Origin of the sequence: Microcystis sp. 0824 (assembly GCF_003112475.1) — a bacterium.
GTDB lineage: Bacteria > Cyanobacteriota > Cyanobacteriia > Cyanobacteriales > Microcystaceae > Microcystis > Microcystis aeruginosa_C.
Map to the genome: position 1 here is coordinate 1 of NZ_BDSM01000055.1, position 115,343 is coordinate 115,343.

Annotated in this window: 104 protein-coding genes, 1 tRNA gene and 8 pseudogenes (1 of these 113 running past the window's edge); 61 read left to right on the forward strand and 52 right to left on the reverse strand. The window is 42.5% G+C overall.

The features are described from left to right. Positions 1-250 precede the first annotated feature (250 nt). The 4 genes and pseudogenes from N0824_RS18390 to N0824_RS18405 form a co-directional block, all read left to right on the forward strand. A pseudogene (locus N0824_RS18390) lies at positions 251-2,635 on the forward strand (Calx-beta domain-containing protein); the annotation flags it as partial. A 307-nt stretch (positions 2,636-2,942) separates the two neighbouring features. Next, complete coding sequence (gene ureA / locus N0824_RS18395) at positions 2,943-3,245, forward strand: urease subunit gamma (protein ID WP_002738360.1); 303 nt, start codon at positions 2,943-2,945, stop codon at positions 3,243-3,245. A gap of 19 nt (positions 3,246-3,264) precedes the next feature. Next, positions 3,265-3,591: an urease subunit beta gene (locus N0824_RS18400; RefSeq protein WP_108937799.1), complete on the forward strand. Its 327-nt coding sequence runs from the start codon at positions 3,265-3,267 to the stop codon at positions 3,589-3,591. Positions 3,592-3,672: 81 nt separating this feature from the next. After that, complete coding sequence (locus N0824_RS18405) at positions 3,673-4,557, forward strand: S-methyl-5'-thioadenosine phosphorylase (protein WP_108937800.1); 885 nt, start codon at positions 3,673-3,675, stop codon at positions 4,555-4,557. 216 nt (positions 4,558-4,773) lie between these two features. On the opposite strand, the gene N0824_RS18410 is transcribed toward N0824_RS18405, so the two are convergent. After that, on the reverse strand, positions 4,774-5,730 hold the full coding sequence (locus N0824_RS18410; protein ID WP_108937801.1) for an RNA polymerase sigma factor, RpoD/SigA family: 957 nt from the start codon (positions 5,728-5,730) through the stop codon (positions 4,774-4,776). 610 nt (positions 5,731-6,340) lie between these two features. Here N0824_RS18410 and N0824_RS18415 point away from each other — a divergent pair. Together N0824_RS18415 and N0824_RS18420 are read left to right on the forward strand one after the other, a co-directional pair. Continuing rightward, positions 6,341-6,979 (forward strand): LON peptidase substrate-binding domain-containing protein, encoded by a 639-nt coding sequence (locus N0824_RS18415; RefSeq protein WP_108937802.1) that lies wholly within the window; start codon positions 6,341-6,343, stop codon positions 6,977-6,979. Between the two features lie 229 nt (positions 6,980-7,208). Continuing rightward, positions 7,209-7,811 (forward strand): Crp/Fnr family transcriptional regulator, encoded by a 603-nt coding sequence (locus N0824_RS18420; protein WP_108937803.1) that lies wholly within the window; start codon positions 7,209-7,211, stop codon positions 7,809-7,811. Between the two features lie 87 nt (positions 7,812-7,898). Here N0824_RS18420 and N0824_RS18425 read toward each other — a convergent pair whose 3' ends face one another. Then, positions 7,899-8,819, reverse strand: a complete 921-nt coding sequence (locus N0824_RS18425) for an ROK family protein (protein WP_108937804.1) — start codon at positions 8,817-8,819, stop codon at positions 7,899-7,901. Between the two features lie 189 nt (positions 8,820-9,008). Here N0824_RS18425 and N0824_RS18430 point away from each other — a divergent pair, with 189 nt between their 5' ends. Continuing rightward, complete coding sequence (locus N0824_RS18430) at positions 9,009-9,503, forward strand: DUF29 domain-containing protein (protein WP_108937805.1); 495 nt, start codon at positions 9,009-9,011, stop codon at positions 9,501-9,503. 9 nt (positions 9,504-9,512) lie between these two features. Here the strand turns inward: N0824_RS18430 and N0824_RS18435 are convergent, their stop codons facing one another. From N0824_RS18435 to cobN, 3 genes are all read right to left on the reverse strand, one after another. After that, positions 9,513-9,893: a hypothetical protein gene (locus N0824_RS18435; protein WP_046661028.1), complete on the reverse strand. Its 381-nt coding sequence runs from the start codon at positions 9,891-9,893 to the stop codon at positions 9,513-9,515. Between the two features lie 244 nt (positions 9,894-10,137). Then, positions 10,138-11,190 (reverse strand): phosphotransferase enzyme family protein, encoded by a 1,053-nt coding sequence (locus tag N0824_RS18440; RefSeq protein ID WP_108937806.1) that lies wholly within the window; start codon positions 11,188-11,190, stop codon positions 10,138-10,140. Between the two features lie 359 nt (positions 11,191-11,549). Further along, positions 11,550-15,191 (reverse strand): cobaltochelatase subunit CobN, encoded by a 3,642-nt coding sequence (gene cobN, locus N0824_RS18445; RefSeq protein WP_108937807.1) that lies wholly within the window; start codon positions 15,189-15,191, stop codon positions 11,550-11,552. 348 nt (positions 15,192-15,539) lie between these two features. Here cobN and N0824_RS18450 point away from each other — a divergent pair, with 348 nt between their 5' ends. Continuing rightward, positions 15,540-17,741 carry an ATP-binding protein gene (locus tag N0824_RS18450; RefSeq protein WP_108937808.1) on the forward strand — a complete coding sequence of 734 codons (2,202 nt, stop codon included), beginning with the start codon at positions 15,540-15,542 and terminating at the stop codon, positions 17,739-17,741. A gap of 154 nt (positions 17,742-17,895) precedes the next feature. Here N0824_RS18450 and N0824_RS18455 read toward each other — a convergent pair whose 3' ends face one another. The 3 genes from N0824_RS18455 to N0824_RS18465 form a co-directional block, all read right to left on the reverse strand. After that, positions 17,896-18,012: a photosystem I reaction center subunit VIII gene (locus N0824_RS18455; protein WP_002737043.1), complete on the reverse strand. Its 117-nt coding sequence runs from the start codon at positions 18,010-18,012 to the stop codon at positions 17,896-17,898. Between the two features lie 56 nt (positions 18,013-18,068). Then, positions 18,069-18,551 carry a photosystem I reaction center protein subunit XI gene (locus N0824_RS18460; protein WP_108937809.1) on the reverse strand — a complete coding sequence of 161 codons (483 nt, stop codon included), beginning with the start codon at positions 18,549-18,551 and terminating at the stop codon, positions 18,069-18,071. Positions 18,552-18,971: 420 nt separating this feature from the next. After that, positions 18,972-19,382, reverse strand: a complete 411-nt coding sequence (locus N0824_RS18465; protein ID WP_108937810.1) for a universal stress protein — start codon at positions 19,380-19,382, stop codon at positions 18,972-18,974. A gap of 163 nt (positions 19,383-19,545) precedes the next feature. Here N0824_RS18465 and pgk point away from each other — a divergent pair, with 163 nt between their 5' ends. Continuing rightward, on the forward strand, positions 19,546-20,754 hold the full coding sequence (pgk, locus tag N0824_RS18470) for a phosphoglycerate kinase (protein ID WP_108937811.1): 1,209 nt from the start codon (positions 19,546-19,548) through the stop codon (positions 20,752-20,754). A gap of 875 nt (positions 20,755-21,629) precedes the next feature. Here pgk and N0824_RS18475 read toward each other — a convergent pair. The 4 genes from N0824_RS18475 to N0824_RS18490 all read right to left on the reverse strand — a co-directional run bounded on the left by N0824_RS18475 (position 21,630) and on the right by N0824_RS18490 (position 27,056). After that, entirely contained in the window at positions 21,630-22,214 is a 585-nt protein-coding gene (locus tag N0824_RS18475) for a Uma2 family endonuclease (protein ID WP_108937812.1), read from the reverse strand. Positions 22,215-22,472: 258 nt separating this feature from the next. Beyond that, the gene (opcA, locus tag N0824_RS18480) at positions 22,473-23,828 is read right to left on the reverse strand and encodes a glucose-6-phosphate dehydrogenase assembly protein OpcA (RefSeq protein WP_108937813.1); all 1,356 of its coding nucleotides are present in this window, start codon (positions 23,826-23,828) and stop codon (positions 22,473-22,475) included. 112 nt (positions 23,829-23,940) lie between these two features. Beyond that, the gene (gene zwf / locus N0824_RS18485) at positions 23,941-25,470 is read right to left on the reverse strand and encodes a glucose-6-phosphate dehydrogenase (protein ID WP_046661041.1); all 1,530 of its coding nucleotides are present in this window, start codon (positions 25,468-25,470) and stop codon (positions 23,941-23,943) included. Positions 25,471-25,865: 395 nt separating this feature from the next. Then, positions 25,866-27,056, reverse strand: a complete 1,191-nt coding sequence (locus N0824_RS18490; protein WP_108937814.1) for a DUF3747 domain-containing protein — start codon at positions 27,054-27,056, stop codon at positions 25,866-25,868. Between the two features lie 459 nt (positions 27,057-27,515). Here N0824_RS18490 and N0824_RS18495 point away from each other — a divergent pair, with 459 nt between their 5' ends. From N0824_RS18495 to N0824_RS18510, 4 genes are all read left to right on the forward strand, one after another. After that, positions 27,516-33,653, forward strand: a complete 6,138-nt coding sequence (locus N0824_RS18495; protein WP_108937815.1) for a translocation/assembly module TamB domain-containing protein — start codon at positions 27,516-27,518, stop codon at positions 33,651-33,653. A 165-nt stretch (positions 33,654-33,818) separates the two neighbouring features. Further along, on the forward strand, positions 33,819-34,067 hold the full coding sequence (locus N0824_RS21480) for a hypothetical protein (protein WP_108937816.1): 249 nt from the start codon (positions 33,819-33,821) through the stop codon (positions 34,065-34,067). Positions 34,068-34,411: 344 nt separating this feature from the next. After that, positions 34,412-34,903: a GNAT family N-acetyltransferase gene (locus N0824_RS18505; protein WP_002802725.1), complete on the forward strand. Its 492-nt coding sequence runs from the start codon at positions 34,412-34,414 to the stop codon at positions 34,901-34,903. A gap of 425 nt (positions 34,904-35,328) precedes the next feature. Next, complete coding sequence (locus N0824_RS18510; protein ID WP_108937817.1) at positions 35,329-35,832, forward strand: hydrogenase maturation protease; 504 nt, start codon at positions 35,329-35,331, stop codon at positions 35,830-35,832. On the opposite strand, the gene N0824_RS18515 is transcribed toward N0824_RS18510, so the two are convergent. The 3 genes from N0824_RS18515 to N0824_RS18525 form a co-directional block, all read right to left on the reverse strand. Beyond that, positions 35,759-37,441 (reverse strand): mechanosensitive ion channel family protein, encoded by a 1,683-nt coding sequence (locus N0824_RS18515; RefSeq protein WP_108937818.1) that lies wholly within the window; start codon positions 37,439-37,441, stop codon positions 35,759-35,761. The two genes, N0824_RS18510 and N0824_RS18515, sit on opposite strands and share 74 nt — an antisense overlap. Positions 37,442-37,444: 3 nt before the next feature. Next, a complete protein-coding gene (locus N0824_RS18520) occupies positions 37,445-38,542 on the reverse strand; it encodes a saccharopine dehydrogenase family protein (protein ID WP_108937819.1) in 1,098 nt (365 codons plus the stop codon). Positions 38,543-38,634: 92 nt separating this feature from the next. Continuing rightward, on the reverse strand, positions 38,635-40,074 hold the full coding sequence (locus tag N0824_RS18525) for a sensor histidine kinase KdpD (protein WP_108937820.1): 1,440 nt from the start codon (positions 40,072-40,074) through the stop codon (positions 38,635-38,637). Positions 40,075-40,945: 871 nt separating this feature from the next. On the opposite strand from N0824_RS18525, the gene N0824_RS18530 reads away from it, so the two are divergent. The 14 genes and pseudogenes from N0824_RS18530 (at position 40,946) to N0824_RS18595 (ending at position 57,680) form a co-directional block, all read left to right on the forward strand. Further along, a complete protein-coding gene (locus tag N0824_RS18530; RefSeq protein WP_108937821.1) occupies positions 40,946-42,292 on the forward strand; it encodes a glycoside hydrolase family 10 protein in 1,347 nt (448 codons plus the stop codon). A 404-nt stretch (positions 42,293-42,696) separates the two neighbouring features. Further along, positions 42,697-43,449: an N-acetylmuramoyl-L-alanine amidase gene (locus N0824_RS18535; protein ID WP_108937822.1), complete on the forward strand. Its 753-nt coding sequence runs from the start codon at positions 42,697-42,699 to the stop codon at positions 43,447-43,449. An 85-nt stretch (positions 43,450-43,534) separates the two neighbouring features. Further along, positions 43,535-45,085 (forward strand): glucosaminidase domain-containing protein, encoded by a 1,551-nt coding sequence (locus tag N0824_RS18540; protein WP_108937823.1) that lies wholly within the window; start codon positions 43,535-43,537, stop codon positions 45,083-45,085. Positions 45,086-45,134: 49 nt separating this feature from the next. Beyond that, on the forward strand, positions 45,135-46,037 hold the full coding sequence (locus N0824_RS18545) for an N-acetylmuramoyl-L-alanine amidase (protein ID WP_108937824.1): 903 nt from the start codon (positions 45,135-45,137) through the stop codon (positions 46,035-46,037). Positions 46,038-46,064: 27 nt separating this feature from the next. Then, entirely contained in the window at positions 46,065-46,880 is an 816-nt protein-coding gene (locus tag N0824_RS18550) for a transglycosylase SLT domain-containing protein (protein ID WP_108937825.1), read from the forward strand. A gap of 168 nt (positions 46,881-47,048) precedes the next feature. Continuing rightward, the gene (locus N0824_RS18555) at positions 47,049-47,930 is read left to right on the forward strand and encodes a hypothetical protein (protein WP_233256480.1); all 882 of its coding nucleotides are present in this window, start codon (positions 47,049-47,051) and stop codon (positions 47,928-47,930) included. Between the two features lie 9 nt (positions 47,931-47,939). Beyond that, complete coding sequence (locus N0824_RS18560; RefSeq protein WP_108937827.1) at positions 47,940-48,782, forward strand: 3D domain-containing protein; 843 nt, start codon at positions 47,940-47,942, stop codon at positions 48,780-48,782. A gap of 41 nt (positions 48,783-48,823) precedes the next feature. Further along, a complete protein-coding gene (locus N0824_RS18565; protein WP_108937828.1) occupies positions 48,824-49,621 on the forward strand; it encodes a DUF2272 domain-containing protein in 798 nt (265 codons plus the stop codon). 42 nt (positions 49,622-49,663) lie between these two features. Then, the gene (locus N0824_RS18570; protein WP_108937829.1) at positions 49,664-51,151 is read left to right on the forward strand and encodes a hypothetical protein; all 1,488 of its coding nucleotides are present in this window, start codon (positions 49,664-49,666) and stop codon (positions 51,149-51,151) included. Positions 51,152-51,209: 58 nt separating this feature from the next. Next, on the forward strand, positions 51,210-52,208 hold the full coding sequence (locus N0824_RS18575) for a hypothetical protein (protein WP_108937830.1): 999 nt from the start codon (positions 51,210-51,212) through the stop codon (positions 52,206-52,208). A gap of 370 nt (positions 52,209-52,578) precedes the next feature. Further along, positions 52,579-52,858 (forward strand): annotated as a pseudogene (locus N0824_RS18580) (ISAs1 family transposase); the annotation flags it as partial. A gap of 740 nt (positions 52,859-53,598) precedes the next feature. Then, positions 53,599-53,796 (forward strand): annotated as a pseudogene (locus N0824_RS18585) (hypothetical protein); the annotation flags it as partial. A gap of 121 nt (positions 53,797-53,917) precedes the next feature. Beyond that, positions 53,918-55,600 carry a chaperonin GroEL gene (groL, locus tag N0824_RS18590; protein ID WP_046661050.1) on the forward strand — a complete coding sequence of 561 codons (1,683 nt, stop codon included), beginning with the start codon at positions 53,918-53,920 and terminating at the stop codon, positions 55,598-55,600. 190 nt (positions 55,601-55,790) lie between these two features. Next, the gene (locus tag N0824_RS18595; protein ID WP_108937832.1) at positions 55,791-57,680 is read left to right on the forward strand and encodes an ABC-F family ATP-binding cassette domain-containing protein; all 1,890 of its coding nucleotides are present in this window, start codon (positions 55,791-55,793) and stop codon (positions 57,678-57,680) included. 29 nt (positions 57,681-57,709) lie between these two features. Here N0824_RS18595 and N0824_RS18600 read toward each other — a convergent pair whose 3' ends face one another. Beyond that, complete coding sequence (locus N0824_RS18600; protein ID WP_108937833.1) at positions 57,710-58,177, reverse strand: hypothetical protein; 468 nt, start codon at positions 58,175-58,177, stop codon at positions 57,710-57,712. A 15-nt stretch (positions 58,178-58,192) separates the two neighbouring features. Between N0824_RS18600 and N0824_RS21800 the strand changes: the two are divergent. Then, a pseudogene (locus N0824_RS21800) lies at positions 58,193-58,261 on the forward strand (type II toxin-antitoxin system VapB family antitoxin); the annotation flags it as partial. Positions 58,262-58,523: 262 nt separating this feature from the next. On the opposite strand, the gene N0824_RS18605 reads toward N0824_RS21800, so the two are convergent. Further along, entirely contained in the window at positions 58,524-59,123 is a 600-nt protein-coding gene (locus N0824_RS18605; RefSeq protein WP_002737593.1) for a sulfite oxidase-like oxidoreductase, read from the reverse strand. An 88-nt stretch (positions 59,124-59,211) separates the two neighbouring features. After that, on the reverse strand, positions 59,212-59,394 hold the full coding sequence (gene rpmF, locus N0824_RS18610) for a 50S ribosomal protein L32 (RefSeq protein WP_002737202.1): 183 nt from the start codon (positions 59,392-59,394) through the stop codon (positions 59,212-59,214). A 188-nt stretch (positions 59,395-59,582) separates the two neighbouring features. On the opposite strand from rpmF, the gene acsF reads away from it, so the two are divergent. Both acsF and N0824_RS18620 read left to right on the forward strand, forming a co-directional pair. Beyond that, the gene (acsF, locus tag N0824_RS18615) at positions 59,583-60,641 is read left to right on the forward strand and encodes a magnesium-protoporphyrin IX monomethyl ester (oxidative) cyclase (RefSeq protein WP_108937834.1); all 1,059 of its coding nucleotides are present in this window, start codon (positions 59,583-59,585) and stop codon (positions 60,639-60,641) included. A 408-nt stretch (positions 60,642-61,049) separates the two neighbouring features. Further along, a complete protein-coding gene (locus N0824_RS18620; RefSeq protein WP_104396311.1) occupies positions 61,050-61,670 on the forward strand; it encodes a metalloprotease in 621 nt (206 codons plus the stop codon). A gap of 51 nt (positions 61,671-61,721) precedes the next feature. Here the strand turns inward: N0824_RS18620 and N0824_RS21100 are convergent, their stop codons facing one another. The 7 genes from N0824_RS21100 to N0824_RS18655 form a co-directional block, all read right to left on the reverse strand. After that, on the reverse strand, positions 61,722-61,892 hold the full coding sequence (locus N0824_RS21100) for a high light inducible protein (protein WP_002742489.1): 171 nt from the start codon (positions 61,890-61,892) through the stop codon (positions 61,722-61,724). A gap of 88 nt (positions 61,893-61,980) precedes the next feature. Continuing rightward, positions 61,981-62,709 carry a Bax inhibitor-1 family protein gene (locus N0824_RS18625; RefSeq protein ID WP_108937835.1) on the reverse strand — a complete coding sequence of 243 codons (729 nt, stop codon included), beginning with the start codon at positions 62,707-62,709 and terminating at the stop codon, positions 61,981-61,983. A gap of 366 nt (positions 62,710-63,075) precedes the next feature. Then, positions 63,076-64,056, reverse strand: a complete 981-nt coding sequence (gene chlG / locus N0824_RS18630; protein ID WP_108937836.1) for a chlorophyll synthase ChlG — start codon at positions 64,054-64,056, stop codon at positions 63,076-63,078. Positions 64,057-64,062: 6 nt separating this feature from the next. Continuing rightward, the gene (locus N0824_RS18635) at positions 64,063-65,139 is read right to left on the reverse strand and encodes an ArsA family ATPase (protein WP_108937837.1); all 1,077 of its coding nucleotides are present in this window, start codon (positions 65,137-65,139) and stop codon (positions 64,063-64,065) included. A 22-nt stretch (positions 65,140-65,161) separates the two neighbouring features. Beyond that, a complete protein-coding gene (locus N0824_RS18640; RefSeq protein WP_002742483.1) occupies positions 65,162-65,353 on the reverse strand; it encodes a DUF2862 domain-containing protein in 192 nt (63 codons plus the stop codon). Between the two features lie 389 nt (positions 65,354-65,742). Then, entirely contained in the window at positions 65,743-66,075 is a 333-nt protein-coding gene (locus N0824_RS18650; RefSeq protein ID WP_108937839.1) for a hypothetical protein, read from the reverse strand. 247 nt (positions 66,076-66,322) lie between these two features. Continuing rightward, a complete protein-coding gene (locus N0824_RS18655; protein ID WP_002799574.1) occupies positions 66,323-67,219 on the reverse strand; it encodes an ABC transporter permease in 897 nt (298 codons plus the stop codon). A 333-nt stretch (positions 67,220-67,552) separates the two neighbouring features. Between N0824_RS18655 and N0824_RS18660 the strand changes: the two genes are divergently transcribed. Then, on the forward strand, positions 67,553-68,287 hold the full coding sequence (locus N0824_RS18660; RefSeq protein ID WP_108937840.1) for a PEP-CTERM sorting domain-containing protein: 735 nt from the start codon (positions 67,553-67,555) through the stop codon (positions 68,285-68,287). Positions 68,288-68,453: 166 nt separating this feature from the next. Here the strand turns inward: N0824_RS18660 and N0824_RS18665 are convergent, their stop codons facing one another. Then, a complete protein-coding gene (locus N0824_RS18665) occupies positions 68,454-69,329 on the reverse strand; it encodes a Uma2 family endonuclease (RefSeq protein ID WP_108937841.1) in 876 nt (291 codons plus the stop codon). Between the two features lie 253 nt (positions 69,330-69,582). Between N0824_RS18665 and N0824_RS18670 the strand changes: the two genes are divergently transcribed. The 5 genes and pseudogenes from N0824_RS18670 to N0824_RS18690 all read left to right on the forward strand — a co-directional run. Further along, a complete protein-coding gene (locus N0824_RS18670) occupies positions 69,583-70,263 on the forward strand; it encodes a PEP-CTERM sorting domain-containing protein (RefSeq protein WP_108937842.1) in 681 nt (226 codons plus the stop codon). Positions 70,264-70,372: 109 nt separating this feature from the next. Beyond that, positions 70,373-70,582 carry a hypothetical protein gene (locus tag N0824_RS18675; protein ID WP_108937843.1) on the forward strand — a complete coding sequence of 70 codons (210 nt, stop codon included), beginning with the start codon at positions 70,373-70,375 and terminating at the stop codon, positions 70,580-70,582. Then, a complete protein-coding gene (locus tag N0824_RS18680) occupies positions 70,579-70,989 on the forward strand; it encodes a putative toxin-antitoxin system toxin component, PIN family (protein WP_233256481.1) in 411 nt (136 codons plus the stop codon). Before N0824_RS18675 ends, N0824_RS18680 begins: the two co-directional genes overlap by 4 nt. A 125-nt stretch (positions 70,990-71,114) precedes the next feature. Next, on the forward strand, positions 71,115-72,008 hold the full coding sequence (locus N0824_RS18685; RefSeq protein ID WP_108937844.1) for an Rpn family recombination-promoting nuclease/putative transposase: 894 nt from the start codon (positions 71,115-71,117) through the stop codon (positions 72,006-72,008). Positions 72,009-72,118: 110 nt separating this feature from the next. Further along, positions 72,119-72,409 (forward strand): annotated as a pseudogene (locus N0824_RS18690) (DUF4351 domain-containing protein); the annotation flags it as partial. A gap of 116 nt (positions 72,410-72,525) precedes the next feature. On the opposite strand, the gene N0824_RS18695 reads toward N0824_RS18690, so the two are convergent. Together N0824_RS18695 and N0824_RS18700 are read right to left on the reverse strand one after the other, a co-directional pair. Further along, positions 72,526-72,607, reverse strand: a tRNA-Leu gene (locus N0824_RS18695). Between the two features lie 54 nt (positions 72,608-72,661). Then, complete coding sequence (locus tag N0824_RS18700) at positions 72,662-73,342, reverse strand: hypothetical protein (RefSeq protein ID WP_108937846.1); 681 nt, start codon at positions 73,340-73,342, stop codon at positions 72,662-72,664. Positions 73,343-73,465: 123 nt separating this feature from the next. Here N0824_RS18700 and N0824_RS18705 point away from each other — a divergent pair, with 123 nt between their 5' ends. Continuing rightward, positions 73,466-74,521: an ABC transporter ATP-binding protein gene (locus N0824_RS18705; protein ID WP_108937847.1), complete on the forward strand. Its 1,056-nt coding sequence runs from the start codon at positions 73,466-73,468 to the stop codon at positions 74,519-74,521. 48 nt (positions 74,522-74,569) lie between these two features. On the opposite strand, the gene rimK is transcribed toward N0824_RS18705, so the two are convergent. Then, on the reverse strand, positions 74,570-75,475 hold the full coding sequence (rimK, locus tag N0824_RS18710) for a 30S ribosomal protein S6--L-glutamate ligase (protein WP_002776181.1): 906 nt from the start codon (positions 75,473-75,475) through the stop codon (positions 74,570-74,572). A gap of 354 nt (positions 75,476-75,829) precedes the next feature. Here rimK and rlmN point away from each other — a divergent pair, with 354 nt between their 5' ends. The 6 genes from rlmN to N0824_RS18740 all read left to right on the forward strand — a co-directional run bounded on the left by rlmN (position 75,830) and on the right by N0824_RS18740 (position 82,744). Beyond that, complete coding sequence (rlmN, locus tag N0824_RS18715) at positions 75,830-76,843, forward strand: 23S rRNA (adenine(2503)-C(2))-methyltransferase RlmN (RefSeq protein WP_108937848.1); 1,014 nt, start codon at positions 75,830-75,832, stop codon at positions 76,841-76,843. A gap of 88 nt (positions 76,844-76,931) precedes the next feature. Then, positions 76,932-77,156, forward strand: coding sequence for a phycobilisome linker polypeptide (locus tag N0824_RS18720; RefSeq protein ID WP_002772199.1), 225 nt, complete (start codon positions 76,932-76,934; stop codon positions 77,154-77,156). A 287-nt stretch (positions 77,157-77,443) separates the two neighbouring features. Next, positions 77,444-78,643 (forward strand): ferredoxin--NADP reductase, encoded by a 1,200-nt coding sequence (gene petH / locus N0824_RS18725; protein WP_108937849.1) that lies wholly within the window; start codon positions 77,444-77,446, stop codon positions 78,641-78,643. 359 nt (positions 78,644-79,002) lie between these two features. Further along, positions 79,003-79,845, forward strand: a complete 843-nt coding sequence (locus N0824_RS18730) for a ChaN family lipoprotein (protein ID WP_108937850.1) — start codon at positions 79,003-79,005, stop codon at positions 79,843-79,845. A gap of 92 nt (positions 79,846-79,937) precedes the next feature. Then, the gene (locus N0824_RS18735) at positions 79,938-80,813 is read left to right on the forward strand and encodes a 3'(2'),5'-bisphosphate nucleotidase CysQ (RefSeq protein WP_108937851.1); all 876 of its coding nucleotides are present in this window, start codon (positions 79,938-79,940) and stop codon (positions 80,811-80,813) included. A 59-nt stretch (positions 80,814-80,872) separates the two neighbouring features. After that, positions 80,873-82,744: a GTPase family protein gene (locus N0824_RS18740; RefSeq protein WP_108937852.1), complete on the forward strand. Its 1,872-nt coding sequence runs from the start codon at positions 80,873-80,875 to the stop codon at positions 82,742-82,744. Positions 82,745-82,882: 138 nt separating this feature from the next. Here N0824_RS18740 and N0824_RS18745 read toward each other — a convergent pair whose 3' ends face one another. Further along, complete coding sequence (locus N0824_RS18745) at positions 82,883-83,404, reverse strand: hypothetical protein (protein WP_108937853.1); 522 nt, start codon at positions 83,402-83,404, stop codon at positions 82,883-82,885. Positions 83,405-83,406: 2 nt separating this feature from the next. Beyond that, entirely contained in the window at positions 83,407-83,613 is a 207-nt protein-coding gene (locus N0824_RS18750) for a hypothetical protein (protein ID WP_002762605.1), read from the reverse strand. Between the two features lie 704 nt (positions 83,614-84,317). On the opposite strand from N0824_RS18750, the gene N0824_RS18755 reads away from it, so the two are divergent. Beyond that, the gene (locus N0824_RS18755) at positions 84,318-84,515 is read left to right on the forward strand and encodes a hypothetical protein (RefSeq protein ID WP_002762603.1); all 198 of its coding nucleotides are present in this window, start codon (positions 84,318-84,320) and stop codon (positions 84,513-84,515) included. Between the two features lie 151 nt (positions 84,516-84,666). On the opposite strand, the gene N0824_RS18760 is transcribed toward N0824_RS18755, so the two are convergent. The 6 genes and pseudogenes from N0824_RS18760 to N0824_RS18785 all read right to left on the reverse strand — a co-directional run. Next, the gene (locus N0824_RS18760) at positions 84,667-84,870 is read right to left on the reverse strand and encodes a hypothetical protein (RefSeq protein ID WP_002732340.1); all 204 of its coding nucleotides are present in this window, start codon (positions 84,868-84,870) and stop codon (positions 84,667-84,669) included. A gap of 99 nt (positions 84,871-84,969) precedes the next feature. Beyond that, entirely contained in the window at positions 84,970-85,836 is an 867-nt protein-coding gene (locus N0824_RS18765; RefSeq protein WP_108937854.1) for an alpha/beta fold hydrolase, read from the reverse strand. A gap of 57 nt (positions 85,837-85,893) precedes the next feature. After that, positions 85,894-86,715, reverse strand: a complete 822-nt coding sequence (cysH, locus tag N0824_RS18770) for a phosphoadenosine phosphosulfate reductase (protein ID WP_108937855.1) — start codon at positions 86,713-86,715, stop codon at positions 85,894-85,896. A gap of 242 nt (positions 86,716-86,957) precedes the next feature. After that, entirely contained in the window at positions 86,958-87,758 is an 801-nt protein-coding gene (locus N0824_RS18775; RefSeq protein WP_108937856.1) for a tetratricopeptide repeat protein, read from the reverse strand. A gap of 42 nt (positions 87,759-87,800) precedes the next feature. Further along, the gene (purE, locus tag N0824_RS18780; protein ID WP_108937857.1) at positions 87,801-88,334 is read right to left on the reverse strand and encodes a 5-(carboxyamino)imidazole ribonucleotide mutase; all 534 of its coding nucleotides are present in this window, start codon (positions 88,332-88,334) and stop codon (positions 87,801-87,803) included. An 82-nt stretch (positions 88,335-88,416) separates the two neighbouring features. Then, positions 88,417-88,644 (reverse strand): annotated as a pseudogene (locus N0824_RS18785) (Uma2 family endonuclease); the annotation flags it as partial. 361 nt (positions 88,645-89,005) lie between these two features. Between N0824_RS18785 and N0824_RS18790 the strand changes: the two are divergent. Both N0824_RS18790 and N0824_RS18795 read left to right on the forward strand, forming a co-directional pair. Beyond that, positions 89,006-89,161, forward strand: a complete 156-nt coding sequence (locus N0824_RS18790; protein WP_108937859.1) for a type II toxin-antitoxin system HicA family toxin — start codon at positions 89,006-89,008, stop codon at positions 89,159-89,161. A gap of 94 nt (positions 89,162-89,255) precedes the next feature. After that, on the forward strand, positions 89,256-89,468 hold the full coding sequence (locus tag N0824_RS18795) for a type II toxin-antitoxin system HicB family antitoxin (protein ID WP_002776225.1): 213 nt from the start codon (positions 89,256-89,258) through the stop codon (positions 89,466-89,468). Between the two features lie 141 nt (positions 89,469-89,609). Here N0824_RS18795 and lspA read toward each other — a convergent pair whose 3' ends face one another. From lspA to bioB, 3 genes are read right to left on the reverse strand one after another with little or no spacing between them, the layout of a single operon-like run. After that, on the reverse strand, positions 89,610-90,080 hold the full coding sequence (gene lspA / locus N0824_RS18800) for a signal peptidase II (RefSeq protein WP_108937860.1): 471 nt from the start codon (positions 90,078-90,080) through the stop codon (positions 89,610-89,612). 11 nt (positions 90,081-90,091) lie between these two features. Then, a complete protein-coding gene (locus tag N0824_RS18805) occupies positions 90,092-90,742 on the reverse strand; it encodes a biotin transporter BioY (protein ID WP_108937861.1) in 651 nt (216 codons plus the stop codon). Then, positions 90,714-91,808, reverse strand: coding sequence for a biotin synthase BioB (bioB, locus tag N0824_RS18810; RefSeq protein ID WP_108937862.1), 1,095 nt, complete (start codon positions 91,806-91,808; stop codon positions 90,714-90,716). Before bioB ends, N0824_RS18805 begins: the two co-directional genes overlap by 29 nt. Positions 91,809-91,947: 139 nt before the next feature. Between bioB and rfbC the strand changes: the two genes are divergently transcribed. The 10 genes and pseudogenes from rfbC to N0824_RS18860 all read left to right on the forward strand — a co-directional run bounded on the left by rfbC (position 91,948) and on the right by N0824_RS18860 (position 102,660). Beyond that, a complete protein-coding gene (gene rfbC / locus N0824_RS18815) occupies positions 91,948-92,493 on the forward strand; it encodes a dTDP-4-dehydrorhamnose 3,5-epimerase (RefSeq protein ID WP_108937863.1) in 546 nt (181 codons plus the stop codon). A gap of 5 nt (positions 92,494-92,498) precedes the next feature. Further along, entirely contained in the window at positions 92,499-93,374 is an 876-nt protein-coding gene (gene rfbD, locus N0824_RS18820) for a dTDP-4-dehydrorhamnose reductase (RefSeq protein ID WP_108937864.1), read from the forward strand. Positions 93,375-93,378: 4 nt separating this feature from the next. Beyond that, positions 93,379-94,452, forward strand: coding sequence for a glucose-1-phosphate thymidylyltransferase (locus tag N0824_RS18825; protein ID WP_108937865.1), 1,074 nt, complete (start codon positions 93,379-93,381; stop codon positions 94,450-94,452). 171 nt (positions 94,453-94,623) lie between these two features. Next, the gene (leuB, locus tag N0824_RS18830; protein ID WP_108937866.1) at positions 94,624-95,709 is read left to right on the forward strand and encodes a 3-isopropylmalate dehydrogenase; all 1,086 of its coding nucleotides are present in this window, start codon (positions 94,624-94,626) and stop codon (positions 95,707-95,709) included. 79 nt (positions 95,710-95,788) lie between these two features. Then, complete coding sequence (locus N0824_RS18835) at positions 95,789-96,049, forward strand: hypothetical protein (RefSeq protein WP_002734814.1); 261 nt, start codon at positions 95,789-95,791, stop codon at positions 96,047-96,049. A 242-nt stretch (positions 96,050-96,291) separates the two neighbouring features. Then, entirely contained in the window at positions 96,292-96,642 is a 351-nt protein-coding gene (locus N0824_RS18840; RefSeq protein WP_002732658.1) for a hypothetical protein, read from the forward strand. A gap of 128 nt (positions 96,643-96,770) precedes the next feature. Beyond that, positions 96,771-98,648 (forward strand): excinuclease ABC subunit UvrC, encoded by a 1,878-nt coding sequence (gene uvrC, locus N0824_RS18845; RefSeq protein ID WP_108937867.1) that lies wholly within the window; start codon positions 96,771-96,773, stop codon positions 98,646-98,648. Between the two features lie 424 nt (positions 98,649-99,072). Continuing rightward, positions 99,073-100,569 (forward strand): annotated as a pseudogene (locus tag N0824_RS18850) (IS5 family transposase). A 287-nt stretch (positions 100,570-100,856) separates the two neighbouring features. Next, complete coding sequence (locus tag N0824_RS18855) at positions 100,857-101,450, forward strand: IS607 family transposase (protein WP_108937868.1); 594 nt, start codon at positions 100,857-100,859, stop codon at positions 101,448-101,450. Next, complete coding sequence (locus N0824_RS18860) at positions 101,422-102,660, forward strand: RNA-guided endonuclease TnpB family protein (protein WP_108937869.1); 1,239 nt, start codon at positions 101,422-101,424, stop codon at positions 102,658-102,660. Before N0824_RS18855 ends, N0824_RS18860 begins: the two co-directional genes overlap by 29 nt. 51 nt (positions 102,661-102,711) lie before the next feature. On the opposite strand, the gene N0824_RS18865 is transcribed toward N0824_RS18860, so the two are convergent. Continuing rightward, positions 102,712-103,788, reverse strand: a complete 1,077-nt coding sequence (locus N0824_RS18865; protein ID WP_108937870.1) for an AI-2E family transporter — start codon at positions 103,786-103,788, stop codon at positions 102,712-102,714. 274 nt (positions 103,789-104,062) lie between these two features. Between N0824_RS18865 and N0824_RS18870 the strand changes: the two genes are divergently transcribed. Further along, positions 104,063-104,830 carry an ABC transporter ATP-binding protein gene (locus N0824_RS18870; protein WP_108937871.1) on the forward strand — a complete coding sequence of 256 codons (768 nt, stop codon included), beginning with the start codon at positions 104,063-104,065 and terminating at the stop codon, positions 104,828-104,830. A gap of 5 nt (positions 104,831-104,835) precedes the next feature. Here the strand turns inward: N0824_RS18870 and N0824_RS18875 are convergent, their stop codons facing one another. The 8 genes from N0824_RS18875 to N0824_RS18910 all read right to left on the reverse strand — a co-directional run bounded on the left by N0824_RS18875 (position 104,836) and on the right by N0824_RS18910 (position 108,808). Continuing rightward, the gene (locus N0824_RS18875) at positions 104,836-105,141 is read right to left on the reverse strand and encodes a hypothetical protein (protein WP_108937872.1); all 306 of its coding nucleotides are present in this window, start codon (positions 105,139-105,141) and stop codon (positions 104,836-104,838) included. After that, entirely contained in the window at positions 105,138-105,422 is a 285-nt protein-coding gene (locus tag N0824_RS18880; RefSeq protein WP_016514661.1) for a hypothetical protein, read from the reverse strand. The genes N0824_RS18875 and N0824_RS18880 overlap by 4 nt, the downstream gene beginning before the upstream one ends. A 135-nt stretch (positions 105,423-105,557) precedes the next feature. Continuing rightward, entirely contained in the window at positions 105,558-105,836 is a 279-nt protein-coding gene (locus N0824_RS18885; protein WP_108937873.1) for a YgiT-type zinc finger protein, read from the reverse strand. After that, entirely contained in the window at positions 105,775-106,092 is a 318-nt protein-coding gene (locus N0824_RS18890; protein WP_002755280.1) for a DUF4258 domain-containing protein, read from the reverse strand. Before N0824_RS18890 ends, N0824_RS18885 begins: the two co-directional genes overlap by 62 nt. A 1-nt stretch (position 106,093) precedes the next feature. Further along, positions 106,094-106,309, reverse strand: a complete 216-nt coding sequence (locus tag N0824_RS18895; protein WP_108937874.1) for a hypothetical protein — start codon at positions 106,307-106,309, stop codon at positions 106,094-106,096. 16 nt (positions 106,310-106,325) lie between these two features. After that, positions 106,326-106,775: a PIN domain-containing protein gene (locus N0824_RS18900; protein WP_108937875.1), complete on the reverse strand. Its 450-nt coding sequence runs from the start codon at positions 106,773-106,775 to the stop codon at positions 106,326-106,328. A gap of 91 nt (positions 106,776-106,866) precedes the next feature. Further along, positions 106,867-107,667 carry a PEP-CTERM sorting domain-containing protein gene (locus N0824_RS18905; RefSeq protein WP_108937876.1) on the reverse strand — a complete coding sequence of 267 codons (801 nt, stop codon included), beginning with the start codon at positions 107,665-107,667 and terminating at the stop codon, positions 106,867-106,869. 508 nt (positions 107,668-108,175) lie between these two features. Then, positions 108,176-108,808, reverse strand: coding sequence for an HAD-IB family phosphatase (locus N0824_RS18910; protein WP_002795914.1), 633 nt, complete (start codon positions 108,806-108,808; stop codon positions 108,176-108,178). 86 nt (positions 108,809-108,894) lie between these two features. Between N0824_RS18910 and N0824_RS18915 the strand changes: the two genes are divergently transcribed. After that, positions 108,895-109,713, forward strand: a complete 819-nt coding sequence (locus N0824_RS18915; RefSeq protein WP_108937877.1) for a carbon-nitrogen hydrolase family protein — start codon at positions 108,895-108,897, stop codon at positions 109,711-109,713. 216 nt (positions 109,714-109,929) lie between these two features. Here N0824_RS18915 and N0824_RS18920 read toward each other — a convergent pair whose 3' ends face one another. Continuing rightward, positions 109,930-111,147: a CCA tRNA nucleotidyltransferase gene (locus N0824_RS18920; protein WP_108937878.1), complete on the reverse strand. Its 1,218-nt coding sequence runs from the start codon at positions 111,145-111,147 to the stop codon at positions 109,930-109,932. Positions 111,148-111,241: 94 nt separating this feature from the next. Here N0824_RS18920 and N0824_RS18925 point away from each other — a divergent pair, with 94 nt between their 5' ends. From N0824_RS18925 to N0824_RS21105, 3 genes and pseudogenes are all read left to right on the forward strand, one after another. After that, a complete protein-coding gene (locus N0824_RS18925; protein ID WP_108937879.1) occupies positions 111,242-111,490 on the forward strand; it encodes a Ycf34 family protein in 249 nt (82 codons plus the stop codon). 110 nt (positions 111,491-111,600) lie between these two features. Continuing rightward, a pseudogene (locus N0824_RS18930) lies at positions 111,601-111,855 on the forward strand (hypothetical protein); the annotation flags it as partial. Between the two features lie 100 nt (positions 111,856-111,955). Further along, entirely contained in the window at positions 111,956-112,111 is a 156-nt protein-coding gene (locus N0824_RS21105) for a hypothetical protein (RefSeq protein ID WP_002793766.1), read from the forward strand. A 19-nt stretch (positions 112,112-112,130) separates the two neighbouring features. On the opposite strand, the gene N0824_RS18940 is transcribed toward N0824_RS21105, so the two are convergent. After that, entirely contained in the window at positions 112,131-114,824 is a 2,694-nt protein-coding gene (locus N0824_RS18940; protein ID WP_108937881.1) for a DNA methyltransferase, read from the reverse strand. Positions 114,825-114,989: 165 nt separating this feature from the next. Next, on the reverse strand, positions 114,990-115,343 hold the 3' portion of the coding sequence (locus N0824_RS18945; protein ID WP_108937882.1) for a DUF3769 domain-containing protein. Its footprint extends 2,034 nt past the window's final position; the window shows 354 of its 2,388 coding nt (coding positions 2,035-2,388); its start codon lies beyond the right edge, outside the window; its stop codon occupies positions 114,990-114,992.

Sequence of the window (115,343 nt, forward strand, 5' to 3'; positions counted from 1 at the left end):
TGAATCTGGGGGTGGCTATCGCCGTTACTCTCACCTTGTAAAGATTTATTACAAGTGTATTGACCTTGAGTCCCCTTGCCTGATTTGGTATCGGGTGATACTAAACGTTGGGACATATAAACAGTTATAAGGTTGGTCAGGGTTGACCTCTTAGATTCAGTCGGGGGACTGAAGACCTTACTAGGCGGTTATTTCAGGCATTTCAGCCCTATTTCATGCCTAAACGTTTCGCACCTATAGCTATGCTATAGATGTACAAATAGTCGGTAACTATGCATATCTAGCTGATTGGTATGGTGGCTTAAAGATTATTGATGTGAGTGAGTTTACCAGTCCACAAACTGTTACTCTTTCTATTTCTCCCAGCAGTGTTAGTGAAGACGGGACAGCTAATATGGCCTATACCTTCACCCGTAGCGGAGTAACCACTAATGCTTTAACGGTTAACTATACAGTTGGGGGTACAGCGACATTTAGCACAGACTACACCCAAACCGGTGCAGCAACTTTCACCATTACCACTGGGACAGTGACTTTCGCTGCTAATGCTACCACTGCTAAAGTCACAATAGACCCCACTGCTGACACTATTGTTGAAAACAACGAAACCGTCGCTTTAACTCTTGCTGCGGGGACAGGTTATACAGTAGGGACCACCACTCCAGTGACGGGAACAATTACCAATGATGATGTCACCCTTCCCAGTATTACTCTTGCGGTTTCTCCTAGTAGTGTTACTGAAGATGGGACAACTAATCTAATTTACACCTTCACCCGTACTGGTGTAACAACAAATGCTTTGACGGTTAATTACACCCTCGGAGGGACAGCTACTTTAAATACCGACTACACTCGTACAGGGACTAACAATACAGTCACCTTTGCTGCTGGTTCATCCACTGCTACCGTAACCGTTGACCCCACTGCTGACACTACGATAGAACCCAACGAAACCGTTATTTTAACTCTTGCTTCTGGGACAGGTTATACAGTTGGGACAACTACCCCAGTGACGGGAACAATTACCAATGATGATGTCACCCTTCCCAGTATTACTCTTGCGGTTTCTCCTAGTAGTGTTACTGAAGATGGGACAACTAATCTAATTTACACCTTCACCCGTACTGGTGTAACAACAAATGCTTTGACGGTTAATTACACCCTCGGAGGGACAGCTACTTTAAATACCGATTACACTCGTACAGGGACTACCAATACAGTCACCTTCGCTGCTAATTCAGCGACCGCGACTGTAACCGTTGATCCCACTGCTGACACAATAGTAGAAAGTAACGAAACTGTTATTTTAACCCTCGCTTCTGGGACAGGTTATACAGTAGGTACGACCACCCCAGTGACGGGAACAATTACCAATGATGATGTCACCCTTCCCAGTATTACTCTTGCAGTTTCTCCTAGTAGTGTTACTGAAGACGGAACGACTAATTTAGTCTATACCTTCACTCGTTCTGGAGTAACCACTAATCCTTTAACGGTTAATTACAGTATTGGTGGGACAGCAACCAATGGAACCGATTACGCTGCGCTTCCCAGCAGTATCGCCTTTGCTGCTGGTTTATCAACAGCTACCGTAATCGTTGACCCCACTGCGGATACTACAGTTGAACCCAACGAAACTGTCATTTTAACCCTCGCTTCCGGGACAGGTTATACAGTAGGGACAACTACCCCAGTGACGGGAACAATTACCAATGACGACTTTCCCCAACTTTCCATCAATAATATTACCGTGGTCGAAGGCTTAGATAATAATGCCATCCTCACCGTCACAGTTGATAACCCCAACCCGCAACCAATTACCTTCAACTATACCACTGCACCCATTAACGCTACCGCTAATGTAGATTACACTAGCAAAACTGGAACTATCACCATTGCTGCTAATACTTCCACTGCTACTATTAGCATTCCCATCCTCAATGATAACCTCAACGAAGCCGATGAAGCCTTTACAGTAACCCTGTCAAATCCCGTTAATGCTACCATCAATCCCGAAGGAGGAATAGGAGAAGTTATCATTACTGATACTTGGCAAAGCAGTATCACTCGCACCTTACCCAACAATGTCGAAAACCTCAGACTAATTGGCAGTAATAATATTAATGGTACAGGTAACGCTGGTAACAATAATATCACCGGAAATAGTGGCAATAATCAAATCAATGGAGGTGCGGGAATTGATAATTTAACCGGTGGTTTAGGTGCAGATACTTTCATCTTCCAATTTGGCCAATCTACCATATCAACAAGCGATCGTATCACAGATTTTGCCATCAATAGTGATAAAATAGACTTATTAACTCAAACTGGAAACGCCATGAGTGCGCCTAGTAGTTTCAGTCGCGCTGCTGATAGCACTACTACCACTTTAGACAATTTAATCAATCAGGTATTTACTGATGCTAATGGAGCGATTACAGGTAATCAAGGATTAGGGGTTAATAGTGCCGCCTTAGTGCAGGTAACAACCGGTGCAATAGCTGGAACTTACCTCGTTATTAATGATAGCACGGCTGGCTTCCAATCCAGCAATGATTTATTAATAAATATGACTGGATTTACTGGTACTTTACCAGCTTTAGGGAGCATTCCAGTGGGTAATTTCTTTGTTTAAGTGTCTAAGTTATCCTTCTAAGTCACCTAGAAAACGGGTTTCTCCGAGAAACCCGTTTTCTGGACTTTACTGGTGACTAGAAAATCTACGGTTTCACCGATAGGTTATTGCCCGAATGCTTCGCCCCTAGAGGACGCGGGCCGATGAAGAAGCAAGGTTTTGAACGACGCAAGACTTTTAAGTATCTTCCCAAATCTTCATCAATAATGCTGGCTAAGTAAATAAAATTTCACAACTCGATCGCTACAACTATCCCGCCAAGAACTACAATAACCCTAGGCATCTGTGTGAAAAAAAAGGCCCATCTATGCAACTTTCGCCCCAAGAAAAAGATAAATTACTCATTTTTACGGCGGCACTGCTCGCCGAAAGACGCAAAAATCGCGGTATCAAGTTAAATTATCCCGAAGCGATCGCCTATATTAGCGCCGCCATCCTCGAAGGTGCGAGGGAAGGTCGTAGCGTCGCTGAATTGATGAGTTACGGCACTACTTTGTTAACCCGCGAGGAGGTAATGGAAGGCATCCCGGAAATGATTACGGAAGTGCAGATCGAAGCGACTTTTCCCGATGGTACTAAATTAGTTACCGTTCACAATCCCATTCACTAAGAGGAGATTTTTAGCAGTTATGATTCCGGGAGAAATTATCACACCATCTGGGGAGATCGAGATTAATGTCGGTCGCGACACCCTGCGTATTTCTGTGGCTAATACAGGCGATCGACCGATTCAAGTGGGTTCCCACTATCATTTTTATGAAGTTAACGAGGCCCTAGAGTTTCAGCGCGAATTAACCAAAGGAACCCATCTCAATATTCCCGCCGGGACATCAGTTCGATTTGAACCGGGAGACACGAAAGAGGTGGAGTTAGTTGCCATCGCGGGAACTGAAGAAATTTATGGCTTTAATGGTTTAATTAATGGTTCCCTCAAAGGCAAGAAAAAGAAAAAGTAAGGCTTGATGGAAAAATTATCACAGTTCGATCGCTCAATTGTGGTAACATCAAGGCAACGATAACTAATTCTTTCCAAGACTATGACGACGGTAAAAATTGGCATCATTGGCGGCAGTGGTTTGTATAAAATGGATGCCCTCAAGGATGTGCGGGAAGTATCCCTCGATACTCCTTTTGGTTCTCCTTCCGATGCTTTAATTCTCGGTACTTTAGACGGAACAGAAGTTGCCTTTTTAGCGCGTCATGGCAGAAATCACCATTTTTTACCGACCGAATTACCCTTTCGAGCTAATATTCACGCTCTCAAACAATTAGGGGTTGAATATATTATTTCCGCTTCGGCCGTTGGTTCCCTAAAAGCGGAAGTTAAACCCCTAGATTTAGTCATTCCCGATCAATTTATTGACAGAACTAAAGAGAGAATAGCGACTTTTTTTGGGGAAGGGATTGTTGCCCACGTCGCCTTTGGTGATCCCATTTGTCCCCAATTAGCGCAAATTGTAGGGGATGCCGTCGCTAGTTTAAACCTACCGGAAGTTACCTTACATCGGGGCGGTACATATCTCTGTATGGAGGGACCAGCTTTTTCTACTAAAGCGGAATCAAATCTCTATAGAAGTTGGGGGGCAACCGTGATCGGTATGACTAATTTAACCGAGGCCAAATTAGCTCGAGAAGCGGAAATTGCCTACGCTACCTTAGCTCTAGTTACCGATTACGATTGTTGGCATCCCGATCACGATCATGTCACGGTAGAAATGGTGATCGAAAATCTCCACCATAACGCTATTAATGCCCAAAAAGTCATCCAAGAAACGGTGCGCCGTCTGGCAGCTAATCCTCCCGTTTCCGTCGCTCATTCTGCCCTTAAATACGCCATTCTTACCCGTCTAGATTCTGTTCCCATCGCCACTAAAGAAAAATTAGCTCTCTTTTTGAAAAAATATGAAGAAGTAGAGAAATAGCCGAGAAAAGTCGCCGATGAATCTAGAAATGGGTCATTTTTCTCGCTGTTATTCAGACGATCAATTTGACCCTTAACGAAGGCAGGAGGCAGGAGGCAGTATTCAGGAGTCAGGAGATAGGAGATTATTTTATTTATTCTCCCCACACCCCACACCCTACACCCTACACCCCACACCCCACACCCTGTCCCCACGAAAAACTTTTTGCCGCAAACCCTAACTAGCTAGGTATTCTCTGATGTTAGCCCTGCGTTTTCTCAATTTAGCGATCGCTTCTCGTTCGATCTGACGGACGCGTTCACGACTGATATTGAGTCGAACGCCAATTTTTGCTAGGGTGAGGGGCTGGCCATTATCTAAACCAAAACGCAGACAAATCACTTCTTTTTGTTGAGGGGTGAGGTCTGCCATCAGTTTTTCTAAGTCCACCTGGAGGGAAGAATGGGCAGTGTAATCTTCCGGGGAAAGTCCCGTATCTTCCAAGAGTTCCCCTAATTCCGTGTCTTGATTGTCCCCCACCTTTAAGTCAAGGGAAAGGGGTTGACGAGACCTTTCCAAGTAGTCTCGCACCTGTTTGGGAGTTAGGTCTAATTCCTCGGCTAATTCGGCAATGGTGGCGGCGCGACCCTTATCTTGAGCTAGTTGACGCTGGGCTTTTTTGATTTTATTCAGTTTTTCGGTGATGTGGATGGGCAGACGGATGGTGCGACTTTTTTCTGCGATCGCCCGGGTGATGGCTTGCCGAATCCACCAATAGGCATAGGTGGAAAAGCGATAGCCTTTGGTGGGATCGAATTTTTCCACACCTCTTTGCATCCCAATGGTTCCCTCTTGGATCAGGTCTAATAGGTCTAGATTGCGTTTTAGGTATTTTTTGGCGACGGAAACCACTAGACGCAGGTTCGCTTCTACCATCTTGCGTTTGGCGAAATCCCCTGCCCCTAATTCTCGACGCAGTTGTTCTTCAGTAATTTCCGCCGCTTCTGACCACTGGCGATCATTGGGGTCGCTGCCGAGTTTAGCCCTTAGGGATTCTTTGATTTTTTCCAGAAAAATTAATCTTTGCACCTGTTTCGCGTAGAGAATTTCTTCTTCATGGGTGAGAAGGGGAACTCGGCCAATTTCTCTGAGATAGGCGCGAACTGGATCGGTAAGGTTTTTCGAGGTTTTCATGAGTGCGCGTCGATTGAGGGTTGATATTCAGGAATTGATGGCGTTTTTAAGATCGCTTCCCCAGGGGCGGTTAAGGAGATGCTATCAGAGTTTTTTCTCGTTTTGTAAAGAGATTGGTAAGTGATTACTCAACTATAGAGAGAAATCTAATTGACGATTTAATTGCCTCTATAGTCCTTTTTTTGGCTAGATATAGAGTTTTTGGGCATAAATGGCAAGTAGTGAGAAGCTTGGTTATTTAACCAATATTACAACAATTATTAAATATTGTAAAGTTTATGAGAGAAAAAAAAATATCCCTCTCAGGAACCCACCGATGAAGAGGAGGTTTGAGTATCTCTACTCATATATTACCCAGAGGTTTCCCATCGGGATGCAATCTAGATGACAAAATGAGCAATTTTCTCATCTAGATTGCAGAGTGAGCAGTGAGGGAATTATAAATTATGAATTATGAATTATGAAGTGGGAAGATGGGGGAGCAGGGGAGCAGGGGAGCAGGGAGAAAAAGCTGACGACCGACGACAGACTCCCGTCTATTGCCCTTGCCTAGCGGTTCAGGGGGGATTGTGTAAAAATAGGAGAAGATCGGTTTTTTTTTACTAAACCTATGGCCACTTCTTCCATTGCCGTTAGAGAATTACCTCTCTTTCCCCTACCCGAAGTTGTTTTATTTCCGGGTCGTCCCCTGCCCCTGCACATCTTCGAGTTTCGCTATCGGATTATGATGAATACGATATTGGAAGAAGATCGCCGTTTTGGGGTATTAATGGTAGATCCAGCCACGGGAGAAATCGCTAAAGTGGGCAGTTGTGCGGAAGTTGTCCGTTGTCAACGTCTCCCAGATGATCGCCTAAAAATTCTCACCATCGGTCAACAGCGCTTCCGTGTCCTAGAATACGTCCGGGAAAAACCCTATCGTGTCGGTTTAGTGGAGTGGATTGAAGATGTTCCCACCACCCAAGATATGCGACCTCTGGCCAAAGAAGTAGACCAACTGCTGCGGGATGTGGTTCATCTCTCAGCCAAATTAACCGCTCAAAAAATTGAACTCCCCGACGATTTGCCTAGTCTTCCCCTGGAATTATCCTACTGGGTGGCGGGTAATCTCTACGGTGTGGCCGGGGAACAACAAGCTTTATTGGAAATGCAGGATACAGTTAGTCGTCTGCAACGGGAATCGGAAATTCTCACCTCAACCCGCAATCATCTGGCCGCTCGCACGGCTCTTAAAGATGCTTTAAATTAATAATCTTGAGGTTTTTCAGCTGCGGGAGAGGGAAATGGGGAAGTTATTTCAGTGAACAGTGAACAGTAATCAGTAATCAGTGAACTGATAACTCACATCTGAAAACTGATGACTTACCCACTGATAACTGATAACTGATAACTGTTAACCTGGGGATTACCTAATGTTTACCTTGATACAGTAAAGTGGGGTTAAAATTGCTATCCCCTCACCCAGGAGAACTTTGATCATGTTGCTGACCTATAATCCCAACGTCTCACCCTTCCGAGAAGACTATAGCGAGAGTCGTCGGCTCCACTTTTATGATCGCGGGGAAAATATTCCTCTGGTGGCCGATGGAGTCTGGCAAGTTTATCGGGGTATGGCGCAACTAAGTCAAGTATCTGAGAGTGGAGAGGAAATTTTACTAGGCTGGGTTCATTCATCCCACTTTTTTGGCTTAAATTTGACCCATCTGGAATCCTATCACGCCAGAGCCTTGTCGGAACTTTACCTAAAATGGTACACGATCGCCGAAGTGGAAAACTCGGTGGAATTAACCAGGATGATGTTAAATCAAATGATCCGTCGTCAACAACAAACGGAATCCCTACTGGCAATCGCAGGAATCAAACGAGTGGAGGAACGTCTCCAGCAGTTACTACAGTTATTAAAGCGGGAAATGGGAGAACCGATCGCCCAAGGCAGTCGTTTAAAGATCCGTTTAACCCATCAAAATCTCGCCAATGCTATCGGTACCACGAGAGTAACGGTGACGCGTTTGTTAGGGGAATTTCAGCGTCAGGGAGCGGTGAGCAGCGATCGCGATCGCCATTTAATCATTCACGATTAACTCAGTCCTGATGAAAAAATTTTCACCCCCACAGATGAAAGAGGTTTCTTTCCCCACACCCCACCCCCTCTTTCAAGTCAGACAATTTTAGTCAGACCCAGCCATAATGGACTCCCCGCAGCGATCCACTAATTGCCAAGCTAATTTAGCAGCCCCCACCATCCCGGCGCGATTACCTAACTCGGCCGTTAATACCTCTAATCCTTCTCTGGAACTAGGTAAAACCCGTCTTTCGATTTCTGTGAGCAGAGAGGGAAAGAAAAACCTAGCACTGGCACTAATGCCGCCGCCGATAATTACCGCCTCTGGGGTGAGAACATAGAGTAAACTGGCGATACCAGCCCCCAGTAAACAACCGTAACCCTGCCAGAATTCTAAAGCCTCTCGATCGCCTTTTTCGGCCAATTCTGCCAATTGCTTCGGTTCTTTGCCGGTCATCCGGCGAATAGCTTGCAGGGAGGTGTACTGTTCTAAGGAACCCTGATTACCGCTATTGCACAATGGACCGTCAAAATTAAGGGTTATTAAGCCTAATTCTGCGGCCGTTCCCTTGCTGCCCACAAATAAGTTACCATCGAGGATAATTGCCCCTCCTACTCCCGTCCCCAAGGTCAACAGGATCAAGTTTTGAAACCGTTTGCCCGCTCCTAACCAAGCTTCCCCCAAACCGGCACAATTGGCATCATTGGCTAAAATTGTCGGCATTCCCGTGCTTTCTTCTAACCAATCGGCCAGGGGAATATCCCGCCATCCTGCCAAATTAATCGCTATTTTGGCAATTCTTCCCTGAGCATCCGTCGGACCCGGCGTTCCCACACCAATGGCTTGACAATTTTTATCTAAATTTACTTGACAAATGCCTTGATGTATGGTATGGGCGACTTCTTTGGGTGTAGCGGGTTGGGGAGTGGGTAAGGTGAGAGATTCGAGACAATTGCCCTCCTGGTCAAATTTACCAATTTTAATAGCGGTTCCACCTAAATCGACACCTATGACTGTTTTCACCATCGGGCTTTCCTTGTTACTCTGGGAGTAGCTAGGTTTATTATCACTCTTTTTGGCGATTTTTTTCGCGGTTAGATGTGATCGAGAGGATAATTCGGCTAAACCGGCAAAACTAGCTGATTGATTAGCCCCAAATTTCTTCTATAGTTTAGATACCTGCAGCTTAACTCCTGATTTTTACCCATTTTAAAAATGATCAAAGTTACCATCCCAACTCTCTACGATACCGATTATCAGCTTTGGTTAGAAAACACTATCAACCAATTGCGTCAAGGGGATTTTCAGGCAGTAGATTGGCAGAATTTATTAGAGGAGTTAGCAGATTTGGGGAAAAGTGAACGAAGAGCATTAGAAAGTTTATTAACTCGACTTTTAGAACATTTACTGAAGTTAACTTACTGGCAATCCCAACGGGATTACAATCAAGCTGGCTGGAAAAAAGAAATTCGCAATTTTCGGATTCAGATCAAAAAAATTCTCAAAGATAGTCCCAGTTTAAAGTCCTATTTAAGGGAAATTTTGCAGGAATGTTATCTCGATGCTCGCAATCTGCTTATTGACGAAACCGAATTAGATGCCAATATTTTCCCTCTAGAAGTGTTAGCTAGTCTGGAGGAGATTCTCGATCAAAATTGGCTGCCAGATTGGGGAGATATAAACAGGGATAAATCTTCCGAGGTGAACTAAAGATTAGCTTCACCTACCCGGTTTACAGACATTATAGTCCTCGTGAGAGATCACCGCCTCCGGGACGAGGAGATTGCCGTAGTCGCGACAGATGAGGCGATAATTGCGGGTAACGGGGATACTGATAATAAAGCGATCGTGTCGCAATCGTTTACCGTGGAAATCTCGATAATTGCGGTGATCTTGCAATCCTTGCAGGATTTCCCTAGCTTTAAGTACCACATTTTTCGGTAATTCCCGCAAATCGATCGGATCTTCGGAAAAAGTGGCTTCCCAAGCATTTTTTTGACGTTTTCTTTCTTCCCAAGCGGCATCTCGTTGAGCGCAATGATGGCAGACTTGGCCATAGCCCTTGTGACCACAGGGAAACTTCTTCTTTCTTCTAGACATAATACCATCTGTCTGTAAGGCTGTGAGAGAGTATTCAAAAGCGGTAAAGCTTGCTTCACTTTTGGCAGATGAAGAAGAAAATCTTTACCTAGTGATTATCTATACTTACCAGCATACAGGGATCGATACCTCGTTTGGCCATTGACCAGCAAGAAAGTTTATCTTGGTTAGTTATATTTTTCAGTCCGCCTCGGTGATTGGGAAATTGGCAACTATATTTGATCACCAGCAATATCGAAGCTGCTTAGAATAATTCCCATTCTTGGGTTCTTAAACGTTTGAGAATAGCCAAACGGCTACTAAAATAATTAGCACAGAGACGACTATAATCAGTTAAACGCAGGTTATTTAAGCTAATTGACCAAGACCAAATATAGGCCGCTTGGGTGAGATACTGAAGACAAGATAATTCACCATCGGTTAAAGGCACTGTTTCATCGTAACCTTGAATAAAACCATGGCGAACCTGGCGATTTAAGCCGGATTGTAGGGAAACTTGCAGAAATTTAGCGATATCAAAAACTCGCCAACCATAACCGCACTGATCGAAATCAAATAGGGTCATCTGATTATCCGGGGTGATATGCACATTACCACTATGAGGATCGCCCCAACAAATACTCCAATAGGGAGATTCTGTCGGTAATTTGGCGGTTTCTTCCTCTATTTCCCCAATGGTTTCTAAAACACAGTCTAGGTCCCTCGGTCGTTGGTGCAGAAAAGGTGCGATAATTTGCAGGGAATCCTCGAGAAGATATTTGAGGTTGAGGGGATGACGATAGGCTAGGGGTTGAAAATCGGCCGTCACCCGATGTAAATTAGCCACGATCGCCCCTAAATGATAGGCTTGTTCTATATCTATGTCTCCAATAGCAATTCCCCCCGGAGCATAGGGAAAAAGGACGGCGTAACGTTTCCCTTCCGGAGCGTTAATTTCTAGGGATAAATCACCGTTTTTGCTGCGAATTGGCGCGGCGACGGGAACCTGAGAGCGATCGAGATAATCTAATAATTCTAACTCGAAGTCGATTTCCATTTTGCTGCGCCAATGGCAGTGAGATACGCGCAAAATGTAGGGAGTTGTCAGGGTTTCGAGGAGATACACATCACTTAAACCCCGATGCCAAAATTGACAATTTTTCGGTACATCAATCTCGTAACGAGAAAAAATCAAATCTGCTAGGGCAGCAGGAGCAAGAGTGGAGTAGAGTGTGGGAAAAGTCCGTTCTCCGGTCTGAAAATTAGCAGCGGGAGAACTAGAAGGCAGTAAATTGAGCGAAGCCTGAAAAGTTGTCACGGTTCCCTCCCGATGCAAGTATGGACAACGCTCGCATCATCCTATTTTATAGGCCACATATATTACAAATTGGTTCGAGCGCTCCGTATATTTCGCTACATTCCCCTGACAGTGATCAGATTTAAGTTTTCACTACCTACAGCAGTTATCCGAGTGGTGAGATGGGAAGTTTTCGTTTTGGGGAAAAGTAATCTCAGCAATTTCGGCTCGCCGGATATATAGGGCTTGCTGAATAAATCTAAAAACCTTGTTGGATAATATCTTTAGACTTTGTTGAAATTAAAAAGTGCCAGCCATAAAACCCTACACCCTACGCCCTACAACCTGCCACCAGGAAAAACTTTTTCAGCAAACCCTAATTACTGACCCGATTCGATCGCTCCTTCGGCCTCATGGACAATTGCTCTCAATTGATCTAAAGTTTTCTGGTCCACCTGGGTCCATAATCCCCGTTGTTGAGCCTCTAATAATCTTTCGGCCATATCTCGCAATGCCCAGGGGTTTTTCTCCTGAATAAATTGTTGTACCTTGTGGTCAAATAAATAAGCTTCGGCTACCCCCTGATAAATAAAATCCTCCACTAGGTGAGTAGTGGCAGAGTAGGCAAAAATATAATCTACGGTCGCAGCCATCTCGAAAGCGCCTTTATAGCCGTGTCGCATCACTCCCGCTATCCATTTGGGATTAACCACTCGCGAACGGTAAACGCGGCGAATTTCTTCCTCTAGGCTTCTGATGCGGGGATTTTCTGGACGGGAATGATCACCAAAATAGGTGACGGGATTTTTGCCGGTTAATGCCCGGACACTGGCAGTTAAGCCGCCTTGAAATTGATAGTAGTCATCGGAGTCGAAAATGTCGTGTTCTCGATTGTCCTGATTGTGCAGCACTATCTCTAATTCTTGCAGTCTATTTCTCAATACTTCCGGTAAAGAATGGGCAGTTCCTTGACTATCATAGGCATAACAACTCCAGTTAATATAAGCATTAGCTAAGTCTTGATCATTTTGCCAGTTTTGTGACTCGATTAACCCCTGTAAACCGGCCCCGTAAGCACCCGGTTTGCATCCAAAGATTCTGGCAGTAGCTCTCAGTTTCGCCTCCTTTTCTCCTAAGCCCTGACTTAGCCAAAACTCCCTCTCTGTCTTCACTTTCGCCGCTAAAGGATTAATTTTTTCCTCTTCCTCTTGACAAGCTACCGCATTTATGCCAGAATTAAGAAGATGTAGTATGCTGGGGAAACTGTCCCTAAAAAAGCCCGATACCCGAACGGTCACATCAATTCGAGGACGGCCTAAGCTAGACGGGGTAAGGATTTCAAACCCGACCACCCGACGGAAAAACCCATCCCAAAGGGGACGAATTCCCAGTAAAGCCATGGCTTCGGCCACATCTTCGCCACTATTTCTCATCGTCGAAGTTCCCCAGATAGAAATCGCCAAAGTGCGGGGATATTCGCCATTTTCTTGGGTATAACGTTCAATTAGTGCCTCTGCGGCCTTTCTTCCCACTTCCCACGCGGTTTCTGTGGGGATTGCGCGGGTATCGACGGAATAGAAATTTCTGCCGGTGGGAAGAACATCGGGACGGCCGCGGGTAGGAGCGCCAGAAGCACCACTGGGGACGTATTGGCCAGCGAGACCTTTTAAGAGATAGGTAAGTTCATCGGGGGTTTGTTTTAAAGCAGGAATTAACTGATTTTCTAGCCAAACCAATTCTTTTGCCGTATTTTCGCCTACAGGTTCAATTTTCCGGCTAATTAAATCCTGAGCGAGACCTTCCAGATAAGTAGTAGTATCGTTATATTCCGTCAGGGGGTCGCAGTCGAGATGGAGGTCAAGGGCAAGGGAACGGGTTAAACCGGGGCGGTCGGGACTGGGAGAACGAGCAATCGATTGAATTAAATCAATTAACTGCTGACCCTGGGGACATTGACCGAAGATATGTAAACCATCGCGGATTTGTGCTTCCTTGAGTTCACAGAGATAACCATCCACGACGGTGAGAAATTGACCAAAGGAGGCGCTGGTCGCAACGCGCTCGCTACGCGAGATCGTGCCTAGCTCTCGATCGAGATTAGTTTTCGCCACCAGATCACTAATCCGCTCGCGAATTAGAGCTAAACGAGAAGGATCAAGAGATTCTGCCTGATAATATTCATCGATGAGAGACTCTAACTTTTCCCAATCCCCATACAATTCCGCTCGCGTCATCGGGGGAGTGAGATGGTCGATGATAACAGCTTGGGAACGTCTTTTAGCGCTGGAACCTTCCCCGGGGTCATTGACAATAAAAGGATAAAAATTCGGCAGCGACGAGAAAGCGATTTCGGGATAACAATGGGGAGAAAGAGCGAGACTCTTCCCTGGTAGCCATTCTAAATTGCCGTGTTTACCGAGATTAATCACAGCAGTGACTTGGAATTCCTGTCGTAACCAATGGTAAAAAGCGAGATAGCTGTGGGTAGGTTCCAGGTCGGGGGAATGATAATTAAGAGTCGGGTCAAGGTCATAACCGCGAGAAGGTTGAATACCGATAAAGACATTACCTAACTGGATGCCGGGGATAGGGAAATCCTTGTCTGGATATCCCCAACGGTCAAGCAGAGCGCTTTGATTATCGGGGGGAAGGGAGGAGAAATAATCTAGATATGCCTCTAGGGAGAGAGATTGATAGATAGGTTTTAATTCCCTTGTCTCCAAGTCATTAGTGATACCAGAAATAAGCAATCGCATTAATTCGTCGCTATGGTCGGGGAGGTCGGTGAGGGTATAACCTTGGGTTTGTAATGCGCGAAGAATTTCCAGACCACTAGCGGGGGTATCTAAACCGACTCCGTTAGCGATACGACCATCCTTATTGGGATAGTTGGGGAAAATGAGAGCAATTTTTTTCTGGGAGTTGGGAAGGGAGGAGAGTTGACAATAGTTTGCGGTTAAATCAGCGACAAAATCAACCCGGTGGGGGAGGGGTTGATAGACAACTATTTCCGTTTCTAGTTTCGGATGTCGGGTGAGGACAGATTTAAAGGAAATAGCGCGGGTGATAATTTTGCCATCCATTTCTGGTAAAGCGATATTCATGGCCACATCCCGGGGGGAAAGACCTTGATAACCCTGTTGATAAGCTTCTAAACTGCTGCTGCTGAGGATAACTTGGAAGATGGGTTTATTGAGGGACTGCCAGAAGTGATGATTTTGTTTGTCTTCCGGTCGTTGGATAGAGAAGCTAGTGGTGTCGAGAATTAGGTCTGGGGGATGGTGGGAAAAGAGGGTTAATAGTTCCTCTTGCACTTCAATTTCCCGCAGAGAGGAGAGAAAGATAGGGACAGTTTCAATATTTCTTTGGGTGAAAGCGCTGATTAAAGCATCGATAGCTTTGGTATTACCTGCGAGATAATGGGAACGATAGAAAAGTATCCAAGTCCGTGCTTGGGGTTGGGATAGGGTTGTCTGGGAATAGATTCCCAACCTCGGGACAACCCTAGGAGGAGAGGGAGGATAGTCGAGATGGAGACAGGTATGCGCGATAAATTTAGCAGCATTAATCCAGTTATCTATCCCTGCTTCCGTGAAATAGCACCATAACTGGTTAACAGTAGTCAGGGAAGCAGTGGAATGACTCATCAACTCTAAATCCGGTTTATCCTCTCCCGGGAGGACAAATAAAGTCGCACCGGTTTCCTCGACAATTTCCTTAACTACTTCCAACCCGTAGGACCAACTCCCCCGTCCCCCCAATAAGCGAAGAATAATCACTCTTGCTTGGGATAGTACCTTGTCCCCATAGTTATCGATACTGTATTGCTGCTGTAACTGTGATAAATTCAGGGCGCGAATTGCGGGAAAATTATCCGGTAGATGGTCGATAGCTGCCGCTAGAGTTTGAATATCGGTATCAGCCATGGTGAGGAGAACAATCGGGGCCGGATTTTGGTCAATAATAATCACCCCTTCGGTATCTGCTGTCCAACCACCCGCTTGGGGAGCAATTCGGTGCATAAGTTTTGAGAGTCAGGTTAAATAATGATTAGGTTTTGAGAATCAGGGTCTCGATCGAGGGATCATTCTTAGGTAGATAGAGACGATTATATCTGTCTGCGGCAATTTAAAGAACAGGGAATAGGTGTTAGGGGATAGGGATTAAGAAAAATCTTCACTAAAACCCAAACCCCAGTCCCCTTACTGATGACTGGGGTTTGGGGAAGTGGGGAAGTGGGGGAATTTCAAATAAAACCCTAAAACCCTAAAACCCTAAAACCCCAACACCCTAAAACCCCAACACCCCACCACCCTATCTGCTGCCTTCTGATAACTGATAACTGATGACTGATAAATGATAAATGATAAATGAATGCTTCTCCCGCTTATGTTTGCTGTCAAGTGTTGTCATCTACTCACCTCGAACAAATTCGTTCTTGGTGGGGACAGTTGGCAATACAGGTAACAGGGCCCAGGATTAGTCTCAGTGAAAGAGATATTCCCCCACAGACAGGGGAAATCTATCAACTCTTGCTTTCCACTGACCTACAAGCTTTATTGTTAGCCAGTCCCCAAGCACATAACTTTGAGTACGAAGTCCGCATTAGTTTTGAAGCGAACACGATTAAAAATTTTCTGCAAGGACTGGCCGTCAAGTCTCTCCACCACCCGAAAATTGAGCAGGGTTATCAAATTTTAAATCTGCCTCTATCCACTAATGTCAGCAGTTTTCAAAATAAAATTTTAGTCAAAATTCTCTCGATAATTTCTTCTCCGTCTGCTGAGGGGGGTTGTCCCCGCATCTTCTCTGTTTGTCAACCGGTAGAAGCTGCCCTATCCCAACAAATCGAAGAGGAAAGATTATTAAACCAAGTCATCACCCAAATGCGTCAGAGTCTGGAGTTACCGGTGATTCTGGAAACCGTAGTCAGGGAAGCGCGGGAATTTCTGCAAGTGGACCGATTGTTAATTTATCAATTTTTCCCCGGTACCGGTGAGGGAAAGGGAAAAATAACTTCCGAGTCGCGCATTTCTGACCAGATAAATTCGGTGTTAAATTTAACCCCCGAAGACGATTGTTTTTCCTATATTCCCCAATACAAGGAAAAGTATCGTCAAGGATTAATTCTGGCCGTGGATGATGTGGATGTTAACTATTCTTCTTCCTTCTGTTTGTCCGAATTTTTGCGACAACACCAAGTGCGATCAAAATTAATCGCCCCCATTGTGGTACAAGAAGAATTGTGGGGTTTATTAATTGCCCATCAATGTGGAGAAAAACGCCGATGGTTGCCGCAGGAAAAGAAATTTTTAGGTCAGATTGGTGAACATCTCGCCATCGCTATCTATCAAGCGCAATTATATTCTCAAGTACAGGAACAAAAAGATATTTTTGAACGCCGGGTAATCGAAAGAACCCAAGAATTACAAGATACTTTAATGGCCGCCGAAGCTGCTAACCTCTGCAAAAGTGAATTTTTAAATAATATGAGTCATGAGTTATTAACTCCCCTAACTTGTATTATCGGTTTGTCCAGTACCCTGCAAAAATGCTCGGCAGCTAGTAATTTTTTACCTCCCGACAAACAAAAACACTATCTACAAGTGATTCAGGATAACGGCAATAAACTATTAGAATTAATTAATGACTTGCTTAATTTCTCGCAAGTTTCGGCAGGGAAAGCCGTTTTAGATATTAAACAATTTTCGCTCAAATATCTCTGTAATCACGTTTTAGAGATTATTAAATTTGAGGCAGAAATTAAAGAAATTAATCTGATTTTAGAGATAAAAATTGCCGAAAAAGATTATTATTTTTATGCCGATTATGATCGAGTTCAGCAGATACTTTTATACTTGTTAAAAAATGCCCTGAAATTTACCCCCGAACAGGGTGCTGTCACGCTGAGACTGTGGAAAGAAGGCAGTCAGGTCATTTTTCAGGTAGAAGACACGGGCATCGGCATTCCTGCTCAAAAAATACCGCTTCTGTTTGAAAAATTTACCCAGTTGGATGGCTCCCGCAAACGTCGTTATGGTGGGATAGGATTAGGATTGGCTTTAACTAAACAATTAGTGGAACTGCATCGCGGCACGATCGAGGTAGAATCTTGCTTAGACAAAGGTTCCATCTTTACCGTCCGTTTACCTCAACAAAAGCCCCCCAAATCCCAACCCCAACCCTCGGATAATAATCCCCATTTTAATCACCACCATCCCACTATAGTTTTGATTGAAAGCGACGAAGAAATTGCCAATCTTATTTGTGAGTTATTGATGGTGGCACATTATCAAGTTATTTGGTTAATCGATAGTGTCTCCGCTATCAAAAAAATTGAGATCGTGCAGCCAAGTATTATAATTGTCGATCGAAAAATGCCCGATATATATCATCTCTGTCATCTCTTAAAAAAATCCCGCCAAACTCAAGCCAGTAAAGTGCTAATCTTGAATGATACCCCCGAAATCAGCGTTAATTTCCTCGGTCGTCATGGCATTGATGACTATCTGCTCAAACCGATTCAACCCTCCCTATTGTTGGAAAAAATCCGCTATCTAACCGCTTTATAAGTAGGTTTTGCGGCAAAAAGTTTTTCGTGGGTGTAGTGTGGGGTGTAGGGTTTTACCAATTTTTATCTTCTTTTTTCCCCAGAAAATAGGACTTGAAAACTAACTATCACATAGCTAATTTTCAAGCCCTGAATTGTAGGAATCCTAGGTTAAATTAGGATTCACTTTCGATATAGATAAATAACAAACCCATGACCACGGCTGGCATTAACCAACAGACGATCGGGATTAAAATCCAAGGCAGATAGGAAGCTGCGTAGGCACCAGTCATGTCAAATGCTCCTAGTAAAAAAATAAGGAAATGATAACAGGTAGAAAAAGGGTTAATTATTGATTAAAAACCCCGCGCATGATGCCATCAACGACACCAAGATTTTCTAGGAGGAAATAGGCCACAAAAGCACCACCCATACCACCAATAAAGAAACCGGCGGCGAATTGACTCCAACCCTCGGACGATTTCAGCGGATCACCAGTAGCGGCCTTACCTTGGAAAGAGACAAGACCATAACTAGCTAAACAACCCGTAGCCAAGAGAACCATGGCTAAAGCGGGGATTAAGCCGCCGAGATTAGCATATTCCGAGTCTCTCAAGGGACCCAGGACAACCCAGGGACCACCGAGGAAATAACCGTGGGCCATACCCACTTCTAGACCGCGCAGAATCGGAGCTAGACCAGGACGATAGGCAGGTAAGTTACCAATAAAAGCTTTGGTAAAACCAGAAGCGGAAATGGGGGTAGCTAGATGACCAATGAACGGATCATCATTGTAGGGTGTCACCACCTGTTTGTATCCAGTTTCAGCCATTGTGTTTGAGTTCTCCTTTTTCCGATCAACAGGAAAATTGATCATAAAACTTTAAGATTACACTTTAGGCCTAAGAATTACTTCAAGCAACCCCATCGATCGAGTTTTCAAGGGTTGACGGCTGAAACTCTCACAATTCGTTACATTTCTCTCAGGAGACAGGAGTGGGGAGAAGGGAGTGGGAATTATGAATTATGAATTATGAATTATGAAGTAGGGAGTGGGGAGTGGGGGAGATGGGGAGCTTTGTTTCAGTGATCAGTACGGCGGATTCAGGATTAGTCTGGTACATTCTCCACGCCGAAAAGCTTATCCAATAAGGATTTGTCTGTGCCAGATGGATAGAGGAACCGCCGTAAACAGTGAACTGACAACTCACATCTGATCACTGATAACTGATCACTGATAACTGGTCACTGATTAAGGGATAATCAACACCGGACAGGGGGCAAGGTTAATAACTTTGGTGGTGACGCTTTCGGACACGCCTTCGCTGGTTAAACCTAAACCGCGACAACCCATAACGATCAGGTCGGCATTAACTTCATCGGCCACATCACAGATGATAAAAGAAGGCATTCCCTCCCTTTCAATCATTTCCGCCTTGATGCCAGCTTGGGCGAAAATCGCTTGCGCCGATTGTAACAATTTATCCACCGCTTCGATCGAACTCATCCTATCGTCGGGGGTAATTTCTCCGGTGGCTGTCGTTTCCACCACCGACAACAGCACCAAACGACTGTCAAAAATTTTGACTAATTCGATCACACTACTGGTAGCGTCACGACTTTCGCGGCTGTGGTCGATGGGAAATAAAATCGTCTCAAACATAATTAGCAAGTCTCTCCAATCAAATTTTTCTGGGCAAATCAGTCTTGGAACTGCAACACTGATCCCCAAATCTGAAATAATCTTTGTCAAAGTAATTGCCGCAAGTAGCGATACCCTGATTTAATCTTTATTGTACGGTAAGCAATCTAGGAGGTTATGGGCTGTGCCAAAAAAAACAGTAGCGAATTTAACAGAAGCTGATTTAGCGGGTAAACGGGTCTTAGTCCGGGTCGATTTTAACGTTCCCATGGACAAAGCCACCGGGGCAATCAGCGATGATACCCGTATTCGGGCAGCACTACCAACTATTGAGGATTTAATCAAAAAAGGGGCTAAGGTTATTTTATGCAGCCACATGGGTCGTCCTGACGGTCAAGTTAAAGAAAATTTGCGTCTGACTCCTGTGGCTAAACGTCTCTCGGAATTACTGGGCCAAGAAGTAGTCATGTGTCCCGATTGTATTGGTGAGGGAGTTACGGCAGCGATTAGCCAAATGTCTAACGGTCAAGTGGCCCTTTTAGAAAATCTGCGTTTCCACGGTGAAGAGGAGGCAAATGATCCCGATTTTGCCAAAAAATTAGCCGCTAATGCCGATTTATACGTTAATGATGCTTTTGGTACCGCCCACCGCGCCCACGCTTCTACGGAAGGCGTTACCCACTATCTCAGCCCCTCGGTGGCGGGTTATTTGATTGAAAAAGAGTTAAACTACCTACAAGCAGCTATTGAAACTCCCCAACGTCCCCTAGCGGCGATTATCGGCGGTTCTAAGGTTTCTAGTAAAATTGGCGTGATCGAAACTTTATTAGAAAAGTGCGATAAACTGCTCATCGGTGGCGGTATGATCTTTACTTTCTACAAGGCCCGCGGTTTAAGTGTTGGTAAGTCTTTGGTGGAAGAGGACAAACTGGAATTAGCCAAATCCCTGGAAGCGAAAGCTAAAGAAAAAGGGGTGGAATTTCTCCTTCCTACTGATGTGGTGTTAGCGGATCAATTCGATAAAGATGCCAATTCCCAAATCGTCAAGGTCGAAAATATTCCCGATGGTTGGATGGGATTAGATATCGGACCTGAATCAGTTAAAGTTTTCCAAGAAGCTTTATCTAGCTGTAAATCTGTCCTCTGGAATGGCCCCATGGGGGTGTTCGAGTTCGATAAATTTGCGGCGGGTACAGATGCGATCGCTCACACTTTAGCCGATTTAACTGCTACAGGTACAACTACCATTATCGGTGGTGGTGACTCGGTAGCGGCGGTAGAAAAAGTGGGAGTGGCGGAAAAAATGAGCCATATTTCCACCGGTGGTGGCGCTAGTTTGGAATTACTCGAAGGGAAGGTTTTACCCGGTATTGCCGCCCTCGATGAGGCCTAATTATCGCTAATATCTAAGGTTGAAAAAAGGTGGGTGCTGGCCCGCCTTTTTTTTATGAATTATGAATTATAAATTATGAATTATGAATTATGAATTATAAATTATAGCGTTTCCCAATCTCATGAGGTACACCAAAATCTTAACTCCTGAATCCCGAATCCTGACTCCTGAATCCTGAATCCCGAATCCTGACTCCTGAATCCTGACTCCTGACTCCTGACTCCTCAAAACCTAAGACTCTGTACCTCACAACTATGGGAATTGCTATATATAGCGTTTCCTAAGCTAGTGAGGTACACATATTTTTCTTCCCTTTTGACTTTTGCCTCTTGCCTTTTGCCTAAAACCCATAACTTTTGTACCTCAGCAGACTGAAAAACGCTATAGTCATTTCAATTAAGATTGAGAATATCAATGCTAGAGTTCATAAGGGTTTAACTGGTCTAGAGTGTATCAGACTTATCTGAAATGACTATAGGAATTGGGAATTATGAATTGGGAATTGGGAATTAGGAATTAGGAATTAGGGAGTGGGAATTAGGAATTAGGGTCTGCTGAAAAAGTTTTTCGTGGGGGTAGGGTGTGGGGTGTGGGGTGTGGGGTGTAGGGTTTTACCGATTTTCAGGGGGTCAATTACCTAATTTTCAGGGAAAAAGTGCCTAAATTTCCCCCCGATCACCCCAAGGTCTGGCACTTTTTGATGGGAAAAAAGTCTAAAATTCTTATCCAACAAGGTTTTTAGATTTATTCAGCACACCCGAATTAGGAAGTGGGTTTTTATACTAAATCTGGTTATTAAAAACTGATTATTTATTTTCCGTTTTGCATGAGTGCCTCTCCTGATATGTAGCCTATACTCAACGGATTTAGTATCATTAGGATACTTCAATTGCGGTAAAATCCACCCGCTGATATAAATCTGTCAGGGATATTTGAAAATCTAGAGAAAACAAAGTTAAAATCGCTTCTTGATCGTGATAATCCCGAAATGCCCAATGATCGCCTCTTTTATGAAATTGTTCTATATAATAACCATATTGATCGATTAAAATATATTCTTCAAAACTATTAAGAGAGCGATAAAATTTAAACTTATCACCCCGATTATAGTCTTGAGTAGATTTTGATAAAACCTCGATAATCACCTGTGGATTGGTAATCGTATCGGTGCGTCCTCTTTCAAGAATTGGTTCCCCCTTAACGATCATAATATCGGGATAAGTGTACACATTATAGGCGGGTATTGCCAAGCGTAGATCGTTGATAAATATATCATAGGCTTGATTCTGGATAGTTAAGGGAAATCTTCTACAGAAATTCAAGGCAATGCGATTATGGTTAGGAGTTCCCCCAGTCATAATAATAATTTCTCCATCTCGATACTCGTGTCTGTCGGTGGCAGTTTCCTCTAGTTGAAAGTATTCTGCGACTGTGTAGCGTTTCTCAGTGGTTGCGACCATATTGCCCCCTTGAAAGCAAAGCTCTGTCTTTATAATAACCTGTTTTCTGAAAAGGTAAGTAGCTGGTTATAATTAAATTAAAAATGGATTGTAGGTTCGATCCCCCCTGCCCCCTTGATAAGGGGGGTGTCTGATAATTGTTAACGCCTACCTACTTACAATTATCGGTTTTAATCAGGTGCTGACTGCCGGATAAATATCGAGAGACCTTGTTAACAAGGTCTCTCGAAAGTGGGTTAGATTATTGTTGCTAATTTGTTAATCTGGTTGGGATAATTTGAGGATAGTGCCGGTGACTTTCATGCTTTCTTGATAAAGCACGTCCTGGCCCCAACGCTGTAACTGTTTACCTAGCAGAGTTTCTGTTTTTTGGTCTTCCAGATGGGACACTTGTTCAATGCGGCAAGATTGGGCCCCTCCCGAAGCTTCCATCCGCATACAGCCTGTAGTTCCCGAACAAATTACCGTGCAACAATCAGCCTGAAGATTAGTAGAACTGAGTTTAATACTAATCAGATCCCCTTGTATCTCACCCCAATCGGCCACGGGAACACCGGCTAATTCCGCCTCAATTAAACGCTGGTCCTGACCGAGGAAGCTAATCCGATGAATAGCGTAATCTTCTGACTGGTAAGTATATCCTACCGGTCGCCATTGTAACCGGCTGGCCATCCAACCGAGGAACATAAAAGCTTGACAAGGATTGCCCTTTTCGTAATCAATAGTAATGCGATCGACTTCCAGAATAGCATCCCGGCGCTCTGGGGGATCGAAAGCCTCGGCGGTTAGTTCTTGCCAAGGGGCGAGACGACTCCAGTTCAGGTCAGCTAATGGTACATCTGTGGCTAATAAATCCCCCACTTGCAGCAGTTCCGTTTCCGGTTCCCGAAAAGTGCTGGAATCGACGATAATCGTATCACATTGACTGGCCAGACGCTTAAATAGTCCATATTCCGCATCGGGACTGGCTTTCCACCAGAGAAATTTGGGCAAACTGGGAATAGTTAACTCGGAAATAATGCCGCCAATTCGTTCCAAAGCTTCCGCTGTACCGCTTAAAGTAACGTATTCACAGCAAACTAAAGTGTTCTGACTACGTTTGTTAACGGGACAATAGGCAGAAACGGAGGCTTTTACCCCTTCATCGGCCTCGGCGGTGGGACAGAGGGTAATAATGCGACAGGGATTGGAAGCGGCGATCGCATCTGCGACCCCAATAGCATCCAAATCGGCGGCGTATTGACGATGATTAGCCCCATCCTGGGCGTTTTTTTCCGTTTCCCAGGCTGTCCTGAGGCGGGCGACAAATTCATCGCTAGAATGCCCGGTTACTTCTAGTCCTAGGTCTTTCTGGGCCACCTTGATTGCGGCGTAGGTTCGCGGACCGGCAATCCCATCAATCGGGCCAGTGTAATAGCCGAGAAGGGTTAACAATTCCTGTACTGCGTCGGGTTCATAGACAATAAAGCTAAAGGTGGTGGCCCGGGTGGCGGCCATACCATCCTCATTATTATTATAGGATTGCCAGATATCGCGCAGTTCCTGCTCGATCACATCGATGGAAACATCTTTTGGTGCTTGTAGGGAGACAATGGGGGGGCTTTGGGTGGTCATGTCAGTTATCAGTTATCAGTTATCAGTTATCAGTTATCAGTTATCAGTTATCAGTTATCAGATGTGAGTTTTTAGTTTACTGTTTACTGATTACTGATTACTGTTCACTGTTTTAGAGTCGTCGCCAACGACGGCCATCGCGGTTAAGGAGAAATTCCGCTTCTGTGGGTTCCCAGGTACCCGCTTCGTATTGGGGTACGGAGGCGGGATCGGAGGGAGCGTCCCAAGCGGCGAGAGCGGGAGTAACGATGCGCCATGCTTCTTCTACCTCGTCAGAACGGGTAAATAGGGTTTGATCTCCCAGCATAGCGTCTAAAAGTAGGCGATTATAGGCATCGGCGCTGGTGACACCGAAGGAGGAACCATAACTAAAGTCCATTTCTACCGTGCGCGTGCGTAATTCTGACCCCGGCATTTTCGCCTCAAAACGGAGGGCAATACCTTCGTTAGGCTGAATCCGCATACTCAGTACATTTGCATTAGTTTGTTGGGCTGCCGATTGGAAGATTAATAACGGCACATGGCGGAATTGGATGGCAATCTCGGAAACTTTTTTCGGCAGACGTTTACCGGTACGCAGATAGAAGGGGACACCCTGCCAACGCCAGTTATCGACGATTAATTTCATGGCGACGTAGGTGGGAGTGGTCGATTCTGGATTAACCCCCGGTTCTTCCCGATAGCCCGGAATGGGTTTTCCTTTCATCCAACCGGCTTTATACTGGCCGCGGATGGCGGATTTTTCCAGGTTATTAATATCGGCCAGGTGAGTCGCTTGTAGGACTTTGACTTTTTCGCCGCGGACACTATCAGCGTTAATAGCGTTGGGTGCTTCCATCGCCGTCAAGCAGAATAACTGCATCAGGTGATTTTGCACCATATCGCGCAAAGCTCCCGATTTTTCGTAATATCCGGCCCGCTCTTCCACTCCCACGGTTTCGGCTACGGTAATCTGGACGTGATCGATAAATTGACGATTCCAGAGGGGTTCAAAGATAGCGTTAGCAAATCGGAACACCAGCAAGTTTTGGACGGTTTCCTTGCCTAAATAGTGGTCAATGCGATAAACTTGGTTTTCCTGACAAACCTCTTGTACGACTCGATTGAGAACTTGGGCAGAACTAAGGTCTTTGCCAAAGGGTTTTTCGATCACTAACCGGTGTTTAATTGGGTCTTTCAGCATTCCGGCCGCGCCGAGGTTTTTAAGACCGGGAGGGAAGAAATTAGGAGAAACCGCTAGATAAAAGACTCGATTGCCGCGAGTTCCCCGGATTCCGTCTAGTTCTTCCAGAAAAACTTTCATTTTGGCGTAACTTTCCGGATCGTCCATGTTGCCGGGGAAATAGTACAACCCTTGGGCGAAGTCTTGCCAATATTCCTCACTCCCGATCCCGTCGGAAAATTCTTCGATGCCTTGGCGCATCTGTTGGCGAAAATAATCATGACTCCACTCTCGGCGCGCTGTACCAACGATGGTTAATTCGGCCGGTAGTCGTCTTTCCCGTTTCAGTTGATAGAGGGCAGGAACCAGTTTTCTTTGGGTTAAGTCTCCCGATGCCCCAAAAATGACTAAAATTAAGGGTTCTGGGGTTCTTTCTTGTCGCAATCCCACTCGGAGAGGATTTTCGAGCAGCTTTACCATAGGATTTTGTCTAGCCGAGGTGCATTATTTTCCAGTCTAGCGGGAATACTCGACGGCATACCTAAAGTAAAAATTAATAACCACAATCAGTAATCAGTAATCAGTGATCAGTAATCAGTGATCAGTAATCAGTAATCAGTAATCAGTAATCAGTAAACAGTAATCAGTGATCATACTAAATCTGGTTATTAAAGACTGATTATTTATTCCTCCTTTTGCATGAGTGCCTAGGCCTTTTTGACATCAAAAAGTTCTGTATCCGGGAGTGGTCGGGGGGAAAATTGGGGGACTTTTTCCCTGAAAATTAGGTAATTGACCACCCAAAAATGGGTGAAACCCCACAACCTACCCCTAGGAAAAACTTTTTGCCGCAAACCCTGATTGAGGAGAGGCCGTTATTTTTTGGTGCTTTTAACACAATCGAGGGTACGGACGATCGCAGCAGCCGCATAGTTACGACGGGCGGGATCATTTGGTACAAACGCACTACCCTGCTCGTTCAAGGGAGAGGCCACAGCGCAAAATCCCGACATCTGGGTAATTAAACCAGCGGCCCAATGACCGGAAGTATCGGAAAAATTGACGGGGGTTTTAGTTTGGGCTAAATCGGGGGCCTGTTTTTGCCGAGTTTTCAGGTAGGTGGCGGCCTGTTTGAGAATCGCCATCAATTCAGCCCTAGTGATGGGGTCGGTGGGACGGAATTCGCCGTTAGCTTTGCCGGCAACAATACCATTGGCCCGGGCCCATTGGATTTTTTTGGCACTCCAGCGGGTCGCTTCTACGTCGTTAAAACTGCCGCTGCCGGGGGGAATATCTTCTAGGTTAATTTTGGTGACAGTTCCCATCCCCTCAATAATCATCGAGACGAATTGTTCCCTGGTGACGGGATTTTCGGGGCGGAAGGTGTTATCTTCTTTAAAACCAGCCACTACCCCAAGGGCGATCGCTTTTTCGATCTCAGTTTTATAGATATCGCCGCTAATATCCCGGAAACTGGCCCCAGAACTGGGGGGAGGAGTGGTTTCGTTGATGGGCGGTCTGCCGGCGGCGGCGAGAACTTCCGCTTCTTTGCCGCTAAAGTAGAAGTGGCCTAAACTTTTGCCTTGGAAGGTACGACGGCTAAATTTCCAACCCGGTTCGAGGATAATTTTCATAAATCCTGTTTGCATTCCTCGGGTTCTTCCCACCACTAATTCCGGTCTGCGAGCATCCCGGGGAGTTCCCACTAAGTATAATTCGCCATTGCGTTCCACAATACGCAGGATGTAATCTAGCCCAAAATCCCGGCCATCGAGACGGATAGAATAACCATTGCTATCGGTGGCGCGGCGACAAATGCCGGTAAAGTCAAAGTTGAGGAGCAGCGGGTCGATCATGACGGGATTTGAGCCGTTTTCGCTCCAACACTTCTGTTTTCCCGGAATTTGTTCCAATACTAGCAGGTCAAATTTATTACCTCCGTAGGGACGAGCGATCGCTACTACCTGGGTCTGCTCGATGTCTTGTTCGTCAAAGTTGGCCGCTGGTGTGGCAGTTATGCCCAAGGTCATTAGGGCGGTTAGGGCGATCGATAATCTGGCTTTCATGATCTTTATCTATAAGACGATTTTTGCAGTAAAAATAATAGACGTGCTAATCCCAACATTCTAAGACTGAATACTGGCGGTTGTTGTTCCAGACTGCGCCGGATTGTTGTCTGTCTGCACAAGTTTTCTCTCAATCTTCAATTTCCGAACCTATTGATCCGAGCAATATTCTGATGGAACTGGTGGGTTGATCAATATTAATTCGATTAGCTGTTGAAACTGACGAGATTTTGGCGGATTGTTAAAAATTTTAGCCAGCCATTTGAGTCTTAGGCTAAGATGGGGGAGAGGCTTTTAATTGGCCGCAGCCCTTGACTTCCTCACAGGATTTAATCCGAATAATCGCCTAAAAAATTGAGATTAATCGATTGAGTGCTATCAGTGCCGCGGCGAATTATCATAGTTCAATAGCTCTGGTGAGCCGTTGCCCTTTCTTTGGTGTGTGTGAGGTAAACAATTATGAGTAACTCCCCTGGCGATCCTTCTCCTCGTCCTAATCTTTTTCTGAGTATCGGTCGATTTTTACGCCGGCCTTCTACTTTAATTGTCGGGGGAATTACTCTCCTAGGAATTACCTCCCTTGGCTATTTTACAACTCGTTATTTAGTTTATGAGCGTCTCACCCCAATTTTAGATAATATCTTCAGTGAAATGCTGCATAGACCCGTCAGGGTAGGTAAGATAGAGGGCTTTTATTTTAATCGCATTCGTATGGGTAAATCGGCAATTCCAGCTACGGCCAATTCTGCCGATAGTTTATCTATTGATGCGATCGAATTGGGATTAAATCCGCTGCCCTTACTTTTGGGTCTGCCGCTGCCAGTTGATGTCAAGTTAATTAATCCCAGTATTTATCTCGATCAGGATAAAAATGGTCAATGGCTCGATAATTTAGAAAAAATAGCTAGTAACTTTGATCGGGAAGCTCCCATTAGGTTAAATCTGGGGTTTCAGGTGGAGAAGGGAGCTATTACTATCCAACCCTATGCCCTGAAAAAACCGATAAAAATTAAGGCCGATGGTCAGGGAAGATTTATCGATAATCAAAAGCAGCTTCTTACCTACGATCTTAGCGCAGAAATCCTCAAAAGTCAAGTAAAAATACAAGGAGAAACGGCGTTAAAAACGGGGGAAAGTCAAACTAATCTTCAGGTTGATAGTTTAAACTTAAGTGAACTATTAACTTTAATTCCTGATCGCAATTTCCAATTAAATCAAGGACAAGTAAATGCTAATATTGCTCTCAATATTCCCAGTTGGGCAAAGCTAAATCAAAGTCAAGGTAATGGTAATTTTCAGGTGACAGATTTGGCGGGAAAATTCCAACCTTTTCAGTATCCAATTAAGCTAACAACTAAGTTAAATTTACAGGGAGATAAAGTATTAGTTGAACAGGCGAGCGCAAGTATTGGCAAAATTAAAACTGAGGTGAGAGGAGAAGTAAATTGGCAAACTGGTTATCATCTCAAGGTCGCTCTAGAATCGGTGGATTTACAACAGCTTTTAAGAATTATTTATCTGCAATCACCTCTAGATTTACGGGGAGAGGCAAAATCTACTTTTCAAGTGACGGGAAAATTAGATCAACCTCTAATTAAAGGAACCGTTAGCAACAGCAAACCGATTATTTTTGAGCAAATTCCTATTCAATCAATAACCAGTAATTTCCAAACAAATCTCAATAGTCTTAATTTAGATAAAATTCAAATTAAACCCGTCGCAGGTGGAGAAATTAAAGGGGAAGGAAAATTACAGTTAAATATTCTGCAATCCTTGCAAAAAAATCAACCTCTTGACGGGACAAAAATGCCAATTAATTTGAATTTACAAGCCAATTTTCCCACGAGAAAAATTTTATCTAAACTGGCAACAATTCCCGCTAAAATTAATATAAACGATCTGCAAGCTAATATTAAAGCTAGAGGTAGTTTAGGACTGCCCCAATTATTAATTAATTGGGAAATACCCGCGGTTAATCAGTCAGGATTAATCAATGTTGCCGGGGAGGGCAAAGTATTTTTAGGGGGCAACAAAATCAATTTAACCGATACGGTGATTAAAACAAATGGCGGCCGACTACAGGTTAATGGTAATGGTGATTTTACTAGCAAATTAGTCAGGGCAAAAATCACGGGCAATAACTTTTTATTGACTCCTTTTGTGCCTATCCTTTGTCAATATTTGGATAGTATTTGCCCCTACCTAGAAACCTTAGAACCCTTAAATTTAGAGACAGCTAATATTCAAGTTAGTGGCAAAATTGACCAACTTAATGTTAATACTTTAAACGGAATTGCTAACTTAGGAATTAGCGGTAAACAAGGCACAATTTTCGTCAATAGTCAAGTATCGCAAGGAAATTTTCAGGCTAAAGCTGTCTTAGCGGGATTGCCGATTAATTCCCTATTGCCTAACTTACCAACTCAGGTTAAATTATTGCGATCACAAATTAATTTACAAGGTTATTTAGGGGAATTACTGAATAATAAAAATAATATTTTCAGCAGTTGGCAAGGTCAAAGTAATATGCAGTTATTAGTAGATAATAATCCTTTAATTGCCACAGCCAAACTGAATCGAGGTTTCCTGACAGGAACAGTCAACACCGGGGGAATTAGTCTCAATCCTCTAGTGGAAAATTTAACAGTTTCCGTCAGTTTAGGCAAGACAAAAATTAACTTTGCTGGCAGAATAAATTCTCTGATTAGCGGTACTTTAACGGATTTAAAAACTTGGCGCGGACAAGGGGATATACAGTTATTTGTCAATAGTCAATCCCTAAGAACGACAGCCCAACTGGAACAAGGTATTTTAAGCGGTATAGTTAATACGACTGGGATTAACTTAAATCCGTTTTTACCCAAGATAAATATTCCTGTTAGTCTAGGAAAAACCCAAGTCAATTTCACCGGTGCAATCAATAATTTACTAGCGGGAAAAATCCCTAATTTGTCCACCGTCAATGCTAGGGTAAATACTCGCTTATTAGTATATAATAATCCGATCAATACTGCTATTCAATTAAACAACGGAATTTTTAATATTTTCAGTAGTTTAGAGAATTTTCAGACTAATATTCCCCTAGCGTTGAATATTGACAAAGCGAGTTTTCAAGCAGCAGGAAATGCTCAAACTATTTTCGACTCCCTGCTAGAAAAAAGACTCAACTTAAGCAGTATCAAAGCAGTTTTTAACTCTCGTATTAATGTAGCCAAAGGAGAAATTAAAGCTAAGGCACAACTGAATAATAATTTCTGGCAAAGTGATATTATTGCCGCTAATCTTGATCCCGCTGCCGTACTAGGGCAATTGCCAGGAATAAAATCAATCTCGATTCCTAACTTAGATTTTAGGGCTAATTTAGCGGGAAATATTAAAGAAATTTGGCAGGGAGTAACACCGATTCAGGTTAATAATCTTTCGGCACAGTGGGGAGAAAATAGCTTTGATGTGCGCGGAAATATTCTTTTAGCTAATCTTACCAGTCAACCTGATATCGCTGAGGTTAACTTAAATCTACAGGCAAAAACTGACTTTTCTACTATACCCTTAGATCAGATTATATCGCTTTTACCGATCGATCCTCGTTTGAAACCCAGAGAATCGACACTGACAGGGTTCGGAGAATTTCAAGGAAAAATCACAGGAAAAAATCTCTTAACTGCGTGGCAAAAAGTGGGAAATATACAAATCAAAGGAGATATAAATTTAGCTAACTTTAGCATTAATGATCGACCCTTTGAACCTATCTTAAAAGGAAGTATGCAAGCAGGAATCGGTCAAAATATTAGTTTAAATCTGCGGGGAAATCAGGACATTATTGACCTAACTTTCGATCCTTGTCAACAAAATAATTGTCTGCTGCCCTATCTTCCCTTAGGGATAAATATTCGCCAAGCTTTTGGAAATAAAACTCCTTTTTTAGCAACAGCTAAACGAAGCGGAGAAAATTTAAATGTTCAGATTGCCGATTTTCCCCTAGAAATGCTGAAAATATCTCCCACGGCAGCCTACAATATTCCGGGGATTATTGCTGGACAAGTGAATGCTAATCTAGACATCAATTTATTTAACTTACAGGGTGAGGGACAACTAGAGATTAATCGACCTAGTTTAGGTAACTTAATCGGGGAAAAATTAACGGCAAATTTGGTTTATCGGGATTCCATAGTTCAACTGCAAGAAGGTAGTTTACAAGCGGGTGCAAGTCAATATAATCTGCAAGGTTTATTTAATTGGCAAACCCAAGCAATAGAAGCTAAACTGAGGGTAGATCAAGGTTATATTCAAGATTTATTATCAGTTGCTAGTATCTATGATTTAACCAGTTTAATCAACTTTTTCTCCTCAGAGAATAACCCAGCTATTCAACTTAGTCCCCTAGAAGTAGGTAATCCCGAAGCTTCCCTAGCACAACAGGTAAATTTGCGGGCAAAAATTGAAGAAATAATCCAGCAATTAGCAAGGGAAAGAGGGGTAGTCGGGATACCTTCTGAACTAGATTTTCGCGGCAGTTATCAAGCAAATATAGCCTTAACTGGGACTTTAAAAAATCCCGATCTTAGCGTAAAATTTCAGGGCAATAGATGGGAATGGCGACCCCAAAGACCGACGGTAAATATTGTTAACCCTCTGGGAATTGTCACCACCGATACCCAATTAATTCCGATTGATGAAGTAACAATTAATCTTAACTTAAATCGTCAGTTGCTCAGGATAGAACCGATTAGATTAAAATCACGAGATTCTTCCGTATTTTTAGCGGGTGATTTTTCCCTAAAAACAGTAGAGGGAACTTTTGCCGTGGAAAATCTTTCTCTCGATCTCTTGAGAAATTTTGTGCAGTTTCCCTTGGATGTATCCGGTAGTCTAAAAACTCAAGGACAAATTACAGGAACCTTATTAAATCCTCGTATTCAGGGTAACTTTGCCTTTATTGATGGTGCAATTAATGCCCAAAATATTAATCAGGATATAATTGGTTTATTTACCTATAATCAGTATCGTTTTGATTTGCGGACAACCTCCTCGGAATCAATCCAACTCTATGCCAGCATTCCCTATCCTCCCTTACCGGGTAATGATCAATTAAAAATCCAAGCAAAATTGGGAACCGATGCAATTAAATTAATTGAAGCTATCAGTCAAAACACCATTGAATGGGTTAACGGTGAGGGTGAGGTAGTTCTTTCAGCGACGGGAAGATTAGATATAAAAGAGGGTTTAAAAATCAAAGATTTAGAAGCAAATGGTATAGTTACTCTCGATAATGCTGCTATCCGCAGTGTTGCTTTTCCAGAGATTTTAACCGTAAATGGCCGCATTGGTCTAACCCCTGAAAGCTTAACAGTAGAGGAATTACAAGGCTCGATCGCTGATAGACAAATTTCTGTGGTGGGAGTTTTACCTTTCTTTCAAGCCATCAAAAATAATCCTAATCCCTTAACAGTTAATATTCAAGAGGGAGATATAGAAATTAATGGTCTTTATCGGGGATTAATTGCTGGGAATGCCCTGGTAACTGGAACAATTCAGCAACCAATTATCGGAGGGAATGTGCGTCTTTCTAGGGGTAAAGTTTTTCTTCCTCGCACAGCAGAAATTAATCAAGAAACGGATAAACCGGTGAGTCGCTGGCTGCAGCCTCTCAACATTCCTCAGGCGACAAATATTACTCCGGTTTTAAATAATTTCCAAGTGTCTTTAGCGGGATTATCAATCGAACAAGAACCTTTGTATCAATTTGATTTTAGTGGTGCTTTAACCTTGAACGGTTCGCTCACTTCACTGGAGAAATTACAAACCAATGGAGTGATTAATCTCGAGCGAGGACGGGTTAGCTACATCGATACTCGTTTTCTTCTTAACCGACGCAATCAAAATGTTATTGTTTTCGATTCTAGTCGCGGGTTGGGACTTTTTAATCCCTTTGTTGATATTCAACTGCGAACAATTCTCAGCGAATTTTCTCAATCTCGCGATTTTGCTATCTCCCGTCCGGGGGGGGATTTTCCTAGTAATGAAATTCCCGATGATAGCCTCAATCGCATTCAAAGGATTGATGTCACCCTCAGCGTTGAAGGGGAATTAAACCGCTTGCTACCAAATTTAGGACGTAATATCAATGAAGTGTGCCAAATTCGTCCCGATAGTCCACCTTTTCCCCTGGAGGAAAACTATACAGATACAGAATTACAAAAAGCTGCTAATTGTCTACAAGCAGTGGCTTTTGCTAGAGGTGAAGATGAGGGATTGCTTAATACTCCTCTAGTTAAATTAACCAGCACTCCCCCCCGCAGCCAAGGGGAAATCGTTCGACTTTTGGGGGAACAATTGCTGTCGGTTTTTAATGGTTTACAGGGGAAAAATACAGAACAATTAATTCAGTTTGGAGTGGTTCAGTTGGCAATTCCCCTCTTAGCGCAAGGAGTCGTGTATGATGTGGAGAATGCGGTTAGTAATGTGATCGGAGCAACGGATTTTAATATTCTTCCCAATTTGGAAACCGTCTATCGAGTTAATTCCCAGTCTTTTATCCGCTTCTCCTACGATTACAATTTGAATGAGTTTACCGTCCGCTATCAAACTCAATTCTAAAGTAAGATTGAGAGATATAGCAGAATTCATACTAAATCCTATTTAGAAGGTATAGGGGAGTGGGAATTATGAATTATGAATTATAAATTATGAATTATGAATTATGAATTATGAATTATGAATTATGAATTATGAATTATGAATAGAGGTTCTTCGGTTTGTGTTATGCAATGGACGGGGGTTATAAGGGATGGAACCCTTATAGAGAAAGACATTTGGCGATTTTTGTCAATTGTTTTTGATCTAGAGCGAACTAATCAATTAAATCTCTTGCCAGATAAGGATTTAGTCGATTTATGCCCCCCTATCGAACCATACCAAGTAACGAAGAACCTGAATAGACCTCGACCTAATATTATCTCAAGACCAAAAGTTTTTCTAGTTAAGGAATCTACCCGAATAAAATTGAATTAGCAACGATAGATATACATTCCAGTTATCGAACTATTTTATTAGTACGCAGGCTAAAAGCAAGCTGTGACTGACTTATAAATTTTTGGAGATGTCTAATTATGAATTAGTGAGAGGGAAGACCACTTCGTGCGCGTTGCGGGGGGGAGGTGGGGAGAGCGGAGCGGGGAGAAACAATTCATAACTTGGGAGTTAATCACGCTATTAAAAACGGATTTGGTATCAGAAGTTAGGAGACAAGGCAAAATTAGGTTATACTTTATCCTGAGAATCAACCGGATAGGTAGATAGAAAATAAGAAATATTATTTTTTGACTTTTTACTTTTGACTTTTTACTTGATATTCTATGATTATTCGCGAGGCTAAAGAGACAGATTTACCAACAATTATCGATATCTATAATGCTGCTGTTCCCACTCGCAAGGCAACCGCAGATTTAAAGCCTATTTCCCTCGAAAGTCGGCGAGAATGGTTTAAAAAGCACGATCCTGAACAGTATCCCATCTGGGTAATAGCACTCGAAGGTCGGGTGGTAGGCTGGCTGAGTTTACAGATGTTTTATGGTCGTGTCGCTTACCAAAAAACAGCAGAGGTTAGTTTATATATTGCCCCCGATTATCAAGGTCGTGGAGTCGGTAAATTATTGGTAGAATATGCCTTGGAGCGTTGTCCAAAATTGGGTATATCTAATCTTATCTGTATTATTTTTGCCCACAATCAAGCCAGTATTCGTCTCTTTGAAAAATTCGGCTTTCAACGATGGGGTTATTTACCCCAAATTGCCGCTCTAGACGATTTTCTGGCTGATGTGGTCATTTTAGGGAAAAAAGTCGCTTAAATAGGCAATTTTCCCCATAGCTAGACTAAATTCTAGACTTAATTGAATATCAGCATTTTCTGGTTCGCCTAGAGATGATTTCTGGGTGAGAGAAAAGAGATAGTCTTCATGGCCCTTCCTTACTCTTTATGCTAAATTAACACACAAAATGCCAAGACAACATACTTCTAATACTAAATCCTGTTTAAAAGGTTTAGGGAAGTAGCGGAGCATCGAAGTAGATAAATCGATTAGGTTAAGCTCTGTATCGAGAGCATCCCAGATATCCTATACTTAAGTAGGTAGGTATTAAAAACTTTCAGATCCCCCCGCCTATCGGCACCCCCCTTATCAAGGGGGGCAGGGGGGATCAAACCTAAAATCTATTTTTAATTTAATTATAACCAGCTACTTAAGTTTCCAACTCCTGTTCCCTCTATTTAACCATGAATAATTTTAAAATACTGCTCATCGGTTACGGTAATACTTTAAGAAATGATGACGGAGTGGGAGTGAGAATAGCCGAAATTATCGCCCAGGAGAATTTGCCTAATGTGCAAGTCATCGCTACCCATCAATTGACTCCTGAGTTAGCGGCGGATATAGCTGATGCTTCTCTAGTTATTTTTGTTGATGCGGTATTATCTAATCAAACCGGTATCTGGATAGAAAAATTAGCGGCAGTTACCGAATGGAATAATTTAGGTCATGCAGAAAGTCCCGCTTCTTTATTAGCATTAACTCAAGCAATTTATCAACAAACTCCCAGGGCCTGGGGAATATTTATTCCTGCTATTAATTGTGAATTTGGTGAAGAATTATCAACAATAACTCAAAAGGGCTTGACAAATGGGATTAAAGCTATTAGGAAAATTATTACTTCTGAGGATTTGACTGAATACCAAAAGCAGGACTTTGATAATCTTCCGGCAGATAATTTTCAGGAATAGTGCTGTGATTGCCATCCCGGAGAGCCTTGTAGTGAGGAGACATAATTTCGATACCGACTTCGTTACATTTATCCTGAATATTTTGATGTAATTCAGAATAAATATACACCATTTTGCTAGGATGATCAGTGTAGGCATTTAGCTGATAGCTGACATAAAAATCATCGAGACTGGTTTGCAAGACAAAAGGAGCAGGTTCTGAGACAATAAATTCAGTTGCTAGGGCTGCTTCTTTCAGGGTTGCGTGAACCTTACGCCAAGGTAAATCATAACCGAGAGTGACTGTGGTTTGCAAAATTAAAGGCTGTTTGAATTCCCTTTGAGAGACACTAAAGTTAATCACATTGGTGTTTAACAGCGATGAATTAGGAATCGTGATAATTCTATTAGCCGGTGTGCGAATACGGGTGACTAATAATCCTTTTTCAATCACATCTCCAATAACATCACCAATAGAAATTTTATCTCCTAGTTGAAAAGAGCGGGTATAGATGAGGATAATTCCCCCCACCACGTTAGCGATAGCAGAGGTGGAACCCAAGGAAAATAGTACCCCTAAAAATACCGACACCCCCTGAAAAGCAGGAGAGTTAAATCCGGGTAGATAGGGAAAAGCGATGACTATAGCTAAGGCAATTATCAGCAGTGACAGTAAATTATAGGTTGGTTTTGCCCAATCGGGATAGAAACCATTAATTACTAAATTTTCTCTTTCCAATCCAGTGAAAAATGGTTTAATTGCTCTCAACAGATAGTGAGTTATAAAAACAATTATCAGTATAATAAAAATACTGGGTAAATATTTTGCTATCTCTTGGGAAACAACTTCTAAAGCACTAAAAAAGTATTGCAGAAAACCATCACCAAATTTTCTAGTCCAGGGAAAAAGACGAAGGACAAAAGTTAAATAAAAATAGAGAATAGTTAAAATAATTAGAGTTCGGATAAATTGCAAAACTCTTAGGGAAAAAATTCCTATTGTTTGGGAACTAATAATCTCAAAATTTTGGAATACGACCCCAGGAACTAGGGAGGTGATTAATCTCTGAATCTGGGGAAAAACCCGCGAAGATATAAAAATTATTACCCAGAAAATTAAGACCGTGGCTAAGGTAGCACTTACCGTCAAAGTTGCATCTTTGAAGAGGTTATCCGGTTGACGTTCTTGACGATAACGGACAATGGCCGCTTTAATCTTTGCTAAAGCTCGTTCGGCCAATACTTCTTGACTGACCGCCTGTAATTTGGCATCTTTAGAAGTAATAGTAGCAATAACCGTATCTCCCAAAATAATCGAAGGGTTTTTGTCTTCAGGATCGATTTTTATGGTTAAATCTTCAGGAGAAAGAGCATCGTCATCGGCAATTTTTTCAATTCTGTCTGTAATCGATTTCGCTCTTTCTTGCGCTGAAAAAGAACCTATTCCCTGCCGAATCGTAAAAAGTTCTTGATTATCAAGCATGACGGGAAAAACTTCTCCCAAAGTTTCCAGGGGTGTTTCCTGTCCTTGTTTAGCAGGATTATTCTGGGCTGCTATCATGAAGATAGGGGATAAAGTCAGTAACAAAACTAAACAAAACAGTCCTAGGTAACGCCAGATTTTTTTCATCTTCTAAGCCACAATTGTACAGGAGCGATCGAGTTTAATACCTCTTTTTTTCATCGTAGCATGGAATAGTTCTGTGGACAACACCTGTTCCACGGGATAAATCCCTGCTTTTTCGAGTTTTTCCGCTAAGATTAATTCTGCCACGCTGCCAGTTCCCCAACCCGCTGCTTGAGCAGTGTTCTCGTGAACCATAGTTGCTTGATAAACTGCTTTTTGCTGCCCTTGCCATCCGACGACTTTTGCCAACATTGCCACCCCAATTCCCGAAAATTTATCGGTTACTTCTGTCATGCGATAACTAACTTGGGAAAAAAACTCAATTCCCCGAGAACTTTCTACCCAAGCATCGGGAAAAATATGGGCAGTAATCCAAGTTAAATGATTATAAAAATCGGGAATAGAACCAAATTTTGTGATCACATTTTGCACCTGAAAAGATTCAGCGAAAGTGTAGGTTTCTGGCATATCAAACCAATAAACACCAGTTTTACCCAAAGGAGCGGGAAAGTCAATTACTTCTCTGGCAGTATAGGGTTCAATCTCTTGCCATTGTCCCTCAATCCAAGCTAAAAAAGGCTTTTTTAAGCCGAGAAAAGTAGTCCGCATCACAGTTAATCCCGCACCTCCTGAACCAGCTACGGCATAATTTAAACGGATCGTTTCTACCCTATCTAACTGTTCCACTCCCTCCCGCACTATACTATTAGAAATACCAGGAAAAATTCCCGTATTAACCACGGCAGTTATTCCCGCTTTTATCGCTAATTCTCGATAGGGGATTAACTTTTGATAAAAAGAACGATGATCACTAACATCAATATAATTGACTTTTTCTTCGATGCAAATTTTTACTACCCTGCCATCGCGATAATGAAAGGGACCGGCACAATGAATAACTAAATCACTATTTTTAATTGCCTGTCTAAGCTTGTCTATTTCTTCTAAATCTAAAGCCAAAAACTGCATTCTTGGCAGTAATTTAATGGCTTTTTCCTTGCGTCCGGTGATAATAATTTTAGCTGCAGTATGATTAATAATATCTAGGGAGACACTTTGACCAATGCGACCAGTGCCACCTAAAATTAAAACAGTTTTTTCCATGGCAACTATCAATAATATTTGTTGCCCTAGTATAGCATCCTCTTGGCAAGTTTGCCTATTTTCCAAGATGAAAATTTTAGAATAATCCCAACTTATTTAATGCGTCCGAGGGGCAAGAAAATGGTTAAAATCTCACCTTCTTCGGGTTTTTCACGCACAATCAATTTACCTCCCAAAGCTTGAAAAAGGTTTTTAGTCACCTTCATATTCAGACTTAAACTACCGGTTTCTGGTTGAAACATTAGGACTTTTCCCAAAGCTTTGAGGGTAAGATTAGGTGATTTTATTTGAGTTTGAAACTGCATTTTTAATTGATTTCCTGCCGTTGATATATGTACTTGCAGCAGTCCACCACTAGCCATACTGCGAGTACATTTTTCCACGACTCCATTTAACATTTGATCCAATAAATTCGGGTCGCTAATTACCGAAGGCAATTTTTTCGGTACATTAACTTCTAAATTGACATTGCGCCGTTTAGCTTGTTTTTGCCACCGGGGAATATTATCTTGAAAGACTTTTTCTAGAGCAATTGGAATTAATTGAATTGGTTTATCCCCCAGAGGATTAATCCCCAATTCTGCGGCTCGGAAAATTAATTCCATGCGCTGAATTTGTTCACTACATTCTAAATCGATTGTTTCTAAATATTTCTGCACATCTTCCGTTACTTTGGCCCGTTTTAACAATAATCTGGTAATGGTGCGAATGGTGGTTAAAGGGGTGCGAATTTCGTGGGTTAAAGCGCGCAATAATTCCAAATCACAACCCGATTCTAAATTAGAATTATCTTCCTTTGGGGGAGTGATTTCGCTATTGATAGACGATTTCGTTTTTTTCAGGTCTAAGTTAGACTGGTCGGGTAAATTTTGCAGTAATTGGCGACTAAATTGGCTAACTAGACGATAATCCGGCGAGGGACTGCCATTAGCCTCGATAATTGCCTCTAAAGTCCCGATTTGTGGATAACGCAGATTAACTAATCGTTGCCGCAACTGCTGCCAAGCTTGCTGAGTGAGGACGGGATCAAAGGAAAATTGAAAAGAGGACAAACCCCACTGATCCTCGCCTAAAACCAACAAAAGAGAGAAATTTTCACTAAAAACCAGACAGAATCTTTCATTAGCAATCGGATCCGTTGGCAAGAGAGGCAATTCATGAATCTCCGTCGGGGAAATATCGGCGGCGGATTTTTCCTGAGAAGGCAATTGCAAACCCAGCCATTGTAAATGTTTTAAAGCTTTAACGGTAAAAACACCGAATTCAAAACCCGTTAAAGCCTTGCTTTCTCTGACTAAAGCCGTCGGACCGGAGAGAATTAAACCCCGACTGGCGGCATTATTTGGGTTTTGTAATAAGATATTTTCTAAAGCGGCGATCGCTGCAAACCATTCACTTTCCGCTTTCAGTTGCGAGCGCTTGAGCCATTCCGATAAATTAGGATAAAAAGCATTGGGGGTGAAAGTTTCCCGGTCCTGATGGTCAGTCGGCGGGAAAATATCGCTTAATTTCGGTAAAGACCCCTCTAACATCGTCTTCATCACTGACTAGATACAAATTCCTTACCTAGAATAGTACCCCCGTCAATGCTCATGCCATAACGGTAAAACCGAACTCTATTGGCAGTGATATCCGCGTTTTGATAGCAGTTATCTTAATAGTGAGGTACAAAATTTTCGTTTTGGGGAGTCGGTCGTCGATAACAAATTAGGTTAGACTTGATCTTGATCAGAAAGGCTGTCAATTGGTTTAAGGATTTGTAATATAGGTTAGTGTAGTTGATTACCTATGCCGGTTGTGGGGTTCGTGCCTCAATTCAACCTCGATAAGTCTGATATGGCTCTTCTCGACTTTGTGTGATAATTTTTGCTTATGGAATCGTGAAATGCTGATCGGGCAAGACTTTTAGGGCTATTTTGCGGAAGAAACTTTCAGTATAGACCTCGTTTCCACACAGAAACTAGAAGAGCCCTGATATTTAATTACACTTCCCCACTTATGTATTTTTTTGTTACATTTAAGTATTTTTTTTGCTTATCTATAGTTATCATAGAGCAAGTTAAATTGTTCCCAAATTATTTCCCTAACTAACCGATCTTTGCTCCCAAACCCTTTTGCCTTGACCTTAGGTCAATGGGAGGAATCATCGGGTCTTGGTTTGCCTGTTTAAGTGTTGCTTTCAAGCTAGGTAAACAGTTGAGTAGTGGTAACTGTCCAGCAATAGTTGGGGTCGGTTATTGACTATATTTTGCCGTGAGCAAATTCTGAGAATTAATCAGAACTAAGTGCGCTTGAGAACGTGGAGTTATTCCCTGTTCCTGCTGCCCTTTGTCTGTCTTCCGAACCCGTCGCTGCTGCGGATTTGAGGTTCATTTATCCTTTGTCTGAGAGAGAGTAAAAAATATGCTGCACATTCATATTCTTCAGGATACGTTTTTCAAGTCTTCCACAGCTTTTTCTGAAACCCTCAATAGTGGGCAAAAATCCTTAATCAAAGCAGGAACTAAATTACCAATTAAATCTTATTTTCGCCAAAATAATCATTATTCTGTCAAGTTAGCCGCAGAACAAGGTTCAGTGGGTAAAGCGGGATTTTTCTTTGATGATCATGTACAAGTAGAAGAAATACGGGGCGTTTGGCTCACCAATGTTGACAGTGATATTCTCAAGTCTAAAGATAACCTAAAAGCTGGGTTGGAAAAACTTAAAAATTTAGGATTTAATACTCTTTATCTAGTAGTTTGGAACAAAGGCTATGTGTTTTTTCAATCACAAATTGCTGATAATGTCTTCACTGCTGATGAAGAAACCCTCAAAAAAGTCAACCTTGAAAAAGAGTTAGTCGGTAGAGATCTACTAGCAGAAATCATTGAGATTAATCAGACAGAAAAGTATAACTTTCGGATTATTGCTTGGTTTGAATATGGTTTAATGGTTCCCCCAGCTGCTCCCTTAGTTGCCCAAAAACCAGATTGGTTTATGCTTACTCATCAACAGAAAAATACAGTTGATGGTGATGGTAATTGCCGCTTAAATCCCGCTCATCCTGAAGTTAAAGATTTTTGGGTTAGTCTTATTCGTGAAGTAGTTAAAAACTATGAAATTGATGGTATTCAATTAGATGATCACTTCGCTATTCATCACGCAAAACTCTTGCCTAATGCTACTAAAAATTTTGATTTTAGCATGGGGTTTGACTCCTTTACTATCAAACTTTTTCAAGAGGAAACTGGTTCAGTTAGTCCCTTAAGTAACCCCCAATTAGCGAAATTTAAAGATTGGCGCAAGGAGAAGTTAACTCAGTTAGTGCGATTGATTTTTAAAACCATTAAAGCAGAAAAAGATGTTTGTATTCTCTCCATTTCTCCCAATCCTTTAGGATTTTCGATCAATCATGCTTTAGCTGATTGGGAAGCCTGGGAAAAGGAGGGATTAATTGAAGAACTGGCATTACAAGTTTATCGTCCAAATCTGCCTAGTTTTGAAGGCGAAATCGATAAATCAGAGGTAAAAGCAGCGCGGGAACATATTCCCACCGTCATCGGTATTCTCACTGGTTTAAGACCCAGTGATAGACGAGTAAATTTCCAATTAATTCAAGCACAAACTCAGGAGACTCGTGAGCGAGATTTTGCTGGTTTTGCCTATTTTTTCTATAGTAGTTTATTAGACCATATTCCCACCACAGAAACTGTGGCTGACAGGGAGAATAAATTGGCTCAAATTCTTGCTACCGATCAATTTGTTTAATTTATTCTTTGAGATTCAAAATTATCCATAAAAGGAGCTAAATTCATGACTCAATCTTCTCTTTCAAAAACTAAAAAGTTGGACGAATGATCCTTGAAATGCAGTTTTTTCAGCCTTAGGTATTGCCACAGGAACTAAGCTATTTCATGGTTTGCCCGCTTTAGTCTCTGATACGCTAAAAGCTACAAGGAGTCAAGTTAATGGTTAAGAAAAATAATTGATTGTAATGCTATTCTAAAGCTTAATTTAGAATAGCATTATTGCTGCCAAACTTTCTAGTAAAAATTGCCATAAAACAATAGTAAATTTTTGTAAAAATATGATTTTTATTAATTTAATTGATGTAGAGTATATTCAGAGAAATTGATCAATAAATAAACATTAAAGAAACTGGAGGTATACAGATGAAATTTGGGATTGATATGGGTCATAATTGCCCACCTCATGACATTGGCGCATCGGGAGTTAGACAGGAAGATGTTGTTATTAAAGAGGTGGGTACTCGCCTAATTGCTAAAATAGCCGCATCGGGTCATTCAGTAATTAACTGCACCCCGACCAGTGCCGTTAGTCTTAATGATTCTTTGCGAAAAAGAGCCAATAAAGCCAATAGTAATAACGTTGATATTTTTGTTTCTATTCACTTTAATGCCTTTAACAAAAAGGCAGTGGGATCGGAGGTTTATGGTATTAGTCAAACTTCTCAAGCGATCGCTAAATCAGTTTTGACGGAAATTGTCAAGCTAGGATTTAAAAATAGAGGAGTAAAAAATACCCGTTTTTCTGTGTTGGTAAATACTTCAATGCCGGCGATTTTAATTGAATGTTGCTTTGTGGATTCCCAAGCAGACATGGATCTTTTTGATGCAGAAAAGATGGCAGAAGCGATTAAAGTTGGTTTAATTGGGGATGCTGATGACAACTCCACACCAGAGCCAGCTACCCTAAGAATTACTCAAAAAACTGTTCTTAAACCCTCCACAGAACAATCCTCTGAATTAGAGGCAAGTACCTTAGTTGGGATTGAACCGGGAGATTATGCCGTGTTGGATGTGCGCTTGGAAGAAAGACATTTTTGGGTGAAATGGCCTGATAAAAGTCAGGCTAATCGAGATGAACATTTCATTTTTGAGGAATTTGCCAAGATCGTGCAATAGACAGAAATTTATCGATTTATTTCTCAAAATAAAGGGAAATATATCAGCAAAATAATTGATTTTCTACCGCTTACAGGAGACAGCAATGGCTTTACTAGATGACTTAGTTCAACAATATGCTCAAGCTGATTTGTCCATAATTTTTCGAGAAGTTGACGCTACCGATAATCGGCAAGTTAACTTAACTGCAATTCCTCCCGATCATTTTAGTCATTTAAAAGAAGTTTCTCTGGCTCAATGGCTATTAGAGTCCGCCAGAGCCACCAGTAAACTAGCCGAAGACCAGAAAAACTTCGCTGGTTTAAAATGGCGCAAGGAAATGACTCCTTTTGCTACTCCTAAATCGATTAAAGTACCTTCTGAATCGGAAGCGATGGACTTTTGCTTATTCACGGATATTGACAATTTTCTGCGAGGTTATTGGAAATTTTTAACCCGTGAACCCTATCAAGGATTAGAAGAAAATACTCAAACTCCTGAAAACTTTATCGGTTTTATTCAAAGTAAAGGCTTTGCTGCAGATATAAGTTATATAAGCAAAGTGTTAAAACTTGTTCCCGAAGCGAGGACTTTACTAGCAAAAGCCAACGGAATTGTTATTCCACCACCCCCCGATACCTTACAAGTAACCAGTTTTCCCAAGGAAGTGGAAGTGGGACAAAGTTTTCGGATTGAAGGAACCGCAGCTGCTGCCGACAAAGGCAAAAAACTCACCGTTTTAATTGATAATCAATTCCCCCTAGATGATATTAAAATAGAAGAAGGAGGAGAATGGAAAGCCGAATTTGTCTTCTTACAAGCGGGCGATCGCATTGTGAAAATAGCCATTGATAATCAAAGTGTAGAAATCAAAATCAAGGCTTCTCCACCGAAGGCAACAGGTGCAGTTACCCTGAATTTAACGGGAAGTGTCGGATTAGGAGGAATCAACCGAACAGCCGATAAGATTGCGGTTAAACAGCGATTACATTCCCTTGGCTATACTTTTGTCGGTGATCCTAATAGTGCAGCCTTGAATACAGGTTTCATTCTTGCTATTAAATTATTTCAATCGATTATTGCAGGGAGAGAAACTCTAGGTGGAGATGGACGAATAGATGTGGACAATACCACTCAGAAATGGTTAGAAGCGGCCAATGCACCTCGTTGGCAAACCATGCCCGATAGTAATCCTTCTATTAGCTTAATTAATCATGAGAAAAATCAAACTAATGATGATCATGATTTTGGAACAAGTTGGTTAGCAGATGCCATCTTAGAAATTGCTGCTGACTATCATAATACATTCCGAGTTTCTAATCCTAGTAGTGCCGCTTTTTCTATTAATGATGTTAGTAAACCCACAGGAGGAGACACCCCCCAACACGCAGGCCATGAAACGGGTTTAATGTGTGATGTAAGGCTTCCGCGCAGGGATGGACAACATGGCGGAATCACTTGGGAAAGTGACAATTTTGACCGCACCGCAGCACGCGCTCTGATTAAAGCCATGCGACGACAAAAACTGGTTAGTCAAGTGTTTTTTAATGATGCGACCCTGAAAGATGAAACTTTTTTGGGACAAAAACTATGCAATTTTGCTCCTGGTCATGATAACCACATTCACTTTGCTATTCGCCCTCCCGTGAGAGCTTAGTTTAATTGATTAAATAACCAGATAATTCAATAATTGAGAGGTAAAAACTATGGGAATTGTACCGACAGCATGGATGCCTAACTGTTCGATGAAAAGAATCATTATTCACTGGACGGCAGGGGGACATAAAGCATCTAGCAACGATAAATCTCATTATCATATTTTAATCGAAGATGATGGTAAGTTAGTGCGAGGAACTCACTCAATTAAAGATAATGTTTCCACCGCAGATAATGTTTATGCGGCTCATACGGCACTGTTTGGTACGGGTTCAATCGGAGTTAGCGTCTGTTGTATGAGTGGTGCGGTGGAAAAACCATTTAAAGCAGGAAGTTTTCCGATGACACAAACCCAATGGGAAACCATGGCGCAGGTAGTAGCAGAACTCTGCGATTTTTACGATATTGAAGTAACAGCTAAAACCGTTTTAGGTCATGGAGAAGTAGAACGTGAGTTTCCTAATAAACCCCAACGCGGAAAATGGGATCCAATGGTTTTACCCTGGGATACATCTTTAAGTAAAAGACAGGTGGGAGATCAATTTAGAACCCTAGTAAAAACGAAATTAACGGGCGTTTCTGGTTTAGTGGAAACTCCGGCTAGTATCACAGCAGTTGTTCAAGGAAAACCCTTCCGAGAAGCGCAGATATTTAATGAAAAAAGTATCGTCAAGATTCGTCCTTTGCTAGATACTTTTAATTGGCAAATTATTACTGCCAATGATCAAGAAGTGATGGAATTAAAATTTGCTGATGGAGAAGAAGCAAAATCCTTAGGATTTTTGCTGATTGAACACAGCAATAAACCGATGGATATTCCCGAGGGAACTAGCAAACAAGAAATCATCAAGAAAATTGAACAATTCGGCTTTGTGAAAATAGTAGATTTGGCACAAGCACTAAATCTTTCTGTAACTTGGGATGGCACAACTCGGACAGTAACAATTGAGTAAAGATCGATAACATCAGGAGATGATTTTATGCAAACCTACACGATTAAATCGGGAGATACCCTCAGAGGAATTGCTTTAAAATTTTATGGTGATGCTTCAAAGTTTGTGGTAATTCAAGAAGCCAACGATATTGCCAATCCTAATCAAATTTCCGTGGGACAAGTTTTAGAAATTCCCGAGCTTGCCGATGACAATGACAATAATCCCCTAGAAAATTTTCATCGGGCTTTTCCTAATAGTGTGCGCTGGCGATTGGCAGAAGATGGAGTGGAAATTGAAGGTAGCGGCATTGAGCGAACCAGTGGTCAACCGGCGACTGCTACTAAAATTTGGAATAATTTTTCTGATGAAATTAATCAATGGTCAAAACATTTTAATGTGCCAGCAGTAATTATTATTGCCACCATTGCCACAGAATCGAACGGAAAAGCAGACGCTATCCGCAAAGAACCGGGTTATGTATCTGATTCTATCACCCCTCATTTGATCAGTGTTGGCTTAATGCAAACATTAATTTCTACGGCCAGAGGTACATTACATAATTCAACCATCGATCGAGATGACTTAAAAAATGCCAGTATTTCTATTAAAGCAGGAACGTCATTTATTGCCGATCAACGCTTGAAAACTTTGTTAGATCCGCCCAAAGTTGCCTGTGCTTATAATGCCGGTTCTTTATTTGAAAACAAAAATTCCAATAATCGTTGGCGAATGCGTCAATTTCCCATTGGTACTTCCGCACACTGCGATCGCTTTATTAAATTCTTTAACGATGCAGTCTTTGTTTTGCAAGGGACCACCACACCTGTTAGCGTCGGCTATCAACAATTTTATCTAGCTTGATTTCCTTGGCTTTCTTGGGGTTCTGATCATCAATTCAGTTTGCAGCCCTCAAGAATCAATTTTAGTCAGTCATGTCCAGTTATCTAGTTAGAAGAAATTTGTCTTTCTATTTATTTCAAGATTTCAAGGAGTGGTAAAGCTGTGTTATTCAAGCTTTTTCAGCGATTCATGATCTTTGGATTTACTTTAGTAATAATCTTATTTTTTCAAGCAAAAATCCAAGCTCAAACCGTTTGTCAAATAGTACCGACTTCTCAGATTTCTTCTATCGATCAGGCTAAATGTTTATTGCGTCAACCCAAAATTTTTGGGAATGTAGGACTAACTTTAACCAGTTTACCTGCTCCGTTTGATCAACTCTTAACTAGACCCACCATCGATATCAGTAAAGAGCAATTAAGACGATATCTACAAGCTCAAGGAATTAACGAAGCAGACATTGGCGGTTCATTAGATAAACCAGTTTCACGAACTAATAATAATAATCCCAGTGCAGAATTGGCTCGTTATTTTATTATTCATGATACCAGCACTCCTAATTTGGGAAATGATCCCTTTCCCAATAATATTAATGAAGCTAGTTGGAGGTTTAACAACTTCAATCAATATGGTAGTGGCGACAATTCTCCCGCTCATATCATTATTAATCGAGTAGGACAATCCGTCACTCGTAAGGATTTTAATACACCTTGGCGTTCTACCAGACGAGAATCGGAGCAATTTTGTGGGGTGAATAAATGTAAGGGTTTATTCTTAGCAGTTGAATTAGTTCAACCTAGAAGATGTCAACCAAATGCTGGTCAAAGACAGTGTTCTCCACCCAGAAAAAATGATGCTAAATCGCCCGATCCCGGGTTTACCAAAGCCCAATTAGATCGCCTAGCAGTTGTTTATGTTGCGGCCAGTGTACGGCGCGGAAAATGGTTAATTCCTGCTTTTCATGTTGTTCTTGATCAAATCGTACAGGGTGGACATGATGACCCCCAGAATTTTAACCTAGACCAGTGGTCAAAACAACTCAATGACATTTTAACTGAAATTCGTTCTTAGGAGTTAATTATGAACAAATATTTGCAACGCTTACTATTAATTATCGCAGGGATTTATCTAGTTATTATGAGCAGCTTTGTCTCTCCTGCATTTGCACAATTTAGCTATACTTCCCCTACTCAAAAGGATAAATTTGTTCCTGTCCTAATTGCCCTAACTGAATCTCAAATTATCTTTGATTTTCCTGAACCGACAGAAGGCGTTAAAGATAAAAAATTGACCCTATTTTCTACTTTCTACTTTGTTCATCAAGCTCAAGTGAGTAGTGCGACCGATGCCATTGCCTTAAAAAATTCTAGTGGTACTTCTTTAGGCGTTAAACTGTCTAAAAAAGACTGGTGTACTGCCGCTTTAGAAGGCACTGTACAAGTTAAAACGGATAGCAATACCCTTAAAACCTTTAACTTTGCCACAACCGGAACAACCGCTCAAACCAATTGTAAACCCTTTTTTCCGAGCTTAAAAGAGGCCATTATCCGAGCCATAAATCGCTCTTTATTTGCCCCAGCTAAAGGATCTTTTGGAGATGGTTCAGGAGGCTTTATCTTAGTTCCTTATCGTACCATTGCCGTTGATAAAACCGTGATCCCTTTAGGAACAGTTATTTATATTCCTGATGCAAGAGGAAAAGAAGTCATTTTGCCTTCGGGAAAAAAAGTGAAGCATGATGGTTATTTCTTTGCGGCGGATGTGGGTAGTGCAATTAAAGGAAATAAGATTGATACTTTTTTGGGAATTACTAATAAAAATCCCTTCTCCCATGTTAAGAGTGATCCTAGCAAAACCTTCACTGCCTTTGTGATTACTGATACCCGGATTAAAAGTGCTTTAAATACACTGCACAAATCCTAATCGTTCAATCGTTCTTTATTTTCTCAAGGAGACTTTATATCATGGCTGACAAAACCCTAAAAGCTTTAGTGAATACCGTCATCAAGGCTTTACCTCAAGATAGCAGTACCTTAACAGATTCCCAAAAATTTCCCTTAGCAAAAGGGGATACCCTAGCCATCAAACAATATCGATCCGCTCCCAATAATCACTGGGAAATTCAATTAGAAACGCCTCGTGATGGTATGACTACTTGGTTTGCTTTTATTTCTCATGTCGAAATTTTTGTCGATCAAAATTTTAAGCAAAACTTAGTTAATATTGCTACTCAAGAATGGGAATTTTTTAAAAAAGGGAAAAGAAAAGAACGAGAAGATGGGTTTTGGCAACGCATTGTTACCTATTGGAAAGAAGCTCTAAATCGTAACGATATTGACACTCGTTTTGATGTGGGTAACGTACCTTGGTCAGCAGCATTTATTTCTTGGATCATGACAAAAGCAGGTGCGGCCGATAAATTTAAGCGAGATGCGAGTCATTCAGTTTATATTCGAGATAGTGTTAAAAAACGCAAAGATCAAGTCATTAATGCTCCTTTTGTGGCTTTTAAAATTGATGAAGTAACTCCAGAAATTGGTGATTTAGTTTGCGCTCCTCGTCAATCAGGAGTTACTTATGATACCAATAAAAATTATATTTCTCATTGTGATTTGGTAGTAGCAAAAAGAACGAATGAAATTGATATTATTGGAGGAAATGTCAGCGATTCAGTTACCCAAAAGACCCTAAAACTTGATACCAATGGTAAAGTAAAGGACACTACTCGACCTTGGTTTGTTGTCATTAAGAATTTGCTTTAATACTTTTCCTATCCTTTCCTAATCTCTTTCAAGGACAAAACTATGGCAACTTTACAAGACATTGTTAACGATAACAAAACTCTGACACGTTCCCAACTAAAAACGGACAAAGGGTTAGTAATAGAAATTCAAACCAAACTCGCTAACCTAGGATTATATCCCGGTGGACAATGGATTGATGGTGATTTAGGCACTGGAGATACTTTTACTTGGCGAGGACTCAAAGAATTTTGTCAAGCCGTGGATTTATCTGGACTTCCTTCTGACACAGTGGCAATTAATCCCAATATTGCTACTAATTTACTTGACACAAAACAGCTACCTTTTATCTTAGATCAAGCCAAAGATACTAAATTTATACTTAACAAATTAACCACCATCCAAGATAATTCAATCGCACCGGTCAATATTGGGGTAACTCAGTCATTCGTCGCTAGAACACTGCGGAATTCGCCTTTTGCGATGGAAGTGGACGACTATCCTGAACACTTAAAACAGAAACCAGACGGGACTAATTTAGTTTCCTACGGAACTAATTTTACTCTCGTAGGATCAGGGAAAACTATTACTTTTAGCGATTATCCCCAACGGGGAAACTTACCCAATATTGACACAAATGGCTTAAATTTTCTGGCCAGTAACATCTCTCATGCCTGTGTATGTGTGGGAAGTTTTGGCGATGGCAGCAGTCCAATCAAAACCCATTGGTTAGGGAAAGATGCCTTTAATCCAGAACAATTACTCAGTGCCACTAAATTCATTGGAGTTCTTAACGCAATTGAACAAATTAATGGGAAATTCCCTACAGTTGATGTTGATAATTGTGTGATTGAACCAGCTAATTCTCCCAAACCTAAATTTTTTGATCTGGTGGTTGATATGGTTTCCTATAGAAAAGATGCTGATGGTTCTCTGGGACGCTCGAATCAAATTGGAGCCTTGTTTAAACGCTTTACTAAACGAGCGGATTTGGAAGCTTGGCTAAAAGCTCAAACGGGAAATACCAGTTGTAAATTTACTGGGGGATATTTTAATCCTTCTCTGATTAAAGATCCAATTATCAAAGATTTAAGTAGCAGTGCTACCGTCTTAAGATCACCAGTAGATAATACCACGGGAACAAATGATGTATCGACTTATGATTTAGTGCGTTTAATTACGATGTTAGGATGGCATCTACATTTAACTACTAATACTCGTTTTATCGGCAGTCAATGGCATAGTTTAGAAACCGTTGTTCGTGCTATGGGAACCGATGCAGCACGATATATTGATGTTGCTTTAGAAACTTTAGGTGTGATAAATGTGATTAGTCAACCTGTGGTAATTTCTAAAGTTGGCTTCGGTCCTAGTTCCTTTGCTTATGTAGCTTTCGTCAAATTTGTTGATAATCGTGTGCAACCAGCTAAACTGAGAACTTTCTCCTTAGCTCTTCGTACTCCCAACGGTTCCGACAGGGAAAGAGATACCAATTTAGCCGCCGCTGTCACCGAAATTGTCCGCCGCATTTTAACCGAGGAATTGGCTTAATTTGCTTTGGTCATAACTAAAAACAAAAACTTGTAAAATCAATAGTGAGGTCTTAAAAATGAACCTAGGAACCCTTCTCGAAATTATTGTTGCTCTAATTTTTATCTACTTAGCTTCCAGCCTTATTATCTCCGAATTACAGGAACAATTGGCCGCCTTATTAGAATTTCGGGCTAGAAATTTAAAAAAAGCTCTGGAAATATTCTTGGGAAAAAATACGGTGGAATCTTTGTACAATAATGGATCGTTATTATCAAGTTTCAATCAATACACTAATTTTGGGAAATCAGTTGGTCCTTCCTATGTTGAACCAAAGGTTTTGGCAGAGTCTCTAATTAGTCTAGTTAATAGTCAACTTTCAGATAATGAAAAATTATTGAAAGCGGATTTTTTAGGAAAAAATCTTGTTGAAGAAAAAACAGGAATTTTTAAGAAGTTAGCTAGTATTTCCGATTTCTCTAAAATAGACAAATTAGCGATTGACAGATTGATAGAAATAGGTTATAGTACCAAACTCAAACATGACAATCCAACTCTGGAGAATTTTATTGATGAAATAGCCAAAACTTTTACTCAAATTATGGAGCGAACATCGGGGGTATATAAAAGAAATGCCAAGGGGGTATCTTTTGCTTTTGGTTTCTTAGCGGCTGCCTTGCTCAATATTGATAGTTTTTATGTCATTGAGCAACTATTCAAAAATTCCAATTTAAGACAGGGACTTAATCAGGTAGCGACAGAAGTTTTTCAAACTAATGAATCTTGTTTTAAAGATGCTCAAGCTGATCCCACCAAAGTAGCTAAATGTACAGAAAAATTACAAGTTAGTGTCAAGGATTTAGAAAAAATTAATCAACCTTTGCCGCTTGGTTGGGATGAAAAAGGATGGTTTAATGGTGAACAAATAAAAGAACAAAATGGCTGGCAAGCTATCTTTGGCTGGCTAATGACAGGAGTAGCCGTGGCGATGGGCGCACCTTTTTGGTTTGATATTTTAGGGAAGCTTATCAATGTGCGTAATACTGGTAAACCCATATTTCCTAATACTCAGAAATAAATAATTATGGCTGTCAGTTTAACTATTTTCCATCAATCCTCAAACCATTTATTTCTCAAATTATTTCTAGTAATTTCTTGTCTTTTTGTCTTTTATTACCTATAATTTTCTCAGGGTAAGCTCATCTAATTTGGTATAAATTGTACTTTACAAAGATTTCTGAATAGGGTAATGAAATCGCCATAGCACCGTCCCGCACTGCCAGTAACCAGACTTAGCCGCTGCTACCTCTGTATAATTTATAATTAAGCCTTAGTCTCACTGTTGTTCATGAAAATTAACGAGGAAATAGCTCATGGGTCAAGGTTTTACCCCCGTTCTCCCCACTGGAAATAAAGCTCAACTAAAACCTGAGCTTCCTTTAACATCAATCAATGAAATTCAAGCTAGTTTATTGACTTATCTTCAAGATATTCCTGACCCGAGAGTGTCCCGAACCCAAAAACATTTATTAACCGATATTTTAGTCATTGCTATTTTAGCAGTTATAGCAGGAGCCGAAGGTTGGGAAGACATAGAAAATTATGGACTCAGTAAGCAGTCTTGGTTATCTGAGTTTTTAGAATTACCTAATGGCATTCCTTCTGATGATACTTTTCGGCGGGTTTTTGAACGGATTAACCCGGAAGCTTTGGCCAAAGTTTTGTCTCAATGGCTGCCCCATTTAAGCGATGATGGTACAATCGAGCGAGTTGGTAATACTCCCTGTAAAGATATTCCCGATAAAAATAGTCCCGAAAAATATTTCCGCAGTATTTGGGTAAAAGTTAATTAATACCAATTCTTACCCATCAAAACTAGACATCGAATTATCGAATTTAAGTCCCCCTTTTTAAGCGAGATACCGAAGGTAGCGGGATCGAACTCCTGTAGCTAGATTGTGGAAAATTGATATATAGCAATTCCCATAGTTGTGAGGTACAGAGTCTTAGGTTTTGAGGAGTCAGGAGTCAGGATTCGGGATTCAGGATTCAGGAGTCAGGATTCGGGATTCAGGAGTTAAGATTTTGGTGTACCTCATGAGATTGGGAAACGCTATAATTAGCTATCCCTCTTAGTGGAACTTAAACAAAACTTAGAACAAAAATAGCTTTTAACCCATGTAGGGATAAGCTTTAATCTCAAAAAAAATGTTAATCAAGTCTTCTCAATGTTTTTTTATCCTATTGAGATCAGGATACTTCCTTGATCGAGGTAATGGAAGAAATGTATCAACGGGTATGCCATAAAAATGCTGGTATGTTATAATTAGTTAGCTGTTAAAAATTGTCAGCCATACCCCTTATTAAGAGGGGATTAAGGCGGGATCGGCACACCGCTTATTAAGGGGGAATTAAGGGGGGATTAAAAGTCTGAAAAAGCATTATATTTTTTAAGACGAGCAGAATCTATGAACCAAGAATCTCTAAGCTTTGTCCATGGGAATGTCAAGTTAGCTGATCGCTTTTTAGTATGTGGATTCGGTAGTCTCGGACAACACTGCGTCAAGTCTTTAAAAGAGTTTGGCGTTAGCGTCGTCGGTATCGAACTAATAGAGCCTCCCAGTTGGGAAATTTTTATTTTTTTTAACTCAATTCAGTCTGTCCTAGAAACATAACACCCTGATCCCCTCAACATCGTTATCTCCTCAATAACCGCACACCGGGATTAGCACTCAAGCCCTAAGAGTGCTAAATTAACTAAAGGAGTCCTATCACAACAGCGATACCATGTCCAAAATCATTGCCTTTAAAGATGAATCCCGTCGCGCCCTAGAAAAAGGTGTCAACGCCTTGGCCGATGCGGTAAAAATCACCCTCGGTCCGAAAGGACGCAATGTCTTGTTAGAAAAGAAATACGGCGCCCCCCAGATCGTTAATGACGGCATCACCGTCGCCAAAGAAATCGAATTGTCCGATCCCCTCGAAAACACCGGGGCGAGATTAATTCAGGAAGTAGCGGCAAAAACCAAAGATTTAGCGGGAGATGGCACCACCACCGCCACCATCATCGCCCAAGCTTTAATTAAAGAAGGTCTGAAAAACGTTACCGCCGGGGCCAATCCCGTCGCTTTAAGACGCGGACTAGACAAAACCATCGCCTATCTCGTCGAAGAAATCGCCGCCGTCGCTAAACCGATCGCCGGAGATGCGATCGCTCAAGTGGCCACCGTTTCTTCCGGCAACGATGAAGAAGTGGGACAAATGATCGCCACCGCCATGGAAAAAGTCACCACCGATGGCGTAATCACCGTGGAAGAATCGAAATCCCTAACCACGGAATTAGAAGTAGTGGAAGGGATGCAGATCGATCGCGGTTATATCTCTCCCTATTTCATCACCGATCAAGAGAGACAGATCGTCGAGTACGACAACCCCCTGATCCTGATTACCGATAAAAAAATCAGTGCGATCGCAGAATTAGTCCCCGTCCTCGAAGCCGTTGCCCGTCAAGGTCGTCCCCTATTAATTATCGCCGAAGATGTGGACGGCGAAGCCTTAGCCACTCTAGTGGTCAACAAGGCCCGGGGAGTCTTAAATGTCGTCGCTATCAAGGCCCCCAGTTTCGGGGAACGTCGCAAGGCGGTTTTACAAGATATCGCCATCCTCACCGGCGGTCGTCTGATTTCCGAAGAAGTGGGCTTAAGTCTTGACACGGTTAGCCTCGATCTGCTGGGGCAAGCAGCAAAAATCACCCTAGAGAAAGACAATACAATTATTGTCGCCTCCGGGGACAGCCGCAATAAGGCCGATGTGCAGAAACGTCTCGCCCAACTGAAAAAACAGTTAGAAGAAACCGATTCTGAATTCGATAAGGAAAAATTACAGGAACGCATCGCTAAATTAGCCGGCGGTGTGGCCGTCATTAAGGTCGGGGCAGCCACAGAAACCGAACTCAAGGATCGCAAACTCCGCATCGAAGATGCCCTCAATGCCACCAAAGCCGCCGTGGAAGAAGGTATCGTCCCGGGCGGTGGTACAACCTTGATTCATCTGGCTTCTAAGGTGAAGGCTTTCAAAGCTTCTCTCACTAACGATGAGGAAAAAGTCGCCGCCGATATCGTCGCCAAAGCCCTAGAAGCCCCCCTGCGTCAGTTAGCTAATAACGCCGGCGTGGAAGGGGATGTGATCGTGGAAGGTGTGCGCGAGACCGCTTTTAGCGTCGGTTACAATGTCCTCACCGGCAAGTACGAAGACTTAATCGCCGCTGGAATTATCGATCCAGCTAAAGTGGTACGGTCAGCCGTTCAAAACGCCGCTTCCATCGCCGGTATGGTCCTAACTACGGAAGCCCTCGTGGTCGAAAAACCCGTTAAAGAAGCTGCAGCCCCCGATATGGGTGGCATGGGCGGCATGGGCGGCATGGGTGGCATGGGCGGCATGGGCGGCATGGGCGGCATGGGCATGATGTAATTCCTGATGCCGTCTGGCCCTTGAAAATAATCTCATTCAATTGAACCAATCTGTCCCTTTTCTGGTTATCATCGCCATTAGGGACAGGTTTTTTTTCCTCGGGAAAAACTTTTTCAGCAGAACCTGCTTAATCTATCCTTTGCATTAGTCCAGACACTACACTAGAAAAGAAGGATTATTCCCAGAAATCATGACACTGCTGACGGTTCGATCGCTCAAAAAAGACTTCGGTATCAAGGAAATTCTCAAAGATGCCAGTTTTAGCCTCGATGATCGCGATAAAGTCGGCCTGATCGGTACGAATGGATCGGGAAAATCGACCCTATTGAAAATGATCGCCGGTTTAGAATCGATCGATGGTGGCGAAATTCAAATCAATTCGGGGATGAAAATCGTCTATTTACCCCAGCAACCGGAGCTAGACAATGATAAAACGGTTTTAGAGCAGGTTTTCGCCGATAGTGGCGAAAGCATGACTTTAATCAAGGAATACGAGGAATTGTCCGATCGCCTTGTCCATGAGCCAGAAAATCTGGATACTATTATGGAACGTTTGTCAAGGGTTTCGCAACAAATTGATAAACTTGCCGCCTGGGATTTAGAAACCAATGCTAAAGTTATTTTAAGTAAACTGGGTATCGATAATTTTAATGCTCGTGTGGGAGATTTATCGGGGGGATATCGCAAAAGAATCGCCATCGCTACCGCACTTTTAGCCGATCCTGACTGTTTATTGATGGATGAACCCACAAACCATTTAGACGCGCTTTCCGTGGAGTGGTTACAGAGTTATTTGTCCCGTTTTCGGGGAGGATTATTATTAATTACTCACGATCGCTATTTTCTCGATCGAGTGACTAATCGCATCATTGAAATCGATCGGGGAGACTTATCTACTTATTCTGGTAATTATGCCTATTATCTAGAAAAAAAAGCTTTAGAGGAAGAATCGATCGCCAGTAGTCAACGCAAACACGCGGGAGTTTTGCGACGGGAATTAGAATGGTTATCCCGGGGACCAAAAGCGCGCAGTACCAAACAAAAAGCGCGGATTGATCGCATTCAGGCAATGGGTAATAAGGAATTTAAACAGGTGGAGGGAAAAGTCGATATTGCCACCGCAGGAAGACGCATAGGCAAAAAAGTTATTGAAGTAGAAAATATCTCGAAAGCTTACGGAGATCGCACTTTAATTAAAGATTTTACCTATATTTTTACCCCCGAAGATCGCATCGGTATTATTGGCAGTAATGGGGTAGGAAAATCTACTCTCATGGATATTATTACCGGGAAAACTCTCCCCGATTCAGGCACGGTTGACATCGGTTCCACTATTCATATTGGTTACTTCGATCAACAATCCGATGATCTCAATATTAACGAAAATCAAAGAGTGATCGAATATCTGAAAAGTGTGGCCGAATTAGTCAAAACTCTAGACGGTAGCGTGATTACCGCTTCCCAGATGTTAGAAAAATTTCTTTTTCCTCCCGATCAACAGTATGCACCAATTTATAAACTTTCTGGAGGGGAAAGAAGACGCTTATTTTTACTACGAGTTTTGATGAGTGCGCCTAATGTTTTAATCTTAGATGAACCCACCAATGATCTCGATGTGCAGACTTTAGCAATTTTGGAAGAATATTTAGAGGACTTTAACGGTTGTGTGATTGTCGTTTCCCATGATCGCTATTTTCTCGATCGAGTAGTTGATACTATTTTTTCCTTTGAAACCGGGGGTAATATCCGTCAATATCCGGGTAATTATTCCCTTTATCTCGATCAGAAAAAAGAGGAGGAGGAACCAAAAGAAAAAAAAGTCACCCCAAAAACTGTTAAAGCTTCTCCCTCACCCGTCAATAAGAAAATCTCTTTTAAAGAGAAAAAAGAATACGAAGATATCGAAAAACAAATACCAATTTTAGAAGCCAAAAAAGCTGAAATTGAACAGGTACTTTATGGAGAACCCCTAGAAGATTTTACCAAAATAACCGCGCTGACCGAAGAATTAGCTCAATTGAGTCAAAAAATTGATACTTTAACCGATCGCTGGTTAGAATTAGCGGAAAAATTAGGCTAGGATAATCCCTATTTTCCCGATCAATTTAGTCAAAACTGAGTGATAATTTCCGGTGAATCATCCTCATCCATGACCAGATCTACCGACTCCACCCGCAAGAGGGCCAAATTATCGTTAACCACCCCTTGAAGATAGATTTCCCCCATCCCTTCACCCCCTAGATCGATCGAGCCAAAAACTTGACCGGTTTTTGTATTAAAATTAAACTGAAAATAATTAGCTGAGGAAATTTCCTCGCTGACATTATTGTATTTAGCGATCTCCTGACCACTATTATCATAAAAAGATACCCGAAAATTTTCTAAAACTTGCATTTTTCCGGAACCTTTTTCTGAAAAGATAGTCGGGGCCGTTTTTTCATCATAACTAAAAGAACCTTTAGCTGTATAACCCTGATTTCCCAACCATTGAAAATCGATCGTCACCGCTAAAACCCCTTGGCTATTCAGGTTAGCAACTAAAAGCCAAGCTAGTAAAGTCAATATCATCTTTTTCATTAGTCGGTTATTTGGCTCTCTTATTCTTTGTGTGATAATTTTAACTTATATAGTAGCGATCGGTCTTTGTGTCCTTTGTGTCTGGAGTGGTTCGTTCCACTCACTGCCCCAAGACTGTATCTTAGAATACATTTTACCCACCAAACCTAAGAGAGCCATTATTTCAGTTATCAGTGATCAATGACTACAACCAGTCTTCGGGGGAATTTTTATAAGGGACTCTTTCTATCCCTATAAACCTTAAGAAAACTTCAATTACATGGGTACAAAAAAAGGAAACCCAAATGATCTTTTGTGGGGGGTAACTTCCGTTTGCTGATATTACCCGATTTTAAGACAAAACTCGTCAAAAACCGCCATAACGTTCCTCCAACCAGGGATCACCTCGTCGATGGTAGCCATTAAGTTCCCAGAAACCCAGTTGCTCTCGATCGAGAAATTCTAAGCCATTAATCCATTTAGAACTTTTCCAAGCGTAGAGATGGGGGACAACTAAACGCAGCGGACCACCGTGGTCGGGGGGTAAAGGTTGACCAAACAGTTGAAAAGCGAAAAAATTATCTTCGTGCAGGAATTCCTCTAGGGTGAGGTTAGTGGTATAACCCCCATAACAGTGTTGCATGACGTGGGTAGCCTCCGGCAACAGGTCAATTAAGGTGATAAAATCCGATACCTTAATTCCCGTCCAAGTCACGTCTAATTTTGACCAACGGGTGACACAGTGAAAATCCTTAGTAAATTCCCACTGCGGAAGGGCCATAAAATCCGACCAGTTAAAAATTTTAGTCGTGGCCACCTTTCCCCAAACCTTGAATAACCATTCCTCGGTCTTGATTTGGGGAGTATCTCCGTAGGTAAGGACAGGAAAACCACTAGCGAGATATTGGCCCGGAGGAACTCGGTCTTGATCGGGAGATTCTGGTTTTTTAAAGAATTTGCCTAACATTAGTTGAGACTCACAACGAACACCCTAAACAAATCTTAAAATATTAGGGAGCGAAAAGGTTTTCTCTACCTCACTCCCCACCATCAAGTTATTCCTCGTCTCCCCCTTCTTCTTCCTCTTTAGTGGGATAGACAAAGCTGTTAGAACGACCAGAAAGAACAGATTTACCCAAAGATAAGGCTTTTTGCGCTTCCCGAGCCGCTTGCTTTCTCCAGTGCGCTCTCCGTTGGTCGCGCTTGGCATTTGAGGTTTTCTTCTTGGGACAAGCCATAGTATTTTAACGATAGTTATAGACTCACAACCTTTCTATTCTACTCCCTATTTCCCTAATCGGCTCGCTATTTGTCTGATTCCCTTGCTCACTACTGCCCAAAATATTGATAAAACTTAATAATTATCATTGGCTTACCTATTTATGTTTAAAATCTTATATAGCTATGTAGTCAAGTAATTTCCATCATGGTCACTACCGTCGAACCTCCCTCCCAGAAAAAAGCTGTTCTGCGCGAAACTATCCTCACCCCTCGTTTTTATACCACCGATTTTGAGGCTGCCGCTAATTTTGACCTTTCTTTGCAAGAAACCGAAATCAAAGCGATGTTAGAGGAGATGCGAACTGATTACAACCGGCATCACTTTGAACGTCAGCAAGAATTTGAGAACTATCAAGACAATCTCGATGAAAAAACGAGAAACGCTTTTATAGATTACCTAGAACGCTCCTGTATCTCCGAATTTTCTGGCTTTTTGTTATTTAAGGAACTGTCACGACAACTAAAAAGCCGTAATCCCTTGTTAGGGGAGATATTTCATCTTATGGCTAGAGATGAGGCGCGTCATGCAGGATTTCTCAATAAAGCCATGGCTGACTTTAATATTTCCCTCGATCTAGCCAAAATTACCAAAACCCGCACCTACACCTTTTTCCCCCTTGAATGGGTATTATATACGGTCTATCTCTCCGAAAAAATCGGTTATTGGCGTTATATCCTCATTTATCGTCATTTAGAAGAACATCCCCAGTATAAATTTAATCCTCTCTTTAATTACTTCGAGAGTTGGTGTCAGGACGAAAATCGCCACGGAGATATCTTTAAAACCTTACTGCGAGCTAAACCACAATTGTGGAATAATTGGCGATCGAGATTATGGAGTCGTTTTTTTCTGCTTTCCGTCTTTGCTACCCATAGTTTAACTGTGCGCGAACGCTCAGACTTTTATGATGCTTTGGGAATGGATGCGATCGCTTTTGATCAAGAGGTAATTCGTCAGACTAATAATACCTCCGCTCGCGCTTTTCCCACCATTTTAAATGTGGACCATCCCCAATTTTTTCCCCGTTTAAACCGTTGTGCCGAACGTAATTTACAATTAAAAGCGATCGATGAAAGTAGCGCTCCTCAATGGCTAAAAACAATGCGTAAGTTACCCTTACAGTTAGGTATCGTCGGGGATCTATTGCGATTGTATCTAATTAAACCCATAGATGCAGAAGCCACCAGAGAAATGGTACTTTAATCAGTTATCAGTTATCAGTTATCAGTTAGAAGGGGATAGGTAAATGGGGGAATAGGGGAATGGGGAGATAAAGTATTTTCCACTAAAACCCTAAAACCCTAAAACCCCACTCCCCCAACACCCCACTTCATAATTCATAATTCATAATTCATAATTCATAATTCCCACACCCCACACCCCACACCCCACACCCTACCCCCACGAAAAACTTTTTCAGCAGATCCTAAGTGGTCGTGCCAAATTAATTTCCTAAACCTCGACCAGAAATTCTGTAAACTTCGATCAAAAGCTGCGTAAATTCTGTATTTTCTCTGGAAGTCTTAGATATAGCTTTTAGAATTGTGATCATAGCGGTAGGCTAATTCAGATCAATTAAACTTCTTCCTCACTCCCGACTTTGTTAGTATCATGAAACCTAACTCTGGCCGTAAACGTTTATTATCCCTGATATCTGCTGTTTCCTGTAGTTCTCTCCTGATTTTATCCCCTCTAGCCCAGAGAGCGCAAGCAGACGATATTACGGATGCCTTAGAAGCGGTAATTGAATATACGGCTCAATTACACCAGATCAATTTTAAGTATTTGTTAAGCGATGGCCCGATAACCACTCCCTGCGGTGTAATTTCCCTAGCGGCTTTCTGCACTGTAGATAATACAGTTTACGTCAATCTCCAGCAAGTCACTCGCATTAGTGATAATCCCCTATTTCCCCTTTACGCCGTCGCTCACGAGGCTGCTCACGCTGTTCAGTGGAATCGGGGTATCGGTGGCATCGATGAAGGCGGAATGAGCATCGGCATTGAATTACAGGCCGATTGTCTAGCGGGAGATACCCTTTCTTGGTTATTTACCGAAGCAAGAAGTTTATCCAAACAGGATTATATAATAGCAGGAAAACTTCTAGCGGAAGCGGCCTCGGAAGTGGGCGATTTTGAAGCTCCCAATAACTCCCACGGCACACCACAACAGCGAGGTGATTCTGTCCTGCAAGGATTCTACGGGGAAAATCATCAAGCCTGTATGCGTTAACTAACACTCAAGGCTGTATTTCCCCTAGAATTCCTAAAAAAGTTTAAAAAACTACTGTAAACCTAACCAAGATAACAGACCTTGGCCAGTTAGATACTCGATCAACAGGGTGATCACAAAACCAATCATAGCAGCCCTACCGTTGAGGCGCTCGGCATAGTCATTAAAACCAAATTTGGGGTCTTCTAATTTGGGAGTTTGAGTCGGTTGTGGTTCAGTCATGATCTTTACAGGCCGTTTACATTTCTTTACTATTCTAGCGGAGTTAGAAGTTAGGTTGTAACTAATTTCTAACTCCTCCCTATTTGCCCTAATCTCGACCGTTAAGAGCGATTAAAAGGCGCAGAATAAAGATAAATAGGTTGATATAGGTCAAATACATCGATAAAGCAGCACTGAGATACTGTTCATCTCTGTAGGTACGGGGCAAGATGTAAAAGTCCACCACTGCGGAGCCGGCAAACAGGAAAACCCCGATGCCAGAAATAGCGATTTCTAACCAGGTGGGAGTACCGCCACCAAAGATAGAGAAAATTAGCTGACCAATGAGAACAATAAAGAGAGCGAGAATACCGATGCTAACGGTTTGAGTCAGTGCCAAACCATCTTTTTCCGACAGATTCGAGCCGATATTGCGTCCCAACACAAAAGCGATGCCGCAACCGAGGGCAGCAATTGCCACTCCTCGCAAACCGACACCGGAAGTACCTAGGGCCACATAGACGATTCCACTGAGAGTATAGCCAGAAAGAAGGCTATAGAGAGTCAGCAGGGGCAGAGCAGTGCTTTTATTGCCGCTTTCCGCACTACTACGCGCGACAAAAAATAAAATAATCTCGGCAACCAGGGCGACAAAGAAAGTCGGGAAGAAAATCTGGGGATAGGATTGGATCACACCTAAACCGCCATAGGTTCCCACCGCAGTTAAAATTAGACCGCCACCGAGATAGGGCAAGGCCTTGGGGATAACATTAGGGCCGATAAGTGCTTGGCTTTTAGCCTCGCGTAAAGCTTGACGAAAATTACTGGTATTACTCATGGTGACTAGGTTCGAGATACTTGTCTCAATCAATCTTGTTAAACAGAAACTATTCTTGATTAGTTCGTCAAGAATGCTGAATCGCAGGGAAGAAAAAAAGTAATCTTCTCCCCCGCATCGATTCCCTCTTGATTGTAACGAAAAGACTAGGGATCGAGCTAAGTAGGTAGGTATTAAAAATCGTCAGATACCCTCCTTATCAAGGCGGGATCGTTACCCCCCTTATCAAGGGGGGATTAAGGGGGGATCGAACCGAAAATCTATTTTCACCCCTCTTGACGGATCAAGTTACCGTAAACAGAAGACCGATTTAAGGCGATAATGTCCCATAAACTGGATATTTCCTGTTTTTATTAACTACAATCTTCAGAGCATACCCTGACCTAAAGCCAAACCTGTCACCAACATTCCTAAGACTAGAAAAGGCTGGGCGCTGGCTTGATATTTGACATCATTTTTGAGCGGATTCCGCAGAAAATACATATCTTGGAAAGTGATCTGAGGGATAATTAATAACAGTAAAATAGCGGCATAAAGATTCTGATGAATACTAATCAGATAACCCGCAATTCCCGCTTGAAAAACATCGATCATAATCACACAAATCCAAGCAGCGGTCGTAATTCCAAACATAACTGGCAAGGATTTTAAGCCTAATTTTTCGTCACCTTCTACACTTTTAAAGTCGTTAACTACAGCAATGCCTAAACCCGCCAGACTATAGATGAGGGTTAGGATCATAATTGTCCCATTTAACTGACCAAAAAGGGCGTGACCTGCCCACCAAGGTAATGCTATATAACTAGCACCGAGGGCATAATTACCCAGCCAACCATTTTGTTTTAATTTTAAAGGTGGCGCTGAATAAATATAGGCAATAAAAGAACCAAATAGGGTTAAACAGAGCATGATCGGGAAATCATGACCGGCCCAGCGATCGAGAAGATAAGCTATTCCCAATCCACCCACTAATAAAACCAAAATCTGGCCGACTACTTGCGGAATAGAAATCACCCCCGAAGGAATCGGACGATAGGGTTCATTAATTGCATCGATTTCTCGATCGTAAAAATCATTTAAAGTTTGGGTATAACCAGTCATCAACGGACCGGAAAGTAACATACAGGTGGCTGCTTTTAAGACATCTTCTAAAGACCAAGTATAATTCCCCGATGAAGCAGCCCCACAGACAACCCCCCAAATCAGGGGAATCCAAGTGATCGGCTTCATCAATTGTAAGCGGATTTTCCAGAGGGAGGTTTCTGCCGATGAGGCCCCTTTCATGCCCAATAATTGGCGAGTTTTGGCCCCCCGCTCGTCCTTGTTTTCTATCTCGGTGTTTGACATAATCCCTTAAAAAGAAATAATTAAGTAACCGTCTTGGAATTTTGCCCCTTTTACCCCTCGTCCGGTTAGAGGCGGTGGTACATCAATATTACGCCGTTGATCCCCGGCTTCGATGGTTAATTCTGGACCCGATTGCGTCAGTTTTACCTGTTTTTTCTCGAATCCGGGTAAATAAACCTTGACCTGAGCGGCTGCCGTATCGATTATTAACGGTTTGGGCGGCTGCACCGTGAGAAAATTGGGTAACTCGGCGATTAACTCCTGCCAATCTTCTCCTTGACGGTCGGGTAAAATCGCCGCCGGCAGCGGGGCAAAATCCTCCGTAGCACTCTGACAGCGATTAAAAATCACTCCCCCCACATTTAAACCGATTTGCTGCGCCCCACCCCAAAGATATTTGGCCTCTGCGATCGCAATTGGATTGTCATTGGTGACTAGATAGGCTAAAACTCGTCGAGGATCGGCTAAAGCCGAGCGCCCCTCGTCTAAAATGTTATTATCGGCCTTCTGCCCTAAACCATCGGGATTAAAGGAGAAATTCAGCACGGCAGCGGCAATCGGTTGGAAAAAGGGAGAAAGGGTGCGACCGATCTCGGAATCGCTGAAAACCTGCCGAAAACGCCGTAAATACCAGCCACCCACCTCTGGGATACCCAACATTCGCAGGCTATTGATGTCTCCGCTGCCGTCGTAGATGATGACATCGTAATTTCCGCTTTTATCCTGTTCCCGCAGGAAATTTAAAGCTAGAGCTTGGTCCATTCCGGGTAAAATGCCCAACTCTTGACCATAAACATTTTTCAAGGTGGGAGAACGCAAATACTGCTTTTCTAATTCCTTGACTTCTTCCCAACTTTTTTCTAGTAATCCTGTACTACTAAGCTGGATAACTGAGAGATTGGGAGCAATTTCGGTAATAGAGGAGCTAGGGGAGGCCTTGAGGAGTAATCCCCAAGCAGGGCCGGAATCTTGACCGATCAAGAGAACTTTTGACCCCAGACCAGCCATTTTCTTTGCCGAAGCGATCGCTATTGTACTGCGACCGCTGCCCCCCTTGCCCAAAAAGGTCAAAATTAAGGACATAATTAATTCCTAAGCGTTGTATTTAGATGAGTTTGAGTTCATCCTCAAAAAACCAAGTAGCGGTCTTATCATCGAACTGGACAACAGCACCAACACCGCTGCCATCGGTCATCTTAAAATTTTTGATGACACCCACTTTACCCAATTTACCCGCTACATCCGAGTTAACGCGGTCTCTTAAGCGACAGACCTTGACTTTTTGCCCGATTTCCATTACTTCCACAGTTTTAATAAGACGATAATTCAATAAACCAATCCTAAGTTTAATATAAATTCGTGTCAGATAAACCCCCCAATGCTCTTCAGTTATCGGTCTTTCTCAGATCATCTGCACTTAGCGATCATATATACTAAGGAATTGAACAAAATCAACCTCTTGCTTAGGATAGGCAAAAGGCAATAGGCAATAGGCAATAGGCAGTTAGATAAGTAGCTGGTTATAATTGAATTAAAAATGGATTTTAGGTTCGATCCCCCCTGCCCCCCTTGATAAGGGGGGTGCCGATAGGCGGGGCGATCTACCCTTAATAAGGGGGGCATCTGAAAGTTTTCAATACCTACCTATGTGCAATTAATTGTGTCTAGCTACTCAACAAAAAGATTTTATTTCGTTTCTGGGGCAGAATTTTGCAGATTTTCCAGTTGTTCTCTTTGCTTGCGTTTAAACTCCTCGGCCGCGTCGTTGATATTATTGAGGGTGTCTTCCTGAAATTCCGATCCGTCCCGGCTACGGCGAAAATTACTATTATGAATCAAGTCTAGAGGATTAAAACCACCGAGATCATCCCTGCCATCGGAACTACGTTCATTTTTTTGATAATCTGGCTGACTGGGGTTCAAGCTTTGAGCTAACACTTGCGGACTAAAATCAGCCCCGACCAATAAAATAGTAGCTAGGAATAAAGACGATTTGATTAACATTTTTTGAGTATTCATAATCTAACTCCTCAGAAAATTAAGTGAGTAGGTGTTAAAAGTTGTCAGGCACCCCCCTTATTCAGGGGGGACTAAGGGGGGATAGGCACCACCCTTATCAAGGGGGGACTAAGGGGGGCAGGGGGGATCAGAGGCACAATCTATCTTCAATTTAATTATAACTACTTACTTGTCTAGTTTTTGGTGGTGAGAAAGTTGTAGGCTTTTCAGTGAACAGTAAACTGATAACTTATAACTGATAACTGATTTAAGCAAAACGACGACGAAGTAAGGGCTGAATTGCCAAAAGGATTAGCAGATCAAAAGCTAAGAGCAGGCCTAAAACTGTCAAGAAATTGAGGTCAAGCCAAGGGGTTTGTAAGACTATGCTATCAAAAGACCAGTGCTGATTGAAATAAATATAACGGATTGGTTCGATCGCATAGGTAAGAGGGTTGAGACTAGCGATTACTTGTAACCAATCTGCCATAAAGTTTAAGGGAGCGAGGGCGGTACTGGCAAATAAAAGCGGTAAATTGGTGACGAAAATGACGGCGATTAATTCGATATGTCCAGGGAGAGCAAAGGTTAAACTGAGACTTAAGGCAGTCATCCCCAAAACTATTAGGAAAACAATCAAAGCGATCGCACCTAATCCGGCTAAACTAGGCAATCCTGCCCCTAAAAAGGCACTAGCGGCCACGATCGAGGCGGTTTGGATGAAACTGAGGGCGATAATATAGATGGTAGAAGCGGCCACGATCGAGTAACGAGTGGTTAAAGGTGCTACCAACAGACGGTTAAGGAAGCCAAATTCTCGATCGAACATTACCGGCAAACCAGCATTGAGGGCCCCAGAAAAAGCGGTAAAGACAATCACCCCGGGGGCGAGAAATTTAGCATAACTGAGATCGTTGCCGAATAGACCCTGGGGAGCCTTATAAAACAATGCCCCAAATAAAATCAGCCACATAAAGGGCTGAATTACCCCCGCGATTAGGGTTGAAGGACGACGTTGTAATTGGATGAACAGACGTTTAGTCATGGCCAGAGTTTCTTGCAGAAATTCCCCTAGCACATTTCCCCCATCGTCCACCGTTGCTGCTCTAGTGGGATTGGGGGCTAAACTAGCTTTTAAGGAAGAAGGTGTGATGGTTTGGCTCATGAAATATTTACCTCTAATGCAGTCTTAACGAGTAATTTAGATAGTCAACAGTTTATAAGTGATCAGATGGCTCTCTTGGGGTTCCGGTGATCAGCAAATCCTCTCGAAGAAAAGGCTGACACCCTACCACTTCTCCAATATACAAGGGGCGCAAGCCTTGGGGGAGAAGAATGTAAATATTTATTAAATTGTAGCGTTTGATACAATGCGGGGGGGGGAAGTGTGTATGCTCTGCTTGAGCATTTGCTGGTCATTGTTTTGGGTTGCCCTATTGCTTAACCCGAATCGAAATGTCACGCACTCAAACCATTTACCATTAACCCTTTTTTTTTGATGAAATTACAACTCGGCATTCTATCCGCCGGGGTTGCCCTGGCGACTCTGGCAACGGCTGGTGCAGCACAAGCTGCTTTGGTGGTCGTCCCTACTGACTTGGCTCCCGGCGCTCAGTATCGTTTGGTGTTTGTGACTGCTGGCACGCGGGATGCAACAAGTACCGACATCAACGACTACAATACCTTTGTTACTAATCAGGTAACAGGAAGCGCTCTTGCAAATGCTCTTTCAGGTGCTGGACTGACGACCACTTGGAAGGCGATCGGTTCTACTTCCGCTACGTCTGCCAAAGTCAATACCGGTACTGATGGCAGTCAGCCAGATGTTCCCATCTACCTCATAGATGGCAATCGAGTCGCCAACAATAATAATGATCTTTGGGATGGCAGTATATTAACCCCTATCAACCGCACTCAATTAGACACAATCACGCAACCGGTAGTCTGGACTGGCACCGATACTTCTGGGATACCAGCGTTCTGCGCTTTGGGCAGTGGGAGTGGCGCTACTGGGGATGCCGGTTCAACGGGGGAAGCTTGGCTCTATTCAGACCCGTGCGTTGACGCGGATGATGACGGTGATAAGCCTTTGTACTCCTTATATGCGATGTCGAGTGTGTTGACCAAGCCAGGCGGCGGCGGTGTCACTGTCCCCGAACCCTCTAGCCTTCTTGGTTTTATCACACTGGGCGGTTTAATGTTAGGAGGTGCTGTCCGCAAAGGGAGGAAATAATGCCTACAAGGGAGAGGAGACGCGGGTTTCCTCTCTCTTTTTTGGGGGTTTTTGATACCTGGCACTTCTTTTTGCTGGATACCTGGCACTTCTTTTTGGGGTAGTTTGTTTAATTCCTGGTTCCAAGGCTCTGCCTTGGAACCAAACATTTAGGCTCTGCCTAAATTTAAAAGTCAATCTGAGGAATAGTTTCAGGATCTATCCCTAATTCCCGCAATCGTGCCGCTAGTTGTTCTGCTCGTTGTTTGGCCACAGAAGCCTCTTGTTTCGCCACAGAAGCCTCTTGTTTCGCCGCAGAAGCCTCTTGTTTCGCCACAGAAGCCTCTTGTTTCGCCGCAGAAGCCTCTTGTTTCGCCACAATTAACTCCTCATCGGCCAGGGGAATCAACTCTCCCTCCAGCGTCAACCAGCGCAACCATAGCCGCTCAATTCCCCGATAGGAACCTTGCCACAAACCCAAGCTCAATTCCAGTTGAGGAATCGGTAAGCGTCCCTCCACTAAAGTCACGGGTTGGTAATGACCATCTACCAGTTCAAACGCTTGAAGTTGGTTAGTATAGCGGCTAAAAACTACATAGTAGGGAACCTGCAAAATCTGTTCATAAACTGTCCACTTAGTTGGCGGTTCTTCTGGTTGGCGTAGTTCTTCGCCTAAATCTTGATTTTCCGTACCTGGAGACAATAATTCCACCACAATCGCAGGGGAAACCCCTTCCTGCCAAATCACATAACTTAAGCGCAGGTCATGGCCATCGTAGAGACGAGGAACACCAACCACCCCAAACCAATCAGGACGCTTGTACCATTGAGGGTGTCTGACATCGTAGTAAAGGTTAAGGTCAGCGGCGCTAAAAACTAGCTCTGGTTCCCAGTTGGGAGGCTGAAAAGTCAGCAGTAATAACTGAGGTTGTAATAGGTGAAATTCGTCAGGCAAACCGGGTTCAAGTGGATTATCACTAGGTAAATCGTACATCGTCGGCAGGGATTGCCGGGGGGAAAGGGAAGGGTCAGATTGGGGAATGGTGAAGGTAGGTGTAGTCATTTCAGTTATCAGTTATCAGTTATCAGTTACCACTCAGACCTCTCAAACATTGTAACTGTGATTACTGTAGCGGCGTCAGCCCTGGGGGAAAGGAATGTAAATATTTATTAAATTGTAGCGTTTGATACAATGCGGGGGGGAAGTGTGTATGCTCTCTTTGAGCATTTGCTTGTCATTGTTTTGGGTTGCCCTATTGCTTAACCCGAATCGAAATGTCGTAAGCACTCAAATTATCTACCATTAACCCTTTTTTATGAAATTACAACTCGGCATTGTCTCCGCTGGGGTTGCCCTAGCGACTCTGGCAACGGCTAGTGCGGCACAAGCTGCAAGCGTGACTGTCAATAATTTTTCCTTCGAGACACCATCAACCCCTAATTTTTCACCAGGTATTACCGGTTGGACTGTGATTGGCAATGCGGGGGTTCAGGCGGGGTTATTCAATCCGGGTCAATTTCCAAGCGGAGTACCCCACGGTTCGCAGGCGGGTCTTATTGGTTTCAATGGTGGATCAATCTATCAAGATGTAGCCGCCACTTATCAAGCCGGAACTCGATACACGCTCAATTTATTCGCAGGTATTCGTCTAGATGAACCGGGCGACTTGACCTTGCCGAACAGTACAATTTCGCTTCGCCGGAGTGATAATAATACCGTTTTGTCAAGTTTTACATTCAATCAGAGTTCCTTTTCGTCAAGAGGAGTGTTCTTATCGTTCAACACTTCTTATCTGGCGGGGATTGCCGATCAGGGTGCGGGAATTCGCATCTCTATTGACCGTCCGAATAATGGGGGGACACAATTAGTTTTCGATAACGTTACACTTGATGCGACTCCTGATGCGACTCCTGTCCCCGAACCCTCTAGCCTTCTCGGTTTTATCACACTGGGCGGCTTAATGCTAGGAGGTGCTGTCCGCAAAGCGAGGAAATAATGCCTACAAGGGAGAGGAGACGCGGGTTTCCTCTCTCTTTTTTTGGGGGTTATGAGTAGCATCTCAGTCACGAATTATGCTAGGATTCGCCCTAGAATGATAAAAAATCATGACTACACAAGCAACAGTAATCCAAGGCACGGCCAGGGAAATTAGAGAAGCACTGGCGCTTATACCAGATGATGAAATTGTCCGCCTTATGGTGGGTCGTCCCAGCTTATCTATTATTGCCAGAAAATTACAGCACGAGGCCGCAACTCTTGGCATGACAGCTGCGGAACACGACGCACTCATGGCATCGTTAAAAGATGATTTGTGATACGGGTTGTTGTTGATACCAATATTCTTGTCAGTTTCGCCATCCGTCCGAACGAAAATTTTGAGCAAATGTTCAATTTTTTGGCGAGACAGGGCATTACCTTGATTTCCGATGATACAGTTGCCGAACTATTCACCGTACTAAAAAGGGATAAATTTCGCAAATATATCCGACAAGACAGCGCCATAGATTATATCGAGTGGTATGTTGGCATTTCAGAATCTGTCACCGTCACCGAGTCTGTCATCGCTTGCCGCGATCCAAAGGACGACAAATTTCTCTCCCTCGCTGTTGCGGGAAAGGCAGACTGCATAATCGCTGGGGACAGTGATCTGTTAGATATGATCGCCTACGAAGGAATTCCTATCTATCGCGCTACCGATTTTCTCAAACTATTTTGCGAATAACAGTGATGCTGTCCGCAAGGCCATAAAATAATGTGCCAAGGGAGAGGAGGCGCTGGTTTCCTCTCTCTTTTTTTGGGGTTTTATGGGAAGATCGGGAAAGCTTGCTAGGTGCAATCCCGATCATCATGAAACGAGACTCGATATTTTACCGGCTTTTTCAACAATCCCCCTCCCTTCTCTTCGATTTACTGGAAAACCCGCCAGATAATGCCACCGAATACCGCTTTGACTCCGTAGCCGTCAAAGAACCCAAATTTGAGATCGATGGCGTATTCCTGCCACCCGATAATGATAGTAGCGGGGTAATCTATTTTTGCGAAGTGCAATTTCAAAAAGACGAACGACTCTATGAAAGGGTATTTGGTGAATCATTTTTGTATTTTTATCGTCAGCGAGAACGATTTGCCGATTGGCAAATTGTTGTCATCTATCCCACCCGCAGCCTAGAACAAAGTAATGCCCATCCCTACCGGGCGCTGCTCAATTGTCATCAGGTGCATCGAATTTATCTGAACGAATTAGGGGAAATTCAGCAGTTACCCCTAGGGGTTGCCTTGATGGTACTCACTACTGTGGAAGAAACCCAAGCACCAGAAAAAGCCCGCTATTTACTGGCACGAACCCAAGAGCAAATTGCAGATACAGAAGCCAGTCGCGCCATAATAGAAATGATTGCCACAATTATGGTCTATAAATTTACTAACTTGAGTCGGCAGGAGGTGGAAGCGATGCTAGGACTACAATTGGCAGATACAAGGGTATATCGTGAAGCCAAGGAAGAAGGACGACTGGAAGGACAACTGGAAGGACGACTGGAAGGACGACTGGAAGGACGACTGGAAGGAGAATCTGCCCTGATTTTGCGTCTGTTGCAACGTCGCTTTGGTGCAGTGGATGAGGTGTTGGCTGCCCGGATTCAGTCTTTAGAAATCGAGCAATTAGAGTCCTTGGCTGAGGCTTTGTTGGATTTTACGGCATTAAACGACCTAGTGCTTTGGCTAAATCGCTATGGTCTATAAATTTACTAAGTAGTCGTGCAAAATTAATTTCCTAGTGAAGATAGGCAAGAGGCAAGGGGCAAGAGGCAAGAGGTGGTTAGATATGTGTAATTAATTTTGCTTAGGTACTTAACTTGAGTCGGCAGGAGGTGGAAGCAATGCTAGGACTACAATTGGCAGATACAAGGGTATATCGTGAAGCCAAGGAAGAAGGACGACTGGAAGGACAACTGGAAGGAGAATCTGCCCTGATTTTGCGTCTGTTGCAACGTCGCTTTGGTGGGGTGGATGAGGTGTTGGCTGCCCGGATTCAGTCTTTAGAAATCGAGCAATTAGAGTCCTTGGCTGAGGCTTTGTTGGATTTTACAACCTTAAACGACCTAGTGCTTTGGCTAAATTGCCCCTCGCAACCGCTTAACTAAACTTAGTCAAACCTAAGCCACCTGAAAGGGTGAGTTAGGAAATTTTGATGGCCAAATGTCCATCCCTGCCGATGGGTGACAAGGGCAATTCTTGTCAGAGGGCAGATAAAAGTTTATGCGGATGGCGAGACTCGAACTCGCAAGGCGTAAGCCACACGCCCCTCAAACGTGCGTGTCTACCAGTTCCACCACATCCGCTTGATTTTAGCTTAACCATTATAGCACAGAAAAAAAATAATCTGCAAGCAAATTTTAAAAATTACTGCCGCACAACCTTCGCGCCACCTGAGTTAGTACGGATAAACCCTTTAGGGAACCTTGAATCAAATGGAAGGCCGGGATGGGACGGATTAACATTTGTCGAGCTAGGGGCAATGGTAGCAGCTGACCTTGATTATCAATTGCCGGGGCTAAATCGGGTAAGTCCTGTGTCACCTCATCGCTAATCACGCGCACAATTGCCACTTTTTGCCCGCGTAAAGCCGCTAAAATCCTTGCTCCTTCCATATCTACCACTTCATAGCCCCCCTGTCCTAAACGTCGTTTTTCCTCGGACTGGCTAATCAGGCGATCGCTGGTTAAACCTTTAACGAGACTATATCCGGTTAATTGGGCGATTTCTGCGGTTATTTCCGGTTCGCACTGCCAATAACTCCCCGTTTCCGCGCCACAACTTTGATAGATTACCCCATCTCCGACCCGATAGCGATCGCTGAGACTGCCTGCTAATCCCATCAGCACAATTTTTCCTGTAAACTTATTAAGAAATTCTAGAGATTGCCTAGAGACTGGGGAACTGTCGAGGAATTCTGGAGCGCCAAGGTTAATCGGGATAATTTGCGGGGCTAAATCGCCGATTTTCCTTAATCCTCGACGGATTGAGCTATGCTCGGCCCCCCGGGGAACGAGAATAATATCTTCAGGTGTGAGCATGAAATTTTTGAGAAAGTTTCCTAATTAGTCCATTGAGATGTTATAAACAATAATAGTGAACTAATTAGGAATAATTCTTAAGTAAATAGCCCCGCCACTGACTGGGCGATTGTCTTTCCCACCATGAAAAAGTCTGTAATTCTGCGTTTATCCGAGGTTAACAAGCGTTTTCCCGCTTCTCCTACTCTAGCTGTCGATAATATCAGTTTTAGTTTAACAGAGGGCGAAATTCTCGGATTATTGGGCCCGTCGGGCTGCGGTAAAACCACTCTACTGCGGATGATTGCGGGATTTGAAAAACCATCTCAAGGAGTGATTGAATTGGGAGGGCGAATAGTTGCCGACGAAAAAACCTTTATTCCCCCGGAAAAACGCAATACGGGCATGGTTTTTCAGGATTACGCTCTTTTTCCCCATTTAACCATCGCTGAGAATATCGCCTTTGGGTTAAAAAATTCTGGGGAGAAATTATCGAGCAAAGCTATTAACGCTAGGGTGGCGGAAACTTTGGATTTAGTCGGACTGCAAGGACTAGAAAAACGTTATCCCCATCAGCTATCAGGAGGACAACAGCAAAGAGTCGCCCTCGCCCGCGCTTTAGCCCCAAAACCCTCTTTAATCCTCTTAGATGAACCTTTAAGTAATCTCGATGTGCAGGTACGACAACGCTTACGGCACGAGATCCGTCATATCCTGAAAGCGACTGGTATCTCGGCCATTTTTGTCACCCACGACCGGGAGGAAGCAATGGTGATCAGTGACACAATTGCGGTCATTTGTCAAGGAAAATTAGAACAAATTAACAATCCCGAAGCAATTTATAGTCATCCGGCCTCGCGATTCGTGGCCGAGTTTGTCACCCAAGCTAACTTTCTCCCCGCTAGACGGAAGGGGGAACAATGGCAAACCGAGATAGGAGTCTGGGAAATTGCCGATGGTCAAGATTTGGACAAAGGGGAATTGATGCTGAGAGAGGAAGATGTCAAAATTAACCCGGATGAGACGGGAGATCTAGTTATTTGCGATCGCCAATTTTTGGGGCGGGAATACCGTTATTGTCTGCTAACGGCCACCGGCAGCCAAATCCACGCTAGAACAACGATTAACACCCAATTAGACATCGGTACAAAGGTAAAACTATCGATTATTCCCGATAGCGTCCGTGTATTTGCCGATTGATAAATCACATCTGACCCCTGACTCCTGAATTCCCATCGGTCTCTCCAGCTAATATTGATATCGATCGCGATTTAGGACTAGGGTGGCATTTTTAGCGACAAAATCAATAATTTTTTTGGCCACATCCACACCGGTGGCCGCTTCTATTCCTTCTAAACCAGGAGAGGAATTAACCTCGATAACCACAGGCCCGTGATTGGACCGTAATAAGTCCACACCGGCAACCCGTAAACCCATAGCTTTAGTGGCCCGTATGGCCGTACTGCGTTCCTCTGGGGTTAATTTTATCTTTTCTGCTTTGCCACCCCGGTGAAGATTAGAACGAAAATCCCCCTCGGCCCCCTGTCGTTTCATCGAGGCTACCACTTTTCCATCGATGACAAAACAGCGCAGATCTGCCCCACTGGCCTCTTTAATATACTCTTGTACTAGAATATTAGCCTCTAATTGCCGAAAAGCTTCAATAACTGACTTGGCTGCTTGATCGGTTTCCGCTAAAACTACCCCAATACCTTGGGTTCCTTCTAATAATTTAATCACTAGAGGGGTGCCGCCGACGGTTTCGATTAAACCATCGATATCTTGAGTTGCGTGAGCAATTCCCGTCACCGGTAAACCTATCCCTTCCCTAGCGAGGATTTGCAGACAACGCAATTTATCCCGCGACCGGGAAATTGCCTGGGAGTCGTTGGCAGTAAAAACATTCATCACCTCGAATTGCCGGACGACTGCGGTTCCATAGAAGGTTTTTGAGGCGGCAATACGGGGGATAATCGCATCGAAACTCTCCAAGGGTTTACCGTTATAGACAACCGTGGGTTTATGGGAGGTGATATTCATGTAACAGCGCAAATAATTGATCACTCGTACCTCATGGCCTTGAGCTTCTCCCGCTTCTTTCAGTCGCTTGGTGGAATAAAGAGAAGCGTCTTGCGATAAAATAGCGATTTTCATAAATTTTCGCTTAAATATTGCTTTTAAAACTGAATAGCTCCTTATTTCCCCATATTGACTTTTTTGACTGGCAACTCATAAAATTTCTGTTCTCGATCGAAGTCCATCGATCATTATGGCGCTGACAGTTCCCTTTGAACAGTTGGGTTAGGTGAAAAGTAAAAAAGAGCAAGCTTAAGACTAGATTGGTTTTTGTCGTCAGGCTAAGTTTAAGTAGCTGGTTATAATTAAATTAAAAATCGATTTTGCCTTTAATCCCCCCTTGATCCCCCCTTGATAAGGTAGGGTTGATTCATGAATCAACCCTACCCTTGATAACGGGGGTGTCTGATAATTTTTAACGCCTACCTACTTATGACTTTACTAGCGAAATCTTTAGAGGAACTGACTGACTGGGTAAAAGACCAGGGACAACCCGCTTATCGGGGGAAACAATTACACCAATGGCTATACGAAAAAGGAGCGCATTCTTTGGCGGATATTTCCGTATTCCCCCAAGAATGGCGCAGCAAACTGGCGGATTATCCTATCGGTCGTTCCCTTATACATTATCGCAGTGTAGCACCCGATCGCACTCGTAAATATCTGCTAAAACTGGCGGATGGTTTAATTATCGAAGCGGTGGGAATTCCCAGTGAAAAAAGATTGACAGTCTGTGTTTCTTCCCAAGTGGGTTGTCCCATGGCCTGTGATTTTTGTGCCACGGGAAAAGGGGGTTTTACTCGTAATTTAAAAGCCTATGAAATCGTTGACCAAGTGTTAACAGTACAGGAGGATTTTCAGCAACGAGTTAGTCATGTGGTGTTTATGGGGATGGGGGAACCTTTATTAAATATCCCCGAAGTGGTGACAGCGATTCATTGCCTGAATCAAGATGTGGGTATCGGTCAGCGTTGTTTAACGATTTCTACCGTGGGATTACCCCATAAAATCAAGCAACTAGCGGAACATAATTTACAAGTAACTTTTGCCGTTAGTCTCCATGCTTCTAATCAACAAGTTCGAGCTAAATTAATCCCCAGTGCCGACCATTATCCTCTAAATAATCTGATCCAAGACTGTCAGGAATACGTTCAAATCACGGGACGAAGGGTGACATTTGAATACATTCTTTTAGCGGGAGTGAATGATTTACCCGAACACGCAGGGGAATTAGCCAAACTGGTGAAAGGTTTTCAATCTCACGTCAATTTAATCCCTTATAATCCTATTCAAGAGGTGGATTATCAACGGCCTGATGAAAAGAGAATTAAGGCTTTTAAAACTATTTTAGAACAGGAAAAAGTCGCCGTTACTGTCCGTTATTCGAGAGGTTTAGCGACCGATGCGGCCTGTGGACAATTGCGATCGAGCGTCATGGTACAATAAACAAACCTAAATCAGCAATTAACTAGATTGCTAGTCTCCCCGCTAGGCTAAACTAGAGAACTATAACATCAATGTAGGAGCCATTTCGATGCAAAGTCTCTCTAGTGCCAAAGAAAATCGCCTTTTTGTCTATGAAGTCGTCGGTTTGAGTCAAAATGACAAGACTGATAACCTAGATTATTCTATCCGTAAGAGTGGCAGTGTCTTTTTAACTGTTCCCTATAGCCGCATGAATCAAGAAATGCGTCGGATTACCCGTTTAGGCGCTCGCATCGTCAGCATTAAACCCTTAAACGCAGCCGCGGCCGAGTAGTTGAAAAAATAATTATTGCTAATATCTGTCCCCCGCTCTTGTCCTGATCAGGCAAACTAGGGGGATTTTTAGCATAAATGGGAAAAAGTAGCAGAAATCTTAATAAAAAGTAAAATGCTGCAAATGTAACAGATTTTAACCAGAGACTTAACCTATCCTATCCAAAAGGATAAAAGCGATGTCTGTGGTTTTTTTAAGATAACTCTCAATTAGGCCTAGGTGTAGTGTACCGATGGTAGGCTAAACTATGGAACGATTATCGTGACTTGAGTTGGGAGTTATATTTAATGTACAGTCCGAGTACACTAGCGGGAAACCGTTTATTTGTTTACGAAGTGGCGGGTCTCAATCAAAACGACAATACTGACAGCTTGGATTATTCAATCCGTCAGAGTGGAAGCGTGTTTTTCACGGTTCCCTACAGTCGCATGAATCAAGAAATGCGTCGGATTACCCGTTTAGGTGGTCGTATCGTCAGCATCAAACCCTTAAATGGGATTGCCCCCGTAGCAACTGTTTCTAGTGCCTCCACACCACAGCCAATCGCTCAATCATCGCCCGTCCCTGAACAGACCAAGAAAAAGGCCATGACTCAAGCGAAAGAAAAAACAGATATCCCCGTCAACATCTACCGTCCGAACCAACCCTTTATCGGCAAATGTATCGAGAATTATCCTCTGGTTGATGAGGGAGGTATCGGCATCGTACAACACGTCACCTTTGACCTTTCTGGGGGCGATTTACGCTATTTAGAAGGGCAAAGTATCGGTATTATCCCCCCGGGTACCGATGCTAATGGCAAACCTCATAAATTGAGACTCTATTCGATCGCCTCCACCCGTCACGGTGATAAATTAGACGATAAAACCGTATCCCTCTGCGTGCGTCAGTTGGAATACCAACACCCAGAAACCAAGGAAACCGTTTATGGGGTTTGTTCCACCCATCTCTGTAATATAGAGGTGGGTGCCGATGTAGCCATTACCGGCCCCGTGGGTAAGGAAATGCTGCTACCTGGTGATGAAGATGCCACTCTCATTATGATGGCCACTGGGACGGGAATCGCTCCCTTCCGAGCTTTCCTCTGGCGGATGTTCAAGGAACAACACGAAGATTATAAATTCAAAGGTCTAGCTTGGTTGATTTTCGGAGTTCCCAAAACGGCCAATATTCTCTACCAAGAAGAATTAGAGCAAATAGCGGCGGAGTTCCCCGATAACTTCCGTCTCACCTATGCCATCAGCCGGGAACAGCAAAATCCCCAGGGCGGCAGAATGTATATTCAACACCGGGTAGCCGAACACGCTGACGAAATCTGGAATCTACTCCAAAGTCCCAAAACCCACGCTTATATGTGCGGACTAAAAGGGATGGAAGATGGTATCGACGATGCTATCAGTGGTGCTGCTGCTAAAAATGGCACCGATTGGTCTGTCTATCAGAAACAACTGAAAAAAGAACATCGCTGGCACGTAGAAACCTACTAAACCAGAAAGGTTCTCTGAAAATTTTTTCGGGTGGGCATTGTCCACCCTTTTTTACTTGGCTTCGGTTAAGATCAGTTTTTTAAGTAGCAGGACATCAATTCTGTTGTTTATCTTATACTAAATCCGTTGAGTATAGGCCACATATCAGGACAGGCAAAAAGCAATAGGCTTCGGCCGTAAGATCAGCCGAACGGCAAGAGGCAAAAGCGGGAATAAATAATCAGTTTTTAATAACCAGATTTAGTATTAAGAAATGTAAATTGACGCAATTCTTACTGACTCCTGACTCCTGACTCCTGACTCCTGACCCCACAGTTAACTTTACTTTTGTCCAACTACTTAAAAGGCCTTTAACAAAGATGAAATTCTCTCGACGCTTTTTTCCTGTTTTCCTTGCCCTCTGCTTACTGTTTATTTTGCTGCCCCGGGCCTGGAGTTTTACTAATAGCCAAAAACAAATTCTGGCAGATTTAAAAACAGCCGAGATTATTTATCTGGGAGAAAGGCACGATAGTCAGGCCGACCATCAGGCCCAATTAGCTATTATCGAGTATTTACAGGCTAATAATCCCCAAATAGCGATCGCTTTCGAGATGTTTCAACGTCCTTACCAAATCTATTTGGATCAGTATTTAGCCGGCAAAATTAGCGAAAATCAGTTAAGAGAAAAAAGTGAATACGACCAACGTTGGGGATTTGATTGGGAATTTTACGCCCCGATCCTGCGCTTGGCCAAGGCGAAAAAACTACCATTGATCGCCCTCAATACACCCACGGAAATCACTAGAAAAGTGGCACGAGAGGGATTAGAAAGCCTCTCCACCTCAGAAATGACCTACATTCCCCCTAAAAACGAAATAAACAGGGATAACGAGGAGTACCGTCAACAGATCTTAGCCGTTTATGAGCAACACACGGGGGGCAGTAGTCAGGGATTCGATCGCTTTTTTCTGGCACAGGTTCTCTGGGATGAAACCATGGCCGATGCGATCGCTAAATTCTGGCAAGCTCATCCCGACTATCAGATCATCGTCCTAGCAGGAAAAGGTCATATTGCCTACGGTTACGGTATTCCCAGTCGAGTCCAAAGAAGATTAGGCGATCGCGTCAGCCAGCGCTCGGTTTTCTTGGGAGACGCTCCCCAATCATCACCAGCAGAAACCAAAAAACCCGCCGATTATTTTTGGCAGGGGCAAAATTAAGCCAGTCAGGAGCTAGGAAGCAAGGGATGATAAGCTAAGAAGCCAGTCTTTAAATTTAGTGGATAATAAGTCTGAAAAACTGAGGCTATTTTATGATTAATTTAACCTGTCAAGATACCGAAACACTCGATCGCATTTTAGCTGTGACTCGTGCCGTCGGTTGGGGTGGTGCTAAAATTCTCCAATCCTACTACCGCGGTGAAGAGGATTTAGCCGTCAACGAGGAAAAAAAAGGCGGACCAGTGACGGCGGCGGATTTAGCGGCAAATCACTATATTTTAGGGGAATTACAAACAAATTTCTCGGATATCGACTTTGGTTATCTAAGCGAGGAAACCCATCAGGGTAATGAAGCTATCCCGAAAGATTGGGTATGGATTATCGATCCTTTGGACGGAACCCGCGATTTTATCGACAAAACGGGAGAATATGCCCTACATATCGCCTTATGTTATCAAGGAAGACCGATCATCGCCGTGGTTGCCCTGCCGGATCAAGAAAAACTCTATTTTGCCCAAAAAGGAAAAGGCACTTTTCTAGAAACTAGCGACGGCAATATTACACAGGTAAAAGTTGCCAATAAAGATAAAATTACCGATCTCTATCTGGTGGCTAGTCGTACCCATCGCGACCAACGTTTTGATAATTTATTAAGTCAAATACCCTTCTTAGGTAAAAATTATGTGGGTAGTGTGGGCTGTAAAATTGCCACGATCCTCGAACAAAAATCCGATGTTTATATCTCCCTATCGGGGAAATCGGCCGCTAAAGACTGGGATTTTGCCGCTCCGGAGTTGATTTTAACGGAAGCTGGCGGCAAATTCTCCTATTTTGACGGTCAACCGGTGCGCTATAATCGCGGCGATGTGCGGCAATGGGGGGGGATCATGGCCAGTAATGGTCCTTGTCATCAACAACTTTGTCAGTTGTCCACGGCAATCCTCGCCCAAATTGATGCCACTGTCTAATTTCTGCCCCCTAACCGAGAATCAGAGATCGGTAGAATGGAAAAAAACCAGATCGAGCAATGTTACGGTTAAAAACTTGGCAAGGGTTGATTTTAGCAGTTCCGATCGCCGCCGTGGTCATCTTTCTGATCGTGGCCGCCAGTGTCCAGATCAATCAATGGGGTTTGAATTGGATTTGGGCAGTTTTTACCCTGATTTTTGTTGCTTGGCGCTTCCTGTTGGTCAAATGGACGCGCCCAGCAGTCGGGGAAATTGAAGCCGCCATCGGGGAAATTAAGGCAGAATTAACCCCTCCTGACGGTGATTCCGGGGGCAATGTCGAGGAAATTATCGAGAGGATTATCGTCGAGGCCCGCAATGATCGCCCGGTTTGGGAAGATTGGGCGACTTTTTGGCAACGCTGTCAGGATTTGGTCAGTGCCATCGCCCATATATATTACCCCGATGTCAAGTACCCCTTATTAAATATTTACATTCCCCAGGCCTACGGTTTAATTCGGGGAACTGTGGATGATAGCGATCGCTGGATGCAGAATCTTTCCCCGGCCCTGAATCAAATCACCATCGGCCAAGCCTATCAAGCCTACGAAGTTTATCAAAAATTGCAACCCTCGGCCCAGAAACTTTGGCAGGTCTGGAATTGGGCGCAATGGGTGATCAATCCCGCTGCGGCTGTGGCTAAAGTTGCTAGTCAAAAGTACAGCGATCGAGCGGATCAGCAATTATTAGTCAATTTAGGGCAAGTTTTGCGGGAAAATGCCCTAAGAAACCTCTCTCGCCAAGCGGTGTTACTCTACAGTGGCAGTAATCTCGCCCCAACTCTCCCCACCAAGACCAAAATCGCCACCACTACTCTTAAGGAAATTCTCGCCCAAGCTGAACCGATCACGGAAATCGATCGCCAACCGGTTAACATTCTGCTGGTTGGACGCACCGGGGCCGGCAAAAGCAGTTTAATTAATACTCTCTTTCGGGCCGATTTAGCCCAAGTGGATCTATTGCCCAGTACCGATGCCATCCAATCCTATCATTGGCAAACCCCAGAAGGAGACGAGTTAATCCTCTGGGATACCCCGGGCTACGAACAGGCAAATCGGGCCGATGATCGGCAAAAGGTTCTTAATTATGCCAAAAACGCCGATTTATTGATTCTTGTCACCCCCGCCCTCGATCCCGCCCTGGCCATGGATGAGGCTTTTCTTAAAGATTTGCAACAAACTATTGACAATTTACCAGTTATAGTCTGTGTTTCTCAAGTTGATCGCCTGCGTCCGGTGCGAGAGTGGCAACCTCCCTATAATTGGCTGACGGGAGAAAGTCCTAAAGAAGTCAATATCCGCGATTGTTTGCAGTATCGGGCGGAATTATTCGAGGATCTCTGCGATCGCATTTTGCCGATGGTCAGTCAACAGCCAGATAGAGAAGCTTGGGGGGATGAGGAGTTATCAATCGCTTTACTGGGGGCAATTTCGCCCGCAAAACAGTTGCGTTTAGCCCGTTTTTTAGCGGATTTAGAAACTCGAACCCTGGCAGCGGCGAAAATAATCGATCGCTATACTTTACAGATGGCCACGGGGCAAGGTTTAACGGCCCTATTAAAAAGTCCTATTCTAGGTTTTATCTCCACTTTAGCCACGGGAAGACCGACTTTAGCCTATCTTTTAGCTGAACAAATTCCTGTGGAACAATTACCAGTAGCGATCGGTAAATTACAGATGGCCTACGAGCTTTCTTCTCTCTTGAATCCGGAGAATAAAAGTTTTGATTTATTGGCACTTTGGCCAATACTATTAGAGAATTCTAGCACTGCCGACAAGGAAGCTTGGGCCTGGGGTCATGCTCTGGTAGAATATTGGACAAAGAACCTATCGATCGAACAGTTCCGGTCAAGTTATCAGGGGTATTTAGAAACGACAAAAACAGGCCTTTAACCAGATTAATTAAGCTAAAACTTTCTTCCAATCTAAAAGTATAGGGGAGTGGGGAGGAGAGGTTTCTGGAGTTGAGATTTCTAGCCCTTGTACTAAAATTACCAATGGGAGAGATTTTTTCGTGTTTTTTTGAAAGTTCTATTCATTTTTTTCATTTTCAGAGTTTTCATCGTTAGTTTTCGACGAACTACCCAAACCACTAAAATAAAAGGCGGTGACTGCTGTAGCTATTGGCCCTAAAAAAGTATAAATTGTCTTAGAAGAATCATTAATTAGGGTTGCCGCTTTATCCACTCTACTTTGTACTTCTTGTTCTTCGATAGCTTTCAAATTTATATTTAAATTAAAAATTCCAAGAGAAGCAAAAGAAATGAGACAAATAGAAAGAATTTGTAAACCAGCAGTGGTTAACAATCCCAACCAAAGCCACTTTGCTAAGGAACCAGCTACTTTAGTATTAAAATTATGTCTTTGGTCTGAGGGTGATATAGCTGTAGCTGGTTTATCAAATTCAGATACTTCATTGTCTAAATGATAAGGCTCCAGATTCTTCTTTAGATTATGACGCACAGAGTTCCTCTCAGTTGGAAGAACCAAAGAAGCGCTGGTATCTTTTGGGTTGTTAACTTCCTCTGTCTCATTTTTTGAATCACTGGTCATAACTAAACAATTAGTAGTGGTCTCTGTTCATTACCTTTTTGAAGTATTAATTGAGTATCTTCTTCCGTCTCAGTTTTAGCATATAAAGCCATGAGTTTTAATCCTTTACGAATGACTTCAGACTCTGTTAAGTCTAGCTCTTTAGCTATTTCTTTAAGATATTCAGAGTCCTTTTGACTAAGATTTACTCGAAATTGTCTGGTGGCCATTTTTTTTTGTTAATTTAGTGAATGGATTGTAAGTACCTAAACAAAATTAATTACCCATTTCTCCGTAAAGCAACAATCGCTGTATTTCTTTTCTGTTGCCCGTTCCGCAGTTCTGGAGTTCCCTCTCACCACTAGGAAATTTATTTTGTACGACTACTTATCGATTCACTGATAACTGATCACTAAGGTCGAGAAGAGCTATTTTTACCATCGAGGGCTATAGTAGGGTCAATTCATGAATTGACCCTACAGTCTGATTTAAGGGTTGTCATCGTCCTTTCTTATAGATGTCCATAATAGTCTGCCTTTAGAAACTTAGCATCCTAACTACAGTATCCTATCTTACCCTAATTACACCAGATATGTCAAGCAATTACACCAGATATGTCAAGCAATCGCACCAGATATGTCAAATCAACATAAACGAGTCCTGACGGTACTTAATGGGTGCAATAGGTCAAATACCATCGACTTATCGACTTATTTGCTATTAAAAGGCTATTTTTCGCAAATTTTAACTAAAATAATCTTAGGTTTTATTCATCATTAGGTACAACAGGGGGTATAATAGGGTATTTAGTAGGTGGTATTACATATACATATATGCAAGGCATAGCAATGGGTGTAATGTGGGGTTTAATAGATACCACAGTGCTGAGTTCCTATGGTATGATAGTTCCATCAACTTTTAGATAGATAAAAGTATGGCAGACACAACTAAACAAGTGAGTATGCTAGAATTGGAGTTAGAAGATGATCTAATCAGACAAATTGAAGATGTAGCTGATTCTGGTTGTTTTTCAAAAGATGAATTATTACAAAGTATTTTAGAAGCATGGAGATATCATCAGGCCTATATACATAGACTTGAAAATATGGTTCAAATAATCAATATTAAGTAATTCGATTTGAGGGTAATGTGGAATGATTACTATCAAATGATTCCCTGCTTATTGTTTTGAGCTAACAAAAAATTTTATCACTATTTTCTTGAACAACAGTCTATTAAACTTTCATAACAAGTAACCCTGAGACAATTATCATTTTTAGCAATTATTGAGATGTTAATTTGTTGTAAGCAGAAATAATCGCCGCATTTTCCCAATCATCATCAAAAGGAAGTGCATCGGGATCTGACAAAGCATTAGCCTCGATTTCTGCATCGCTCATCGATTTAACTCGCTCCCAATCGGTTAAATTATTAATATCTGGGGGATTATTTGTTATATTTATCCTTCCTAAAGCTGGTATTTCCAGATGCTGTGGCCAGTGCAGAACTACAGTGATATACTAAGGATAACTTTCTAAATACTTTCTAAGGAAATTTTGCTATCAATTCCCAGAAAGTATCGGGTTTTAGGTTTTGCGTCCGAGAAAATTAATAATCCGGGGACTAATTTCTTTTGACCAATGTTCTTGGGGATAGTGTTTTGCTTCCGCGAGGGGGATTAATTCCACTCCTGATTTAGTAGCTAATTTTTCGACGGTGACAGAAGATAACCAAGGATCCCCCATTCCCCAGACAAAAAGGATAGGTTTTTCAAAGTTCTCTAAACCTGTCTCAATTTCTGCCATAGTTTTCGATAGGTTTAAATTGCGAATCGTGGCCAGTAAAGCGCGACCCACTGCCGAAGTTTTTAGATAAGGTTGACGGAAAATAGCCAGATCTGCATCACTAATCACAAAACCGCTACCAGTTTCTAAAGTACGATCGACTAATAAGGGGTCTTGAGTCGCCATATCTCCGAGGAAAGGTAGTCCCCATTGTTTCATTATCCAGGGTAATTTAACATCACTGGAGAGGGGAGTATTTAAAACGATCAAGCGCTCAATTTTATCGGGATTTTCTAGGGCGTATTGTAAACCGACGGAGGCTAAAAAACCCTGGACAATGAGGGAGATTTTCGGCAATTGGAGAGCTTGAATAAAATCGGCCAAGGCTTGACAAAAAGCGCTAGGTGTGTAGGCGAAGTCTCTGGCATCGGGTTTAGCGGATAAACCGGAACCGATCCAATCGGGGGCAATGGCATTAATGTTATATTCTTCTAAACTGGTCAATAATTCCCGCCAAATATAGCCATGGGCGGGTAAACCATGAAGTAGGATCACGGGGGTTGTGTCCGGTTGTTGAGCGGGGTTAACCTGTCGATAAAACCACTTGAGAGAGCCGACTTCGAGAAAATTTTCTAAAATAGCCATGGTTAATGGGGGATTAATAATCATTAACCATTGTCTAACGTCTAGGAACCGATCGCACCGGCAAATTTTCCACCCCAGCAGTTATAGGGAGCTTGCGTCGAGACTTTGTGCTTCTCCGGGGGTTAAGGGTAAATGAAGACCGCATTCTTGTTTTAAACCCTTGAAACGGGTGTCTCGTTCGTTGCTATCATCGGCGGTTAAAGGCCGACTAGAGTGCCAATCGCCGACGGAGACATAACCCAGATCAAAATAGGGATGGTAGGGAAGATCGTATTTAGTCAGATAGTCGTAGATGGTTTTGGCATTCCAGTCAAGGATCGGTAATATTTTGTAACGTTCGCCCTGTTGATTGACCCATTGGAGAGTTTTGCGGTGGTCGGTTTGGTCGCGACGTAAACCTGCTAACCAAGCGGTGGCCTTTAATTCCTTCAGGGCCCGTTGCATCGGCTCCACCTTGCGGATTTTGTCGTAGAGATTGAGGGAGTCGAGATCGTTATTTGACCACAGTTTACCGTGGATTGCTTCCATGCGGGCGGGACTGAGGGGAGATTGATAAACTTTCAGGTTTAAATGGAGGCGTTGGCTTAAGTCTTCGGCAAATTGATAGGTTTCCGGGGGAAGATAGCCGGTATCGATCCAAATGATGGGAATATCGGGGATAATTGCGGTGACGAGGTGCAACATCACCGCCGCTTGAATGCCGAAACTGGTACTCATCACCAAACCTTCCCCAAAGGTGGCCGCTGCCCAAGCGACGATTTCTGCGGCGTTAGCGGAGTCAAAACGTTGATTAATTGTGTCCAGGTCGAGGGATAGAGGGGAGAAAAAAGACCGGTCGGCAGTGGGGATAAAGGCGGTTTCTAGAGCCTGTGCATGAGAATTGAGTAAGTGTAAATCTGGCATTCTGGCTAAGATTTAAGGTGTACAGTAGCGGCGGATACTGATAGAGTCCAATCTATCCCTGTAATTGGATTATAGCATTGGGCCATCGGCCGGCTCTAGCTATTCCTTTTCCTTTCCAGAGTCTGGTTATTCGATCGAGGAGAATGGAACTATCAGTCCTCAATTGTATCTTAGTCGCTGATTTCAGGATAATTGGACTCTCAGCCCCGCTACTGCGAGAAAAGTTACTATTTAGTAATTCTTTACTTTAAGTTAAGAAACTTATCTAAGGCTAGAACCATATTCGGCGGCCAACGGCGCACGCTTTTTACCCAATCGAGGTCTTGATAGCGGGTATCCATACCGACGGCGGCTACCCAATTGCTTTCCGCTTCTCCCTGTTGTCCTTGAGTCCATAAAACGGCGGTTAAGGCGGCTCTGACATCGGGGAACATGGGGTATTTGCGGGCAATATTCCGCATTTTTTGGACTGCTTCTGGATATCTGCCCAATTCGTACAGGGCCAGAGCCAGATTAGCTTGCGCCCAGGCAAAATTCGGGGCTAGTTGAGTGGCTTGGCGATAGTCTTTGACGGCGGCTTCCCAGTCCCCTAAACCGCCCTCAGCGTTGCCGCGATTGTTATAGGCAAAGGCATCATTGGGGGCCAATTCTAAAACTTTATTATAATCGGCGATCGCTTCTTGATATTTGCCTTCTCCTTCTAAAGCGGTGCCACGATTGAGGTAGGGATCGGGGGCATCGGGGGTAATGGCGATTGCTTGGTTAAAGTCAGCGATCGCATCTTCTAATTTATTGAGGCTGACTCTGGCATTGCCGCGATTACTCCAGACGGCGGGATTAGTGGGGAATTTGGCGACTAATTCGGTCCAATAGTTTTCGGCCTGGGCGTAATCACCTTTTTCTGTAGCTTCTAGGGCTTTTTCAGCGATAACTTCCCCTTCTCTCATCTGTTCTTCGCTAATAGTCGGGCTATCGGCATAGGCTGCTATGGGTAGGGCAAAAAAGAGTAATAGACTCAATACACAAGCGGTGATCCAACGCATAATTACTTCATAATTTGTTACTTAATCTTTTCTCAATCTACCCTACTTAGGTGAACTCTGCCCTAGATAGTCTTGATAGCCTAGTCGTTGAAGATTGCTTTGTTTTTCGAGGACGGAATCGGTGAGGGATTGACGATAGGCGATAACTTGCTCTAAAAGATCAGTATTACCAGTGGCGAGAATTTGAACCGCTAAAAGTCCGGCATTTTTGGCATTACCGATCGCCACCGTGGCCACGGGAATGCCTGCGGGCATCTGTACAATTGAATAGAGAGAGTCTAACCCTTGTAAAGTGCGCGTGACTACGGGAACCCCAATCACGGGTAAGGGAGTTAAAGATGCCACCATTCCGGGTAAATGGGCAGCTCCGCCGGCTCCAGCGATAATCACTTTTATTCCCCTTAAATGAGCGTTTTTGCCGTATTCAAACATTTTTTCGGGGGTACGATGGGCTGAGACGATGGCGACTTCGTGGCTAATCTGAAAAATCTCTAAAACTGCGATCGCTTCTTTCATGGTGGGTAAGTCGGAATCACTGCCCATAATTACACCCACTAGGGGCGCTGCTGTCACCATAACTGCTAGAAAATAATTTTGCTTTTTAATCTTATAGCAGGGTTTGTTATTTTGTCTTCAAACCCTACTGATCAGATTTCCCCTAAATTGTATCGGGATCGATGCCTAATTCTCGCAGTTTTTGGGCTAATTTTTCCTTAGCCTGACGTTCCGTTTCTTTTTCTAAAAGAGCCTGTTCTTTCTCTAAAAGAGCCTGTTCTTTTGCCTGTCTTTGCTGTAATTCCGCTTCTTGAGGAGTGGGTACTAATTGACCATCGGCGGTAAAATAACGCATTTTAAGGTCAAATATGCCTAAATATAATCCTAACTGTATTCTAGTGCCATCGGCTATACAATAGCGCCAACAAACCCGATAACAACGATGACTGAAACCTTCACTCTAATTCTGAAACAGAAGCATAGTTTTTCGGGTCGGCATCGCTCACCCGATCGAGGATAAATAATCGTGTTAGGATTAAGTTAGGGAGAAAGCTCGGGTAGACGCCCAAAATGTCACATTTACAAACACTTTATCCCATGATGTTGAGAGAGCCGACTATAGCGTTTTTCAGTCTACTGAGGTACAAAAGTTATGGGTTTTAGGCAAAGGGCAAGAGGCAAAAGGGAAGAAAAATCGGTGTACCTCACTAGCTTAGGAAACGCTATATTTTGCTTGTATATCTATTGTATGTATGAGTAAACAGGATAAGTTATTGATTAAAATTCTTTTAGGTAATTCTGATGCTAACATTCCCTTCGAGCAACTTTGTCAACTACTGAGGAAATTAGGATTCGATCAACGAATAGGAGGAAGTCATCATATTTTTACCAAAGAAGGAGTTGAATAAATTTTAAATCTGCAACCCAAACAGGGAAAAGCAAAAGCCTATCAAGTTAAGCAAATTCGTAGTCTGATTTTAAAATATAAGTTAGGATATCAAGATGAAAATTCGTTATGAACTGATTATTTACTGGAGTAATGAGGATCAACTATTTATCGTTGAAGTTCCAGAACTTGCAGGATGTATGGCTGATGGAGAAACTTATCAAGAAGCTGTGCAAAATGCTGAAATCATTATTCAACAATGGATTGAAACAGCACAGGAATTAGGGCGAGAAATTCCTGAACCTAAAGGACGTTTATTATTTGCTTGAACAAGCGCAGGAATAGTAAAAATGGGTGTTGTAGATAGCAATAAAATTAGAAATTTCCTCGATTAAGGATTGTGGGAATTTATTATCAAATAACCTAGACATTATGATAAATTATCGGGTATTTTATCTCATCGCAAGGCACTACTTAGAACGAGGCGAATTGTGGGGAAAGTTAGAAGTTAATAGGCAAATAATCCCGATATTAATAAAAACGTCGGCCAGATTAAAAACAGGAAAATTAATCAATCGAAAATCGAGAAAATCCACCACATAACCAAACAAAAAGCGATCGATACCATTGCCGAAAGCCCCTGCTAAGATAAAACCGTAGGCCAATTGTTCCCAACGACTCAAATGCGGTCCAAAGTAAGCAAAAGCCATTAATCCCAAACTAACTAATAAGGATAGCCATTTTAGCCAACCAACACCGCCCCGAAAAGCACTAAAAGCCGCCCCAGTATTAATCACATAGGTGAAATGAAAAACCCCCGGAATAATCGGAAAAGTATCACCGATTTGCTCAAAACTCTGCACAGTTATATACTTAGTTACTTGGTCTAAAATTAGACCAAGCACCGCCACTATCCAAAACCAGCGATTCTTTTTTAACATTGGCTGTGGCATCAATAAAATAATAATTTACGCAAGAAAAAAGCAATAATTACCACCACACAAATTACTACTAATTGCCCTAAAAATGGCCAGACTGAATAATTCATAAATAGGGTGGGCAAACTATCGGGAAAGGTGATTTGACTGGCTTGGGGCTGAAAAATCGACAATCCCAGCATATATAATAAACCGCACAGATGAATAACTAACAAACCGGCAAAGGCACTTAACGCTAGGGTTTCTATCTTGGCACGCCAGCGAAAAGCCAGCCAACCACACAGCCATGCCCCCGGCATAAAGCCTAAAATATAGCCAAAACTGGGTTCTTTCAGATAACCCATTCCCCCACCATGGGCAAACACGGGCAACCAAGTTAAACCGAGAAAAATATAGGCCACCTGGGCAAGAAGCCCGGCATTTTTGCCCCCCAGACAGCCCGTTAATAATACTGCCCCAATTTGGTAAGTTATGCCTAGTTTTTGCGAAGATAGACCCGCATCCGACCAACTAGCTAGGCTTACTGGAACAAATGTACTAAAGATGGTCAGCAGCAAACCAATCAAAGCCCAGATTAACTCATTGGGAACCGATGCGGAAGTGCGCCGAGGCGGAGATTCTCGTCCTCGACGTGATTTAGGTTGCCTGTTGGGGTTGGTATTCACCGGGGATGGGGGCTTCTCCTCCTATTAAACTAAGATCAGCCAACATCGCCTGATCCTGTTGGGGGGGTTGTCCTAGAGTGGTCAAATAATGCCCAATCAGCATAGCATTAATTCCCGATTTTAGCCCCAGATTTTGCAATTCTCCCATCACTGCCTCTCGTCCCCCGGCATAACGGAGGATTTGTTGGGGTAAGATAAACCGGAAAATAGCGATCGCTTTTAGGGCAGTAAAAGGGTCCAGTTTGGGTAAATGACCTAAAGGGGTGCCACTTCTGGGGTTTAATAGGTTAATCGGCACTGATTCCACTGCCAATTCCGCTAGGGAAAAAGCTAAATCGATACGATCGGTCCAACTTTCCCCCATACCGATAATTCCGCCCGTACAAGCCTGAATTCCCGCCGCTTTCAGGTTTTTTACCGTTTCTACCCGATCCTGCCAACTGTGGGTGGAGACCACGTTAGGATAAAAATTCTCGGAAGCTTCCAGATTGTGATTATAACGGGTAACTCCGGCTTCTTTTAAGGCCTGGGCTTGGGCAAGGGTTAACTCTCCCAGGGCGCAGCAGGGTTTAATCTTGGCCGTTTCGATGATTTCTTGAACTGTGGCCAGTATTTCCTCGAATTCCTGCGATTTAGGGCTATTGTACTTTAATCCCCGACCTTGACTAACTAAACAGAAGCGTTTGGCCCCCGCTTCGGCTGCCGCTTTCGCGTGGCTGACGATTTCCTCGCGACTTTTTAAACCGTAGATAGGCGAATCTTGACCGGGATGGTGGGCGGATTGGGAACAAAAACTGCAATTTTCCGAACAACTTCCCGATTTTATGTTGATAATGCTACATAAATCTACCGTATTGCCACAACAGGCCTGACGAATGCGATCGGCAGCCTCACATAAGCTGAAAATATTTTCCTGACCTTCGATCGCAGTTAAAGCTAGGGCCTCTTGCTTACTGAGTCGATCGCCAGCGATAATCTGATTAGCCCTAGTCTGTAACCAGTTTTTTAAGGCTTCTCCCTCCACGGGGATAGATTGAGTAGCGGTGTGTGTAGAGACTTGTACCACGTCGTTTATGCTCTAACTAAGTTAGGCTGATCTTATCATTATTCAGTTACCGAGGTTCGGGGAAAGATCAATAAAAAACTTTAGAAAAAATCCCCTTTTGTGCTAAACTACCCGCAAAAGTTATCTTTTCTCCGATTTTATGAAAGTTATTCCCACGGAAATTCCTGATGTTTTAATCATTGAACCGCAAGTTTACGGAGACGATCGAGGTTTTTTCTTGGAGAGTTTTAATCAGAAAGATTTTCGAGAAAAAACTGGAGTCAATACCACTTTTGTCCAGGATAATCACTCTATGTCCCTAAAAAATGTCCTGCGGGGATTGCACTATCAAATTCCCAATCCCCAAGGTAAACTGGTGCGAGTAGTGAATGGTAGTGTTTTTGATGTGGCCGTGGATGCGCGTCAAAGTTCCCCCACTTTTGGGCAATGGGTAGGCTGTGTTTTAAGTGCGGAAAATAAACGTATTTTCTGGGTTCCCGAAGGTTTTGCCCATGGCTTTCTAGTCCTCTCCGAGCGAGCAGAATTTCTCTACAAAACCACTAATTATTATTATCCCCAATACGAAAAAACTATTTTATGGAATGATGCCGATTTAGGGATTGATTGGCCCTTAGATACCCCGCCGATTCTCTCCCCTAAAGACCAGGCTGGACAACCCTTTAAATCCGTGGAAGTTTTCCCCTAAAGACGATGAAAAAAGTTTTATTAATTGGTGCTAAAGGTCAAGTAGGACAAGAGTTACAAGTAACTTTACCGCAGTTAGGTGAAGTTATTAGTATCGGTAGAGAAGAACTAGATTTAACCAACTCGGAAAAAATCAGCCAGTTAATTAGGGAAATTCACCCCGATTATCTGGTTAATGCCGCCGCTTATACGGCAGTGGATAAAGCCGAAACCGAGCCATATTTAGCCTATTCTATCAATGCTATAGCCCCAAAAATTATGGCGGAAGCTGCCGAGAAAATTAAAGCTAAATTTCTCCATATTTCCACCGATTATGTCTTTGATGGTCGGAAAAATACCCCCTATCTAGAAACCGATCTAACTAATCCTTTAGGGGTTTATGGACAATCAAAGTTAAGGGGAGAAGAGGAGATTAAAACTGTTAATTCTCAGGCAATTATCCTGCGGACTGCTTGGGTTTACGGCAGTTATGGCAAAAGTAATTTTGTCAAAACCATGCTGAGATTAGGCAAGGAAAGAGAGGAGTTAAAAGTAGTTGTTGATCAGGTGGGAAGTCCCACTTGGGCAAAAGATATCGCCACGGCCATTACTCACCTTCTAATTAATGCCGATAATCCCCCAGGAATCTATAATTTTACTAATAGCGGTGTTGCCAGTTGGTTTGATTTAACTAAAGCGATTTTTGAGGAGGCAAAAATAAGCGGTATTCCCTTAAAAATTCAGAGAGTAATTCCCATTACTACTGCTGAATATCCTACCCCAGCAGTGCGTCCGGCTTATTCGGTTCTTTCCAGTCAAAAAATCTCGCAACAATTGGGTTATATTCCTCCCTATTGGCGAGATTCTCTCAAAGCTATGCTCAACCAACTATTTAATCTTTAAAACTATGAAAGCACTAATTTTATCCGGTGGTAAAGGTACGAGGTTACGTCCCCTAACCTATACTGGGGCAAAACAGTTAGTTCCCGTGGCTAATAAACCGATTTTATGGTATGGAATCGAATCAATTGTCGCTGCGGGAATTACCGATATTGGCATTATTATCAGTCCCGAAACTGGGGAAGAAATTCGTCAGACCACGGGCAGTGGTGAACAGTTTGGCGCTAAGATAACTTATATTCGCCAAGACCAACCGGCGGGATTAGCTCACGCGGTCAAAACTGCCCAATCTTTCCTAGGAGATTCCCCCTTTATTATGTACTTGGGTGATAACCTAATTGAGGATGATTTATCGCCCTTTTTAGACTCTTTCCAAAAACAGTCTCTTGACGCTTTAATTCTCCTGCGAAAAGTGTCTAATCCTAGTGCTTTTGGGGTGGCAAAAGTAGATGAAACCGGCAAAGTTTTATACTTAGTCGAAAAACCCAAAGAACCTCCCTCAAATTTAGCTTTGGTGGGGATTTATTTTTTTGCCCCCACCATTCACCAAGCGATCGCATCTATTCAACCTTCGGGCCGGGGTGAGTTAGAAATTACCGACGCTATCCAAGAATTAATCAATCAAAATAAAGCAGTAGAAGCCAATAAACTACTGGGTTGGTGGTTAGATACGGGTAAAAAAGATGACTTATTAGAAGCAAATCGGATTATCCTTGATACCAGTCTAGAAATCGCTTTGCGGGGAGAAATTGATCCTAATAGTCAGGCGATCGGACGGGTACAAATTGGTCAGGGTAGTAAAATTATTAATAGTACCATTCGCGGCCCTGTCATTATTGGAGAAAATTGTCACATTGAGAATTGTTTTATCGGTCCCTATAGTAGTGTGGCTAATGGAGTAAAATTAATCGATGCCGACATAGAACACAGTGTAATTCTCAAAGATGCCACGATTATTGGCATTCATCAGCGCATAGTTGATAGTGTGATTGGACGACGGGCAAAATTAGAAATTGCTCCCCAACGTCCAAAAGCTTTACGCTTTATGATTGGGGATGATTCCCATGTAGAATTAGTCTAGTTATCGGGGATTAACTGCCCCTTTAATTAATACCGGAGGATCGAGAATTTCCCTAGCTAATTCCGTGGCGGTTCCCCGGTTTTTCTGAGAAAGATTGACATTTTTAGGAGAAAAAAGCCCACCTAACTATGTTATAATCAAGAGTCTGACCTATTTCACCGTTCTAGAACTATGACGCAACAGTATCGCATTACCCTACTACCCGGCGATGGCATCGGGCCGGAAATCCTCGCTGTCACCGTAGAGATACTGAAAGTCATCGGTAAAAAATTTGACCTCCAGTTTGACTTCCAAAGCGCTTTAATTGGAGGGGCAGCCATTGATGAAACCGGCAATCCCCTCCCCGAAGCAACCCTGAGTGCCTGTAAAAATAGTGACGCTGTTCTCTTGGCCGCTATTGGGGGTTATAAATGGGATAATTTACCCCGGCAGCAAAGGCCAGAAACGGGATTATTAGGCTTAAGATCTGGCTTAGGTCTTTTTGCTAATTTGCGTCCTGCCACCATTTTTCCGCAATTAATCGACGCTTCTAGTCTCAAACGGGAGATTATCGAGGGAGTGGATATCATGGTCGTCCGGGAATTGACCGGGGGTGTCTATTTCGGTCAACCGAAGGGAATTTTTGAGACAGAAACGGGAGAAAAATGCGGTGTAAATACCATGGTTTACTTGGAATCAGAGGTGGACCGCATCGCTAAGGTAGCCTTTGAAATTGCCCAAAAACGCGGCAAGAAACTCTGTTCCGTCGATAAAGCTAATGTTCTTGATGTTTCCCAACTCTGGCGCGACCGGGTGACGAAAATCGCCGCTAATTATCCCGATGTGGAACTTTCCCATCTCTACGTCGATAACGCAGCTATGCAGTTAGTCCGGGCCCCCAAACAATTTGATACTATCGTCACGGGCAATTTATTCGGTGATATTCTCTCCGATGAAGCGGCCATGTTAACCGGTAGTATCGGAATGTTACCCTCCGCTAGTTTAGGGACTGCCGGGGTGGGAGTTTTTGAACCCGTCCACGGTTCGGCCCCGGATATCGCCGGCCAAGATAAAGCCAATCCGATCGCCCAGATTCTCAGTGCTGCTATGATGTTAAAATATGGGCTAAATCAGCCTTTAGCGGCAGCATCGCTGGAAAAAGCCGTAGAAAAAGTCTTAGATAGCGGTTATCGTACTGGAGATATTTTCTCGGAGGGTATGACTTTAGTGGGGTGCCAGGCTATGGGCCAGGCCATCCTGAAAGTTTTAGAATCATAACGAAAGTGACAAATTCAGAAATCGTCATATACCATTGATTTAATAAATATCTCAATTTAATCGTGGGGAGACGAGTGATATGGTGGCCCTATCTGAGAAAACAGAACAACAACGTGTCGATATGGAAATCCCAATTTTGTTAGATCCTACTGTCTTACGGGCAGCCAGACGCATTTATCGCATCTACTGTACCCTCAATAGCAGAGTTAGTAAACGTCCTTTCGGTGTCGCTATTAACCGCGACAATCATCGCGGCCAATTGATTTTTAACAATAAACCGATTCTTCTCCCCGGGGAATGTTTCGTCCCGATTAAGCAAATCGAATCAGAAGCCTATTAATTTTTGTGAAGATTTGCCCCGAATATCTTGCCAAACGTCAGCTAATACCCACTGACGTAATTTTTTTGTTTACTAACGCGATGTGCAACTAAGGAGAGACAAGAAGCTCAGAGCGTAATATATTAACTTTAGTAATTACAAAAAGAAGTAGTTCTATGAGTGACATCAAGCCAATCCCAAATGAATTTGTAACTGTCAAAGGCCCTTATGGCGTTATTAATCACGGTGACGGCTACGCCATTGTGATTGTACAAACAGGAGAATGTATCGCACGCAATATTTCCTCTTTTCTTGATTGCGTCAAAACCATTGATCACCTATTGGGGACAATGCCACCGCCACCACCGCCACCACCGCCACCAAACGACGACAAAGAGCTAGATCGTGTTCTTCAAGATTATAAGCCTGATATTCAGCGACTAATCAGAAAATATGCTCCAGAGACGAGAAGGGTTAAAAAAAATAGTAATTTTCTTGGTTATACATGGTATAAATGCTATGACGACTCAGGAAAGGTATTAGGGCGGGTCAGAGGAAGTGATGATGATCGCTATTGGCAGTATGGCGGTCTAGATAGTCAAAAACATTATTAAATTTACGCGATGTGCAACTAACAATGACAGAATCAGGGTTCCAGAGGATACTTTAATCTCTGGTGATTTCTGAAAGCCTTGTAAATCAAGACTAAAAATATAGTTGTACACTGGGTTACTATAAAAGGATGTTCGGGAATAATCTTAACTCTACCCTAATCCAAGACCTCGATCGCCTAGAAAATCGTCTTCGGGAAATTCCCCTCGAACCGGGAGTGTACTTCCTGCGCGACCAAAATGGCGAAATTCTCTACATTGGTAAATCCAAAAAACTCCGGTCTAGAGTCCGTTCCTATTTTCGTCCCAGTCAACCCCTCAGTCCCCGCATTGCTTTGATGGTGCGACAGGTGACAGAAATTGAATTTATCGTCACCGACACGGAAGCAGAATCCTTGGCCCTGGAAGCTAATCTAATTAAACAACATCAGCCCCATTTTAATACTCTCCTCAAGGACGATAAAAAATATCCATACATTTGTATTACTTGGTCGGAAACCTACCCGCGCATTTTTATTACCCGCAAACGTAGGATAAATAACCAAAAAGACCGTTATTATGGTCCCTACGTCGATACTAGGCTGCTGCGCCACACTTTACACCTAATTAAACGCACTTTTCCCCTGCGTCAACGTCCCCAACCTCTTTTTAAAGACCGTCCCTGTTTAAATTATGATATCGGTCGTTGTCCGGGGGTTTGTCAAAAATTAATCAGTCCCCAGGATTATCGGGAAACCTTGCAGAAAGTGGCGATGATTTTTCAGGGAAGGACGGGAGAATTATTAGAGAAATTAGCAGCAAAGATGCTAGAAGCGTCGGAAAACCTAGATTTTGAAAAAGCGGCCACGATTAGGGATCAAATTCGCGGATTACAGGCCCTTAATACCGATCAAAAAGTCTCTTTACCCGATGATACCGTATCCCGGGACGCAATCGCTTTAGCTAAGGACGAGCAGCATTGTTGCATACAATTATTCCAAGTGCGTTCTGGTCGTTTGGTGGGACGTTTGGGATTTTTTGCCGATAGTCAGTCAGCAAACGAGGGAGAAATCCTGCAAAAAGTCCTAGAAGAACATTATTTATCGGTGGAAGGGGTGGAAATTCCCAGCGAAATCCTGTTACCCTGCGAATTACCGGAAGGTGAGGTGTTAGCGGGGTGGTTAAGGGAAAAAAAAGGTCGCAAAGTCGAGTTAACTGTCCCCCAACGGCAAAGTAAAGCGGATTTATTAGCTATGGTCGAGAAAAACGCTCTTTATGAGTTAGAAAAGACGAAAAGAAGCGCCGACCGAGATTTACAGTCTTTGCAGGATTTAGCGGTAATTCTCGATTTACCAGCACTACCCCACCGCATTGAGGGTTATGATATTTCTCATATTCAGGGTTCTAATGCAGTCGCGTCGGGAGTGGTGTTTATCGATGGGGTGGCCGCTAATCAACATTATCGTCACTATAAAATCAAAAATCCCGAGGTTAAAATCGGCCATTCCGATGATTTTGCCAGTTTAGCAGAGGTAATTCGCCGGCGTTTCCGTCGTTATGCCGAAAATACCGATAATATTGCCGAAAGTGATGATTTTCCCGATTTGGTCATGATTGATGGGGGAAAGGGACAATTATCGGCCGTGGTGACAGTTTTAGGGGAGATGAATTTATTAGAACAGGTAAAAGTTGTTAGTTTGGCTAAACAGAGAGAGGAGATTTTTTTACCTGGGGAATCCTCTCCTTTAGAGACGGATAAGGAACAACCCGGAGTGCAATTATTGCGTCGAGTCAGGGATGAAGCGCACCGCTTTGCTGTTAGCTTTCACCGACAACAAAGAATGCAAAAAAGTCGCCGTTCCCGTCTTGATGAGATACCCGGTTTAGGTTTTAAGCGACAAAAAGATTTATTAGCTCATTTTCATTCTCTGGATTATATTCGCGAAGCTTCCCTAGAACAATTGCAACAGGTGACAGGAATTGGGGAACAATTAGCTAAGGAAATTTATAATTATTTTCATCCTAGGTAGGCGTTAAAAATTATCAGACACCCCCCTTATTAAGCTGTCCTTTAGTCACATCTTTCTTAACAGTTAAAACCTTTGTAGCAGATGGCTTTCAAGACTCGGTTAACAATCTGTAATACTCCTTGTTGACACCCTTACTGACAAAGAAAAAACTGAAATCAAGTCAGGATAAGGGTTGGAGTGCTTACCGAAAAAATTGTTAAGAAATATCCCTATAAGGGATAGCTTATCAAGGGGGACTAAGGGGGGATCGAACCTAAAATTCATTTTTAATTTAATTAGGGTTTGCTGAATAATGGTAAAAACCTTACAGGAAAGGGCTTTTAGCTTGATTGAGAGCTTCCCAAATGCACTTAAATCTGCTAGAATCGCTCAAAACCCTTGCATCACTCTTGCATCACCCTTGCATCTTCTCTAATTAGTGCTAATGTACCGTAAAAGCGAGTTACCCTCAACCCCACCAGAAAACTTCGAGCTGCCCTTTGAGGGGAAATTATCCCAAGATAATCGTTGGGTAATTATGGCCAACCTCATTCCCTGGTCAGAATTTGAAGCGGAATACGCATCACTTTTTTCAGAAGAAATGGGCGCACCCGCCAAAACATTTAGGATAGCAATGTCCGCATTAATTATTAAAGAAAAATTAGGAACAAGCGATAGAGAAACGGTAGAACAAATCAAGGAAAATCCTTATTTACAATACTTCTTGGGGTTTTCATCCTACAGCAATAAACCCCGGTTTGAAGCGTCAATGTTGGTTCACTTTCGAGAAAGAATCACTCGGGAACTAATTAATAAAGTGAATCGCTTTATGGTCAAAAATCCGAGGGAAATAAAAGAAGAAGAAAACACCACAAAAAAGTTAGAAAGTGAAACCCAAAGTCAACCCGAAAATCGAGGTAAATTAATTTTAGATGCCAGTTGTGCGCCCGCAGATATTAGTTATCCTACGGATTTAAACCTGTTAAATCAAGGAAGAAAACAAACCGAAAAAATTATTGATATTCTCTAGGAAACTTTAAAAGGAAAACTTGTTCAAAAACCGAGAACCTATCGTCTCCTAGCCAGAAAAAGTTATTTAGAAGTAGCAAAAAAAAGAAAACCTACCGTCAAATAAAGACGAAAAGCTCTGAAAAAACCACTGCAATATCTGAAAATAAATCTCGACCATATTGAACAACTTTTATCAGAAGGAGCCTCTCTACAAAGCTTGAAAAAAAGAGACTATAAACTGTTATTAGTAGTCACAGAAGTTTATGGCCAACAACTCTGGATGTACCAAAATAACAAACAGAGTATTGAAGACAGAATTGTCAGCTTAACTCAACCCCATATCCGTCCGATAGTCAGAGGAAAAGCTGGAAAACCCGTAGAATTTGGGGCTAAATTCTCAGCAAGCTGTATAGATGGTTACATATTTTTAGACCGGATTAGTTGGGATAACTTTAATGAATCGGGAGATTTAAAAGCACAAATAGAAGCTTATTATGACTATACAGGATACTATCGAGAATCAGTTCATGTGGACAAAATTTATCGAACCAGAGAAAACCGAGCTTGGTGTAAAGAAAGGGGAATCAGAATCAGTGGTCCCCCATTAGGAAGACCAGCCAAAAATGTTAGTAAAGAACAAAAGAAACAAGCTACTGATGATGAGAGGATTCGGAATTGTATAGAGGGCAAATTTGGACAGGGGAAAAGAAGATTTAGCTTAGGTAAAGTGATGGCTAAACTTCCTCATACTTCCTTTTCAGCGATTGCTATTACTTTTTTAGTCATGAATCCTTCTAACCTGTTGAGGCAGGTTTTTTGGGCTTTTTTATGTCTGAAATGGAAAAACAGCACTTTTTCTCGGTCAATGATTAGGATAAGTTATGACTTAAAAATTAATCAACAACTAAAGCTTATGCTTGTAGCTAAGTGAAATCATTGATTAAGAGACCTGTACTTTTCAATAACTTTTTCAGCAAGCCCTAATTAGCCCTGAATCGGGCAAGAAGGAGGTTGCCGTGGGATCAAAGGTGAGAGTGACATTATTGACATCATCTGAGCCACCTACATCGGACATTAATAAGGCTTTGGCTCCCGTGGGACCGACCAGTAATACATCAATATCATCGGGCCAAGTATTGTAAAGTTTTGTAAAAAATATATGCAAATGACTGCAAACAACTGCTAATATGGTTAGTACAAGTTTACGTTGCAGTTCACATGAAACTATCAGATTATGCTAAGAAAAAAGGGATCAGTTATGACACTGCTTGGAGAATGTGGAATCGAGGGCAGTTACAAGGAGAACGTCTTCCTACAGGAACAATTATTATTTTTGAAGATGACCGTTCTTGCGGTGAAAATAAAGTAGCTATTTATGGGCGAGTTTCTAGTTCAGAAAATCAATCTAACTTAGAGACTCAGGCAAAAAGATTGGAAGCTTATTGTATTGCGAAAGGCTATCAAATTGTTCGAGTAGTTAAAGAAGTAGGAAGTGGAGTCAATGATCATCGAAAGCTATTATTAAAACTTCTAGAACAAACTGATTATAATTTGATTGTCGTAGAACATAAAGATCGTTTAAGCAGAGTAGGGTTTAATTATCTGAAAGTTCTTTTAACTCAAACAAATAGAGATCTAGAGGTCGTGAATCTAGCAGAAGAAAGAAAAGACGATTTAAGGCAAGACTTCCTGAGCATAATTACCTCATTTTGCGCTCAATTATACTCATTAAGACAACGAAATAGAAAGAGAGAATGTTTAATTAAATGCCTTGAGGAGAATGATGAAATTAGTTCAAAAACATCTAATTAAATTTAATCACAAAAATTATTCAGTCATTGATAAATTAGGATTTTTATCGAAGAATCTGTATAATTGTGCTGTTTATTTAAACCGTCAAGTTTTCTTTTCACATCAACCATTTTTAACAATGACTGAGTTACATCATGCCTTAAAAATGAGTCCAGATTATCAAGCCTTACCCGCCAAAGTAAGTCAGTTAGTATTAAAGCAAGTAGAAAAAACCTTTAAATCCTACCAAAAAGCGAAAGAACAATACAAAAAATCGCCAGATAAATTTACAGGAGAGCCTAAGTTGCCAAGATACAAAGACAAGGAAAAAGGTAGAAACGTTTTAACTTATAACTATCAAGCCATTTCTAAAAAAGCGTTGAAGCAAGGTTTAATCAAGCTATCAGGGACTAATTTAGAATTTAAAACTAATTTAAAGGAAGTTTTAGAGGTCAGGATTATTCCTAAATCGGGTGCTTATTATTTAGAGATTGTCTATGAACAACCAGCCTCATCAAGTCAAGAGGGAGAAAGATATGCTTTTATCGATTTAGGCTTAAATAACCTAGCTGCTGTTACCTCTAATATTCCCGAATTTCAGCCAACTTTAGTATGTGGAAAAGCCTTAAAATCCTGCAATCAAAAGTACAACAAGACACTAGCTAAACTTAAATCGGAATTACCCAGTCTACAGAAGACCAGTAAAAGAATACAAGGTTTAACTTTAAAGCGTAATTGCCAGGTGGATTATTACCTCCACACCGCTAGTAAATATATTATTGATAAATTACTAGCTCATCAAATTAACCTTTTAGTTATTGGTCATAATCAAGGCTGGAAACAAAACATTAATATTGGAGATAGAAATAACCAGTCATTCGTAAATATTCCTCATTCAAGGTTGATCGAACAACTTACCTATAAAGCAAATTTAGTAGGAATAGAGGTCAAAACAACTAATGAAAGCTATACCTCTAAATGTAGTTTCTTGGACTTAGAGTCTATTCAAAAGCAAAAAAGCTATTTAGGCAAGAGAATTAAAAGAGGACTATTCAGAAGCTCGTCGGGTTATTTCTATGGAGCAGATATTAATGGTTCCTTAAATATTGGAAGAAAGGTAGTCGGAGAGGCCGCCTTTAGCGGGAATCCGATAGAGAGGTTCGTAGTTAACCCAGTACGGGTCAAAGCGTACAAAGCTAATTCTAGATGCAATATTTGCGTACAGAATTAGTAACTATAAGTTCCCTGGAAAGATTAAGGTAAAAATCAGAGCTATCGCTCCTTAGATTGGCTCATCATGGCTATTTGCCACTGGTTCGGGGCTATCCTCGCCAATCCAAGCTCTGACTAACTCGTAGCAGAGACCGAGCAGAACCGGTCCGACGAACAAACCAATAATCCCATAGGCGATCACTCCCCCGAACACCCCTAGCAGAATCACCACCATGGGAATGGGCAGACCGCGCCCCATTAAGATCGGTTTGAGGAAATTATCCACCAAGGTGGCGGGAATCATCCAGATGGTAAACAAGAGGGCGATGGAATTAGGTAGTGTTACCCAAGCGTGAATGAGCGCCCCCAAGACAATTAAACCGGGGCCAATTTGGAGAATGCCCAAAATTAGGGTGAGGAGAGTTAATAAACCGGCCGCAGGCGTTCCCACCGTCACTAAACCGATGCCGATCAAAAGACTCTGGATAATGGCAACGCCAATAATACCGCGGCTAACATTGCGGACGGTGGAGGCGGTCAGACCGGCCAGCGCGATGCCTCGGCCTGGGGCGATCTTTTCCGCTAACCGGTTCATCAGGCGAGTCAGATTTTTAGCCGAGAGGGTGAGGGCCGCCGCAATCAGAATCGAGGCGATAAATTTCAGCACCGTCAGACCAGTACTGGTGGCCAAGGAAAGGGAGATTTTCCCCAGTTCTTTTAATTGTGGCTCGAAGCGCTGAAGAAATTGACCCGTGTTATCGAATGCCTGCTGCCAGAGACTGGCAATCCTTTCGCCGACCAGCGGCCAGGTGGCCACATCGGCGGGGGGAGGGGGAATCAGCGCCGCACCAGTATCGATATACTCGGCCATCGTTCGCAGATTACCCGCCAGAACCGCTGCAATGCCACTCACCGGACCGATAATAATCCCTAGACAAAGTAGGGTGAGGAGAACTGTGGCCAGTTTCGCCCGGCCAGCAAGTAACTTTTTTAACCAGAGAAAGAGCGGATACCAAGCGATCGCTAGAATTGCTCCCCAGAGGATCATGGTGAGGAAGGGACGCAGTAGGGTAAAACCGGCAAATAACAACAGGCCGAGAAAAAACAGCCGGATGACGAGATCGATAATTTTAGCGTCATTTTTCATCAATAGCGATCGCCTTTTGGCTAGATGAGGACATTTCTGCAATTATGGCAGTTTTTCGTTATCGGTAGTGATTCGCTGGTAGTGGTGAGCCGTCTTGCTGATCTGGTGGGGATTGTGTAGAATGTTTCCTGATCAAAATAACTGCCCGATAAATCTCTACAACTGATTCTTTCAGGGTAAATCTCCTGACAAATATCTTTTTTTTGGTTGGTGCAATGCTTACTTCCAATCGTCTTGATCGAGTAAAATCGACTAATTTAATCTATTAACAAGGATGCAAGCAAATTTATTAGAAGTGCGGGGAGCTACCCGTCGATTTGGGGGATTAGTCGCTGTCGATGGCGTTGGCTTTCAGGTACAAAAAAACGAGATTTTTGGCTTAATTGGACCCAATGGGGCGGGAAAAACGACTTTATTTAATCTTATCACTGGTTTAATTCCCCTATCCAGTGGTGATTTAATTTATCAAGGCGACAGTCTGGCGAATTATCGTCCTCACCAGATCGCTCAGGCAGGAATTGCCCGTACTTTCCAGAATTTGCGCTTATTTGGTGAATTATCGGCTTTAGAAAATGTAGCGATCGCTGGTCACATTCACAATAGCTCCAATCTTTGGACAGGAATTTTGGGTTTACCAGTTTCGAGAAGGGAGGAGGAAAAAACCTATAAAAGAGCAGCGGAATTATTAGATTTAGTCGGATTAACCGACCAAAGCAATCGAAAAGCCCGTAATTTAGCCTATGGTGATCAAAGACGCTTGGAAATTGCCCGCGCTTTAGCTTTGCAACCCCAGTTATTACTCCTCGATGAACCAGCAGCCGGGATGAATCCCAGCGAAAAGGGGTCATTAAGTCAGCTAATTCGACAAATTCGCGATAATTTAGCTTTAACCGTCCTGTTAATCGAACATCATGTGCCTTTAGTGATGGGATTATGCGATCGCATTGCTGTGTTGGATTTCGGTAAGTTAATCGCTTTGGGAGATCCAGCTACAGTCAGGGAGAATCCTGCGGTGATTGAAGCTTATTTAGGGGATGAATAAGAATTTTAGATAATTTGTCCTTGTTGGCGTGCCTGCGCCCAAAATAAAGCAGCTTTTCGCATTGCATCCGTTGTAATGGCTAGGTATTCTATTAAGTTAGCTAACTCATCCAGTCGCTTAATTCCTTTAATCTTGTTAGTGCGTAACAACTCTCTACGCACCTCATAATCAGCAATTTCTGGAAGAATAACCCTAATACCTACTTTAATTAGTGTTTGTAGCCAACAATTACAAGCTAGACTTTCAGGCGCTCGCTTAGGATTAGTAATTAAACCGATAATTCCCGTATCTAATAAAACTACTCTATTCACCAAGTTACTCCCTTTAAGTGAGCCGGAAATAAAGGACGCTCAGATAAACGATCTTGATCGAGTGCTTCGATTAAATATTCACCGGTTTCTTGTTGTTCCTGTTCATCTTCTTCATCAATCCAAGATTGAAGTAAATTAACCAGTTTGGTCTGTTGTTCTTGTTCTAAAATAGTATCCTTGAGCAACTTTAGGACATAAGCTTCTAGAGAAAGACCTTTCTCCCTCGCTTTTTGGCTGAGATATTGTTCGATTTCCGATGTTAAATTAAGAGTTAGTGGCATGGGCTTGACTTGAATCAATTTATCGTGTCTTTAACTATTATAAACAAAAAAGCGATCACACTCTACAAATATAGCGCAATCGCCCCTAATTTAAGACTTTAATTGTTGCTCGATTTGCCAGTTTTCTATTAAACACTAACTAGCAAAGTCAAATACTGGTGTTTCAATTACCCGTTTTGATCGCTTATTTTCCCAGATAATTTCCTGCAAGCGTTCGACAGTTTCTGGTGCAAAAAAACGCTCTCCCGTTTCTACACAGACTCTAGCGGGGACATTTTCTATAATAAAAAAATTGCCATTGATTTCAAGGGTATAGGTAACTTCTTGTTCAATTAAGGTTTCTGGTCTAGAATTAGTTGACATCTGGTGTTCTCCTTGATTTAAAATCAATCCATAAATTTGGATCGGGTTCATATAGGGTAATAATTTTGAGCAAAGGGCGAGAGGGATAGCTACAATGAATGTGTAAGGCTCTATTAATTAGAGTAAATCCCAAAAGTAAACAGCTTGCACCATACTTATCAGCCGGATAATCTTCAATAATTTCGCTTTGTTCCATCGCCTCCCGTAATTCTTGAACACTGATCTGACGCAGGATACTTTGATTGACAGCGTGTTGAGAAAATTCCAATTGGTTTTGTCTAACTTTTTGACGAATTTCCTCAATCATTTCAGTGATAGCCGCCTTTAATCTGGTAGTAAATATCCTTCGCTGTCATTTCGCCAAATAACTGATCTTTAATTTCTAAATAATTTAGAGGTTGGGATGATGTTTCTCTTAGAAAGAAGGCCGCTTTAGCAATTCCCAATCTTTCTACGAGAGCTTTAACTCCCTCTTTTCTAATTTCCTCAATCTCAGGAATCGTCAAATCTGTTGGAACTTTCATAGTAATTTTTCTCAATTCAAGCGTTGAAAATAATGGCGACAAACTCCACAGGAGTTTTAACAGCAAGAGTGCCACTGTATTTTTTAATCATTCGATCGTCGCAGATAATGAAGTAGTCTGCTTCTATAGCTTCGGCACAAGCAATATGCAAAGCATCTACTCCTTTAATTTTAGCAGAGGTTTCGATTTGCTGCGATCTTGCTAAGACCTCTTCCGTAATCAGTTGAAAGTGCCTAGCTTGTTGCAGGACTAGCTCGACAAAAGTGCGGCGGTCGCTGTAAGGATTTCGCTGGGTTTCATATACTAGCGCATCAGAAGAGACAATTTCTATTGTTTCATTCTCCACCAGCAGGAAAATTAATTGCATCGAGATTGACTCCAAATAGATTCTGGCTTGAGTCTGATCGTCAAAGATTCGGTTGAGAACACTCGTATCAAGATAGACTTTCAATTTTACTTTAGTCATTCACACTTCTACTATTATAACCCAAAAAAGCGATCGCACTACATTGATAAAGTGCGATCGCTGCCAATTTAAGGCTAGATTGACCAGTTTTTTATTTTAATTTGCGCTTCAAGACTGAACCCGCACCAAGAACACCAATGGTGAGTAAACCTAAGACTGAAGCAGGTTCGGGTGTTGTTCGTGGCGGGTTAACTTGCCCTGGAAGTCCAAAGCGCAGGCTATCAATGGCAAAACCAGCAGGCTCAGGACCGATGAGACTGAACTGCAAACCTGCAATTGCCGCACTGCCATCGCTAGTGACTAAACCCAGAAACTCAATGCCCGTGCCAGTATTGGATACTTGACCGAGAAATGAGCCATCTCGGGCAAAGGCTGTGATGGCAGTTGAGTTGGGAGCATTGAAGAAACCGCCATCTAACCCCACGCCGGCCATGTCTTTGTCGAATAAAATCGTTATAGGACCGTTAAATGTGGGTGTTCCCGACAGCACCGGGCTATTAGGTGCTGCTCCATCATTGGTGATGAAAGTATTTGGGGAGGCCGGATCGAGCGATAGAGGACCGGTTGGCGTACCGACAACACAGCCAGTGGCAGCACCACCGGGGCAATCTACTCCAGGGTTAGCAGACAAACTCTGGCCTTGATAGAAGCCACCAAAGGTAACAGTTGGTGCCGTCAAGGGATTGCCGCCGTAAGCCGCCGGAGCATAAGTAGGGTTGACCGTACCCAGACCAAATTCACTAAAGGTGATCAATCCTGCTTGAGGAGTGAAGGAACTCTGCGGAATTCGGACGACACTGACCGCATTAGCAGGAAAGTTACTAAGGGCGAGAAACGCTGCCGATCCAGTAACAACCGTTGAAAATTTTTTAAGCACAGTCGAAGTTTTCATGTTCAGAAAATTTCCTCAAAACAAACAAACAAACAAACAAACAAACAAATGTTCTGACTGACCTTTAAAGGAGAAAATCTCAAATTAAGCGACATTGGCAAGGGAGAAAAATTGGTTTTTTCAAAATTGCCAATCACTAAATTTTAAGTTAGTTCCTCTAATTAGAAAACAGAACCATAACGGGATTCTACCACCCCGATTTAGGGCAGCTGTGGTTGGATTGTTAGACGAATTTTAAACGGTTTTAAAATTGTCCTACTTCCCGAAACAATCCTAAACAAAATCGCAGATATTTAACTCCAACTTGAGGTAGAAACCAGGTATTTCTTTCGATATATTTCTCGTTTCTAGGCTCTGCCTAGAAATGTTTAATGAGAGGCTCTGCCTCCTGAGTAATCTTTACAGAAGGCAGAGCCTTCAAAAATCATTCCCAGGCGGAGCTTGGGAATGAGACGGCGAAAATCATTGCCTCTTGCCTATCCCAACCATTACTTATAAAAGCCAATCCCTAATCTCTCAATAACAGATATTCGCGAATCTCAAAAAAGTTATCCCAAGGAATATAGGGTTGATTTTCCGCTTGCAGATAATCGATTAAACGATCTCTAGCAAAAACTAGATCGGCCCTTCTAGCCATGGTAATATCGGTAACGGAATCACCGATCGCAATAGTTTCTACTCCCGAATATTTAGCCATAATCAAGGCTTTAGCCACTAATTCTGTCTCATTTTCCCAATCGGAGTGAACTTGCAAATATTCCCCTTGAGTATGAAGATTGACCCCATAAATTGCCGTCACCTTATCTAATAGTCCCTCCCGTTTTAAGACCGTTTCAATCATGCCTTGGATGCCACCGGAGATAATAATAAAAGGGATGGATTGCTCCTGTAAAAAAGCGAGGAATTCGGCTAATCCGGGGCGAATTGGCTTGCTTTCGGCATAGGCGAGAATATCGGCGTATTTTTGGCTCGGTATCGACTCTAGCAGTTGACGGACACCCCGGCGCAGACTGAGAGTGCGGGCGTACATTTGGGGCATAATTTGGGCCGATAAATCGGGGGCGAATTCTTTGAGCATACCCGCAAAAGTCTCCACGGCGGTGATAGTGCCATCAAAGTCACAGAAAACAATTTTACTCATGGGGTGACAAAATATCTGAAATTGGATATAATCGAAGGTTATGATTAATTTTACAGAGATTATCTGACTCTAGAGCTTCAACCCCCATGAAATCCTATCTCGCCGCCGCCATTCAAATGACCAGTCAGCCAGATTTAGAGAAAAATCTCGCTGCCGCTGAAGAGTTGATCGAACTTGCCGTGGGTAAAGGGGCGGAATTAATCGGTTTACCAGAAAATTTCGCCTTTATGGGGGCAGAAAGCGATAAAATCGCCCAGGCCGAGACTATTGCTCTCAAAGCCGATAAATTCCTCCGCACCATGGCCCAACGGTTTCAAGTGACCATTTTAGGGGGTGGTTTTCCCGTGCCGGTGACGGGTATTCCCGATAAGGCTTATAACACCGCTATTTTAGTCGATGGCAACGGTGCGGAATTAGCCCGTTATCAAAAAGTCCATCTCTTTGATGTCAATGTCCCGGACGGTAACACCTATCAGGAATCGAGTACAGTCATGGCAGGGATCGATTTACCGCCGATTTATGGCTCCGATAGCTTGGGCAAAATTGGCCTCTCGATTTGCTATGATGTGCGTTTTCCCGAACTCTATCGCTATTTATCGCGGCAAGGAGCCGATGTTTTATTTGTACCTGCGGCGTTTACAGCTTTTACAGGGAAAGATCATTGGAAAGTTTTGTTACAAGCGCGAGCGATCGAGAATACTTGTTATATAATAGCTCCTGCTCAAACGGGCAATAATTACGCACGCCGTCACACCCACGGTCACGCTATGATTATCGATCCTTGGGGTGTGGTTTTAGCCGACGCGGGGGAAGAAGCGGGAGTGGCAATTGCCGAAATTAATCCCCAACGTCTGCAACAGGTGCGACGACAAATGCCTTCTCTACAGCATCGTGTTTTTGTTTAAAATTCGCTCAGAAAATTAGTTCCCAGGGACGGTTATCAATAGGTAACAGAGCCTCACTTCTCTCTTCTCCAACCACTTAAGTAGGTAGGCGTTAAAAATTATCAGATGCCCCCCTTATTAAGGGTAGATCCCCCCGCCTATCGGCACCCCCCTTATCAAGGGGGGCAGGGGGGATCGAACCTAAAATCCATTTTTAATTTAATTATAACCAACCACTTATAATAACTTTTTAGCAAAATCGATCGCCTCCTGAAAAACTGTGACTTGGCCCTCAATTTGGGCAATTTGTACCTCGGTTAATAACTTACCGATAATCGGACTAGGTTTCAGGTGTAAATGGTTAATTAAATCATCGCCCCTTAATAAAGGTCGGGGATGGGCGATAATATTATCGGGATCGAGATAGGAAGTCAACAGAGAAGCGACGATATTTTTGTTAATCCCCATCGATAGAGCAAAAAGGGCAAAGACAGGAAATACTTTTCCCGTATTTAGATAAATAAAATACTGTTCCCGCAGACTTAAATTATCTGCCTCCTTGAGAGGAGGTAAACACTTAATTACCGTGATTACCGTGCGAATTTCCCCCCTGGAATACTTGAGATCGATTAACTCTTTTTCCGCTTCTGCCAAGATATCCGATACCAATAGGGCCAATTTTGTCAACTGTAACTGAGAAGGGGAAAAGATAAATTTTTCTGGTAACAAAGATTCTAAAAATCCCGCTGCCGCTTCCACCCCCATAACTCGCTCCATTTTTGCGGGGGTAATCCGACGCAACCAGAGAGATAATAAGCCATCTTCCCAGGCACTTTTTAGCCATTTATTGCCACGGGAATTGAGCAAAAGGTAATTCAACTCGGATTGTACCCTTTCGGCGGCTACACGGTGCAATAAAGGGGCAAGAGAACGAATAGTTGCACGGGTATGGGGTTCGATCTCAAAGTCCAATTGAGCCGCTTGTCGATAGGCTCTTAATAATCTTAGGGGATCATCTTGGAGATTTTCGCGGGAAATCATCCGCAGGGATTGGCAGCCTAAATCTTTTAATCCCCCTAAAGGATCGAAAATTTCTTGGGTGTGGAGATTATAAGCAAGAGCATTAACGGTGAAATCCCGTCTTTTTAGGTCTATTTCTAGAGATTCTCCCTCCTGTTGTGCGAAATCAAGGGTTCCCTGGGGAAAAACGACGCGAGCAATTTGACGAACGGCATCTAAAACCACAAAACCCGCTTTATACTGATGGGCAATAGTTTGGGCAATTTCGATCGCTTTTTCGGGAACCACAAAATCTAGGTCAATATAGTCTTTCTGACGGTTTAATAAAGCGTCTCGCACAGCACCACCGACTAAATAAGCATTTTCTGGCAATTCTTGCTGATTAATCGCAAAAACTTCTTTAACTAAACTATCTAGGTTTTTTTGACAAGACATCGAGAAGATAAATTTACAAAAATATAATTTTGACCGGCCCCATTTGGGGAGAGACTGAGCTAGATTAACGGAAAAGACCTATAGAGTTAAACCTATGTGCATTTGTGTTAACTGCTATTTTGTTGATCGCTGTCTCACCTATCATGCCGTAGAAACACAACATCAGGAACCTCATCTCACCGAGACACCGGACTTTGAAGCGAAGAACCCTTCTATTAACGTTAACATTCGCACCAAAGAAGATTATATCGAAATGGAGTGGGATGTGGTGGGTTGTGAAAGCTTTTTACGGGAAACCGGTAAATGGTCTAGTTTGCGGCCAGGTGAACCAGTTCCCACCTAAAACACCTGAACTACCCATACATATCTACTACAAGAGCCGAAAGTTAATCCACAAATATGTCTTGGACAGCCAACGATTCGAGGAATGCGTAATTTAAGAGCGAGGTATTTATGGATAAAGAAGAAGAACTACTTGAACAATGGCGAGAATTGACCCCGGAAAAGCAACAAAAAGTTTGGCAATTTGTTCAAATACTTAAATCTGAGTCACAAACAACACCAGAAGCTAAATTTATTCCCCAAACACCATTAAGCAAAAAGTTATGGGAAATCCGACAGCGGGCGATCGCATCTGGATTGCAACTGCTCAATGAAGATGAAATAGAACAAGAACTTGCTGCACGTCGAGGAGGGTGCAGTGATACTAAATCCGTTGAGCATAGGCTACATATCAGGAGAGGCAAGAGGCAGAAGGCAAGAGGCAAAAGGGGGAATAAATAATCAGTTTTTAATAACCGAATTTAGTATGAGTCATGAAATTGCTGGCACTTACGGTTTAGCGGCGATGGATGCACTTCATGTTGCTGCTGCGCTGCAAATTCAAGCTGATGAACTAATCACCACCGAAAAGCCAACCAAACCAATGCACCGAGTCAGGGAAATTCAGATTGTTTCAATCTAATGTAAGGCTTTGGAGTAATCTAAGAGTAAGGAGACCAGGGACCGATGACGGTTTCTCCTCGCTTCTCTTTCTCTGCTAATTCCAGATTTAAGGTTAATAGTTTCTCTAAAATATCTTCGTCAGCTTGGAAGTGATAGGCCTCCATTACTAGCTTGTCTAATTTCTGATGGAGTTGAAAAAGTTGGCTACTGGGTTCGTTAAAGAATTGGTTATATAGTTTGGTGATTCCCCATTGTTTTTTCTCCATCTGTTGGCTACGGTATTCGTGTAATTCGCCGGCGGTTTGACGGATTTTTTCGACAAGTTCCTGTGAAGGTTTCTGGGGAAAAGGGAAGGTTTCAAAACAGGTTGTATTAGTATAGCGAGTTCTGTCTTCAAGAGTTGAACTTTGAGCTTTTACCCAGAGGCGATGTATTTTTGAGTTGAGAATTCCTAGAATGTAGAAATCATCGGAGGCTATCACCATATTTGCTTCACAGGGAAGTATGGACACATCAACTGGAGAAAAAACAATATATTTAGCGATTTTGGGGATGGCAAAATAGCAAGATAGGACAGCTAAAGCTTTTCTCATTCCTGGTCTTGTTTCCCCATATTTCCACCAATTTAATCGGCGTGTGCTGCGCTTATTATTATCCCTTTCTGGTTTAACTTTTTCTTTTACTCTTGTAAAAGGTAAGGTATATTCAGCAGCTTCCTCAAGAGCCATATTATTAAAATCAATAACCCAACTCTTTTGTTCAAAAAGATTAATTAAATTTTTCCCATCTAACATAGGTTTGACAACTTGTTGATTTTTATGATCTAACTCAATCCATTTATTAGCTTCTTCTTCCGTTATGACAAATCCTTTTCCTGCTAATTGACAAGCTTCAAAAGAATAATGATTATTAACTTTTATTTTTTCGGCATTATCCACTGATATTTGAGCTTTCAATGCCGTAGATAATAAATTAACTGACAAATTATCTAGAAATAATTCTTTTGGTCTTTCTTTACTCCAATTAACAATACTAACATGAACATTAGCCTCACCAGACCAAGGCTGAGTTGAAATCGCTTCATGTATAAATCCACCTTGCTTAACTACATAATCTAAGCTTGCTTTTCTCCCAGAAACTTGTGATATTGAATTAGTACCAACTAAACCGGCTCTTCCTAATTCTCCAAGATTTTCCGCAGCTTTTCTAAACCAAAAAACACAAAAATCAGGTTGTCCTTGAACATCAGGAAATTTTTGATAAATTTGTTCTGCATACTCATCTCCTAGTTCTGTCCTTAACTTTTTCCCTCCCAAAAATGGAGGATTACCGATAATTGCGTCTGCTTTTTGCCAATCTGTAAACAAAGCATCAGCACAGATAATATTACTATCCAAAGTATCCAAAGGTAAAGAAGCTTCCGTCAAATTAAACTTATCAATCGCCACCTTTCTGGCAATCATTAAAGTCACCCGCGCTAATTCTACAGCAAAAGGATTAATATCCATTCCATAAAACTGTTTAGGCGTAACAAAACTAATCTGTAATTGGTCACTAGCAGAACGACGACGGTTAGCAATCTTTTCAATTAATAACTGTTCAATGCGCTTTAATTCTTGATAGGCGACATAGAGAAAATTACCCGAACCGCAAGCCGGATCTAATACCTTATACTGCTGTAATTCTAACTGAAGTGTATTTAACTCGCCAATCGTCCCAGCTTGCTCAATTTTCTCCTCCCAGTAACGGCTAATAGTTGGGCGAACAATTTTCATAATATCCGCTTCTGAGGTAAAGTGCATTCCGTAGGTGTGGCGTTCTTCAGCATTAGCTGTCCCCTCAAAAATATTACCAAAAATTGCCGGACGGATCTTACTCCAATCCTGACGCGCCGCCACATCCAGAAACTCTAATTCTTTATTAGTTAATTCAATTGGATGAATTATACTAAACAGTCCCCCATTAAAATAATCCACTCCCTGATATTTACCAACGGGGGTAATTCCGGGTTGGTTCATCTGTTGAAATAATCCCCCCAAGACATCATAGGAATTGCCACCATTTAGACACTCTTGTACACAAGAAATAAATAAATCTCTTGGTAACAATCCTCGATCCTCAGCAAACATTGCTAATACACACTGCAAAATAAATCGCTGGGCCGTCAACTCATCAAAACCGCTTTTATGACCGCGTTTTTTTAACAGTTGAAACAACTCACCCATCCGCCGCGCTGCCGTTTCTGTAATCTCGACTTGATTATTCTGAAAAATAGGGGTACGATTCCCTACTTCCATAAAATTGAAGGCACTCACCCGATTTTTCAAATCGTTGAGATTTACTCGATCTACCGGTTCATCTATTTGAAGATCAAAATCAAAAATCCAGAACTGATCAAAATTACATAATAAGACATAGCGAGGGCGATTAGGAACCAAGCGACTCCAGTATTCAAAAGCTTGGGGATAGTGCTTACTTAAATCTTCTCCTCGCTTTTTCATTTCAATTAAAACACGAGGTTTCCAAACTAAATCAGCAAATCCTGTTTTACCTTTCTTGCTACCTTTAGTAATCGCCTCCTCATAGGTTGCACCCGCTTCTAACGCACCTTTATGACCAAAAGCTCGAAAGAAACGGTCTAGGAAAATCTGGGCTTCTTTCCTTTCTTTGCCAGTAATATGCTGTTGACAAAAATCAATAAATTCCTGTAAGCTTTCAAGAGTAGTAGTCATCTTTTGCCTTTCCATTGGAGTAGGGTGGGCGTTGTAGTGCGATCACCATCTTACACAATAATTCATAATTCATCATTCATAATTCATAATTCATCATTCATAATTCATAATTCATCATTCATCATTCATCATTCATCATTCATAATTCATAATTCCCATGTAGTCTTAACGGGTTACTCCATCCACCACCGGACGGACATCGCTACCCTCAAAATAGCCGGGGTTGCCTGTCCAATTGAAATCCGAGACGCGGATGTTGAGTATTCCCAACTGCAGCACCGGGTTATAGCGCAAAATTAAACTATAGGTGCGACGACTCCATTCGAGAAAATATTCTGTACTGATTTCCTTGGCTTGATCGATACTATAAACACTCTGGAAACCCACACGAATCGGACCATATACCTGTTGAGTTATACCATAGGACATTGTTTGTTGATCAACAAAGCGATCGAAGAAAAAGGGTGATTGTCCGTTGACTAAACCCTGACTAAAACTGATATTAAACCCAGTATAGTC

Bases quoted from the DNA above. Each gene is read 5' to 3' on its own strand.
- ureA (WP_002738360.1), top strand. From the start codon at position 2,943: ATGCAACTTTCGCCCCAAGAAAAAGATAAATTACTCATTTTTACGGCG.
- N0824_RS18400 (WP_108937799.1), top strand. From the start codon at position 3,265: ATGATTCCGGGAGAAATTATCACACCATCTGGGGAGATCGAGATTAAT.
- N0824_RS18405 (WP_108937800.1), top strand. From the start codon at position 3,673: ATGACGACGGTAAAAATTGGCATCATTGGCGGCAGTGGTTTGTATAAA.
- N0824_RS18410 (WP_108937801.1), bottom strand. From the start codon at position 5,730: ATGAAAACCTCGAAAAACCTTACCGATCCAGTTCGCGCCTATCTCAGA.
- N0824_RS18415 (WP_108937802.1), top strand. From the start codon at position 6,341: ATGGCCACTTCTTCCATTGCCGTTAGAGAATTACCTCTCTTTCCCCTA.
- N0824_RS18420 (WP_108937803.1), top strand. From the start codon at position 7,209: ATGTTGCTGACCTATAATCCCAACGTCTCACCCTTCCGAGAAGACTAT.
- N0824_RS18425 (WP_108937804.1), bottom strand. From the start codon at position 8,819: ATGGTGAAAACAGTCATAGGTGTCGATTTAGGTGGAACCGCTATTAAA.
- N0824_RS18430 (WP_108937805.1), top strand. From the start codon at position 9,009: ATGATCAAAGTTACCATCCCAACTCTCTACGATACCGATTATCAGCTT.
- N0824_RS18435 (WP_046661028.1), bottom strand. From the start codon at position 9,893: ATGTCTAGAAGAAAGAAGAAGTTTCCCTGTGGTCACAAGGGCTATGGC.
- cobN (WP_108937807.1), bottom strand. From the start codon at position 15,191: ATGCACCGAATTGCTCCCCAAGCGGGTGGTTGGACAGCAGATACCGAA.
- N0824_RS18450 (WP_108937808.1), top strand. From the start codon at position 15,540: ATGAATGCTTCTCCCGCTTATGTTTGCTGTCAAGTGTTGTCATCTACT.
- N0824_RS18455 (WP_002737043.1), bottom strand. From the start codon at position 18,012: ATGACTGGTGCCTACGCAGCTTCCTATCTGCCTTGGATTTTAATCCCG.
- N0824_RS18460 (WP_108937809.1), bottom strand. From the start codon at position 18,551: ATGGCTGAAACTGGATACAAACAGGTGGTGACACCCTACAATGATGAT.
- N0824_RS18465 (WP_108937810.1), bottom strand. From the start codon at position 19,382: ATGTTTGAGACGATTTTATTTCCCATCGACCACAGCCGCGAAAGTCGT.
- N0824_RS18475 (WP_108937812.1), bottom strand. From the start codon at position 22,214: ATGGTCGCAACCACTGAGAAACGCTACACAGTCGCAGAATACTTTCAA.
- opcA (WP_108937813.1), bottom strand. From the start codon at position 23,828: ATGACCACCCAAAGCCCCCCCATTGTCTCCCTACAAGCACCAAAAGAT.
- zwf (WP_046661041.1), bottom strand. From the start codon at position 25,470: ATGGTAAAGCTGCTCGAAAATCCTCTCCGAGTGGGATTGCGACAAGAA.
- N0824_RS18490 (WP_108937814.1), bottom strand. From the start codon at position 27,056: ATGAAAGCCAGATTATCGATCGCCCTAACCGCCCTAATGACCTTGGGC.
- N0824_RS18495 (WP_108937815.1), top strand. From the start codon at position 27,516: ATGAGTAACTCCCCTGGCGATCCTTCTCCTCGTCCTAATCTTTTTCTG.
- N0824_RS21480 (WP_108937816.1), top strand. From the start codon at position 33,819: ATGCAATGGACGGGGGTTATAAGGGATGGAACCCTTATAGAGAAAGAC.
- N0824_RS18505 (WP_002802725.1), top strand. From the start codon at position 34,412: ATGATTATTCGCGAGGCTAAAGAGACAGATTTACCAACAATTATCGAT.
- N0824_RS18510 (WP_108937817.1), top strand. From the start codon at position 35,329: ATGAATAATTTTAAAATACTGCTCATCGGTTACGGTAATACTTTAAGA.
- N0824_RS18515 (WP_108937818.1), bottom strand. From the start codon at position 37,441: ATGAAAAAAATCTGGCGTTACCTAGGACTGTTTTGTTTAGTTTTGTTA.
- N0824_RS18520 (WP_108937819.1), bottom strand. From the start codon at position 38,542: ATGGAAAAAACTGTTTTAATTTTAGGTGGCACTGGTCGCATTGGTCAA.
- N0824_RS18525 (WP_108937820.1), bottom strand. From the start codon at position 40,074: ATGTTAGAGGGGTCTTTACCGAAATTAAGCGATATTTTCCCGCCGACT.
- N0824_RS18530 (WP_108937821.1), top strand. From the start codon at position 40,946: ATGCTGCACATTCATATTCTTCAGGATACGTTTTTCAAGTCTTCCACA.
- N0824_RS18535 (WP_108937822.1), top strand. From the start codon at position 42,697: ATGAAATTTGGGATTGATATGGGTCATAATTGCCCACCTCATGACATT.
- N0824_RS18540 (WP_108937823.1), top strand. From the start codon at position 43,535: ATGGCTTTACTAGATGACTTAGTTCAACAATATGCTCAAGCTGATTTG.
- N0824_RS18545 (WP_108937824.1), top strand. From the start codon at position 45,135: ATGGGAATTGTACCGACAGCATGGATGCCTAACTGTTCGATGAAAAGA.
- N0824_RS18550 (WP_108937825.1), top strand. From the start codon at position 46,065: ATGCAAACCTACACGATTAAATCGGGAGATACCCTCAGAGGAATTGCT.
- N0824_RS18555 (WP_233256480.1), top strand. From the start codon at position 47,049: ATGATCTTTGGATTTACTTTAGTAATAATCTTATTTTTTCAAGCAAAA.
- N0824_RS18560 (WP_108937827.1), top strand. From the start codon at position 47,940: ATGAACAAATATTTGCAACGCTTACTATTAATTATCGCAGGGATTTAT.
- N0824_RS18565 (WP_108937828.1), top strand. From the start codon at position 48,824: ATGGCTGACAAAACCCTAAAAGCTTTAGTGAATACCGTCATCAAGGCT.
- N0824_RS18570 (WP_108937829.1), top strand. From the start codon at position 49,664: ATGGCAACTTTACAAGACATTGTTAACGATAACAAAACTCTGACACGT.
- N0824_RS18575 (WP_108937830.1), top strand. From the start codon at position 51,210: ATGAACCTAGGAACCCTTCTCGAAATTATTGTTGCTCTAATTTTTATC.
- groL (WP_046661050.1), top strand. From the start codon at position 53,918: ATGTCCAAAATCATTGCCTTTAAAGATGAATCCCGTCGCGCCCTAGAA.
- N0824_RS18595 (WP_108937832.1), top strand. From the start codon at position 55,791: ATGACACTGCTGACGGTTCGATCGCTCAAAAAAGACTTCGGTATCAAG.
- N0824_RS18600 (WP_108937833.1), bottom strand. From the start codon at position 58,177: ATGAAAAAGATGATATTGACTTTACTAGCTTGGCTTTTAGTTGCTAAC.
- N0824_RS18605 (WP_002737593.1), bottom strand. From the start codon at position 59,123: ATGTTAGGCAAATTCTTTAAAAAACCAGAATCTCCCGATCAAGACCGA.
- rpmF (WP_002737202.1), bottom strand. From the start codon at position 59,394: ATGGCTTGTCCCAAGAAGAAAACCTCAAATGCCAAGCGCGACCAACGG.
- acsF (WP_108937834.1), top strand. From the start codon at position 59,583: ATGGTCACTACCGTCGAACCTCCCTCCCAGAAAAAAGCTGTTCTGCGC.
- N0824_RS18620 (WP_104396311.1), top strand. From the start codon at position 61,050: ATGAAACCTAACTCTGGCCGTAAACGTTTATTATCCCTGATATCTGCT.
- N0824_RS21100 (WP_002742489.1), bottom strand. From the start codon at position 61,892: ATGACTGAACCACAACCGACTCAAACTCCCAAATTAGAAGACCCCAAA.
- N0824_RS18625 (WP_108937835.1), bottom strand. From the start codon at position 62,709: ATGAGTAATACCAGTAATTTTCGTCAAGCTTTACGCGAGGCTAAAAGC.
- chlG (WP_108937836.1), bottom strand. From the start codon at position 64,056: ATGTCAAACACCGAGATAGAAAACAAGGACGAGCGGGGGGCCAAAACT.
- N0824_RS18635 (WP_108937837.1), bottom strand. From the start codon at position 65,139: ATGTCCTTAATTTTGACCTTTTTGGGCAAGGGGGGCAGCGGTCGCAGT.
- N0824_RS18640 (WP_002742483.1), bottom strand. From the start codon at position 65,353: ATGGAAATCGGGCAAAAAGTCAAGGTCTGTCGCTTAAGAGACCGCGTT.
- N0824_RS18650 (WP_108937839.1), bottom strand. From the start codon at position 66,075: ATGAATACTCAAAAAATGTTAATCAAATCGTCTTTATTCCTAGCTACT.
- N0824_RS18655 (WP_002799574.1), bottom strand. From the start codon at position 67,219: ATGAGCCAAACCATCACACCTTCTTCCTTAAAAGCTAGTTTAGCCCCC.
- N0824_RS18660 (WP_108937840.1), top strand. From the start codon at position 67,553: ATGAAATTACAACTCGGCATTCTATCCGCCGGGGTTGCCCTGGCGACT.
- N0824_RS18665 (WP_108937841.1), bottom strand. From the start codon at position 69,329: ATGACTACACCTACCTTCACCATTCCCCAATCTGACCCTTCCCTTTCC.
- N0824_RS18670 (WP_108937842.1), top strand. From the start codon at position 69,583: ATGAAATTACAACTCGGCATTGTCTCCGCTGGGGTTGCCCTAGCGACT.
- N0824_RS18675 (WP_108937843.1), top strand. From the start codon at position 70,373: ATGACTACACAAGCAACAGTAATCCAAGGCACGGCCAGGGAAATTAGA.
- N0824_RS18685 (WP_108937844.1), top strand. From the start codon at position 71,115: ATGAAACGAGACTCGATATTTTACCGGCTTTTTCAACAATCCCCCTCC.
- N0824_RS18700 (WP_108937846.1), bottom strand. From the start codon at position 73,342: ATGCTCACACCTGAAGATATTATTCTCGTTCCCCGGGGGGCCGAGCAT.
- N0824_RS18705 (WP_108937847.1), top strand. From the start codon at position 73,466: ATGAAAAAGTCTGTAATTCTGCGTTTATCCGAGGTTAACAAGCGTTTT.
- rimK (WP_002776181.1), bottom strand. From the start codon at position 75,475: ATGAAAATCGCTATTTTATCGCAAGACGCTTCTCTTTATTCCACCAAG.
- rlmN (WP_108937848.1), top strand. From the start codon at position 75,830: ATGACTTTACTAGCGAAATCTTTAGAGGAACTGACTGACTGGGTAAAA.
- N0824_RS18720 (WP_002772199.1), top strand. From the start codon at position 76,932: ATGCAAAGTCTCTCTAGTGCCAAAGAAAATCGCCTTTTTGTCTATGAA.
- petH (WP_108937849.1), top strand. From the start codon at position 77,444: ATGTACAGTCCGAGTACACTAGCGGGAAACCGTTTATTTGTTTACGAA.
- N0824_RS18730 (WP_108937850.1), top strand. From the start codon at position 79,003: ATGAAATTCTCTCGACGCTTTTTTCCTGTTTTCCTTGCCCTCTGCTTA.
- N0824_RS18735 (WP_108937851.1), top strand. From the start codon at position 79,938: ATGATTAATTTAACCTGTCAAGATACCGAAACACTCGATCGCATTTTA.
- N0824_RS18740 (WP_108937852.1), top strand. From the start codon at position 80,873: ATGTTACGGTTAAAAACTTGGCAAGGGTTGATTTTAGCAGTTCCGATC.
- N0824_RS18745 (WP_108937853.1), bottom strand. From the start codon at position 83,404: ATGACCAGTGATTCAAAAAATGAGACAGAGGAAGTTAACAACCCAAAA.
- N0824_RS18750 (WP_002762605.1), bottom strand. From the start codon at position 83,613: ATGGCCACCAGACAATTTCGAGTAAATCTTAGTCAAAAGGACTCTGAA.
- N0824_RS18755 (WP_002762603.1), top strand. From the start codon at position 84,318: ATGGCAGACACAACTAAACAAGTGAGTATGCTAGAATTGGAGTTAGAA.
- N0824_RS18765 (WP_108937854.1), bottom strand. From the start codon at position 85,836: ATGATTATTAATCCCCCATTAACCATGGCTATTTTAGAAAATTTTCTC.
- cysH (WP_108937855.1), bottom strand. From the start codon at position 86,715: ATGCCAGATTTACACTTACTCAATTCTCATGCACAGGCTCTAGAAACC.
- N0824_RS18775 (WP_108937856.1), bottom strand. From the start codon at position 87,758: ATGCGTTGGATCACCGCTTGTGTATTGAGTCTATTACTCTTTTTTGCC.
- purE (WP_108937857.1), bottom strand. From the start codon at position 88,334: ATGGTGACAGCAGCGCCCCTAGTGGGTGTAATTATGGGCAGTGATTCC.
- N0824_RS18790 (WP_108937859.1), top strand. From the start codon at position 89,006: ATGAGTAAACAGGATAAGTTATTGATTAAAATTCTTTTAGGTAATTCT.
- N0824_RS18795 (WP_002776225.1), top strand. From the start codon at position 89,256: ATGAAAATTCGTTATGAACTGATTATTTACTGGAGTAATGAGGATCAA.
- lspA (WP_108937860.1), bottom strand. From the start codon at position 90,080: ATGTTAAAAAAGAATCGCTGGTTTTGGATAGTGGCGGTGCTTGGTCTA.
- rfbC (WP_108937863.1), top strand. From the start codon at position 91,948: ATGAAAGTTATTCCCACGGAAATTCCTGATGTTTTAATCATTGAACCG.
- rfbD (WP_108937864.1), top strand. From the start codon at position 92,499: ATGAAAAAAGTTTTATTAATTGGTGCTAAAGGTCAAGTAGGACAAGAG.
- N0824_RS18825 (WP_108937865.1), top strand. From the start codon at position 93,379: ATGAAAGCACTAATTTTATCCGGTGGTAAAGGTACGAGGTTACGTCCC.
- leuB (WP_108937866.1), top strand. From the start codon at position 94,624: ATGACGCAACAGTATCGCATTACCCTACTACCCGGCGATGGCATCGGG.
- N0824_RS18835 (WP_002734814.1), top strand. From the start codon at position 95,789: ATGGTGGCCCTATCTGAGAAAACAGAACAACAACGTGTCGATATGGAA.
- uvrC (WP_108937867.1), top strand. From the start codon at position 96,771: ATGTTCGGGAATAATCTTAACTCTACCCTAATCCAAGACCTCGATCGC.
- N0824_RS18855 (WP_108937868.1), top strand. From the start codon at position 100,857: ATGAAACTATCAGATTATGCTAAGAAAAAAGGGATCAGTTATGACACT.
- N0824_RS18860 (WP_108937869.1), top strand. From the start codon at position 101,422: ATGAAATTAGTTCAAAAACATCTAATTAAATTTAATCACAAAAATTAT.
- N0824_RS18865 (WP_108937870.1), bottom strand. From the start codon at position 103,788: ATGAAAAATGACGCTAAAATTATCGATCTCGTCATCCGGCTGTTTTTT.
- N0824_RS18870 (WP_108937871.1), top strand. From the start codon at position 104,063: ATGCAAGCAAATTTATTAGAAGTGCGGGGAGCTACCCGTCGATTTGGG.
- N0824_RS18880 (WP_016514661.1), bottom strand. From the start codon at position 105,422: ATGCCACTAACTCTTAATTTAACATCGGAAATCGAACAATATCTCAGC.
- N0824_RS18885 (WP_108937873.1), bottom strand. From the start codon at position 105,836: ATGAACCCGATCCAAATTTATGGATTGATTTTAAATCAAGGAGAACAC.
- N0824_RS18890 (WP_002755280.1), bottom strand. From the start codon at position 106,092: ATGATTGAGGAAATTCGTCAAAAAGTTAGACAAAACCAATTGGAATTT.
- N0824_RS18895 (WP_108937874.1), bottom strand. From the start codon at position 106,309: ATGAAAGTTCCAACAGATTTGACGATTCCTGAGATTGAGGAAATTAGA.
- N0824_RS18900 (WP_108937875.1), bottom strand. From the start codon at position 106,775: ATGACTAAAGTAAAATTGAAAGTCTATCTTGATACGAGTGTTCTCAAC.
- N0824_RS18905 (WP_108937876.1), bottom strand. From the start codon at position 107,667: ATGAAAACTTCGACTGTGCTTAAAAAATTTTCAACGGTTGTTACTGGA.
- N0824_RS18910 (WP_002795914.1), bottom strand. From the start codon at position 108,808: ATGAGTAAAATTGTTTTCTGTGACTTTGATGGCACTATCACCGCCGTG.
- N0824_RS18915 (WP_108937877.1), top strand. From the start codon at position 108,895: ATGAAATCCTATCTCGCCGCCGCCATTCAAATGACCAGTCAGCCAGAT.
- N0824_RS18920 (WP_108937878.1), bottom strand. From the start codon at position 111,147: ATGTCTTGTCAAAAAAACCTAGATAGTTTAGTTAAAGAAGTTTTTGCG.
- N0824_RS18925 (WP_108937879.1), top strand. From the start codon at position 111,242: ATGTGCATTTGTGTTAACTGCTATTTTGTTGATCGCTGTCTCACCTAT.
- N0824_RS21105 (WP_002793766.1), top strand. From the start codon at position 111,956: ATGAGTCATGAAATTGCTGGCACTTACGGTTTAGCGGCGATGGATGCA.
- N0824_RS18940 (WP_108937881.1), bottom strand. From the start codon at position 114,824: ATGACTACTACTCTTGAAAGCTTACAGGAATTTATTGATTTTTGTCAA.